This is a genomic window from Labrys neptuniae (assembly GCF_040797145.1).
Taxonomy (GTDB): domain Bacteria; phylum Pseudomonadota; class Alphaproteobacteria; order Rhizobiales; family Labraceae; genus Labrys; species Labrys neptuniae.
This window is the reverse complement of the sequence record NZ_JBFNQD010000010.1, coordinates 112,783-227,138: the sequence shown is the minus strand read 5'-3', so window position 1 is coordinate 227,138 and position 114,356 is coordinate 112,783. Positions and strand designations below refer to the sequence as shown.

Annotated in this window: 107 protein-coding genes, 5 tRNA genes and 2 pseudogenes (2 of these 114 only partly in view); 18 read left to right on the top strand and 96 right to left on the bottom strand. The window is 62.6% G+C overall.

Annotation, left to right across the window (positions count from 1 at the left end; translation table 11 throughout):
- From ABXS05_RS25150 to ABXS05_RS24935, 44 genes are all read right to left on the bottom strand, one after another.
- Positions 1-152: the start of a DNA-directed RNA polymerase subunit alpha gene (locus tag ABXS05_RS25150; protein ID WP_209430830.1), read on the bottom strand. Its footprint begins 880 nt before the window's first position; only the first 152 of its 1,032 coding nucleotides appear in the window; it begins with the start codon at positions 150-152; its stop codon lies off the left edge, out of view.
- Between the two features lie 67 nt (positions 153-219).
- Positions 220-612, bottom strand: a complete 393-nt coding sequence (gene rpsK, locus ABXS05_RS25145) for a 30S ribosomal protein S11 (RefSeq protein WP_105862638.1) — start codon at positions 610-612, stop codon at positions 220-222.
- 59 nt (positions 613-671) lie between these two features.
- Positions 672-1,040 carry a 30S ribosomal protein S13 gene (rpsM, locus tag ABXS05_RS25140; RefSeq protein ID WP_068292123.1) on the bottom strand — a complete coding sequence of 123 codons (369 nt, stop codon included), beginning with the start codon at positions 1,038-1,040 and terminating at the stop codon, positions 672-674.
- Between the two features lie 217 nt (positions 1,041-1,257).
- Positions 1,258-1,848, bottom strand: a complete 591-nt coding sequence (locus ABXS05_RS25135; protein ID WP_311934457.1) for an adenylate kinase — start codon at positions 1,846-1,848, stop codon at positions 1,258-1,260.
- Positions 1,848-3,188, bottom strand: coding sequence for a preprotein translocase subunit SecY (gene secY, locus ABXS05_RS25130; RefSeq protein WP_068292114.1), 1,341 nt, complete (start codon positions 3,186-3,188; stop codon positions 1,848-1,850). Before secY ends, ABXS05_RS25135 begins: the two co-directional genes overlap by 1 nt.
- A gap of 76 nt (positions 3,189-3,264) precedes the next feature.
- Complete coding sequence (gene rplO / locus ABXS05_RS25125; RefSeq protein ID WP_068292112.1) at positions 3,265-3,744, bottom strand: 50S ribosomal protein L15; 480 nt, start codon at positions 3,742-3,744, stop codon at positions 3,265-3,267.
- A 12-nt stretch (positions 3,745-3,756) separates the two neighbouring features.
- Complete coding sequence (gene rpmD, locus ABXS05_RS25120; RefSeq protein ID WP_311934456.1) at positions 3,757-3,948, bottom strand: 50S ribosomal protein L30; 192 nt, start codon at positions 3,946-3,948, stop codon at positions 3,757-3,759.
- 16 nt (positions 3,949-3,964) lie between these two features.
- Positions 3,965-4,522, bottom strand: coding sequence for a 30S ribosomal protein S5 (rpsE, locus tag ABXS05_RS25115; RefSeq protein ID WP_068292104.1), 558 nt, complete (start codon positions 4,520-4,522; stop codon positions 3,965-3,967).
- Between the two features lie 12 nt (positions 4,523-4,534).
- On the bottom strand, positions 4,535-4,897 hold the full coding sequence (gene rplR / locus ABXS05_RS25110) for a 50S ribosomal protein L18 (RefSeq protein WP_149254721.1): 363 nt from the start codon (positions 4,895-4,897) through the stop codon (positions 4,535-4,537).
- A gap of 12 nt (positions 4,898-4,909) precedes the next feature.
- On the bottom strand, positions 4,910-5,443 hold the full coding sequence (gene rplF, locus ABXS05_RS25105; RefSeq protein WP_311934455.1) for a 50S ribosomal protein L6: 534 nt from the start codon (positions 5,441-5,443) through the stop codon (positions 4,910-4,912).
- Positions 5,444-5,460: 17 nt separating this feature from the next.
- Positions 5,461-5,859, bottom strand: coding sequence for a 30S ribosomal protein S8 (gene rpsH, locus ABXS05_RS25100; protein ID WP_311934454.1), 399 nt, complete (start codon positions 5,857-5,859; stop codon positions 5,461-5,463).
- 12 nt (positions 5,860-5,871) lie between these two features.
- Positions 5,872-6,177, bottom strand: a complete 306-nt coding sequence (gene rpsN / locus ABXS05_RS25095) for a 30S ribosomal protein S14 (protein ID WP_311934453.1) — start codon at positions 6,175-6,177, stop codon at positions 5,872-5,874.
- A 42-nt stretch (positions 6,178-6,219) separates the two neighbouring features.
- Positions 6,220-6,807 carry a 50S ribosomal protein L5 gene (rplE, locus tag ABXS05_RS25090; RefSeq protein WP_311934452.1) on the bottom strand — a complete coding sequence of 196 codons (588 nt, stop codon included), beginning with the start codon at positions 6,805-6,807 and terminating at the stop codon, positions 6,220-6,222.
- Positions 6,800-7,117, bottom strand: coding sequence for a 50S ribosomal protein L24 (gene rplX / locus ABXS05_RS25085; protein ID WP_149254718.1), 318 nt, complete (start codon positions 7,115-7,117; stop codon positions 6,800-6,802). The genes rplE and rplX overlap by 8 nt, the downstream gene beginning before the upstream one ends.
- Position 7,118: 1 nt before the next feature.
- Entirely contained in the window at positions 7,119-7,487 is a 369-nt protein-coding gene (gene rplN / locus ABXS05_RS25080) for a 50S ribosomal protein L14 (protein ID WP_311934483.1), read from the bottom strand.
- A gap of 337 nt (positions 7,488-7,824) precedes the next feature.
- Positions 7,825-8,076 (bottom strand): 30S ribosomal protein S17, encoded by a 252-nt coding sequence (gene rpsQ, locus ABXS05_RS25075; RefSeq protein WP_105862627.1) that lies wholly within the window; start codon positions 8,074-8,076, stop codon positions 7,825-7,827.
- An 11-nt stretch (positions 8,077-8,087) separates the two neighbouring features.
- Positions 8,088-8,291: a 50S ribosomal protein L29 gene (rpmC, locus tag ABXS05_RS25070; protein ID WP_068292078.1), complete on the bottom strand. Its 204-nt coding sequence runs from the start codon at positions 8,289-8,291 to the stop codon at positions 8,088-8,090.
- A 10-nt stretch (positions 8,292-8,301) separates the two neighbouring features.
- Positions 8,302-8,715, bottom strand: coding sequence for a 50S ribosomal protein L16 (gene rplP, locus ABXS05_RS25065; RefSeq protein WP_311934451.1), 414 nt, complete (start codon positions 8,713-8,715; stop codon positions 8,302-8,304).
- Positions 8,716-8,745: 30 nt separating this feature from the next.
- Positions 8,746-9,456: a 30S ribosomal protein S3 gene (rpsC, locus tag ABXS05_RS25060; protein ID WP_311934450.1), complete on the bottom strand. Its 711-nt coding sequence runs from the start codon at positions 9,454-9,456 to the stop codon at positions 8,746-8,748.
- Between the two features lie 10 nt (positions 9,457-9,466).
- Positions 9,467-9,847 carry a 50S ribosomal protein L22 gene (gene rplV / locus ABXS05_RS25055; RefSeq protein WP_068292065.1) on the bottom strand — a complete coding sequence of 127 codons (381 nt, stop codon included), beginning with the start codon at positions 9,845-9,847 and terminating at the stop codon, positions 9,467-9,469.
- A 3-nt stretch (positions 9,848-9,850) separates the two neighbouring features.
- On the bottom strand, positions 9,851-10,129 hold the full coding sequence (gene rpsS / locus ABXS05_RS25050; RefSeq protein ID WP_068292063.1) for a 30S ribosomal protein S19: 279 nt from the start codon (positions 10,127-10,129) through the stop codon (positions 9,851-9,853).
- Positions 10,130-10,140: 11 nt separating this feature from the next.
- Positions 10,141-10,974 carry a 50S ribosomal protein L2 gene (rplB, locus tag ABXS05_RS25045; RefSeq protein ID WP_311934449.1) on the bottom strand — a complete coding sequence of 278 codons (834 nt, stop codon included), beginning with the start codon at positions 10,972-10,974 and terminating at the stop codon, positions 10,141-10,143.
- A gap of 28 nt (positions 10,975-11,002) precedes the next feature.
- Complete coding sequence (locus tag ABXS05_RS25040) at positions 11,003-11,299, bottom strand: 50S ribosomal protein L23 (protein WP_068292055.1); 297 nt, start codon at positions 11,297-11,299, stop codon at positions 11,003-11,005.
- Positions 11,296-11,916 (bottom strand): 50S ribosomal protein L4, encoded by a 621-nt coding sequence (gene rplD, locus ABXS05_RS25035; RefSeq protein ID WP_068292053.1) that lies wholly within the window; start codon positions 11,914-11,916, stop codon positions 11,296-11,298. The genes ABXS05_RS25040 and rplD overlap by 4 nt, the downstream gene beginning before the upstream one ends.
- A gap of 10 nt (positions 11,917-11,926) precedes the next feature.
- Entirely contained in the window at positions 11,927-12,631 is a 705-nt protein-coding gene (rplC, locus tag ABXS05_RS25030) for a 50S ribosomal protein L3 (protein ID WP_068292051.1), read from the bottom strand.
- Between the two features lie 31 nt (positions 12,632-12,662).
- Positions 12,663-12,971 (bottom strand): 30S ribosomal protein S10, encoded by a 309-nt coding sequence (gene rpsJ / locus ABXS05_RS25025; RefSeq protein WP_068292049.1) that lies wholly within the window; start codon positions 12,969-12,971, stop codon positions 12,663-12,665.
- A gap of 68 nt (positions 12,972-13,039) precedes the next feature.
- Positions 13,040-14,230, bottom strand: coding sequence for an elongation factor Tu (gene tuf, locus ABXS05_RS25020; RefSeq protein ID WP_311934448.1), 1,191 nt, complete (start codon positions 14,228-14,230; stop codon positions 13,040-13,042).
- Positions 14,231-14,284: 54 nt separating this feature from the next.
- Positions 14,285-16,360, bottom strand: coding sequence for an elongation factor G (fusA, locus tag ABXS05_RS25015; protein WP_311934447.1), 2,076 nt, complete (start codon positions 16,358-16,360; stop codon positions 14,285-14,287).
- 28 nt (positions 16,361-16,388) lie between these two features.
- The gene (rpsG, locus tag ABXS05_RS25010) at positions 16,389-16,859 is read right to left on the bottom strand and encodes a 30S ribosomal protein S7 (RefSeq protein WP_068299564.1); all 471 of its coding nucleotides are present in this window, start codon (positions 16,857-16,859) and stop codon (positions 16,389-16,391) included.
- A gap of 14 nt (positions 16,860-16,873) precedes the next feature.
- Positions 16,874-17,245, bottom strand: a complete 372-nt coding sequence (rpsL, locus tag ABXS05_RS25005) for a 30S ribosomal protein S12 (protein ID WP_068299562.1) — start codon at positions 17,243-17,245, stop codon at positions 16,874-16,876.
- A 482-nt stretch (positions 17,246-17,727) separates the two neighbouring features.
- Positions 17,728-21,930 (bottom strand): DNA-directed RNA polymerase subunit beta', encoded by a 4,203-nt coding sequence (rpoC, locus tag ABXS05_RS25000; RefSeq protein WP_367625742.1) that lies wholly within the window; start codon positions 21,928-21,930, stop codon positions 17,728-17,730.
- A gap of 151 nt (positions 21,931-22,081) precedes the next feature.
- Positions 22,082-26,203, bottom strand: coding sequence for a DNA-directed RNA polymerase subunit beta (gene rpoB, locus ABXS05_RS24995; protein ID WP_311934445.1), 4,122 nt, complete (start codon positions 26,201-26,203; stop codon positions 22,082-22,084).
- Between the two features lie 312 nt (positions 26,204-26,515).
- Entirely contained in the window at positions 26,516-26,893 is a 378-nt protein-coding gene (gene rplL / locus ABXS05_RS24990; RefSeq protein ID WP_068297478.1) for a 50S ribosomal protein L7/L12, read from the bottom strand.
- A 54-nt stretch (positions 26,894-26,947) separates the two neighbouring features.
- Positions 26,948-27,466 carry a 50S ribosomal protein L10 gene (gene rplJ, locus ABXS05_RS24985; RefSeq protein ID WP_068297481.1) on the bottom strand — a complete coding sequence of 173 codons (519 nt, stop codon included), beginning with the start codon at positions 27,464-27,466 and terminating at the stop codon, positions 26,948-26,950.
- 606 nt (positions 27,467-28,072) lie between these two features.
- Positions 28,073-28,591 (bottom strand): hypothetical protein, encoded by a 519-nt coding sequence (locus ABXS05_RS24980; RefSeq protein WP_367625741.1) that lies wholly within the window; start codon positions 28,589-28,591, stop codon positions 28,073-28,075.
- Positions 28,592-28,692: 101 nt separating this feature from the next.
- Positions 28,693-29,391 (bottom strand): 50S ribosomal protein L1, encoded by a 699-nt coding sequence (gene rplA, locus ABXS05_RS24975; RefSeq protein ID WP_311934443.1) that lies wholly within the window; start codon positions 29,389-29,391, stop codon positions 28,693-28,695.
- Positions 29,392-29,395: 4 nt separating this feature from the next.
- Entirely contained in the window at positions 29,396-29,827 is a 432-nt protein-coding gene (gene rplK / locus ABXS05_RS24970; protein WP_105865683.1) for a 50S ribosomal protein L11, read from the bottom strand.
- Between the two features lie 135 nt (positions 29,828-29,962).
- Positions 29,963-30,496, bottom strand: a complete 534-nt coding sequence (nusG, locus tag ABXS05_RS24965; RefSeq protein WP_068297490.1) for a transcription termination/antitermination protein NusG — start codon at positions 30,494-30,496, stop codon at positions 29,963-29,965.
- Between the two features lie 11 nt (positions 30,497-30,507).
- The gene (secE, locus tag ABXS05_RS24960; RefSeq protein WP_068297493.1) at positions 30,508-30,705 is read right to left on the bottom strand and encodes a preprotein translocase subunit SecE; all 198 of its coding nucleotides are present in this window, start codon (positions 30,703-30,705) and stop codon (positions 30,508-30,510) included.
- Positions 30,706-30,989: 284 nt separating this feature from the next.
- Positions 30,990-31,065: transfer RNA gene (locus tag ABXS05_RS24955), tRNA-Trp, on the bottom strand.
- 168 nt (positions 31,066-31,233) lie between these two features.
- Positions 31,234-31,554, bottom strand: coding sequence for a YbjQ family protein (locus tag ABXS05_RS24950; protein WP_068297496.1), 321 nt, complete (start codon positions 31,552-31,554; stop codon positions 31,234-31,236).
- Positions 31,555-31,646: 92 nt separating this feature from the next.
- Positions 31,647-32,837: an elongation factor Tu gene (gene tuf / locus ABXS05_RS24945; RefSeq protein WP_311934442.1), complete on the bottom strand. Its 1,191-nt coding sequence runs from the start codon at positions 32,835-32,837 to the stop codon at positions 31,647-31,649.
- A gap of 139 nt (positions 32,838-32,976) precedes the next feature.
- Positions 32,977-33,050 (bottom strand) — tRNA-Gly (locus tag ABXS05_RS24940).
- 28 nt (positions 33,051-33,078) lie between these two features.
- Positions 33,079-33,163, bottom strand: a tRNA-Tyr gene (locus tag ABXS05_RS24935).
- A gap of 214 nt (positions 33,164-33,377) precedes the next feature.
- On the opposite strand from ABXS05_RS24935, the gene ABXS05_RS24930 reads away from it, so the two are divergent.
- Complete coding sequence (locus tag ABXS05_RS24930; RefSeq protein WP_367625740.1) at positions 33,378-34,151, top strand: TrmH family RNA methyltransferase; 774 nt, start codon at positions 33,378-33,380, stop codon at positions 34,149-34,151.
- Positions 34,152-34,290: 139 nt separating this feature from the next.
- Here the strand turns inward: ABXS05_RS24930 and ABXS05_RS24925 are convergent, their stop codons facing one another.
- The 9 genes from ABXS05_RS24925 to pyrE form a co-directional block, all read right to left on the bottom strand.
- Positions 34,291-34,827 carry a hypothetical protein gene (locus ABXS05_RS24925; protein WP_367625739.1) on the bottom strand — a complete coding sequence of 179 codons (537 nt, stop codon included), beginning with the start codon at positions 34,825-34,827 and terminating at the stop codon, positions 34,291-34,293.
- Positions 34,828-34,892: 65 nt separating this feature from the next.
- On the bottom strand, positions 34,893-35,624 hold the full coding sequence (gene recO, locus ABXS05_RS24920; RefSeq protein WP_367625738.1) for a DNA repair protein RecO: 732 nt from the start codon (positions 35,622-35,624) through the stop codon (positions 34,893-34,895).
- A 90-nt stretch (positions 35,625-35,714) separates the two neighbouring features.
- Positions 35,715-36,629, bottom strand: a complete 915-nt coding sequence (era, locus tag ABXS05_RS24915) for a GTPase Era (RefSeq protein WP_311934438.1) — start codon at positions 36,627-36,629, stop codon at positions 35,715-35,717.
- Positions 36,630-36,766: 137 nt separating this feature from the next.
- Positions 36,767-37,480, bottom strand: coding sequence for a ribonuclease III (gene rnc / locus ABXS05_RS24910; protein ID WP_311934437.1), 714 nt, complete (start codon positions 37,478-37,480; stop codon positions 36,767-36,769).
- Positions 37,477-38,148, bottom strand: a complete 672-nt coding sequence (gene lepB, locus ABXS05_RS24905) for a signal peptidase I (RefSeq protein WP_367625737.1) — start codon at positions 38,146-38,148, stop codon at positions 37,477-37,479. The genes rnc and lepB (ABXS05_RS24905) overlap by 4 nt, the downstream gene beginning before the upstream one ends.
- Entirely contained in the window at positions 38,148-38,948 is an 801-nt protein-coding gene (gene lepB, locus ABXS05_RS24900; RefSeq protein ID WP_311934436.1) for a signal peptidase I, read from the bottom strand. Before lepB (ABXS05_RS24900) ends, lepB (ABXS05_RS24905) begins: the two co-directional genes overlap by 1 nt.
- Positions 38,949-39,324: 376 nt before the next feature.
- Complete coding sequence (gene acpS / locus ABXS05_RS24895) at positions 39,325-39,732, bottom strand: holo-ACP synthase (protein ID WP_367625736.1); 408 nt, start codon at positions 39,730-39,732, stop codon at positions 39,325-39,327.
- A complete protein-coding gene (locus ABXS05_RS24890; RefSeq protein WP_367625735.1) occupies positions 39,729-40,511 on the bottom strand; it encodes a pyridoxine 5'-phosphate synthase in 783 nt (260 codons plus the stop codon). Before ABXS05_RS24890 ends, acpS begins: the two co-directional genes overlap by 4 nt.
- 2 nt (positions 40,512-40,513) lie before the next feature.
- The gene (gene pyrE, locus ABXS05_RS24885) at positions 40,514-41,104 is read right to left on the bottom strand and encodes an orotate phosphoribosyltransferase (RefSeq protein WP_367625734.1); all 591 of its coding nucleotides are present in this window, start codon (positions 41,102-41,104) and stop codon (positions 40,514-40,516) included.
- 236 nt (positions 41,105-41,340) lie between these two features.
- Here pyrE and ABXS05_RS24880 point away from each other — a divergent pair, with 236 nt between their 5' ends.
- Positions 41,341-41,685 carry a hypothetical protein gene (locus ABXS05_RS24880; RefSeq protein ID WP_311934432.1) on the top strand — a complete coding sequence of 115 codons (345 nt, stop codon included), beginning with the start codon at positions 41,341-41,343 and terminating at the stop codon, positions 41,683-41,685.
- Positions 41,686-41,758: 73 nt separating this feature from the next.
- On the opposite strand, the gene ABXS05_RS24875 is transcribed toward ABXS05_RS24880, so the two are convergent.
- Together ABXS05_RS24875 and rpoZ are read right to left on the bottom strand one after the other, a co-directional pair.
- The gene (locus ABXS05_RS24875; protein ID WP_367625753.1) at positions 41,759-43,951 is read right to left on the bottom strand and encodes a RelA/SpoT family protein; all 2,193 of its coding nucleotides are present in this window, start codon (positions 43,949-43,951) and stop codon (positions 41,759-41,761) included.
- A 179-nt stretch (positions 43,952-44,130) separates the two neighbouring features.
- Positions 44,131-44,508 (bottom strand): DNA-directed RNA polymerase subunit omega, encoded by a 378-nt coding sequence (rpoZ, locus tag ABXS05_RS24870; protein WP_311934431.1) that lies wholly within the window; start codon positions 44,506-44,508, stop codon positions 44,131-44,133.
- Positions 44,509-44,941: 433 nt separating this feature from the next.
- Between rpoZ and ABXS05_RS24865 the strand changes: the two genes are divergently transcribed.
- Positions 44,942-45,610, top strand: a complete 669-nt coding sequence (locus tag ABXS05_RS24865) for a LabA-like NYN domain-containing protein (RefSeq protein ID WP_311934430.1) — start codon at positions 44,942-44,944, stop codon at positions 45,608-45,610.
- Between the two features lie 218 nt (positions 45,611-45,828).
- Complete coding sequence (locus tag ABXS05_RS24860) at positions 45,829-46,473, top strand: uracil-DNA glycosylase (protein ID WP_367625733.1); 645 nt, start codon at positions 45,829-45,831, stop codon at positions 46,471-46,473.
- 108 nt (positions 46,474-46,581) lie between these two features.
- Here the strand turns inward: ABXS05_RS24860 and smpB are convergent, their stop codons facing one another.
- Both smpB and dapA read right to left on the bottom strand, forming a co-directional pair.
- Positions 46,582-47,055 (bottom strand): SsrA-binding protein SmpB, encoded by a 474-nt coding sequence (gene smpB, locus ABXS05_RS24855; RefSeq protein ID WP_311934428.1) that lies wholly within the window; start codon positions 47,053-47,055, stop codon positions 46,582-46,584.
- A gap of 134 nt (positions 47,056-47,189) precedes the next feature.
- Positions 47,190-48,080: a 4-hydroxy-tetrahydrodipicolinate synthase gene (gene dapA, locus ABXS05_RS24850; protein WP_311934427.1), complete on the bottom strand. Its 891-nt coding sequence runs from the start codon at positions 48,078-48,080 to the stop codon at positions 47,190-47,192.
- 1,404 nt (positions 48,081-49,484) lie between these two features.
- On the opposite strand from dapA, the gene ABXS05_RS34880 reads away from it, so the two are divergent.
- Positions 49,485-50,522, top strand: coding sequence for a lytic transglycosylase domain-containing protein (locus ABXS05_RS34880; RefSeq protein WP_376717643.1), 1,038 nt, complete (start codon positions 49,485-49,487; stop codon positions 50,520-50,522).
- A gap of 135 nt (positions 50,523-50,657) precedes the next feature.
- Here the strand turns inward: ABXS05_RS34880 and ABXS05_RS24840 are convergent, their stop codons facing one another.
- Positions 50,658-51,851: a porin gene (locus ABXS05_RS24840; RefSeq protein WP_367625731.1), complete on the bottom strand. Its 1,194-nt coding sequence runs from the start codon at positions 51,849-51,851 to the stop codon at positions 50,658-50,660.
- Between the two features lie 292 nt (positions 51,852-52,143).
- Here ABXS05_RS24840 and ABXS05_RS24835 point away from each other — a divergent pair, with 292 nt between their 5' ends.
- Entirely contained in the window at positions 52,144-53,823 is a 1,680-nt protein-coding gene (locus ABXS05_RS24835; RefSeq protein ID WP_367625730.1) for an ATP-grasp domain-containing protein, read from the top strand.
- A gap of 137 nt (positions 53,824-53,960) precedes the next feature.
- On the opposite strand, the gene ABXS05_RS24830 is transcribed toward ABXS05_RS24835, so the two are convergent.
- The 9 genes from ABXS05_RS24830 to ABXS05_RS24790 all read right to left on the bottom strand — a co-directional run bounded on the left by ABXS05_RS24830 (position 53,961) and on the right by ABXS05_RS24790 (position 67,284).
- Positions 53,961-55,286 carry a porin gene (locus ABXS05_RS24830; RefSeq protein WP_367625729.1) on the bottom strand — a complete coding sequence of 442 codons (1,326 nt, stop codon included), beginning with the start codon at positions 55,284-55,286 and terminating at the stop codon, positions 53,961-53,963.
- 1,003 nt (positions 55,287-56,289) lie between these two features.
- Complete coding sequence (locus ABXS05_RS24825; protein WP_367625728.1) at positions 56,290-57,600, bottom strand: porin; 1,311 nt, start codon at positions 57,598-57,600, stop codon at positions 56,290-56,292.
- A gap of 771 nt (positions 57,601-58,371) precedes the next feature.
- Positions 58,372-59,142 (bottom strand): hypothetical protein, encoded by a 771-nt coding sequence (locus ABXS05_RS24820; protein WP_367625727.1) that lies wholly within the window; start codon positions 59,140-59,142, stop codon positions 58,372-58,374.
- Positions 59,143-59,466: 324 nt separating this feature from the next.
- Positions 59,467-60,300, bottom strand: a complete 834-nt coding sequence (locus ABXS05_RS24815; protein ID WP_367625726.1) for a phosphotransferase — start codon at positions 60,298-60,300, stop codon at positions 59,467-59,469.
- A 196-nt stretch (positions 60,301-60,496) separates the two neighbouring features.
- Positions 60,497-61,663 (bottom strand): iron-containing alcohol dehydrogenase, encoded by a 1,167-nt coding sequence (locus ABXS05_RS24810; RefSeq protein WP_367625725.1) that lies wholly within the window; start codon positions 61,661-61,663, stop codon positions 60,497-60,499.
- Positions 61,664-61,744: 81 nt separating this feature from the next.
- Positions 61,745-63,130 carry an aldehyde dehydrogenase family protein gene (locus ABXS05_RS24805; RefSeq protein WP_367625724.1) on the bottom strand — a complete coding sequence of 462 codons (1,386 nt, stop codon included), beginning with the start codon at positions 63,128-63,130 and terminating at the stop codon, positions 61,745-61,747.
- Positions 63,131-63,302: 172 nt separating this feature from the next.
- A complete protein-coding gene (locus ABXS05_RS24800; RefSeq protein ID WP_311934417.1) occupies positions 63,303-64,676 on the bottom strand; it encodes a glutamine synthetase family protein in 1,374 nt (457 codons plus the stop codon).
- A 98-nt stretch (positions 64,677-64,774) separates the two neighbouring features.
- Positions 64,775-66,367 (bottom strand): amino acid permease, encoded by a 1,593-nt coding sequence (locus ABXS05_RS24795; RefSeq protein ID WP_311934416.1) that lies wholly within the window; start codon positions 66,365-66,367, stop codon positions 64,775-64,777.
- A gap of 113 nt (positions 66,368-66,480) precedes the next feature.
- Complete coding sequence (locus ABXS05_RS24790) at positions 66,481-67,284, bottom strand: N-formylglutamate amidohydrolase (RefSeq protein ID WP_367625723.1); 804 nt, start codon at positions 67,282-67,284, stop codon at positions 66,481-66,483.
- Between the two features lie 119 nt (positions 67,285-67,403).
- Here ABXS05_RS24790 and ABXS05_RS24785 point away from each other — a divergent pair, with 119 nt between their 5' ends.
- On the top strand, positions 67,404-68,282 hold the full coding sequence (locus ABXS05_RS24785) for a MurR/RpiR family transcriptional regulator (RefSeq protein WP_311934414.1): 879 nt from the start codon (positions 67,404-67,406) through the stop codon (positions 68,280-68,282).
- Here ABXS05_RS24785 and ABXS05_RS24780 read toward each other — a convergent pair.
- The 8 genes and pseudogenes from ABXS05_RS24780 to ABXS05_RS24745 form a co-directional block, all read right to left on the bottom strand.
- Positions 68,279-69,109 carry a carbohydrate ABC transporter permease gene (locus ABXS05_RS24780; RefSeq protein ID WP_367625722.1) on the bottom strand — a complete coding sequence of 277 codons (831 nt, stop codon included), beginning with the start codon at positions 69,107-69,109 and terminating at the stop codon, positions 68,279-68,281. The genes ABXS05_RS24785 and ABXS05_RS24780 overlap by 4 nt on opposite strands.
- A complete protein-coding gene (locus ABXS05_RS24775) occupies positions 69,106-69,969 on the bottom strand; it encodes a carbohydrate ABC transporter permease (RefSeq protein ID WP_367625721.1) in 864 nt (287 codons plus the stop codon). Before ABXS05_RS24775 ends, ABXS05_RS24780 begins: the two co-directional genes overlap by 4 nt.
- Positions 69,970-70,283: 314 nt before the next feature.
- Positions 70,284-71,627, bottom strand: coding sequence for an extracellular solute-binding protein (locus tag ABXS05_RS24770; RefSeq protein ID WP_311934411.1), 1,344 nt, complete (start codon positions 71,625-71,627; stop codon positions 70,284-70,286).
- Positions 71,620-73,199, bottom strand: a pseudogene (locus ABXS05_RS24765) (putative N-acetylmannosamine-6-phosphate 2-epimerase). Before ABXS05_RS24765 ends, ABXS05_RS24770 begins: the two are co-directional and overlap by 8 nt.
- A gap of 90 nt (positions 73,200-73,289) precedes the next feature.
- Positions 73,290-74,105, bottom strand: a complete 816-nt coding sequence (locus tag ABXS05_RS24760) for a GntR family transcriptional regulator (RefSeq protein ID WP_311934410.1) — start codon at positions 74,103-74,105, stop codon at positions 73,290-73,292.
- Positions 74,106-74,440: 335 nt separating this feature from the next.
- On the bottom strand, positions 74,441-75,601 hold the full coding sequence (locus tag ABXS05_RS24755; protein WP_367625719.1) for a LysM peptidoglycan-binding domain-containing protein: 1,161 nt from the start codon (positions 75,599-75,601) through the stop codon (positions 74,441-74,443).
- Between the two features lie 141 nt (positions 75,602-75,742).
- Entirely contained in the window at positions 75,743-77,863 is a 2,121-nt protein-coding gene (gene pbpC / locus ABXS05_RS24750; RefSeq protein WP_367625718.1) for a penicillin-binding protein 1C, read from the bottom strand.
- A gap of 11 nt (positions 77,864-77,874) precedes the next feature.
- Positions 77,875-83,100, bottom strand: coding sequence for an alpha-2-macroglobulin family protein (locus ABXS05_RS24745; RefSeq protein WP_367625717.1), 5,226 nt, complete (start codon positions 83,098-83,100; stop codon positions 77,875-77,877).
- A gap of 356 nt (positions 83,101-83,456) precedes the next feature.
- On the opposite strand from ABXS05_RS24745, the gene ABXS05_RS24740 reads away from it, so the two are divergent.
- Together ABXS05_RS24740 and ABXS05_RS24735 are read left to right on the top strand one after the other, a co-directional pair.
- Positions 83,457-83,532: transfer RNA gene (locus ABXS05_RS24740), tRNA-Phe, on the top strand.
- Positions 83,533-83,804: 272 nt separating this feature from the next.
- On the top strand, positions 83,805-84,017 hold the full coding sequence (locus ABXS05_RS24735) for a hypothetical protein (RefSeq protein WP_367625716.1): 213 nt from the start codon (positions 83,805-83,807) through the stop codon (positions 84,015-84,017).
- A 501-nt stretch (positions 84,018-84,518) separates the two neighbouring features.
- Here the strand turns inward: ABXS05_RS24735 and ABXS05_RS24730 are convergent.
- From ABXS05_RS24730 to ABXS05_RS24705, 6 genes are all read right to left on the bottom strand, one after another.
- Entirely contained in the window at positions 84,519-85,277 is a 759-nt protein-coding gene (locus ABXS05_RS24730; RefSeq protein WP_367625715.1) for a hypothetical protein, read from the bottom strand.
- A gap of 336 nt (positions 85,278-85,613) precedes the next feature.
- Positions 85,614-86,660 (bottom strand): ABC transporter permease, encoded by a 1,047-nt coding sequence (locus ABXS05_RS24725; protein WP_105865301.1) that lies wholly within the window; start codon positions 86,658-86,660, stop codon positions 85,614-85,616.
- A gap of 76 nt (positions 86,661-86,736) precedes the next feature.
- On the bottom strand, positions 86,737-88,266 hold the full coding sequence (locus ABXS05_RS24720; protein WP_311934403.1) for a sugar ABC transporter ATP-binding protein: 1,530 nt from the start codon (positions 88,264-88,266) through the stop codon (positions 86,737-86,739).
- Between the two features lie 139 nt (positions 88,267-88,405).
- Positions 88,406-89,332, bottom strand: a complete 927-nt coding sequence (locus ABXS05_RS24715; RefSeq protein ID WP_367625714.1) for a sugar ABC transporter substrate-binding protein — start codon at positions 89,330-89,332, stop codon at positions 88,406-88,408.
- A gap of 175 nt (positions 89,333-89,507) precedes the next feature.
- Positions 89,508-90,338 carry a TIM barrel protein gene (locus ABXS05_RS24710; RefSeq protein ID WP_367625713.1) on the bottom strand — a complete coding sequence of 277 codons (831 nt, stop codon included), beginning with the start codon at positions 90,336-90,338 and terminating at the stop codon, positions 89,508-89,510.
- Between the two features lie 231 nt (positions 90,339-90,569).
- A complete protein-coding gene (locus tag ABXS05_RS24705) occupies positions 90,570-91,595 on the bottom strand; it encodes a LacI family DNA-binding transcriptional regulator (protein WP_367625712.1) in 1,026 nt (341 codons plus the stop codon).
- Positions 91,596-91,850: 255 nt separating this feature from the next.
- Here ABXS05_RS24705 and ABXS05_RS24700 point away from each other — a divergent pair, with 255 nt between their 5' ends.
- From ABXS05_RS24700 to ABXS05_RS24685, 4 genes are read left to right on the top strand one after another with little or no spacing between them, the layout of a single operon-like run.
- The gene (locus ABXS05_RS24700; protein ID WP_367625711.1) at positions 91,851-92,966 is read left to right on the top strand and encodes a fatty acid desaturase family protein; all 1,116 of its coding nucleotides are present in this window, start codon (positions 91,851-91,853) and stop codon (positions 92,964-92,966) included.
- Positions 92,967-93,002: 36 nt separating this feature from the next.
- On the top strand, positions 93,003-93,317 hold the full coding sequence (locus ABXS05_RS24695; protein ID WP_367625710.1) for a MocE family 2Fe-2S type ferredoxin: 315 nt from the start codon (positions 93,003-93,005) through the stop codon (positions 93,315-93,317).
- Between the two features lie 4 nt (positions 93,318-93,321).
- A complete protein-coding gene (locus ABXS05_RS24690) occupies positions 93,322-94,557 on the top strand; it encodes an NAD(P)/FAD-dependent oxidoreductase (protein ID WP_367625709.1) in 1,236 nt (411 codons plus the stop codon).
- Between the two features lie 55 nt (positions 94,558-94,612).
- Complete coding sequence (locus ABXS05_RS24685) at positions 94,613-95,413, top strand: 3-methyl-2-oxobutanoate hydroxymethyltransferase (RefSeq protein WP_367625708.1); 801 nt, start codon at positions 94,613-94,615, stop codon at positions 95,411-95,413.
- Between the two features lie 13 nt (positions 95,414-95,426).
- On the opposite strand, the gene ABXS05_RS24680 is transcribed toward ABXS05_RS24685, so the two are convergent.
- The 6 genes from ABXS05_RS24680 to ABXS05_RS24655 form a co-directional block, all read right to left on the bottom strand.
- Entirely contained in the window at positions 95,427-96,476 is a 1,050-nt protein-coding gene (locus ABXS05_RS24680; protein WP_245196656.1) for a Gfo/Idh/MocA family protein, read from the bottom strand.
- Between the two features lie 206 nt (positions 96,477-96,682).
- A complete protein-coding gene (locus tag ABXS05_RS24675) occupies positions 96,683-97,468 on the bottom strand; it encodes a ThuA domain-containing protein (protein WP_367625707.1) in 786 nt (261 codons plus the stop codon).
- A gap of 203 nt (positions 97,469-97,671) precedes the next feature.
- Positions 97,672-98,763 (bottom strand): ABC transporter ATP-binding protein, encoded by a 1,092-nt coding sequence (locus tag ABXS05_RS24670; RefSeq protein WP_149254649.1) that lies wholly within the window; start codon positions 98,761-98,763, stop codon positions 97,672-97,674.
- A 5-nt stretch (positions 98,764-98,768) separates the two neighbouring features.
- On the bottom strand, positions 98,769-99,590 hold the full coding sequence (locus ABXS05_RS24665; protein ID WP_311934393.1) for a carbohydrate ABC transporter permease: 822 nt from the start codon (positions 99,588-99,590) through the stop codon (positions 98,769-98,771).
- Complete coding sequence (locus ABXS05_RS24660; RefSeq protein WP_311934392.1) at positions 99,587-100,513, bottom strand: carbohydrate ABC transporter permease; 927 nt, start codon at positions 100,511-100,513, stop codon at positions 99,587-99,589. The genes ABXS05_RS24665 and ABXS05_RS24660 overlap by 4 nt, the downstream gene beginning before the upstream one ends.
- A gap of 330 nt (positions 100,514-100,843) precedes the next feature.
- Positions 100,844-102,103 (bottom strand): ABC transporter substrate-binding protein, encoded by a 1,260-nt coding sequence (locus ABXS05_RS24655; protein ID WP_311934391.1) that lies wholly within the window; start codon positions 102,101-102,103, stop codon positions 100,844-100,846.
- Between the two features lie 563 nt (positions 102,104-102,666).
- On the opposite strand from ABXS05_RS24655, the gene ABXS05_RS24650 reads away from it, so the two are divergent.
- The gene (locus ABXS05_RS24650) at positions 102,667-103,683 is read left to right on the top strand and encodes a substrate-binding domain-containing protein (RefSeq protein WP_311934390.1); all 1,017 of its coding nucleotides are present in this window, start codon (positions 102,667-102,669) and stop codon (positions 103,681-103,683) included.
- Here the strand turns inward: ABXS05_RS24650 and ABXS05_RS24645 are convergent, their stop codons facing one another.
- On the bottom strand, positions 103,684-104,577 hold the full coding sequence (locus tag ABXS05_RS24645; RefSeq protein WP_367625706.1) for a DMT family transporter: 894 nt from the start codon (positions 104,575-104,577) through the stop codon (positions 103,684-103,686).
- A gap of 250 nt (positions 104,578-104,827) precedes the next feature.
- A complete protein-coding gene (locus ABXS05_RS24640; protein WP_367625705.1) occupies positions 104,828-105,475 on the bottom strand; it encodes a cyclic nucleotide-binding domain-containing protein in 648 nt (215 codons plus the stop codon).
- Positions 105,476-105,917: 442 nt separating this feature from the next.
- Between ABXS05_RS24640 and ABXS05_RS24635 the strand changes: the two genes are divergently transcribed.
- Complete coding sequence (locus ABXS05_RS24635) at positions 105,918-106,814, top strand: tyrosine-protein phosphatase (protein WP_367625704.1); 897 nt, start codon at positions 105,918-105,920, stop codon at positions 106,812-106,814.
- A gap of 39 nt (positions 106,815-106,853) precedes the next feature.
- Here the strand turns inward: ABXS05_RS24635 and ABXS05_RS24630 are convergent.
- Positions 106,854-106,929, bottom strand: a tRNA-Ile gene (locus ABXS05_RS24630).
- A 147-nt stretch (positions 106,930-107,076) separates the two neighbouring features.
- Here ABXS05_RS24630 and ABXS05_RS24625 point away from each other — a divergent pair.
- The gene (locus ABXS05_RS24625; RefSeq protein ID WP_367625703.1) at positions 107,077-107,790 is read left to right on the top strand and encodes an SIMPL domain-containing protein; all 714 of its coding nucleotides are present in this window, start codon (positions 107,077-107,079) and stop codon (positions 107,788-107,790) included.
- Between the two features lie 195 nt (positions 107,791-107,985).
- On the top strand, positions 107,986-108,471 hold the full coding sequence (locus ABXS05_RS24620) for an Lrp/AsnC family transcriptional regulator (protein WP_082979703.1): 486 nt from the start codon (positions 107,986-107,988) through the stop codon (positions 108,469-108,471).
- Here ABXS05_RS24620 and ABXS05_RS24615 read toward each other — a convergent pair.
- The 5 genes and pseudogenes from ABXS05_RS24615 to ABXS05_RS24595 form a co-directional block, all read right to left on the bottom strand.
- Positions 108,468-108,950 carry a hypothetical protein gene (locus ABXS05_RS24615; RefSeq protein WP_311934385.1) on the bottom strand — a complete coding sequence of 161 codons (483 nt, stop codon included), beginning with the start codon at positions 108,948-108,950 and terminating at the stop codon, positions 108,468-108,470. The two genes, ABXS05_RS24620 and ABXS05_RS24615, sit on opposite strands and share 4 nt — an antisense overlap.
- Positions 108,951-109,094: 144 nt before the next feature.
- On the bottom strand, positions 109,095-109,568 hold the full coding sequence (greA, locus tag ABXS05_RS24610) for a transcription elongation factor GreA (protein ID WP_311934384.1): 474 nt from the start codon (positions 109,566-109,568) through the stop codon (positions 109,095-109,097).
- 122 nt (positions 109,569-109,690) lie between these two features.
- Entirely contained in the window at positions 109,691-112,996 is a 3,306-nt protein-coding gene (gene carB, locus ABXS05_RS24605; RefSeq protein WP_367625702.1) for a carbamoyl-phosphate synthase large subunit, read from the bottom strand.
- A 235-nt stretch (positions 112,997-113,231) separates the two neighbouring features.
- Complete coding sequence (locus ABXS05_RS24600; protein ID WP_367625701.1) at positions 113,232-113,450, bottom strand: hypothetical protein; 219 nt, start codon at positions 113,448-113,450, stop codon at positions 113,232-113,234.
- A gap of 377 nt (positions 113,451-113,827) precedes the next feature.
- A pseudogene (locus ABXS05_RS24595) lies at positions 113,828-114,037 on the bottom strand (IS481 family transposase); the annotation flags it as partial.
- 50 nt (positions 114,038-114,087) lie between these two features.
- Here ABXS05_RS24595 and ABXS05_RS24590 point away from each other — a divergent pair.
- The gene (locus ABXS05_RS24590) at positions 114,088-114,273 is read left to right on the top strand and encodes a hypothetical protein (protein WP_367625700.1); all 186 of its coding nucleotides are present in this window, start codon (positions 114,088-114,090) and stop codon (positions 114,271-114,273) included.
- 68 nt (positions 114,274-114,341) lie between these two features.
- Here the strand turns inward: ABXS05_RS24590 and ABXS05_RS24585 are convergent, their stop codons facing one another.
- Positions 114,342-114,356, bottom strand: the 3' portion of a protein-coding gene (locus ABXS05_RS24585) for a LysR substrate-binding domain-containing protein (RefSeq protein WP_367625699.1). Its footprint extends 855 nt past the window's final position; the window shows 15 of its 870 coding nt (coding positions 856-870); its start codon lies off the right edge, out of view; its stop codon occupies positions 114,342-114,344.

Sequence of the window (114,356 nt, the reverse complement as noted above, 5' to 3'; positions counted from 1 at the left end):
AGCGCATTGCCCAAAGTCACGCCAAAGCCACGCTCCAGCGGCTCGGCAACGGCGGTTGCCTGGCTCTTCGGATCTTCTCCCGGAGTCACTTCGAGCTTTTGGGGCTTGATAAGTTCCTGCCAGTTCTTCTGAATCACGACGACACCCTTCAATCGGTCTCGGTGCGGCCAACAAGCCCGGCACGCTCGAATAGCGGCCGGGCCATCTCAAATCGCGGAATTAGACGCGACGACGCTTACGCGGGCGGCAACCATTATGCGGAATTGGCGTCACGTCGCGGATCGACGTGATCGTGAAGCCCGACGCCTGCAAGGCGCGCAGAGCCGATTCACGACCCGAACCCGGACCAGAAACTTCAACTTCCAGCGTACGCATGCCATGCTCGCTGGCCTTGCGGCCGGCGTCTTCAGCAGCCATCTGCGCGGCATAGGGGGTCGACTTACGCGACCCCTTGAAACCCATCGTGCCCGACGAGGACCAGGCAATGGTGTTGCCCTGGGCGTCGGTGATGGTGATCATGGTGTTGTTGAAGCTCGAATTGACGTGAGCAACGCCAGAAACGATATTCTTACGCTCGCGACGGCGAACGCGACCAGTGGCTTCTTTTGCCATAGTATGGATCCTTCAAGCGCGCCCGTGGTACCAGGCGCTCGGGATTGAATGAAAACGAATTACTTCTTCTTGCCGGCGATCGGCTTTGCCTTGCCCTTGCGGGTACGGGCATTGGTATGCGTGCGCTGGCCACGAACGGGCAAGCTGCGACGATGGCGCAGACCGCGATAGCAGCCCAGATCCATCAGACGCTTGATGTTCATCGCGACGTCGCGACGAAGATCACCTTCCACGATGTAATCGCGGTCGATAGTTTCGCGGATCTGCAGGACTTCCTGGTCCGACAGCTGGTGGACACGGCGCTCAGGCGCAATGCCGACCTTGGCAACGATCTCCTTGGCTTTGGCGGGGCCAATGCCGTGGATATATTGCAGCGCGATTTCGACACGCTTGGCAGTGGGAATGTTGACACCAGCGATGCGGGCCACGTTCCGGTCTCCAAATCTTTGATCCGGCGTAGGGCCGAATATCAGTTCAATCATCGCCGGCGAACCGGCAGCGCAAAAACGAGCCGTTCGCTCTGACCGAGCGATCGACCCGCGCGTCTTTGACGTGAGAGCCGTCTTCTAGAGATTCTCTGCGAAGACGTCAACTCGTAAAGACAAACTTCATGCATATCGCCTCACGGCGTATGCGGGTGGCGAATCAGACCGAGACCGCCGCCAGTGTGGTGTCGATCTCGCGAGTGACCTCGTCGATCGACTTCATCGCGTCGATGGGGCGAAGATCGCCGCTCTTGCGATAATAGTCAGACAGCGGTGCCGTCTGGGCGCGGTAGGCTTCAAGACGGGTCTTGAAAGCTTCCGCATTGTCGTCCGGCCGCACCTTCTCGCCGCGGGCAACCGTATCGGCGGCGCGCTTCTCGATGCGCGACAGCAGCACGGATTCGTCGACGACGAACTCGATCACGGCGTCAAGGCGCAGGCCCTTCTCCGCCAGCATCCGGTCGAGGGCGGAAGCCTGTGCCACGGTGCGCGGGAAACCGTCGAGGATGAAGCCATTGGCCGCATCCTTTTCCTCGATGCGATCGGCGACAATACCGACGACGATGTCGTCCGAAACCAGCCCACCGGAATCCATGACGGCCTTGGCCTTCAACCCGACCGGCGTACCGGCCTGCACGGCCGCACGCAGCATGTCACCCGTCGAGAGCTGCGGAATACCGTGCTTCTCCGCCAGCCTGACAGCCTGGGTCCCCTTGCCCGCCCCCGGCGGTCCCAGCAGAATGAGCTTCATCAGCGACGGCTCCCCCTCAGCTTGGTCTTGCGTACCAGCCCTTCATACTGATGGGCAAGCAGATGGCCATGAACCTGGGCCAGCGTGTCCATCGAGACGCTCACCGTGATGAGCAGCGACGTACCGCCCAGCACGAAGGGAATCGAGGGAACCATATAATTCTGAATTTCCGGGACCATGCAAACCAGGGCGATATAAATCGCACCGACCACGGTGATGCGCGTTAGCACATAGTCGATGAACTTGGCGGTGTTCTCGCCCGGACGGATGCCCGGAATGAAGCCGCCATGCTTCTTGAGATTGTCGGCCGTCTCGGTCGGATTGAACACGATGGCCGTATAGAAGAAGCAGAAGAACACGATCAACAGGGCGTAGAGCACCATGAACAGCGGCTTGCCGTGGTTCAGGTAGATCGAGACATTCGCCAGCCAGGAATTGGGGTTGCCCTGCGCCACGAAGGCAGCAGCCGTGGTCGGCAGCAACAGCAGCGACGAAGCGAAGATCGGCGGAATCACGCCCGAGGTGTTCAGCTTCAGCGGCAGATGCGAGGACTGGCCCTCATAGAGCCGGTTGCCGACCTGGCGCTTGGGATACTGAATCAGCAGACGACGCTGCGCGCGCTCGAAGAAGACGATGGCCAGCACGACGGCAACGGCGACGGCGACCGAGACCAGCAGCGTCACCGGCGACATGCCGCCGGTCCGCGCCAGGTCGAGCATCTGCCCCAGATGCGCGGGGAACTCGGCGACGATACCTGCCTGGATGATCAAAGAGGTACCGTTGCCAATGCCGCGCGAGGTGATCTGCTCGCCCAGCCACAGCAGGAACATGGTGCCGCCGACCAGCGTGATCGTGGTCGAAATCTTGAAGAACAGTCCGGGCGCGAGCACGATGCCCCCCTGCCCGCCTTCGAGCCCGATGGCAATGCCCCAGGCCTGCGCAGTCGCCAGCACCACCGTGAGGTAGCGCGTATACTGGTTCATGATCTTGCGGCCCTGCTCACCCTCTTTCTTGAGGGCCTCGAGCTGGGGCACCACCGTCGTCAAAAGCTGGATGATGATCGAGGCGGAGATATAGGGCATGATGGCGAGCGCAAAGATCGCCATGCGCGAAACGGCGCCGCCCGAGAACATGTTGAAGAGGCCGAGAATACCGCCGGCCTGGCCGTCGAAGGCAGACTTATAGGCTTCGGGATTGATTCCGGGCAGCGGGATATAGGTTCCCAGCCGATAGATGACCAACGCACCAAGCGTAAACCAGATACGCTTCTTGAGTTCGTCAGCCTTGGAGAACGAACTCCAATTGATGCTCGCAGCAAGCTGCTCCGCCGCCGATGCCATGTGGTGCTCCGCCGTGTCGAAAGCGCGCCAAAAAAGGTGCGGCCCGCCAGACGAGGCGAGCCGCTCTCATATAGGATCAGGCTTCCGCCTTTGCCACAGCCTTCAGCACCTTGACGGAACCACCGGCCTTTTCGACCGCGGCCACGGCGCTCTTGGTCGCACCGGCGACCTCGAAGGCGAGCTTGGCCTTGATCTCGCCGCGGCCGAGCAGGCGAACGCCATCCAGGACGCGACGGATCACGCCAGCCTGCACCAGGGCTTCGGCGGTGACCGGAGCCTTGGCGTCGAGCTTGCCGGCGTCGACGGCGACCTGGATACGGTCGAGGTTCACCTCGGCGAAGTCCAGGGCGAAGATGTTGTTGAAGCCACGCTTGGGCAGGCGGCGATGCAGCGGCATCTGACCACCTTCGAAGCCCTTGATGGCGACGCCGGTGCGCGAGGTCTGACCCTTGACGCCACGGCCGCCGGTCTTGCCCTTGCCAGAGCCGATACCGCGTCCGACGCGGATACGAGCCTTGGTAGCGCCTTCATTGTCGCGAAGATCGTTGAGTTTCATCGTCGCGTCTCCTTACTCGGCCTCGACCACGCGGACGAGGTGGCCGAGCTTGGCGATCATGCCACGCACGGCCGGCGTATCTTCCAGCGTGCTCCTGCGGCGGATCTTGTTGAGGCCCAGGCCGACGAGGGTCGCGCGCTGGTCCGAGGTACGGCGGATCGGGCTACCGATCTGCTCGACCGTAACGGTCTTGGTCTTAGCCATTGCTCATCCCCTCCGATCAGTCCGTCGACTCGGCGTCGATGCCCTGACGGCGGCTCTGGATCTGCGACACCTTGAGGCTGCGGCGCGCCGCGACCGAACGCGGGCTGTCCTCATGCTTCAGGGCGTCGAAAGTGGCGCGCACCAGGTTGTAGGGGTTGGACGACCCCAGCGACTTGGCGACGACGTCATGCATGCCGAGCGATTCGAACACGGCGCGCATCGGGCCACCGGCGATGATGCCGGTACCGGCCGGAGCGGCGCGCAGGATGACCTTGCCGGCGCCATGACGACCATTGACGTCATGATGCAGGGTGCGGCCCTCGCGCAGCGACACGCGCACCAGACCACGCTTGGCCTGGTCGGTCGCCTTGCGGATGGCTTCCGGCACTTCGCGAGCCTTGCCATGGCCGTAGCCGACACGGCCCTTCTGGTCACCGACGACGACGAGCGCCGCAAAACCGAAGCGCTTGCCGCCCTTCACCACCTTGGCAACGCGGTTGATGTGGACAAGGCGGTCCACGAACTCGCTGTCGCGCTCTTCGCGCTGACGATCACGTTCACGTTCACGAGCCATAGAATCCGTTCCTTAGAAGTTGAGGCCGCTTTCGCGGGCCGCATCAGCGAGCGCCTTGACGCGCCCGTGGAAGATGTAGCCGCCGCGATCGAAAAAGACGTCCTTGACGCCCTTGGCAACCGCACGCTCGCCAAGGAGCTTGCCGATTACCTTCGCGGCCTCGATGTCGGCGCCCGTCTTCAAGCTGCCGCGCAGGTCCTTTTCGAGGGTCGATGCGGAAACCAGCGTATTGCCGTTCGCATCGTCGATGACCTGAGCGTAGATGTGCTTGGAAGAGCGGAAAACCGAGAGGCGCGGCCGTCCGTTCGCCACCGAGCGCAGCTGCCGGCGGACACGCGCCTTGCGGCGCTCAAGAGCTTGCCTTGCATTTGCCATGGATTGGCTCCGTTACTTCTTCTTGCCTTCCTTGCGGAAGATGAATTCGCCAGCATACTTGACGCCCTTGCCCTTATAGGGTTCGGGACCACGATATTCGCGGATCTCAGCCGCGACCTGGCCGACCTTCTGCTTGTCGATACCCGACACGACGATTTCCGTCGGCTTGGGCGTCACCACGGTGATGCCTTCCGGGATCGGATAATCGACGTCGTGCGAATAGCCGAGCGACAGCTTGACGACCTTGCCGGCAACGGCGGCCTTGTAGCCGACGCCGTTGATTTCGAGACGCTTCTCGAAGCCCTGCGTCACGCCGACCAGGATGTTGGACACCATGGTGCGCGACATGCCCCACTGGGAGCGAGCGGCCTTGGAATCGTCCTTCGGGTCGACCTTGAACGCACCGTCCTTGAACTCGACCGAGATGAGGTCGGGGATGGTGAAGAAAAGTTCGCCCTTGGGGCCCTTGGCCTTGACGGTCTGACCGTCCAGGCTGGCGGTGACGCCAGCAGGAACAGCAACCGGCTTCTTACCGATACGAGACATTCTAACTCTCCCCCGGCTCAGAACACGGTGCAGATCACTTCGCCACCGACGTTGGATTCACGAGCCTGATGATCGGCCATGACACCACGCGGGGTCGAAACGATGGACACGCCCAGTCCGTTGGCGACGCGCGGAATGTCCTTGACGGACACATAGACGCGGCGGCCGGGCTTAGAGACGCGGGCGATCTCGCGGATCACCGGTGCGCCATCATAATATTTCAACTGAATCTCGAACTCGCTGCGGCCGTTGCCGAAATCGGTAACGGTGTAGGTGCGGATATAGCCTTCCGCCTGCAGCACATCGAGAACGCGAGCACGCTGGCCGGAACCAGGCGTGGTCACGCTGGTCTTGCGGCGCATCTGCGCGTTACGGATACGGGTCAGCATATCGCCGACAGGATCATTGATCGCCATGACGATATCTCCTCACCAGCTCGACTTCACGAGGCCGGGAACCAGCCCCCTGGAACCGAGTTCGCGCAAAGCAATACGCGACATCTTCAGCTTGCGGTAAACGGCGCGCGGACGGCCGGTCACTTCGCAACGGTTGCGCACGCGCTCCTTGGCGGAGTTGCGCGGCAGTTCCGAGAGCTTCAGACGAGCGGTGAAGCGCTCTTCCATCGACAACGACTCATCGTTCGCGATGGCCTTCAAGCGGGAGCGCCGGCCAGCATACTGCTTGGCGAGCTTCTCGCGACGCTTGTTCTTCTCAATCGAACTTTTCTTAGCCATGTAGGTCTCCAACGTTCCGCGTTTGAGGGCGGATCAACCGCCTCACTGCCGGAAGGGGAAGTTCATCAACTTCAGAAGCGCACGCGCTTCTTCATCGGTCTTGGCCGTGGTGCAGACGACGATGTCCATACCCCAAACCTGATCGACCTTGTCGTAGTTGATCTCGGGGAACACGATGTGCTCCTTGAAGCCCATGGCATAGTTGCCACGGCCATCGAAGCTCTTCGGGTTGAGGCCACGGAAGTCACGCACGCGCGGCAGCGCGATCGTCACCAGGCGATCGAAGAACTCATACATGCGGGTCTTGCGAAGGGTGACCTTCGCGCCGATCGGCATGTTCTCACGCACCTTGAACTGCGAGATCGCCTTGCGAGCCCGCGTGATCACCGGCTTCTGACCCGCGATCAAAGCGAGATCGGCAGCCGCAACGGTGACCTTCTTGGTGTCGGCGGTGGCTTCGCCCACGCCCATGTTCAGCACGATCTTGGTGATCGTGGGGACTTCCATCGGGTTCTTGTAGCCGAACTGCTTGATCAGCTCGGGACGAACCACGTCATTGTAATAGGCCTTCAGACGCGGCGAATAGGCATCGCCATTCGCGGTCTCGGCGGTGGCTGGGGACTTAGCCATCGATCTGCTCTCCCGAACGCTTGGCGACGCGAACCTTCTTGCCGCCATCGAGAACCTTGAAACCGACGCGGGTCGGCTTGCCATCCTTGGGATCGGCAATGGCGACGTTCGACAGGTGGATCGGCGCTTCCTTCGAGATCACGCCGCCTTCCTGGCTCGCCGTCTGGCGCTGATGGCGACGCACGACGTTCACGCCGCGGATGATCGCGCGGTTCTCTTCCGGGAAAACCTGGATCACTTCACCGACACGGCCCTTGGACCGGCCGGTCATGACGACGACCTTGTCGCCCTTCTTGATCTTGGCGGCCATGTTACAACACCTCCGGAGCCAGAGAGATGATCTTCATGTGGTTCTTGGCGCGCAGCTCGCGCGGAACCGGCCCGAAGATGCGGGTGCCGATCGGCTCTTTCTGATTGTTGATCAGCACGGCCGCGTTGCGGTCGAAGCGGATCACCGAACCGTCGGCACGACGGATGTCCTTGGCCGTACGCACGACCACGGCCTTCATCACATCGCCCTTCTTGACGCGCCCGCGCGGAATGGCTTCCTTGATCGAAACGACAATGACGTCGCCGACGGAAGCATATTTCCGCTTCGAGCCGCCCAAAACCTTGATGCACATCACGCGTCGGGCACCAGAATTGTCCGCGACGTCGAGATTCGATTGCATCTGAATCATGACGTACCCTCTTATTCTTCGCAGGCTGGTATCCGCACGCAGCGGACCCGGCCCAACCTCGGGTTTGGCAGCAGGGTCGAAACCCAACCGCCGTGAAGCTCGCTGCCTGCTCGGCTTTGAGCCCACTTCGCCAGCCTCGCGGCCGGCAAATCATTAACAAGCACGAAAGCGCGGCCAAGGCGGTGGAGAGCTCCACCCCTTTCGCCAACGCTCCAGGAAAGCCGGTCTTCTAGCGATTCCTTCGGCCAATCACAAGCACAAAGCCGGCTTCCGCCGGCTTTTATTTTTACCGTGTCGGCTCGAAGGCGCTGGAACGCCTCCCTGCCCTGCCAGACGATCAGGCCTTGGCTGCTTCCGCCGCCTGGTCGACGACGACCCAGCGCTTCAGCTTCGACATCGGGCGGCCTTCTTCGATCCACACGACATCACCGACCTTGTGGCCGTTGCTCTCGTCATGAGCATGGTAGTTCTTGGTGCGACGCACCGTCTTCTTCAGCAGCGGATGGGTGAAGCGACGCTCCACCTTCACCACAATCGTCTTGTCGTTCTTGTCAGAGACGACGACGCCTTGCAGGACGCGCTTGGGCATGAATTATCTCCTCAAGCCTTGGCTTTGGTCGCGGCCTTCTGGCTCTGAACCGTCTTGATCTTGGCGATGGTGCGGCGAACCTTGCGCACCTCGGCCGTGTTTTCGAGCTGACCCGTGGCCTTCTGGAAGCGCATGTTGAACTGCGACTTCTTTTGCTTGGCGAGTTCATCGGCAAGCTGGTCGTCGGACAGCACCTTGATGTCTTGAATCTTCATGGTGTTTTCCTCACTCAGCGATGCGCTGCACGATACGGGTCCTGATCGGCAGCTTGGCGGCACCGAGCGTCAGGGCGGAACGAGCGATATCCTCGCTCACACCGTCGAGTTCGAACATGATGCGGCCCGGCTTGACACGCGCGACCCAATGGTCGGGCGCGCCCTTGCCCTTACCCATGCGCACTTCAGCCGGCTTTGCCGAAACCGGCACGTCCGGGAACATGCGGATCCACACCCGGCCCTGGCGCTTCATTTCGCGGGTGATGGCACGACGAGCGGCCTCGATCTGTCGCGCGGTGATACGTTCGGGCTCCAGAGCCTTGAGGCCGAACTGGCCGAAGTTCAGGAGCGCGCCCGAGGAGGCCACACCGTGAATGCGGCCCTTGAACTGCTTACGGAATTTGGTGCGCTTGGGTTGCAACATGGTTCTATTCTCTCAACTCCCGCGAGCCGCTCACGCAGCTTCGTTACGGGGGCGCGAAGACGAACGGCCGGTGTCGGCCTCCGCCAGGCGCTTGTCCTGGGCCATCGGATCGTGCTCGAGGATTTCACCCTTGAAGATCCAGACCTTGATGCCGCACGTACCGAAGGTGGTGAAAGCCGTAGCCGTACCGTAATCGACATCGGCGCGCAGCGTATGCAGCGGCACGCGACCTTCGCGATACCACTCCAGACGAGCGATTTCGGCGCCACCCAGACGGCCCGAGCAATTGATACGAATGCCTTCCGCACCCAGACGCATAGCCGACTGCACGGCCCGCTTCATGGCGCGGCGGAACGCCACGCGGCGCTCGAGCTGCTGGGCGATGGAGTCGGCAACCAGGGTCGCATCCACTTCCGGCTTGCGCACTTCAACGATGTTGATGTGCACTTCCGAAGAGGTGAGCTTCGACACGGCCTTCTTCAGCTTGTCGATGTCGGCGCCCTTCTTGCCGATCACGATACCCGGACGAGCCGAGTAGATCGTGACGCGGCACTTCTTGTGCGGACGCTCGATGACGATGCGCGACACGGCTGCCTGCTTCAGGAGCTTCATCAGCGCCTGGCGGATCGCAATGTCCTCGTGCAGCAACTTGCCATATTCGCCCTTGTTGGCGAACCAGCGGGAATCCCAGGTCCGGTTGATGCCCAGACGCAGGCCGATCGGATTAACTTTCTGTCCCATCGCTTGCTCCTTACGCCTTGGCTTCGACCTGGCGGACGACGACCGTCAGGTTGGAGAAGGGCTTCTCGATGCGCCCTGCCCGGCCGCGGGCGCGGGCATGGAAACGCTTGATGACAAAAGCCTTGCCGACATAGGCTTCGGAGACGATCAGATCGTCCACGTCGAGGCCATGATTGTTCTCGGCATTGGCAATGGCGCTCTGCAGCGTCTTCTTCACGTCGGTGGCGATGCGCTTGCGCGAGAAGGTCAGGTCGGCCAGAGCCGAGTCCACCTTCTTGCCGCGGATCAGGGACGCGACGAGATTGAGCTTCTGCGGCGAAACGCGCAGCATGCGCGCAACCGCCTTCGCTTCATTGTCAGGCAGGGCCCGTTCGGACTTCGGCTTGCCCATGACTTACTTCCTCTTCGACTTCTTGTCCGCCGCGTGACCATAGAAGGTCCGGGTCGGAGCAAACTCGCCGAGCTTCATGCCAACCATGTCTTCGGTCACCTGCACCGGGACATGCTTCTGGCCGTTGTAGACGCCAAAAGTCACGCCGATGAAGTGCGGCAGGATGGTGGAGCGACGGCTCCAGGTCTTGATGACCTCGCTGCGGCCGGAGCCGCGCGCGGCATCCGCCTTTTTCAGGAGGTACCCGTCGACAAACGGGCCTTTCCAGACTGAGCGGGACACGGGTGGTCTCCTTACTTCTTCTTAGCGTGACGGGACGAGACGATGAACTTGTTCGTCGCCTTGTTCGAACGCGTCTTCTTGCCCTTGGTCGGCTTGCCCCAGGGCGTGACAGGGTGACGGCCACCCGAGGTACGGCCTTCGCCGCCACCATGGGGATGGTCGATCGGGTTCATGGCGACACCGCGGACGGACGGCTTCACGCCGAGCCAGCGCGAACGACCCGCCTTACCCAGCGAGATGTTCATGTGGTCCGGGTTCGACACCGCGCCAACCGTGGCGAAGCAGCTCGACAGAACCAGACGCTGCTCGCCCGAATTGAGGCGCAGGATGACATAGGCGCCATCACGGCCGGCGATCTGGGCATAGCTGCCCGCAGAACGCGCAACCGAACCGCCACGGCCGAGCTTGAGCTCGACATTGTGGACGATGGTACCCACCGGCATCGCCGACATCGGCATGGCATTGCCCGGCTTCACGTCGGCCGAAGCAGCGGCGATCACCTTATCGCCGACAGCCAGACGCTGCGGAGCCAGGATGTAGGCCTTGTCGCCATCAGTGTAGTCAATCAGCGCAATGAACGCGGTGCGGTTGGGATCGTACTCGATCCGCTCGACCGTGCCCTCGACATCGAGCTTGCGACGCTTGAAGTCGATGATGCGGTAGGCGCGCTTGTGCCCGCCCGACTTGCGGAACGAGGTGATGCGGCCCGTATTGTTGCGGCCACCCGACTTGGTCAGGCCCTCGGTCAAGGTCTTGACCGGAGCGCCCTTGTAGAGGGCGGAACGGTCGACCAGCACGAGCTGGCGCAGGCCCGGCGTAACCGGCTTGTATTTCCTGAGAGCCATTGGTCTCTCTCCCTTTCCGGCCCGCGCCTCAGAGGCCCGTCGTCACGTCGATCGTGTGGCCTTCGGCCAGAGTCACGATCGCGCGCTTGACATCGCTCTGAGTGCCCAGAATGCCCTTGAAACGCTTGGTCTTGCCTTTGCGGACGAGCGTGTTGACACCCGTCACCTTGACATTGAACAGCTTTTCAACGGCGGCTTTGATCTGCGGCTTGGTCGCATCCGGGGAAACCCGGAACACCACCTGGTTATGTTCCGACTGAGCGGTCGCCTTCTCGGTGATCACCGGCGACACAATCACGTCGTAATGCCTGACATCGGTGCTCATTTGAAGCGCGCCTCCAGCGCATCGACGGCCGCCTTGGTCAGCACGAGGCTGTCACGGCGGAGAATGTCGTAGACGTTGATGCCCTGGACCGGCAGCACATCCACGTTGGGAATGTTGCGGGCAGCCAGTGCGAAGTTCTGGTCGAGCTCGGCGCCGTCGATGATCAGCACATTGGCCAGACCACGCTTGCCGAAGGTTTCCTTCAGCGCCTTGGTCTTGATCACTTCGGCGACGGCCTTGTCGACGATGATGAGCTGCTGCGTCTTCGCCTTGGACGAAAGCGCATGCTTGAGGCCAAGGGCGCGGACCTTCTTGGGCAGGTCGTGGGCATGGGAGCGCACGACCGGACCGAAGGCGCGGCCACCGCCACGGAACTGCGGAGCCGAGGCTGCACCGTGACGAGCACCACCGGTGCCCTTCTGCTTGTACAGCTTCTTCTTGGTCCGGTTGATTTCGGACCGGCCCAGCGTCTTGTGCGTACCGGCCTGGCGCTTGGCCAGCTGCCAGCGCACGACGCGCTGCAGGATGTCGGCGCGCGGTTCGAGACCGAAGATCTCGTCAGACAGCGTGACCGAACCGGCTTCGGAGCCTTCGAGAGTGGTAATTGCGAGTTTCATCGGCTCCTCCTCACTCGCCGGCCGCTGCAGCAGCAGCTTCGGGCAAGCGGAATGCGCCGGGCTTCGGCGCTGCTTCCGGCAGCTGCTTCTTCACGGCGTCGCGCACCAGGATCCAGCCGCCCTTGGCGCCGGGAACGGCACCCTCGACCAGGATCAGGCCACGCTCGACGTCGGTGCGTACGACCTTGAGGTTCAAGGTGGTGATGCGCTCGTCACCCATGTGACCCGCCATCTTCTTGCCGGCGAAAGTCTTGCCCGGATCCTGGCGCTGACCGGTCGAACCATGGGCACGATGCGTGATCGAGTTACCGTGGCTGGCGCGGTGGCCGGCGAAGTTCCAGCGCTTCATCGAACCGGCAAAACCTTTGCCGATCGACGTGCCCGTGACATCGACGAACTGGCCGGGGACGAAGTGGTCCGCCGTGATCGTCGCGCCGACGGGAATCAGGTCGGCTTCCGGCACGCGGAATTCGACGACCTTACGCTTGGGCTCCACGTTGGCAACAGCGAAGTGGCCGCGCTGCGCCTTGGTCGTGTTCTTGACCTTGGCGAGGCCGGCACCGAGCTGAAGCGCGGTATAGCCGTTCTTATCGTTGGTCCTGTGAGCGACGACCTGGCAATCGTCGAGACGGAGAACCGTGACCGGGACATGCTCGCCAGCGTCGTTATAGACGCGGCTCATGCCGATCTTCTGTGCAATGACACCAGAACGCATGGCGTTCGTTCCTAAGCCTAGAGGAGCCTGATCAGAGCTTGATCTCGACGTCCACGCCTGCGGCGAGGTCGAGCTTCATGAGCGCGTCCACGGTCTGCGGGGTGGGGTCTACGATGTCGAGCAGGCGCTTATGGGTGCGCATCTCGAACTGCTCACGCGATTTCTTGTCCACGTGTGGCGAGCGGTTCACCGTGTACTTTTCGATCCGCGTTGGCAGCGGGATCGGTCCGCGGACGGCGGCGCCAGTGCGCTTGGCCGTCGATACGATCTCGCGGGTCGACGTATCGAGGATACGATGGTCGAACGCCTTGAGACGGATGCGGATGTTCTGGCCGTTCATTGCCCTGACTCCGAAAATTAAATGGCGCGCCGAGTGGCGGCGCGCCGTAAGACGCGCTTTGAAAGCTCTTATTCGATGATGGCGGCGACGACGCCGGCGCCGACGGTACGACCGCCTTCACGGATGGCGAAGCGCAGCTTCTCTTCCATGGCGATCGGCACGATCAGATTGACTTCCATGGCGATGTTGTCGCCCGGCATCACCATCTCCGTGCCTTCCGGCAGCGTCACCACGCCCGTCACGTCCGTCGTGCGGAAGTAGAACTGCGGACGGTAGTTGCCGAAGAACGGCGTATGACGGCCACCCTCTTCCTTGGTCAGGATGTAGGCTTCGGCCTTGAACTTGGTGTGCGGCTTCACGGAGCCGGGCTTGCACAGCACCTGGCCGCGCTCCACGTCCTCACGCTTGGTGCCGCGCAGCAGCGCGCCGATGTTGTCGCCGGCCTGGCCCTGGTCGAGCAGCTTGCGGAACATCTCGACGCCGGTGACGGTCGTCTTCTGGGTGGCGCGGATGCCGACGATCTCGACTTCCTCGCCGACCTTGACGATGCCGCGCTCGACACGGCCGGTCACCACGGTGCCGCGGCCCGAGATCGAGAACACGTCTTCGACCGGCATCAGGAAGGGCTGGTCGATCGGACGCTCGGGCTGCGGGATGTACTCGTCAACCGTCTGCATCAGGGCCAGGATGGCGTCATGGCCGATGGCCTTGTCGCCATTGTCCAGCGCAACCTTGGCCGAACCCTTGGTGATCGGAATGTCGTCGCCGGGGAACTCGTACTTCGACAGAAGCTCGCGAACTTCCATCTCGACCAGCTCGAGCAGTTCCGGATCGTCGACAAGGTCGACCTTGTTCAGGAACACCACCAGCGCGGGAACGCCGACCTGGCGGGCCAGGAGGATGTGCTCGCGGGTCTGCGGCATCGGGCCGTCGGCGGCCGACACGACCAGGATCGCGCCATCCATCTGCGCCGCACCCGTGATCATGTTCTTCACGTAGTCGGCGTGGCCGGGGCAGTCGACATGAGCATAGTGGCGGTTCTTGGTCTCGTACTCGACGTGCGCCGTCGAGATCGTGATACCGCGGGCCTTCTCTTCCGGAGCCTTGTCGATCTGGTCATACGCCGTGAACGTCGCACCGCCCGTCTCGGCAAGAACCTTCGTGATCGCCGCAGTCAGCGACGTCTTGCCATGGTCAACGTGACCAATCGTGCCGATGTTGCAGTGCGGCTTATTGCGTTCAAATTTCTCTTTGGCCATCGGGGCCTCCTTCACCTGTCGCCGAAACGGCGGATGAAACTCAAATCAAGGGGATCAGGCGTACTTCGCCTGGATTTCAGCAGCGACGTTGGACGGCGCCTGTTCGTAATGATCGAACTGCATCGTGTAGCTGGCGCGGCCCTGGGTGAAGGAACGCAGCTGGTTGACGTAGCCGAACATGTTCATGAGCGGAACCATGGCGTTCACGACATTCGCGTTGCCGCGCATATCCTGACCCTGGATCTGTCCACGCCGGGAGTTGAGATCGCCGATGACCGAGCCGGTGTATTCTTCCGGAGTCACGACCTCGACCTTCATGATCGGCTCGAGCAGAACCGAACCACCCTTCTGCAGGGCTTCACGGAAGGCCGCACGCGAAGCGATTTCGAAGGCCAGGGCCGACGAGTCGACTTCGTGGAAGGCACCGTCGATCAGCGTCACCTTGACGTCGACGACCGGGAAGCCGGCAACGATGCCCGCACCCAGAACCGAATTGAGGCCCTTTTCGACGCCCGGGATGTATTCCTTGGGCACCGAGCCGCCAATGATCTTCGACTCGAACTCGAAGCCCTTGCCGGGCTCGTTCGGCTCGACGACGAACTTGACGCGAGCGAACTGGCCGGTACCGCCGGTCTGCTTCTTGTGGGTGTAGTCGATCTCGGCCCGCTTGGTGATCTTCTCGCGGAAGGCCACCTGCGGCGCGCCGACATTGACCTCGACCTTGTGGGTACGACGCAGGATGTCGACCTTGATGTCGAGATGCAGTTCGCCCATGCCCTTGATGATGGTCTGGCCGGATTCCTGATCGGTCGACACGCGGAAGGACGGATCCTCCGAAGCGAGCTTGATCAGCGCCAGCGCCATCTTTTCCTGGTCGGCCTTGGTCTTGGGCTCGATCGCCATCTCGATGACCGGCTCAGGGAATTCCATGCGCTCCAGGATGACCGGATGCGCGGGATCGCACAGCGTGTCGCCGGTGCGGGTATCCTTGAGGCCGACCAGGGCGACGATGTCGCCGGCATAGGCTTCAGCGATTTCTTCGCGGTTGTTGGCGTGCATGAGCACCATGCGGCCAACGCGCTCGCTCTTCTCACGGCTCGAATTGAGCAGCGAAACGCCCTTCTCGAGCTTGCCCGAATAGATGCGGCAGAAGGTCAGGACGCCATACTGGTCGTCCATGATCTTGAAGCCAAGGAGCGAAAGCGGCTCGGCGTCCGAGGACTTGCGCTCGACTTCTTCTTCGGTCTTGGGGTCGATGCCCTTGATGGCGGGCACGTCCACCGGCGACGGCAGATAGTCGACCACTGCATCAAGAAGCGTCTGCACGCCCTTGTTCTTGAAGGCAGAACCAGCAAGCACGGGATAGAAGGCGCCGGTGAGGACGGCCTTGCGGATCAGGCGCTTCAGGGTTGCTTCGTCCGGCTCCTGGCCGTCGAAGAAGGCGGCGAGAGCGTCGTCATCGAGTTCCACAGCAGCTTCGATGAGCATGTTGCGGTACTCGTTGGCCTTCTCGACCATGTCTTCCGGGATCGGCAGGTTGGCGTCGAATTCGGCGCCCAGCGATTCACCCGACCAGATCACGGCCTTCATGCGAACGAGATCGATGATGCCCTTGAAGTTCGACTCCGAGCCGATCGGCAACTGAATGGCGATCGGCTTGGCGCCGAGGCGCTTCACGATGTCGTCGAGGCACTTGTAGAAGTCAGCGCCCGTCTTATCCATCTTGTTGGCGAAGACGATACGCGGAACCTTGTACTTGTCACCCTGGCGCCAGACAGTCTCGGTCTGAGGCTCGACGCCCTGGTTGGAGTCGAGCACGCAGACGGCACCGTCAAGCACGCGCAGCGAGCGTTCGACTTCGATGGTGAAGTCGACGTGGCCGGGGGTGTCGATGATGTTCAGGCGCTTGCCAGCCCACAGAGCGGTCGTCGCGGCGGACGTGATCGTGATGCCGCGCTCCTGCTCCTGGGTCATGAAGTCCATCGTGGCGGCGCCGTCATGGACTTCGCCGATCTTGTGGGACTTACCGGTGTAGTAAAGGATCCGCTCGGTCGTCGTGGTCTTACCGGCGTCGATGTGCGCCATAATACCAAAATTGCGGTAGTCCTCGATCGCGTGCGTACGGGCCATCGTGTGATCCTCGATCCTGCTTCCAGCCTTACCAGCGGTAATGCGAGAAGGCGCGGTTGGCCTCGGCCATCCGGTGCGTGTCTTCGCGTTTCTTCACGGCGTTGCCGCGGTTGTTGGAGGCGTCGAGCAGCTCGCCCGACAGCTTCTCTTCCATGGTCTTCTCGTTGCGGTTGCGGGCCGCGCTGAGGATCCAACGGATGGCGAGAGCCTGGCGGCGCTCCGGACGAACTTCGACCGGGACCTGATAGGTCGCACCACCGACGCGGCGGGAGCGAACTTCGATCGCCGGAGCGACATTCGACAAGGCCGTCTGGAACACCGTGATCGGGCTCTGCTTGGCCTTGGCTTCGATGGTGTCGAAAGCGTCATAGACGATCTTTTCGGCAACCGACTTCTTGCCATCATACATGATGGCATTCATGAACTTGGTCACGACGAGATCACCGAACTTCGGATCCGGAATGATCTCACGCTTTTCTGCACGATGGCGACGGGACATGGTGAAATCTTCCCTTACTTCGGACGCTTCGCGCCGTACTTCGAACGGCGCTGCTTACGGTTCTTGACACCCTGGGTATCGAGGACACCGCGGAGAATGTGATAGCGGACGCCGGGCAAGTCCTTCACGCGGCCGCCGCGGATCATGACCACGGAATGCTCCTGAAGGTTATGGCCTTCGCCGGGGATGTAGCCGATGACCTCGAAGCCATTGGTGAGACGCACCTTGGCAACCTTACGCAAAGCCGAGTTCGGCTTCTTCGGGGTCGTCGTATACACACGAGTGCACACACCGCGCTTCTGCGGGCATGCTTCCAGGTGGCGCGCCTTCTCGCGATACACTTTCGGTTCGCGCGGCTTGCGGATCAGCTGGCTAATGGTTGGCATCGTTCGCCCTTCAACATCGATTAGTACGCCCTTACGAACGCACTGCTTTGCCCTGCGTGAACAACCACGCAAAACGAAACCGCGCCAGCTTCCCTTTTAGGGGATGCAAGCGCGACACCCACAGAGGATCGCAACGCAGGGCGCAACGATCATGACCGGAACTGTGTCTGGTAGTCCGGAGGCAGCGTTTAAGAACTCAGTTCCGCGTCTTGTCGACTGCAGGAACAATACGTCTTACGGCCCGCCCTGAAAGTGAGGTGGTCTTTAACTGCCGACTCGCCTCCCGTCAAGCACGAAGCGTGTCAAAATCGGCAATAAATGCGGTTTCCGAGCCGATCGGAGCTTCTGCATAGCCCCTTTGCCGTTTTGCATGGCTTGGAGCCCGAGAGGCTCCCCTTCCCCACCACGAGCGCGGCTCGATGAAAGACGAAAGGGCGGCCCTCGCGAGCCGCCCTTCCATTCAACCATTCGGTTGAATTTTCTTACTCTGCCGCGGGCAGAGCCACCACTTCGGCTTCGCCGGCCGGAGCTGCGGGAACGCCGGCCTCGGCCTGCTTCTGCTGCAGGATGAGGTCGTCGCGGCGCTTGGCGATCTCGCGGACCCGCGCGATCTGGGCACCGGTGCCGGCCGGGATGAGACGGCCGACGATGACGTTCTCCTTGAGGCCCTCCAGCGTGTCCGACTTGCCGTTGACGGCAGCTTCGGTGAGCACGCGGGTGGTCTCCTGGAACGAGGCCGCCGAGATGAACGAACGCGTCTGCAGCGAGGCCTTGGTGATGCCGAGCAGCACCGGATGGCCGACCGCAGGCTTGCGGCCTTCTTCGACGGCCTTGATGTTGGCCTCTTCGAACTCGATGCGATCGACCTGCTCGCTGGGCAGGAACTCGGTCTCACCGGCATCGGTGATCTCGATCTTCTGCAGCATCTGCCGGACGATCACTTCGATGTGCTTGTCGTTAATCTGCACGCCCTGCAGGCGGTAGACTTCCTGGATTTCGTTAACCAGGTAGGCCGCCAGTTCCTCGACGCCCTTGACCGCCAGAATATCGTGCGGAGCCGGGTTGCCGTCGACGATGAAGTCACCCTTCTCGACGACGTCGCCGTCCTGGAGATGGATGTGCTTGCCCTTCGGGATCAGATATTCGACCGGCTCCTGATCAGCCTCATGCGGCTGGATCACGAGACGACGCTTGTTCTTGTAGTCACGGCCGAACTGGATCGTACCGGTGATCTCGGCGATGATCGCCGCATCCTTCGGACGACGGGCCTCGAACAGCTCGGCCACGCGCGGCAGACCGCCCGTGATGTCGCGGGTCTTGGCGCTTTCCAGCGGCACGCGGGCGATGACATCGCCAGCATTCACCTTCGAGCCGGGATCGACCGAGATGACGGATTCGGCCGCCAGGAAGTAACGGGCGTCACCGCCACGCGACAGCTTGGCGATCTTGCCGTCGGCACCCTTGATCACCAGGGCCGGACGCAGGTCCGCCGAGCGGCTGGACGTCCGCCAGTCGGAGACGACGCGCTTGGTGATGCCGGTCGATTCGTCGGCACTCTCATTGACCGAGATGCCGTCGACCAGATCCTCGTAGCCGATCACGCCGTCGAGTTCGGTGATCACCGGGCGGGTATAGGGATCCCACTCGGCGATGCGCTGGCCGCGCTTGATCTTGTCGCCATCGTCCACCTTGATGCGTGCACCATAGGGGACGCGGTTGACCGAGCGCTCCGTGCCGTCATGGTCGAGGACCACGACTGCCAGGTTGCGGGCCATGGCGATCAGTTCGCCTTCCGAATTGCGCACGACGTTGCGGTTACGGATCTTGACCGTGCCCTCGAAGGTCGACTCGATGTTCGACTGCTCGTTGATCTGCGCCGCGCCGCCGATGTGGAAGGTACGCATGGTGAGCTGCGTGCCCGGTTCACCGATCGACTGCGCCGCAATGACGCCGACGGCCTCGCCCATGTTGACCCGCGTGCCGCGTGCCAGGTCGCGACCGTAGCAGGTAGCGCAGACGCCGTTCTTGGTCTCGCAAGTGAGCACCGAACGGATCTTGATCTCCTGCAGGCCCGAAGCAGCGATCAGATCGACAGCCTTTTCGTCGATCATCTCGCCCATCGGCACGATGACGGTGCCAGTCGAGGGGTCGGTGATGTTCTCGGCCGCGGTACGGCCGAGGACGCGCACACCGAGCGAAGCCACGACCTGGCCGGCATCGACGATCGCACGCACACCGATGCCGCCTTCCGAGCCGCAATCGATCTCGGTGATGATCGAGTCCTGGGCGACGTCGACGAGACGACGGGTCAGATAACCCGAGTTCGCCGTCTTCAAGGCGGTGTCGGCCAGACCCTTACGGGCGCCGTGGGTCGAGTTGAAGTACTCGAGCACGGTCAGGCCTTCCTTGAAGTTCGAGATGATCGGCGTCTCGATGATCTCGCCCGACGGCTTGGCCATCAGGCCACGCATCGCACCGAGCTGACGCATCTGAGCGGGCGAACCACGAGCCGAGGAGTGTGCCATCATGTAGATGGAGTTGATCGGCTTGTCGCGGCCGCTGTCGTCCTTCTTCACGGCCGAAATGCGGTCCATCATCTCCTTGGCGAGACGATCGGCGCACTTGGCCCAGGCGTCGACGACCTTGTTGTACTTTTCGCCCTGGGTGATCAGGCCGTCATTGTACTGCTGCTCGTAGTCCTTCGCCAAAGCGTCGGTCTCGGCCACGATCTTCCACTTGTTCTCCGGCACGACGATGTCGTCCTTGCCGAAGGAGATACCCGCCTTGAAAGCGTTGGAGAAGCCGAGCGTCATGATGCGGTCGCAGAAGATGACCGCTTCCTTCTGACCCACGTTACGGTAGACGACGTCGATGAGGGCGGAGATCGCCTTCTTCGTCATCAGGTTGTTGGCGGCGTCGAAGGGAATCTTCGGATTCTTCGGCAGCAGCTCTGCAAGCTTCACGCGACCGGGCGTGGTGTCGTAGATCTTGGCGACCTCGTTGCCTTCGGCATCGATGCCCTTCCAGCGCCACTTGATCTTGGAGTGGAGCGTGACGACCTTGTTGTCGAGCGCATGGTCGAGCTCGCCGATATTGCCGAACACCATGCCCTGCCCGGGCTCGCCATCCGACATCAGCGTCACGTAATAGAGACCCAGCACGACGTCCTGCGACGGCACGATGATCGGCTGACCGTTGGCCGGATGCAGGATGTTGTTGGTCGACATCATCAGGACGCGCGCTTCCAGCTGCGCTTCGAGCGACAGCGGGACGTGCACGGCCATCTGGTCACCGTCGAAGTCCGCGTTGAAGGCGGTGCAGACCAGCGGATGCAGCTGGATGGCCTTGCCTTCGATCAGCACCGGCTCGAAGGCCTGGATGCCGAGGCGATGCAGCGTCGGAGCGCGGTTGAGCAGCACCGGATGCTCGCGGATGACCTCGTCGAGGATATCCCAGACTTCCGGCTTTTCCTTCTCGACCAGCTTCTTGGCCTGCTTCACGGTCGCGGAAAGCCCCTTGGCGTCGAGACGCGAATAGATGAAGGGCTTGAACAACTCCAGCGCCATCTTCTTGGGCAGGCCGCACTGATGCAGCTTCAGCTCGGGACCGACGACGATCACCGAACGGCCGGAATAGTCGACGCGCTTGCCGAGCAGGTTCTGGCGGAAGCGGCCCTGCTTGCCCTTGAGCATGTCGGACAGCGACTTCAGCGGACGCTTGTTGGCACCCGTGATGACGCGGCCGCGGCGGCCGTTGTCGAAGAGCGCGTCCACAGCTTCCTGCAGCATGCGCTTTTCGTTGCGGATGATGATGTCAGGCGCACGCAGTTCGATCAGCCGCTTCAAACGGTTGTTGCGGTTGATGACGCGGCGATAGAGATCGTTGAGGTCCGAGGTCGCGAAGCGGCCGCCATCCAGCGGCACGAGCGGACGCAGATCCGGCGGGATCACCGGAACGGCGGTCAGGATCATCCATTCGGGCTTGTTGCCGGACTGGATGAAGGCTTCGATGATCTTCAGGCGCTTGGCGAGCTTCTTCGGCTTGAGCTCCGAAGTGGACTCGGCGATCTCGACGCGCAAATCCGCCGCGATCTTCTCCAGATCCATGGCGCGCAGCATCTCACGGATGGCCTCGGCGCCGATCATGGCGGTGAACGAGTCCTCGCCATACTCGTCCTGGGCGCGTGCATACTCGTCCTCGGAGAGGAGCTGACGCTCCTTCAGCGGGGTGAGGCCGGGCTCGATCACGACGTAATATTCGAAGTACAGGATACGCTCGAGATCCTTGAGCGTCATATCCATCAACAGGCCGATGCGGCTCGGCAGCGACTTCAGGAACCAGATGTGGGCGACCGGCGCGGCGAGTTCGATATGGCCCATGCGCTCGCGGCGCACGCGCGACAGCGTAACTTCGACGCCGCACTTCTCGCAGATGACGCCCTTGTACTTCATGCGCTTGTACTTGCCGCACAAGCACTCGTAATCCTTGATCGGTCCGAAGATGCGCGCGCAGAACAAGCCGTCACGCTCGGGCTTGAACGTACGGTAATTGATGGTTTCCGGCTTCTTGATCTCGCCGTAGGACCAGGAAAGGATCTTTTCCGGCGAAGCGATCGAGATCTTGATCTGATCGAAGGTCTGCGGCTGCGCCACCGGATTGAAGAGATTCATGACCTCTTGGTTCATGGCCGTCTCCAGGTTTGCGCTAAGGCGAGGCCAACGCCCCTGCCCGCGCGGATAAAAATGGGGGGCGGGTCTTGCAGCATTCGCTGACAGCAGACCCACCTCATTCGCGGCACGGTCACGGCGGGCCCGAAGGCCCGCCTCCCGGGCAATGTCACTCGGCAGCCTCGGCCGGCGGCAGCATCTGATCGGCGTTGCGCAGGCCGGTGAGCTCGACGTTGAGGCCCAGCGAACGCATTTCCTTGACCAGAACGTTGAACGATTCCGGGATGCCCGCCTCGAAGGTGTCGTCGCCGCGTACGATGGCCTCGTAGACCTTGGTACGGCCGGCCACGTCGTCCGACTTGACGGTGAGCATCTCCTGCAGCGTGTAGGCGGCGCCATAGGCTTCGAGGGCCCACACCTCCATTTCACCGAAGCGCTGGCCGCCGAACTGCGCCTTGCCACCCAGCGGCTGCTGCGTGACCAGCGAGTACGGACCGATCGAACGGGCGTGGATCTTGTCGTCGACCAGATGGTGCAGCTTCAGCATGTAGATGTAGCCGACTGTCACCTTGCGGTCGAAGGGGTTGCCCGTGCGCCCGTCATAGAGCTGGACCTGACCCGAAGCGTCATGGCCCGCCATCTTGAGGAAGTCGACGATGTCGCTTTCCTTGGCGCCGTCGAAGACCGGGGTCGCGATCGGCACGCCGCGGCGAAGCGTCGAGGACATGTCGACGAGCTCACGCTCGTCCATGGACTCGATTTCCTCGTTGTTGCCGTAGATGCGGTCGAGCGTATTCTTGAGCTGGCTGGCCCCCTTGCCCTTCTTGTAGGCATCGATGGCCTGGCCGACGAGCTTGCCGAGGCCGGCAGCTGCCCAACCCATATGGGTTTCGAGAATCTGACCGACATTCATGCGGCTCGGCACGCCGAGCGGGTTGAGCACGATGTCGACCGGCGTGCCATCCTCGAGGAAGGGCATGTCTTCGATCGGCATGATGCGCGAAACCACGCCCTTGTTGCCGTGACGGCCGGCCATCTTGTCGCCCGGCTGGATCTTGCGCTTCACGGCGACGAAGACCTTGACCATCTTCATCACGCCGGGCGGCAGTTCGTCGCCACGCTGCAGCTTCTCGACCTTGTCCAGGAAGCGCTGTTCGAGGCGCTTCTTGGATTCGTCGTACTGCTTGCGCATGGCCTCGACTTCGCTCATCAGCGCGTCGTCGGCCACGGCGAAGTTCCACCACTGCGAGCGCGGATACTCCTGCATCACGTCGGCAGTGAGCACCGTCTCCTTCTTGAAGCCCTTCGGCCCGCCGATCGCCGCCTTGCCTTCCAGCATCTCGACGAGACGCTGGTAGACGTTGCGGTCGAGGATCGCCTGCTCGTCGTCGCGGTCCTTGGCCAGACGCTCGATCTCCTCGCGCTCGATCGCCTGGGCGCGCTCGTCCTTGTCGACGCCGTGGCGGTTGAACACGCGCACTTCGACGATGGTGCCGGTAACGCCCGGGGGCACGCGCAGCGAGGTATCGCGCACGTCGGAGGCCTTTTCGCCGAAGATGGCGCGCAGGAGCTTTTCTTCCGGCGTCATCGGGCTCTCGCCCTTCGGCGTGATCTTGCCGACCAGGATGTCGCCAGCCTGCACCTCGGCACCGATATAGACGATACCGGCTTCGTCCAGGTTCTTCAGCGCTTCTTCCGAGACGTTCGGAATGTCGCGCGTGATTTCTTCCGGACCCAGCTTGGTGTCGCGGGCCATCACTTCGAACTCGTCGATGTGGATCGAGGTGAACACGTCCTCCTTGGCGATGTTCTCGCTGAGCAGGATCGAGTCTTCGAAGTTGTAGCCGTTCCAGGGCATGAAGGCGACGAGGACGTTGCGGCCGAGCGCCAGCTCGCCGAGCTCGGTCGACGGACCGTCGGCGATGATGTCACCCTTCCTGACCACGTCGCCCACGCGCACCAGCGGCTTCTGCGTGATGCAGGTCGACTGGTTGGAGCGCTGGAACTTCATCAGGCGGTAGATGTCGACGCCCGACTGGGTCGGATCGAGATCCGCGGTGGCGCGGATGACGATACGCGTCGCATCGATCTGGTCGACGATGCCGGTGCGGCGGGCGGCAATCGCGGCGCCCGAGTCACGGGCCACCACGCTCTCCATGCCGGTGCCGACGAACGGCGCATCGGCGCGCACCAGCGGCACGGCCTGGCGCTGCATGTTCGCACCCATCAGCGCGCGGTTGGCGTCGTCATTCTCGATGAAGGGAATGAGCGCCGCAGCGACGGAGACGAGCTGCTTGGGCGAGACGTCCATGTAGTCGACGCGGTCGGGCGTGACCATGACGTTTTCGCCGGCATGGCGGCAGACCACGAAATCTTCCGTCAGGCGGCCTTCCTGATCGACCGGGATGTTGGCCTGGGCGACGTAGTACTTGCCCTCTTCCATCGCCGACAGATAGACGACCTCGGGCGTGACCTTGCTGTCGCGGACGCGACGATAGGGCGCCTCGATGAAGCCGTACTTGTTGACGCGCGCAAAGGTCGCCAGCGAGTTGATCAGACCGATGTTCGGGCCTTCCGGCGTCTCGATCGGGCAGATGCGGCCATAATGCGTCGGGTGCACGTCGCGGACTTCGAAGCCGGCACGCTCGCGGGTCAGACCACCCGGGCCAAGTGCCGACAGGCGGCGCTTGTGGGTGATTTCCGACAGCGGGTTGGTCTGATCCATGAACTGCGAGAGCTGCGAGGAACCGAAGAACTCGCGCACGGCGGCAGCCGCCGGCTTGGCGTTGATCAGATCCTGCGGCATCACAGTGTCGACGTCGACCGAGGACATACGCTCCTTGATGGCGCGCTCCATGCGCAGCAGGCCGACGCGATACTGATTTTCCATCAACTCGCCGACCGAGCGCACGCGGCGGTTGCCGAGATGGTCGATGTCGTCGATCTCGCCCTTGCCGTCGCGCAGGTCCACCAGCGTCCTGACCACGGCCAGGATGTCATCCTTGCGCAGCACGCGCACGGTGTCCTCGGCGTCGAGGTCGAGGCGCATGTTCATCTTGACACGGCCGACCGAGGAGAGGTCGTAGCGCTCGGCATCGAAGAACAGCGACTGGAACATCGCCTCAGCGGAGTCGATGGTCGGCGGCTCGCCCGGACGCATCACGCGGTAGATGTCGAACAGCGCCTCTTCGCGCGAGTTGTTCTTGTCGACCGCCAGCGTGTTGCGGATATAGCCGCCCACGGTGACGTGATCGATGTCGAGCACCGGAATCTCGTCGAAGCCCTCGTCGCCGAGCAGCTTGAGGTTCTTCTCGCTGAGCTCATCGCCGGCTTCCAGATAGATCTCGCCGGTGTTCAGATTGACGATGTCCTCGGCGACATAACGGCCGATCAGGTCCTCGTCCGTGACGCGCAGGGCCTTGAGGCCCTTCTCGGCCAGGGCGCGGGCGGAACGCGCCGTCAGCTTCTTGCCGGATTCGACCACGATCTCGCCGGTATCGGCATCGATGAGGTCGGTGGTCGGCTTGACGCCCTTCAGGCGGTTCCAGTCATAGGGGACGCGCCAGCCATCCTTGTCGCGGACATAGGTGATGGAGTTGTAGAAGGTGCGCAGGATGTCCTCGCCGTCCATGCCGAGGGCAAAGAGCAGCGAAGAAACCGGGATCTTGCGGCGACGGTCGATGCGCGCATGCACGATGTCCTTGGCGTCGAACTCGATGTCGAGCCAGGAACCGCGATAGGGAATGATGCGGGCAGCGAACAGGAGCTTGCCCGAGGAATGGGTCTTGCCCTTGTCGTGGTCGAAGAACACGCCCGGCGAACGGTGCATCTGGGAGACGATGACGCGCTCGGTGCCATTGACGATGAAGGTGCCGTTCGAGGTCATGAGCGGCATGTCGCCCATGTAGACGTCCTGCTCCTTGATGTCCTTGACGGAGCGGGCGCCGGTTTCCTCGTCGACATCGAACACGATCAGGCGCAGCGTCACCTTAAGGGGCGCGGCGAAGGTCATGCCGCGCTGGCGGCACTCGTCGACATCATATTTCGGCGCCTCGAATTCGTAACGGACGAATTCGAGCATCGCCTTGTTGGAAAAGTCCGAGATCGGGAAGACCGACTTGAAGACGGTCTGCAATCCCTCATCCGTCCGCCCGCCATCTGGCTCCAAGACCTGGAGAAACTGGTCATAGGAAGCCTTTTGAACCTCGATCAGGTTCGGCATCGTCGCGACTTCGCGGATCTTTCCGAAAAACCGGCGGACGCGCTTGCGGGCATTGGTCGTCTGAGCCATGTGGTCCTCGTCCTTTCAAGCAAGCTCGGCGCCACCGCACCGCTCCTGCAGGCATTGATTGCGCGAGGAAGACGTTCCTTCCTCGCCTGGCACCGTCCCGCTGTCGCAGGCCGACGCTGAAACATCCGGCCGGGACACCCGGCCTTCACCGTTCTCGTCACGGCGGACCGGAAAATCCCAGGAGGCCGAGCCTCGAAGATTCTCTGGTCCGCCGTTCCGGCGCCCAGGCCAGGTCCTAATGGAGCCTGGCCTAAAACGCCGAAAAGGCCCCGGGGGAAAACCCCGGAGCCAAAACGCCTGAAGCAAGCTCTCTTACTTGAGCTCGACCTTGGCGCCGACCTTCTCGAGGGCGGCCTTGATCTTGTCGGCTTCTTCCTTGGCAACGGCTTCCTTGACCGGCTTCGGAGCAGCTTCGACCAGGTCCTTGGCTTCCTTGAGGCCGAGGCCGGTGATCGCGCGGACTTCCTTGATGACCTCGATCTTCTTGTCGCCGGCAGCGGCCAGAACGACGGTGAACTCGGTCTGGGCTTCAGCAGCCGGAGCAGCGGCAGCAGCGCCGGGAGCAGCAGCGACGGCAACAGCCGCAGCAGCCGAAACGCCCCACTTCTCTTCCAGGGCCTTGGCGAGGTCGGCAGCCTCGAGCACGGTCAGGCTCGACAGGTCTTCAACAAGCTTTTCAATCTTGGACATTGTCCATAATCCTTGGTTTTGGTTCGTACCGGTTTAATCGGGTTGCGAACGGCCTTACGCCGCTTCGTCTTGCTTGGCATAGGCTCCGAACACGCGAGCCAGCTTGGCAGCCGGTGCGTTGACGACCTGAGCGATCTTGGTAGCCGGGGCCTGGATGAGGCCGATCAGCTTGGCGCGCAGTTCGTCCAGAGACGGCAAGGTCGCAAGCGCCTTGACACCGTTCTGGTCCAGAGAGGTCTTGCCCATCGCGCCGCCCAGGATCACGAACTTGTCGTGGGCCTTGGCGAAGTCGACGGCGACCTTGGGTGCAGCCACCGGATCGCTCGAATAAGCGATCAGGGTCGGGCCCTTCATGAGGGGCGCGATAGAGGCCACATCCGTGCCATCAAGAGCGATCTTGGCGAGGCGGTTCTTCGCGACCTTCACAGTCGCGCCAGCCTGCTTCATCTGCTTGCGCAGGTTCTGCATCTGGGCGACGGTCAGGCCGGAATAGTGAGCTACGACGACAACCCCAGTGGTCGTGAAGACCTCCTGGAGAAAGCCGATGAACTCCTGCTTTTCCGCTCTTTCCACGTTGCTCTCTCCGGTTGCAGCTTTCCGAAATTGGTGGGAAAGCCGACCGTTGCACTTGCCGCCTTCCGGGCACCGGCGAACCGGGACCTTTACGAAGGCGACGCTCGATTGCCTGTCCCTCATCATCACATATGCGTCAAAATGACACAGGCCGTAAGGACGAGTGAGCCGGATCGAACCAATTCACGAGGCAGCCGCGAGGCGGACACCGAAAACCGGTCTTCCCCGTCTATGCAGGCCAAAAGGAGCGCTTTTAAAGGCCTCTCCCGGCAATTAAGCAGGTTTCCCTGCGCCTGCAGTCTCGGACAGGACAGGCCGTCAAGGTTCGAAAACCCAGCCGGCCAGTCAGCCGTCCAAATTGCTTCGGACAGCAAAAATCCCGGGCTGTTTACACATCCCAGGGTCATGAACCTTTGATCAGTTCAGTGAGAAGGGCGATATAGTCCCTCCCGGGCGAATTGCCAAGGGGGAATTTGCATCAGGGATGTGCTTTTTCCAAAAACGCATCGTCGCATTTTGACCTTCGACGATACGGCGCCCTGCCCTTGCCGGCAATCAATTAGCCGCGCCAGCCGAAAGTCTCCCAAGGCCTCGTTTCGCGGTCGGTCAATGAAACTGCCCGTACCATGGCGCGGTATCGGTCGGGATGTAGGGCCAATCCTCCCGTCGCGGTAGCGAATTCCTGGCGGCAATGGCGTCGTCCGGCATCAGGAATAACCCACCTAGATCATTGCCGCCATTGATCGCGTAGAAGCGCACCTTCGAATTAATTTCAGCGAGTTGGTCGTTCACGATCTTGAAGAAGAGGTAAGTCGCCTGCCCCCATGACTGGTAGTCATTCGACGTGACTTCCGGCGAATAGACGACATATTTTCGGCCGCTGATATGCACGGCATAGGTCGGAGCATCCGGATCGATCTCCTCCGCCATGGCCGCAGGCTCGATGCCATGATGCCTGAGGTCGGCCGCAAGCGCCTCGTACGCAGTTTTCATGCCCTGCTCGGCTAGATCTTCTGCATCGAGTTGGTGAAGCTTGCTGTAGTCGAGTTCCTTGGCGCTCGCTCCTGCAACCCATGCCGGCACAGTGGCGCCTCCGAGAAGCGCAAGAAATTTGCGTCGAGACATGCTGCTCCCGGTGATGTGAAGATACGCCGCGACCGGATCTATCAAAAAAACCCCGCCGAAGCAGCTTCGGCGGGGTTCTCGATTTCAACCTGTCAGGTCGATCAGGCGCTGAGCACGCTGGCCGGGTCGATCTTCACGCCCGGGCCCATGGTCGAGGACAGGGCGACGCGCTGGACATAGGTGCCCTTGGCGCCGGTCGGCTTGGCCTTGACCACGGCATCGGCGAAAGCCTTGATGTTCTCGGCGAGCTTCTCGGCCGAGAACGAAGCCTTGCCGACGGCGCCGTGCACGATGCCGGCCTTCTCGACGCGGAACTCGACGGCGCCGCCCTTCGAAGCCTGCACGGCACCGGTGACGTCCATGGTCACCGTACCGACCTTCGGGTTCGGCATCATGCCGCGCGGGCCGAGCACCTTACCCAGACGGCCGACCAGCGGCATCATGTCGGGGGTGGCGATGCAGCGATCGAAGTCGATCTTGCCGCCGTTGACGATCTCGACGAGATCCTCGGCGCCGACCACATCGGCGCCAGCAGCGCGGGCTTCGTCAGCCTTGGCGCCGCGGGCGAACACGGCCACGCGCAGGGTGCGGCCCGAACCATTGGGCAGGTTGCACACGCCGCGGACCATCTGGTCGGCATGGCGGGGGTCGACACCCAGGTTCATGGCGATCTCGACGGTCTCGTCGAACTTGGCCTTGGCGCGGTCCTTGATCAGGGCCACTGCCTCGTCCAGACCGTAAAGCTTGATGCGGTCAATGCCTTCCTTGGCCGCGCGGATACGCTTTCCTTGATGTGCCATCATATCACCCGACGATCTCGAGGCCCATCGACTGGGCGGAACCCTTCACCATGGCCATGGCGGCCTCAACCGTATCGCAGTTGAGATCGGGCAGCTTCTTCTCGGCAATCTCACGGATCTGGGCGATCGTGATCTTGCCAGCCTTGGCGCCCTTGCCGGGGGTCTGCGAACCCGACTTGATGCCGGCGGCTTCCTTGACCCAGTAGGACACCGGGGGAAGCTTCAGTTCGAAGGTGAACGAACGGTCCTGATAGGCCGTGATGATGACCGGGATCGGCATGCCCTTGGTCATCTGCGCGGTCTTCGCATTGAAGGCCTTGCAGAATTCCATGATGTTCAGGCCGCGCTGACCGAGCGCGGGGCCGATGGGCGGCGACGGGTTCGCGGCGCCGGCCGGAACCTGAAGCTTGACGTAGCCCGTAATTTTCTTCGCCATTTGTTGCTCCTATGCGGGTTGCCCCGCGGTTATCGACCATCGTCTCCGATGGCTGGCCATCAACGCGATGGCCGGAGTTTCGCGGTTCGGTTCGGCAAGGCGGCGATGGCCCTGCTTCTCCTCCCGCGTACGGGATCAGACCTTTTCGACCTGCCCGTATTCGAGTTCGACCGGAGTGGCCCGGCCGAAAATGGAAACCGCCACCTTGAGGCGGGCGCGGCTCTCGTCGACTTCCTCGACGATGCCATTGAACGAAGCGAAGGGACCGTCGGCCACCTTGACCTGCTCGCCAACCTCGAAGCTGACGGAGGGCTTGGGACGCTCGACGCCGTCGGCGACCTGGCCCTTGATGCGTTCCGCCTCACGGTCGGGAATCGGCACGGGCTTAGCCTTGTCGGCGCCCAGGAAACCGGTGACCTTCGGCGTGTTCTTGATGAGGTGATGCACCTCGTCCGTCAGGTCGCACTTCACCAGCACATAGCCGGGGAAGAACTTGCGTTCGGTGTCGACCTTCCGGCCGCGGCGAACCTCGACGACCTTCTCGGTCGGCACCAGGATCTCTTCGAACAGGTCGGAGAGCCCACGCTGGGCGACCTGCTCGCGAATCGACTGCGCGACCTTGTTCTCGAAGTTGGAATAGGCGTGAACGATATACCAGCGCTTGGCCATTATGGATTTCCCTAGCGGCCCAGATTCACGATGAAGGAGACGACACGGATCAAAACGGCATCCGTGATCGAAAAGAAGATGGCCATGGCGATGGTGAAGATAACGACCATGAGGGCCGTGATCATGGTCTCCCGGCGGGTGGGCCAGGTGACCTTGTTCGTTTCATTGCGAACCTGTCGCAAGAACTCCATCGGAGTCGTCTTTGCCATCGTTCTACCGCCTTGACCGAAACAGAATTGTTCCGGCACTCATTTCGAAATCCTGCCTCGCAAATGCAAGACCGGGCCTGAGCGGAGCATGGACGATGCGGAGATGATCCGACCAGCCAGGCTCTGCGACGACTGTGAACCTCGCAGGCTTTGCCACCCCGCCCCGCGGGCTTGCAAATCCTGTCCGGCCGTTTTTGCCAACACAAAACCGAGGGTGCGGCCAAGCCCCATCCCCCGGCTTTCATGACAGAGCGAAAAAAGCTGAACGCCTCATCCGCGTAAATTGGCAGGGGCAGCAGGGATCGAACCCGCGACCTACGGTTTTGGAGACCGTCGCTCTACCAGCTGAGCTATACCCCTACGCGTTGCTCGCGCGGCGCCTACATAGCCGCGCAAATGATTTGGCGCAATCCCGCAGATGGAGATGATCGTGTAAATTTTCATCGCCGACCCGACAGAAGTCCGACGGGCCTGCGCCCGGCGCCCTCTTTCATGCGGCTTTTGCTGCGCCGACGGCCCAAGGCCTGTTCAAACCGGCTCTACCGCGACCGCAGTGCCATAGGCCAGCACCTCGGTGATTCCATCCATGATCTCGTTGGCGTCATAGCGCATGGCGATGATGGCATTGGCGCCCATCTCCTCGGCATGGCGCACCAGGAGTTCGTAAGCCTCCTGCCGGGCAGTCTCGGCCAGGTTGGTGTAGACGGACAGCTTGCCGCCGAACACCGATTGGATGGCGCCGCCAATATTGCCGATCACGCTGCGCGAACGCACGGTGATGCCACGCACCACGCCGAAATGCTTCACGACACGGTAGCCTGGGAGATCATTGGTGGTGACGACGATCATGACCTGTTCCTCGAATGCGGTGGAGTCAGGAATACAAACAAAAACGGCGCAGCCAAGGCTGCGCCGTTCCGAACTCGAGCTTTCGCCCAGGCTTATTCGATGATGGCGGCGACGACGCCGGCGCCGACGGTACGACCGCCTTCACGGATGGCGAAGCGCAGCTTCTCTTCCATGGCGATCGGCACGATCAGGTTGACTTCCATGGCGATGTTGTCGCCCGGCATCACCATCTCCGTGCCTTCCGGCAGCGTCACCACGCCCGTCACGTCCGTCGTGCGGAAGTAGAACTGCGGGCGGTAGTTGCCGAAGAACGGCGTGTGACGACCACCCTCTTCCTTGGTCAGGATGTAGGCTTCGGCCTTGAACTTGGTGTGCGGCTTCACGGAGCCGGGCTTGCACAGCACCTGGCCGCGCTCCACGTCCTCACGCTTGGTGCCGCGCAGCAGCGCGCCGATGTTGTCGCCGGCCTGGCCCTGGTCGAGCAGCTTGCGGAACATCTCGACGCCGGTGACGGTCGTCTTCTGGGTGGCGCGGATGCCGACGATCTCGACTTCCTCGCCGACCTTGACGATGCCGCGCTCGACACGGCCGGTCACCACGGTGCCGCGGCCCGAGATCGAGAACACGTCTTCGACCGGCATCAGGAAGGGCTGGTCGATCGGGCGCTCGGGCTGCGGGATGTAGTCGTCAACCGTCTGCATCAGGGCCAGGATGGCGTCATGGCCGATCTCCGGGGACTTGTTCTCCAGCGCCATCAGCGCCGAACCCTTGGTGATCGGAATGTCGTCGCCGGGGAACTCGTACTTCGACAGAAGCTCGCGAACTTCGAGCTCGACCAGCTCCAGAAGCTCCGGATCGTCGACCATGTCGACCTTGTTCAGGAACACCACCAGCGCGGGAACGCCGACCTGGCGGGCCAGGAGGATGTGCTCGCGGGTCTGCGGCATCGGGCCGTCGGCAGCCGACACGACCAGGATCGCGCCATCCATCTGCGCCGCGCCCGTGATCATGTTCTTCACGTAGTCGGCGTGGCCGGGGCAGTCGACATGGGCATAGTGGCGGTTCTTGGTCTCGTACTCGACGTGCGCCGTCGAGATCGTGATACCGCGGGCCTTCTCTTCCGGAGCCTTGTCGATCTGGTCATACGCCGTGAACGTCGCACCGCCCGTCTCGGCAAGAACCTTCGTGATCGCCGCAGTCAGCGACGTCTTGCCATGGTCAACGTGACCAATCGTGCCGATGTTGCAGTGCGGCTTCGTGCGTTCAAATTTCTCTTTGGCCATAGCCCCGTTTCCAGCATTGGAGGATTGGGTATTTCGCCGGTGCGAAATATCGGGCGGCTCGATAGGGGTTTTTGCGGCGACGTGCAAGAAGAGAATGGAGCACGAGGCTTGTGGGGCCCGAAATCCGACCGAAGGGGAGTGGAGCGGGTGAAGGGAATCGAACCCTCGTATTCAGCTTGGAAGGCTGCTGCTCTACCATTGAGCTACACCCGCAAACCAAGCACAGAGCTCCTCGGACGTTTGGTGGAGGGGGTTGGATTCGAACCAACGTAGGCTGAGCCAACGGATTTACAGTCCGTCCCCTTTAACCACTCGGGCACCCCTCCAAAACGTCCTTCCGCAACGCTGTGACGCCGCTGCGAAATCGAAGCGGCCAAGTGGCGCGACCGCGTCGTTCAGAGGGCGCCGTTATGGTGAGGGGATCGGTGCCTGTCAACCCAAAAGGCGACAATTGTCGACGAGTTTTTACACTTAATCGCGGACAGGGCTTTTTTTGGTACGCCAGCCATGCCATGGGCAATCCCCGGAACGGAGATAAACATGAAGGACAGGGACCGCAGGGGCCATCGCGGCCACCATCGAGGCTATGCCGGCGAGGCAACGCTCGATACGGTAGTGATCTATGGCTGGCACCCGGTGCGCGAGGCGTTGCAGAACCCCAAGCGCAAGCTCAAGCGGCTGCTCGCCACCGAAAACGCCCTGAAAAGGCTGGCCGACGAGAAGGTCGAAACGCGAATCAAACCGGAAACCGTCCGCCCGGGCGATATCGACCGTCTGCTCACAGCCGATTCGATTCACCAGGGACTCTATCTGGAAGCGGCCCCCCTGCCCGCTCCCGCTTTCGGGGAACTCGGCGCGCAGGACATCGTCCTGGTGCTCGACCAGATCACCGACCCCCACAATGTCGGCGCCATCATCCGCTCGGCTGCCGCCTTCAAGGTGGCAGCCATCATCACCACGGAGCGCCATTCGCCTGCAGCCACCGGCGTGCTTGCCAAGTCGGCGTCAGGGGGCCTGGAACATGTGCCGGTCGTTTCCGTGCGCAATCTCGGCGATACGCTGGATGAAATGGGGGCGAGCGGCGTGACACGAATCGGCCTCGACTCGGAAGGAACGGCGACGTTGGAAGGCACGGCATTCGGTGGGCCGCTGGCGCTCGTGCTTGGCGCCGAGGGCAAGGGACTGCGCCAGCGCACGCGCTCTCTCTGCGATGCGCTGGCCCGGCTCGACATGCCCGGCGCGATCAAGAGCCTGAATGTCTCAAACGCTGCGGCCCTCGCGCTCTATGTCGCGCGGACGAGGATACCGGCCTAGCATTGCGCTTGCTGGAAGAGCGCAAGGAATTCGGAGTGCCAGCCCCCGGCTGACATCCTGAAAACCAAGCACTTTCCGGCACCCGTAATGTCAACCGGAGGTTGACGTTCCAGAACTCGCCCAAATGGAAGCCACCGCCCTATTTCAGGGGCTCGAAATCCATGCTTTCGAGATTGGGCCGCGGCACCGGCAATGCTCTTGCCTCCTGAACCGGCTCTGGGCGCGGTTTCGGGGCAACCCCTAGCGGCAGGGCCTTAGGCGGATCGACCTTCTTGGGTGCCGACAAGGCCGCGCTGCGCGGCTTCGGCAGCGCCGGACGCGGCAGGTTCTGCGGTGTTCCGACGACACTGCGCGGCGGGCGAAGCGGACGCACCGCCGGACCGCGCTCTTCCGGCAGGACGTCATAAGACCCGTCGATATCGGGCTCATAGGCCGGCCCCCTCACCCAAGGTCGCGGATAGGCAGGGCGCGGATAAAAGCTGCGGGTCTCGTAGCCGCCATCGTCCCCGCGATAAACGGGCCTGGGGTGATAAGGGCGCATGGGCGCCTCGAACTCGCCGTCCCAGCCTCCATCGCCGTAAAAGGGAGCGTCACGCCAGCCCGCCTGGGCCTGCGTTACCGGGAGGGCGGCGAGAGAGAGTGCAATCGCCAACAGGGAAACGGGACGGATCGTCACGGCGTCATCCTCGAAAACTTCATTCCATAGCTGGTAGCCAACGACTTTGGCGGAATAAGGATTGGTTAACCCTTTTCTTCCGCCGCCACCAGACTCTCCAGCAGGACGCGGCGCCCCTCGGGCATGGCAAGACCGCGCGGCGCAAAGACATCGCGCTCGAGGAAATACTGGGTCAGCCGCAAGGCATCCGCGATATCGCCGGCTTCGGGCATGCCCTCCTCCCCGCGCAGGAAGGCGGGCAAGCGCAGCAGCCTGTCATGCCAGGGAGCTCCGGCTTCCCGGCAGACTGCCCTGCCGCTCTTGGGCGAGACATAGATGAGGTCGTCCTGCCGGCCGGTGACGGCGCAGGCAGCCAGGTCGAGGCCGAAGCCGAGATCCGACAGGATCTCGAGTTCGAAGCGAGCAATTAATGCCGGTGCCAGATCAGGTTCTCCAAGCACCTCCACGAGGTGGCCGAGCGCCTCGTGGAGGCCGGGATGCGGATCGCGTTCGGGCAGCAGGCGCACCAGAGCCGCCACATGGGTCATGGCGAACAGGGCTTGCCGGGAGGAGAGGAAGCGGGCGGCGTGCAATGTCAGCCCCTCGACGGCGAAATGGCCGAGATGCCCCTCGATCCGGGCGCGCCAGGTCAGTTGCACCTCATTGCCGGGCTGCAGCACCGGCTGCAATGTCCGCGAGCGCCCTCCGCGCACCATGCCGAGATGACGGCCATGATCCCTGGTCATTGTCTCCAGGATCACGCTGGATTCGCCATGGCGGCGCACACCCAATATGTAACCGCTGTCGATCCATTCCATCGGAACTGCCTCGCCCAGGCAAAGTAACGCGGGGGCCTGGAGTGTCAGCGATGTCAGCCAGGAGGCCGACACTCCCACAAGGAACCCGTCTCAGGGCTTCTCCACCGGAAATTCGAGGCCCATTTCGCGATAGCGCTCGGGGTCATCGGACCAGTTCTCGCGCACCTTCACGAACAGGAACAGATGCACCGGCGCCTCTGCCATGGCCATGATTTCCTTGCGGGCCGCCATGGAGATCGCCTTGATGGTCTCTCCCCCCTTGCCGATGACGATCTTCTTGTGCCCCTCGCGCGTGACGTAGATCGTCTGCTCGATGCGGGCCGAACCATCCTTCATCGAGGTCCAGGCCGTGGTCTCCACCGTCGATTCGTAGGGCAGCTCGTCATGCAGGCGCAGGAACAGCTTCTCGCGCGTGATCTCGGCTGCCAGCGAGCGCAGGGGCGCATCCGATATCTGGTCCTCGGGATAGAGCCAGGGTCCGGCCGGCATGATGGAGCCGAGATGGTTGGTGAGGTCCTCCACGCCGCTGCCGGTCAGCGCCGACACCATGAAGGTCTCGTCGAAGGGCAGTCGTGCGTTGACGGCCTGGGCAAGCTCCAGCAGCTTCTCGCGCTTCACCGCATCGATCTTGTTGAGGATGAGGATGCGCTTCTGCTTGGTGGCAGAGAGCTTTTCCAGGATCGCCTCATTGCCTTCGTCGAGCCCGCGCTGGGCATCGACGAGCAGACAGACGGCATCGGCATCGGCCGCGCCGCTCCAGGCGGTGGTGACCATGGCCCGATCGAGCCGGCGCTTGGGCTGGAAGATGCCGGGCGTGTCGACGAAGATGATCTGCGCATCCCCCGCCATGGCGATGCCGCGTACGATGGCACGCGTCGTCTGGACCTTGTGGGTGACGATCGACAGCTTGGCGCCGACGATGGCGTTCATCAGCGTGGACTTGCCGGCATTGGGGGCGCCGATCAGGGCGACGAAGCCGCATCTGGTGTTTGAAGTCTGGTTCATTTCAGCTTTCTAGCAGACATTAGCGTGCCGAAATACGGCTCGATTGGCCGATGATGCACAGCGGCCGGGTTTATTCTTCGTTTTCCGGAGAGCTCGGCGAGCCCGAAGGCGCATGAGTGGGCGTTCCGCCGGCCCGATCAGCCGCGACGCCCCTCCAGGGAAATACCCTCCCGCGCCATGAAGGCGGCTGCGGCGGCCTGCTCGGCCAGGCGCTTCGACTTGCCTTCGCCTTCGGCCGAGGTCAGCGTCTCGATGTCGACGGCAATCACGAAGCGCGGATTGTGATCGGGCCCAGTGCGCGAGACCAGGCGATAGGTCGGCGCCTTCAGGGCCCTGCCCTGGGCCCATTCCTGCAGCGCCGTCTTGGCGTCGCTCGGCGGTCGAACCGGGGCGTGGAGCCGCTCGCGCCAGGCCTTTTCGACCACGGCGCGCGCCTTCTCATAGCCGGCATCCACGAAGACGCCGCCGATCAGGGCCTCGCAGACATCGCCCAGCGTGGTGACACGCTTGCGCCCGCCCGAATGGGCTTCGCCCAGGCCGAGCTTGACGTGCGGACCGACGCCCCAGTCGGTGGCGACGGCCGCGCAGGTCTCCTTGCGCACGAGATCGGAAAGCCGGCGCGACATGGCGCCCTCTTCGTCATCGGGGAAGACGCGGTAGAGCATGTCCGCGACCGCCAGCCCGAGCACACGGTCGCCGAGGAATTCAAGGCGCTGATAGCTCGCCAGCCGGCCTGGCCCATCGAGGAAACTGATATGCGTCAACGCCCGCTCCAAAAGAGAGCGATCGGCAAAGACATGGCCGAGCGCGGCTTCCAGTGTTTCGAGCGCAGGTTTCTTCTTCGAACTCATTGTATGATCTTAAACAGACGCATTTGTGCCTTGGCCGTCGAGAACAGGACCCGCCAGGGTTTGCCCACGAAATTCTCGAGCGGAATATAGCCGACAGCCGCAAGATCCCGCGAATCGTCGGAATTGTCGCGGTTGTCACCCATCACGAAGCAATGGCTGGCCGGAACGACATATTCATCGGTATTGTCGTAATAGCCGCTGTCGCCCTGGATCTCGATCACTTCATAAGTGCGTCCGTTCGCCAGGATCTCCCGATATTTCGGCACCGGCTTCTCGCTACCGAACTCCACCGCAGTCTTGTAACTGCCGGCTGGTTCGCGGCGCACCATGTCCCCGTTGATGAACAGACGGCCATTGCGCATCTGGATGCGATCCCCCGGCAGGCCGATCACCCGCTTGATGAAATAGCTCGATCGCTCCTTAGGCAATCGGAACACCGCCATGTCGCCGCGAGCGGGAGCCCCGGTTGCAGGCCCCTCGCCGAAGGGCAACACCATCACGATGTCGCCCACGAGCAGCGTCGGGATGTTGGAACCACTCGGCACGGAGAAATTGCGGCAAGAGGCGAGCAACAGCAAAGCGCCACCGGCAAGCAGCAATCTGCCGAGGCGGCTCGCACGAGGCCGAATTCGATACAACACTCCGTCAGGCGTGGTCCGATCCGTCATTATCGAATGAGCGAGAACAACCGGCTGCCGCGCACGGTCCACGGCCACTGCCAGAAAGCGAGCGGCGAGGCGTCATCGGCGACGGAGAAGAAGATGATCTGGCCCTTGCCGACGAAATTGTCGAGCGGCACATAGCCGACAGCGGCAAGATCGCGCGAATCATCGGAATTATCGCGGTTGTCGCCCATCATGAAGTAGTTGCCCGGCGGCACGACATATTCGTCGGTATTGTCATAGTAGCCAGTGTCGCCCTGAATCTCGATGACCTCGTGCTTCACGCCGTTGGGCAGGGTCTCGATATATTTCGGCACCTGCTTGTCGCGCCCGAATTCATCCTTGACCAGATAGGTCCCGGCCTGCTCGCGCTGAACCATGGTGCCGTTGATGAACAGCCGGCCCTGACGCATCTGGATGCGGTCGCCTGGCAGGCCGATGACGCGCTTGATGAAATCGGTCGAATTGTCCTTGGGCAGCTTGAAGACGGCGATGTCGCCGCGCTTGGGCCCCTCGCCGGCCCACAGGCGGCCCGATGGCAGAATGCCGGAAATCACCGGCACCGAATAGCGCGACCAGCCATAGCTGTATTTGGAGACCATGACGTAGTCACCGACCAGGAGCGTCGGGATCAGCGAGCCGGACGGAATGTTGAACGGCTGGAACAAGGCCGTACGGACCACCAGCGCGATGATGAGCGCGTGAACGATGATCTTGATGAGCTCGCCGATACCGCCATCTTTCGACGTCTTCTTGGCGGCGCCGCTGGTGTCGGGCGTCTTGTTCGGTTGGCTGGCCACGCTCATCGATCTTCCATCTTTGGAGGCGGTCCTTGGCGGAACCGGAGCCTCGAAATATTGCTCCGATCCAAGATCCCGCAAGAACCTTGAAATTACGCAAAGCTTCCGGAGCCGGCCTTGAGGCAAGCTCCGGAAGCTTTGTAACGAAACAACCCTGTTGCGGCTGCTATAACCCCTGCGGATTGAGGGTGCAACGACAGAGCCTGCCGCGCGGGCATGTGGTGAGGCGAGGTCTTGCGCCGGATGAGAGCGGGGTTCGTCCTCGTCTGGCGCCGTACCATGCCTGACGAAACGCCCTGACAGCATCGATCATTCGCCAGAATGACGGATGCCAGAAACAGCATGATTTCGGCAATTGCGCGGCGGCGGACAACCTTTCCTCTCAAGCGCGCGGTCGGGCCTCGATCACCACGAAGGCCTGCGCCAGGGGATGCTCGTCGGTCAGGCTGAGATGAAGATGGGCCTCATGCGCCTCTGGCAGCATGTCGCCAAGGCAGCGCAAGGCCGCGCCGCTCAGCCGCAATTCGGGCCGGCCGCTCTCGGCATTGAGGACTTCCATGTCATGCCAGTGAATGCCCGCCATGCCGTTGACGCCGGTTCCCAGGGCCTTGGAGCAGGCCTCCTTGGCAGCGAAGCGCTTGGCAAGGGTACCGGCCTTGTCGGCCCGGCCCGCGGCCTTGGCCCGCTCGCCTTCGGTGAAGCAGCGTCGTTCGAAGCGCTCGCCGAAACGGGCGAGTGCGTCCTCGATCCGCCGGATGTCGCAAAGATCGCTGCCGATACCGATGATCATCCGGCACGGCTCCGTCCAGCCGCCATCGCCGCCTTGACGGTGCGGATGCTCTCGGCGAGCCCGACGAAAATCGCCTCTCCGATCAGGAAATGCCCGGTGTTGAACTCGGCGAATTCGGGTACCACAGCCAAGATTTCAGAGGTCTCGAAGTCGAGCCCGTGCCCCGCATGCACTTCAAGGCCGAGGCCCGCGGCGATGGAAGCGCCGAGCTTCAAGCGCTCGAATTCGGCAGCAGCATGGCCGGTCTCCTCCGAAGCGACGGCTTCGCACCAGGTGCCCGTATGGAGCTCCACGATATCGGCACCCAGGGCGGCGCAGGCTTCCAGCACCGCCCTGTCCGGCTCGACGAACAGGGAGACACGGATGCCGCTGCCTTTGAGCCGCGGGATCGCCATCCGCAGATTGGCCTCGCCCGCCCTGACGTCCAGGCCTCCTTCGGTGGTCCGCTCCTCACGCTTTTCCGGCACCAGGCAGACGGCATGGGGCTTCACGTCCAGCGCGATCGCCAGCATCTCGTCGGTCACCGCCATCTCGAAATTCAGCGGCGCCTTCACTTCGGCGCGGATGCGACGGATGTCGGCATCTCGGATATGGCGGCGATCCTCGCGCAGATGGGCGGTGATGCCGTCAGCGCCGGCCTCGACCGCCAGATGCGCGGCGCGGACCGGATCCGGCCAGAGGCCACCGCGCGCATTGCGCACGGTGGCCACGTGGTCGACATTGACACCCAGGCGCAGAGCCTCCGGGCGCGGAACCTTGGGCAGAGCAGTTGCGGTCATCTTCAGGCCTGTCCTGCGAGAGTCCGGCTGCCGGGCTTGACGGCCGGCAGGCTGGCAAGTTCCGGTGGCAGCTTGTCGGCCTCGAAGGTGGGGATGTCCAAGGTCGCCAGAGCCACCAGAGGCTTGCCGAGCTCGGCCTTGCCGCCCGAGCGGTCGATCAGGCAGGCCGCCCCGACGATTTCGCCCGGCTGGTCGGCGATGGAGGCCAGGCATTCCCGCGAGGACAGGCCAGTGGTGATGATATCCTCCACCATCACCACGCGGGCGCCCTTGGGAATGGCAAAGCCGCGCCGCAGCTGGAACTGGCCATTCTCGCGTTCCACGAACACCGTCTTGGCACCGAGCGCGCGCGCGGTCTCGTAGCCCGGCACGATGCCGCCCACGGCCGGGGACACCACCATGTCGATGGGACCGTAAGCCGCGCGGATGCGCTCGGCCAAGGCACGGCAAAGACGTTCGGTGCGCGGAGGATCCATGAAGACGAGGTTCTTCTGCAGATAGACCGCGGAATGCCGTCCCGATGTCAGGATGAAATGTCCTTCGAGCAACGCCCCCGCCGCCCGGAATTCCGCCAGCACCTCATCCTGCGTCATCATCGTCTCCTGGTTTTTCCGGTTGTACGGGCTACGCTTCCGGGGCGTACAGATCAATGGCCGACACCGGTTGGAGGTCGAAAATTTCGTGAAGAGCCAACGGCGGTGTCCCGCTCGTGGGTCGGCAACGGGAGGTTTTGGATATGCCTTTGCGCTTCCAGGAGACTTCGTCTAGTCGCAACGCGGTTTAGCCGCCAACCTCCCGTTGTTTTTTCGAGATATGGAGTGCGAGTACCGTGAGAAAACTGATCTTCTGCCTGTCGCTGCTGCTCACCGGATGCACGATCGGCGACAGCGGTATCCGGCCGCTGTTCTCGATGGGCTCGTCGGAACAGGCTTTCGTCGAGCGCTACGGCAAGCCGGATTTTCGCGCCGCGGAAGGCGGCGCCGTTCGCCTCGTCTATCTCGGCAATCGTCTCGACTTTCGCCAGCGCGGTGATACGCCGCCCATCCCGCTGCCTGAGCAGAAGCGGATCCTGGCTCGCTACGGCTTGGCCTATGACCGCAATTGCGCCGTCCTCGTCAGCCTGATGTTCGGGCGCGTGATCGGCATGACCAGCATCGGCGGACAATGCTCCTGACGCCCTTGCGCCTGCTTGGAACGCGGACCTCCCAGCGACATGCCCGCATGTCGCTGGGACCGCGCTGCTGGCCTCAGATCACGCGCTGCACCTCGCTCACCACCTTGCGGGCGCGCAAGCCATCGATGATGGCGAGCAGGTGCTTGAGGTCGTAGACCTCGAGATCGACGATCATCTCCGTCATGTCGAAGGAGCGGCGCTGCATGGCGAGATTGTCGATATTGCCGTCCGTCTCGGCGATCACCTGGGCAATCTGGGCGAGCGTGCCCGGCTCGTTGATCGAAACCACCTGAATCCGGGCGGGATAGCGCTCGGCGCGTGCCGCCTCCAGATCCCAGCGCACGTCGAGCCAGAGCTCCGGCCTGTCCTCGAAATCGGCGAGTGCCTGCGATTGGATCGGGTAGATGGTGATCGCCTCGCCCGGCGTGAGGATGGCAACGATGCGGTCCCCGGGTACCGCCCCACCTTCGGCAAAGCGCACCGGCAGATCGCCCATCAGGCCGCGCACCGGGATGGCAGCCTTGGCCGGATCCCCGCCCCCCGGCAGCTTGAAGCGCAGATTCTGGCCGCCCTGCAGGCCGAACCAGGTCTCGTCGAGCCCGGCGGCGGCGTGGCTCGACTGTTCGAGCTTGAAGTCCGGGAACACCGCCCGCACTACATCCTGCGAACGCATCTCGCCACGACCGACGGCGGTGAGTACATCGTCCACGCTCTTGCGGGCGAGGCGCTTGAGCGCGCCCTGCAGCGCGTCGGGGCTATAGGTCTTCTCCAGCCGTTCGAAGGCACGCTCGATGATGCGCTGGCCGAGCCCTGCATATTGTGCTCGCACCGCCGTGCGCGTGGCGCGGCGGATGGCGGCCCGCGCCCGTCCGGTCACCACCAGCGTTTCCCAGGCAGCCGGAGGCGTCTGCTGCTTGGCCGTGATGATGGCGACCTCGTCGCCATTGTAGAGCTCGGAGACCAGGGGGGTGGTGCGGCCGTTGACACGGCAGCCCACCGCCGTATTGCCGACATCGGTATGCACGGCATAGGCGAAATCGATGGCGTTGGCACCGCGCGGCAAGGTGATCAGCTTGCCCTTCGGCGTGAAGCAGAACACCTGGTCCTGAAACAGTTCGAGCTTGGTATGCTCGAGGAATTCCTCCGGATTGTCGCCCTCGGCCAGCATCGCCATGGTTCGGCGCAGCCAGGCAAAGGCCCGGCTCTCCCCTTCCAGGCGCAGGCTGTCGCCGGCCTTGTTCTCCTTGTAGAGGGCGTGGGCGGCGATGCCGAATTCGGCGATGCGATGCATCTCCTCGGTGCGGATCTGCAATTCGACGCGCTGGTGGCCCGGGCCGATCACCGTGGTGTGCAGCGAACGATAGTCGTTCTGCTTGGGCGTGGAGATGTAGTCCTTGAAGCGGCCCGGCACGAGCGGCCATTTGGTGTGGACGAGGCCGAGTGCGCGATAGCAATCCTCCACCTTGTTCACCAGCACGCGAAAGGCGAAGATATCGGAGAGTTGCTCGAAGGCGACCTGCTTTTGTTCTGTCTTCTTGAAGATCGAGTAGGGTCGCTTCTCCCGCCCCTTGACCGTCGCCTCGATGCCGCGCTCCTGCAGCCGCTCGCGCAAATCATTCTCGATCTCCGCGATCAATGCGCCATTGCGGCGCTTCAATCCTTCCAGGCGGCGGACGATGGTTTCGTAATGGGCCGGCTGCAATTCGTGGAAGGACAGGTCCTCCAGCTCCTCGCGCATATCCTGCATGCCCATACGCCCGGCAAGCGGGGCATAGATGTCCAGCGTCTCCTGGGCGATGCGAGCGCGCTTCTCCGCCCGCATGAAATTGAGCGTGCGCATATTGTGCAGGCGATCGGCGAGCTTGACGAGGAGAACGCGCACATCCTCGACGATGGCCAGCAAGAGCTTGCGCAGGTTCTCCGCCTGCTTGGCCTCCTTGGAAACCAGATCGAGCTTCTTGATCTTGGTCAGCCCGTCGACGAGAGCCGCAATCTCCTTGCCGAAACGGCGTTCGATCTCGCCGCGCGTGGCATCGGTGTCCTCGATGGTGTCGTGCAGCAGGGCGGCGGCGATGGTGGCGTCGTCGAGCTTGAGATCGGTGAGTAGCGAGGCCACTTGCAAGGGGTGGGAAAAATAGGGATCACCCGAGGCGCGAAACTGGGCACCATGCTTTTGCATGGCATAGACATAGGCGGCGTTGAGAAGATCCTCGTTCACGGCCGGGTTATAGGCCCGCACCTTGTCGACGAGTTCATATTGCCGCATCAGGCGAAATGGCGCCGTCACTCACAGTCTCCCGCCGGCAGCGTTGCCGCACCCGGCTAACCTCATTACCGCGCTTCGATCGAACCGAAGCATCGCGCTATTCAATACGGGTGCAGCGCAAAAGAAAAGCGGGCCGGTGATGCCGGCCCGCTGAAATTGCCTGGGAGGAGGCGAAGAGCTTATTCTTCGTCGTCCGAGCCGTTGTTGGCCGGCGGCACCAGCCCTTCCAGGCCACGCAGCAGGTCTTCTTCCGACATGCGGTCGAAGGCGACATTGTCGTCGGAATCGCCGGCGGCGAGAGCGGCCGGATCCGATTCGGGCTCGTCCACCTCGACATATTTCTGCATCGAGTGGATCAGGTCTTCCTTGAGGTCATCCGGGGTCAGGGTTTCATCCGCGATCTCGCGCAGAGCCACCACCGGGTTTTTGTCACGATCGCGATCGACCGTCAGCGCAGCGCCGCCGGCGATCATGCGGGCGCGATGGCTGGCCAGCAGAACCAGCTCGAAGCGGTTCTCGACCTTGTCGATGCAATCTTCCACCGTGACGCGGGCCATGGCGACGCCTTTCTGTACCGTGTTTTGGGATCAAGCGCGCCAACTACACCGCCAGGCGAGTTTGTGCAACCCTAAAAGGCCGATCCGTGGTATCGTCGGGCCTCCGAGGCAAGGAGATTGACCGCAAGTTCTACCTCATTCGACTTACATATCGAGGCTGCTCGTCTCGATATTGCAATAATCCTGTCAACACTCTCATTGGAAAACACTCAATCTAACCACAATGCTGATAACCTTGACATTCTATACCGCGATAGGCACAAGCTGAATGTATCGGGCCTAAACTTGCCGTTGCTGCCGTTCCGCTGGGATTACACAGAGAGCCCCCTCTCGATGTTGCCCTTGGGATTAATTCTAGACTGTAATTTAGACCGATTTCAATCGCATTCGATCAAACCGAGCATCAGCAGAACGAACCTCAACTGGCAGAAGAATGAACAACACCCAGGAACGCATCGCTCTCTTTATTGACGGCGCCAATCTTTACGCAACGGCGAAAAGCTTGGGGTTTGATATCGACTACCGGAAAATGCTCAAGGAGTACCACAGCCGCGGCTATCTGGTGCGAGCGTTCTATTATACCGCCCTGGTGGAGGACCAGGAGTACTCGTCGATCCGTCCGCTGATCGACTGGCTGGATTATAATGGCTATGCCGTCGTCACCAAGCCGACCAAGGAATTCGTCGATTCCACCGGCCGCCGCAAGGTGAAGGGCAATATGGACATCGAGCTTGCCATCGATGCCATGGAACTGGCCGATCACATCTCGCACATGATCCTGTTTTCCGGCGACGGCGATTTCCGTTCCCTGGTCGAGGCCATGCAGCGCAAGGGGGTGCGCGTTTCCGTGGTCTCCACCATATCGACCCAGCCGCCGATGGTCGCCGACGAATTGCGCCGCCAGGCGGACGAGTTCGTCGACCTCGTCACGCTTCAAAGCAAGATCGGCCGCGATCCGTCCGAGCGGGCCGTGCGCAGCCAGGCCGGCGGCAGTTTTCCGGCCGGCCCCGCGCCGACCCGCCAACCGCCCCAACAGGGCTTCGCCGGCCAGACCCCTGGCTTCATGTCGGCGAGTTCGAGTGGCCAATCCGACGATCAATAGGTCGAGAACCCGCCTCGCACGATCGGTGCCCGCCTTTGACGGGGCCTGCCTGCTGGCTCCGTCCGCACTGCGATTTCGTTCCTGGCCTCGGGCACTTTGCGATTTGACGGAATCGGCGGGACCGGCAAAGACGCCCTAGCCAATCCGTTGGATTGGCTAGGAAACAGGGAGCGAGAGCAAGCTGCGTTTCTTCAAGACGCCCTTTGCTCGAGTAATCGATGACCGCCAGCCAATTCCAAGAACCTGGGCGCGACTGCCCGCTCTGTGAGAGGCTCGTTGCCTTCCGCCTGCAGGCACGTGCCAAGCATCCCGATTGGCACAATGCGCCGGTTTCCAGTTTCGGCCCGGCCTCTGCCCGGCTGCTGATCGCCGGGCTGGCGCCGGGGCTACAGGGTGCCAATCGTACTGGGCGGCCCTTTACGGGCGATTGGGCCGGAGATCTGCTCTACGAGACATTGGGCGATTTCGGCTTTGCCAGCGGCACCTATGACGAGCGTCCTGACGACGGCCTCGAACTCGTCGACTGCCGCATCACCAACGCCGTGCGCTGCGTGCCGCCCGAGAACAAGCCGATCGGCAGCGAAATCGCCGCCTGCCGCCCCTTTCTGGCCAATACGGTCAAGGAGATGGCGAACCTTGAAGTCATCCTGGCGCTCGGCAAGATCGGACATGACAGCGTGGTCACCGCCCTCGGCCGCAGGCCGGCCCATTTTCCCTTTGCTCATCACGCGCAGCACCAGATCGGCAATCTGACGCTCGTCGACAGCTATCACTGCTCCCGCTACAACACGAATACGGGCCGCCTGACCACGCCGATGTTCCGGGCAGTTTTCGAGACCATCCGCGGCATTCTCGATCGCTGAACGGTATTTTCTGGGATCGCAGGTGTCTCTGCTTGCTCTTGGCAGCAAGGCCCCTGGAGAAGAAGATACCGGCAGGGACGCGTGCGTCCCCAGCAGCGTCCGCACAGATCAGCCTTTATCCCGCAGCAAGCGTCCCTTTTCGCGCTGCCAATCGCGCTTCTTCTCGGTCTCGCGCTTGTCGCCCAGGCTCTTGCCGCGGGCAAGAGCGAGCTCGATCTTGGCCCTGCCCTGCTCGTTGAAATAGAGCTTGGTGGGCACGATCGTCAGGCCATCGCGCTGCACGGCACCAATCAGCTTGTTGATCTGGCGTTTATGCAAAAGCAGTTTGCGCGGACGCTTACGCTCATGATTGAAACGATTGGCCTGCAGATATTCGGGAATGTCCGCGTTGAAGAGCAACAACTCCTCGCCGGATGGCCCGGCATAGGATTCGCCGATCGTCGCCTTACCCAGGCGCAGGGATTTCACTTCGGTTCCGGCCAGCACGATCCCGGCCTCGAAGGTGTCGATCAATTCGTAGTTGAACCGAGCCTTGCGGTTGTCGGCAACCAGCTTGCGAGCACCGTCCTTCTTGTCCGCCACGTATCACCCAGAGAGCCTTCGAGCAAAACACTCGAAACAGACTCTACCTTCTTGTTTTTCGAAGCGTTTCCTGGAATCAGCCGAGTGCCCGGCCGTTTCGGACGGAGAGGGATTGCCTCCCCCGCTTCAGAGTTTCAATTCAGCAACCCGGCATGCACCATCGCCTGCCGGATCTGGGTACGCGCGCCATCCGTCACCGGCAGCAGCGGCAAGCGTACCTCTTCCTTCAGGCGCCCCAGCATGGCCAGGCCGCATTTGGCCCCGGCAAGCCCCGGCTCCAGGAAGGTTGCCCCATGAAGTGGGACCAGGCGGTCCTGAATTTCAAGGGCTGAGGCGTAATCCCCGCGCAGCGTCGCCTCCTGCAAGTCCGCACACAGCCGCGGCGCGATGTTGGAAACCACCGAGATGCAGCCCTGGCCACCGGCCGCGTTGAAGGCGAGAGCCGTCATGTCCTCGCCGGAGAGCTGGATGAAATCCGGTCCGAGTTGCTGGCGTTGCTGCGACACGCGGGCAAGATTGCCGGTGGCATCCTTCACCCCGACGATATTCTTGAGCTCGTAGAGGCGCTTCATCGTCTCCACCGACATGTCGACCACCGAACGCGGCGGAATGTTGTAGATGAAGATCGGAATGCCGATGGCGTCGTTGACGGCCTTGAAGTGCTGGTAGAGCCCTTCCTGCGTCGGCTTGTTGTAGTAGGGCGTTACCACCAGCACGGCATCGGCGCCGGCCTTTTCGGCATGACGCGCCAGATCGATGGCCTCGACGGTATTGTTCGAGCCGGCGCCGGCGATCACGGGCACGCGGCCATTCGCCTGGGAAATACAGATCTCCACCGCCCTGTGATGCTCGGCATGGCTGAGCGTCGGGCTTTCGCCCGTAGTGCCCACCGGCACCAGGCCGCTGGTGCCTTCGGCGATCTGCCAGTCGATCAGGTCGCGAAAACCTTTCTCGTCGATGGCGCCGTCGCGGAACGGCGTCACCAAAGCGGTGAGCGACCCTCTGAACTTTGCCTTCGACATCATCTCAACTCCACGGATTCCGATCGGATGGCTGCCCTGATGATCTCAGCCGGGCGCCAGACATATACGAGCCACCCCGTCACGAAAAGAGCATAGGCGCCGATTGGGGACCGAAAACACCCCATTTCAACGAGATGATCTTCGCATCGCTCTGGTTAATGGAATGAGTCGGCTCCAGATTGCCACTTTTTAAGGCAGCAGCCCCGAATCCGCCGCCTTCGGGCCTTGAAAATCACCTTTTCCTCGTGCCTCACTGATGGCGAGAATGCGGCATTCCGTCGTCATTCACGGTTCGTCAATCAGAGGACGCGACAATCGCCAAACCGGATCACCTGGATTGGCGTGGCGGCAATGCTCTTGCGGTTCATGACGGGTACATCCCTCTTCGTCGCGGTGTTGACCGGCGCGCTTGCCGCCCCGGTCACGCGGCCTGGCGATGCCACCCTGACGCACCCGCCTCGTACGGTCGCGCTGCGCACGGATGCCGCTCCCCCGGCGATCTCGGCCCGCCCCGACACCGAAATCACCGGTTCGATCATCGTTCCTCCGCCGCTGGTGAACCAGCTCGACGTCCTGCGCCAGGTGATTGCCGCCTATGAGGGCAGCGACCGCTCCGGCGGCGACACCCTCGCCCGGTCGCTGACCGATCCGGCCAGCCAGGCCGCAGCAGAATGGATCGCCATCCGCAGCGCCGCCCGCCATATCGGCCTCGCCCGAATCAAGGCCTTCCTTGCCACTTATCCGAGCTGGCCCGGCAATGGCTTGATCCGGCGGCGCGGCGAAGAGGCTCTCTACAATGAGGGAGCCGATGCCGACACGGTGCGAGCCTTCTTCGCCTCTTCCCAGCCCGAGACCGACGAAGGCAAGGTCGCCCTCGCCGCCGTGCTGCAGCGCGACGGCGACCAGGCGGGTGCAACCACCCTCATTCGCGACGCCTATCGCAATGACAGTCTGTCCGGCCAACTCGAGGGCGATATCCTGCGCGACTACGGCGCCCTGCTTTCATCCGCCGACCATAAATATCGCGCCGATCGTCTGGTCTATGACGGCAGTTATGACGATGGCTTGCGCGTTGCGGCCCGTGCCGGTCCGGATGTGGTGACGCTTGCCAAGCAGCGCATTGCCGTGGCCAGGCAGGCCAGGAATGCGGGCGCCCTGCTGGCCGCGAATGTTTCCACCGACCCGGCCTACGTCTTCGCCCGCATTGCCTATCTCAGGCGCCAGAAGAAGCCGCGTGATGCCGCCGCCCTGTTGCTGAAGGCCCCCCGCGACGCCGCCGCATTGGTGCGTCCCGACCAGTGGTGGACGGAGCGACGCCTGATAGCCCGTGCCTTGCTCGATCAGGGGGATGCCCGTACCGCCTATGCCGTGGTCGCCGGCTTTACCGCCGAAAGCGATACGACCCGCATGGAGGCCGAGTTCCATTGCGGATGGATCGCCCTGCGCTTCCTGAACGATCCTCGCAGTGCCGCCCGGCATTTTGCCAATCTGAGCGCCGATTCCCAGCGGCCGATCTCGGTTGCGCGCGGCGCGTACTGGCAAGGCCGCGCTGCCGAAGCAGCCGGCGACAAGTCCGGGGCGACCGGGTTCTACCAGGCAGCCGCGCGCTACCCCATCACCTATTACGGCCAGATCGCCCGGGCTCGCTTGGGGCTGCGGACGCTCGACCTGAATGCTCTCCCCGAGGCCACGCCCGCCAGCCGCGCGGCCTTCGAGGACCTTCTGGCAGTGCGTGCCATCAACCAGCTCTACACGCTCGGCAAGCGTGACTATGCTCGTATTCTCGTCGCCGACATGGGTCGACAGTTGCAGGACAGCCAGCAACTGGCCCTGCTCGGCCAGATTGCTCTCGACAATCTGGACACCAAGACGGCCCTCACGGTCGGCAAGTCGGCCACACAGCGTGGCCTGCCGCTCGATGCGATCGCCTTTCCGATCGGCGCCATTCCTGGCTTCGAGAGTTCGGGCAATGTCGAACGCGCCGTGGTCTACGGCATAGCCCGGCAGGAGAGCGAGTTCGGGCACGAGGTCGTCAGCAGTGCCGGCGCCCGCGGGCTGATGCAGGTGATGCCTTCGACCGCCAAGGCGACCGCGCGCCTCGCCGGCATCGCCTTCGATGCCAAGAAGCTGACCAGCGATCCGGTCTATAATGCACGCCTGGGCGAGGCTCACCTGGGCGATCTGATCGGTCGCTTCCGCGGCTCCTACATCATGACCTTTGCCGCCTACAATGCCGGTCCCGGCAAGGTTGCCGAATGGGTGAAGGCCTATGGCGACCCACGCGATCCGAAGGTTGACCCGATCGACTGGGTCGAACGCATCCCCTACACGGAGACGCGCAATTACGTGCAGCGCGTGCTGGAAAACGTGCAGGTCTACCGCTCGCGCCTCGATACCACGAGCACCTTGCTGATCGAGGCCGATCTTCGTGGCAAGAGCCGGTGATACCGAGAGGCTTTGGAAACGACTCTCCGTACCGTTTCGCTATTTTCGCCAGACCTTTGATTTTAAATCCAGAATTTCGATGCAGTCGGGTTTCGTGGGCGCCTGCATCTTCGAGGCTTGGAATAAATTCCCGGCTCAGAACGTCCGGCGAACGCGCAGCACCCCGGTCCAGCCTCGGATGTCCTCTTCATAGGGAAAGAAGTCCTGCCCGCCCTTGGCCCGATAGGATGAATAGAACCCCTCGATGCCGAAGGAGAGACCGCGGGTTACGGTATAGACGGCATTGCCGCCTGCCACCCATCCCCTCACATCCGGCGCCGCCGGATTGACATAGTCCCGCGTGGTTGCCGCGCTGTAGTCGAGGTAGGAACCGAGCAGATTCAGGGTTAGCGCGGGCGTGATGTTGATGCCCGCCTCGCCGGTAACCGTCCAGCCACGGCCAATATCCTTGCGCCCACTGAAATTCTCATAGGCGGCATCGATCTGTTGCCAGCCGAGATAGGCAGAGGCTCCATTGGCGTAGGTTCCCTCCACGGCGATATGGGCGCCGGAGCGTATCGGCAAGTTGAGACCGAAGGCTGCGCCGACGGCATAGCCATAGTCGGAACCGCCGATCTGCGGCGGCCCGGGATATCGGACCTGGTGGCCAGCGCCGAATACGGCCAGCGTGCCCCAATCGCGATCGAGGCGGACATTGCCGACGATGTCGGGCATCGCGGTTCCGCCGGCAGGGCGTCGCGGTTCGGGAAAACCGAAGAAATTCAGCACGTCGCTGCGCGTGCCGCGAGCATCCTCGAGCGAGAATGTCGCCGAAAGGCCGCCGCCGAATTCCTGCGTATAAGCGATGAGGTTGGTGGTGGCGGCATAGCCGAAATAGGGCTGCAGGAGATCATTGCCATAGTCGAGGTCATAGATGCCGAAGAAACTATGGGCGTAGCCGGCCGTCAGCCCGCCAAACTGCAGAAAGGCCTTGTCGATCACGAATTCGGTGCTCGTCCTCGGGCCGACATAGGCGTCGATCAGGAAGAAGGAACGAAGCAGGCCGTAATCGGTGTCGGTGCGGGCGTCGAAACCGATCTGGCCGCGCGTGACAAACCCGCTGAAGTCATCCTCACGCATTCTCTGGCGGCTCACGACATAGTCGGCCCGCACTTCGCCGCTGATCTTCACGCAGGTATCGCTGCCCGGCAGCTGCCAGAACCCCACGCCCATGTCGACGCAGGCCTGGAGATAGCTGTCTGGCGCGCCCTTGCCAACCGGCAAATCCTGCGCATGGGCAGCACCAGCCCCCAAGATTGCACCGGCAAGGCCGATCGCCACTGCCTTCATCGTTTTTCCCCAAGGTGGCGGCCCATCCCCAACCGCGCAACCTCTAGCTGCAGAGTGCGGCAAAAGCGCAGGCAACTCAACGAAATGTCGCAGGTCAAGCTTCCATAGACCGACTATTGAGACGGCGCGTTGCAAAAAGAGCACGCCGCAACGTCATGGCGATTCTGCCTTAAGCGCGTTAGAGAGGCGTGACATCAGAGCCCTTCTTCGATTGTTGAGCTTTGGGGTAGTTCCGCCGCACCATTTTGCCCTTTAGGGTAGCCATCATCTGTTTCTCAGCTTGAGGCGCTCAATGTCCGCTCCGTCCCATACTGATCGAGACAAGGCCCTTGCCTTGCACCGTAACGGGCAGATCGAACAGGCAATTGCAGCATACACGGCGCTTCTCACCCACCAACCCGACAGTGCGGATATTCTTGGTCTGCTCGGCGTCGCCAACGAACAGGTCGGGCATCTCGATGAGGCCGAACGGTTGCTCCGCCTCAGCCTGCTGGATCGGAGGTCTGTTCCCCTCGCCTACCGCAACCTCAATAATCTCCTGGGTCTTCTGATCGAATCTGCCCGACAGGAAGAAGCAAAGGCAGCTGCCGAGACCTATTCACCATGCACCTGGCCCACAGGGCGCGTTCCGGACGCCGTCGAGCACGGTACCATCGTCAGCCTTGTCAGCGCCCTCAAAGATATCGGCCTTGCCAACCGGGCTCTCGCGACTGGATTCCCCCTCCTGTCCACGATGGGAGAGGACGTCGAATTTGCACTGCTGATCGCCGAGATGCTGCACGATGCCGGCCGCAATGATGAAGCCTTCGTCGCGCTGGACCGGGATTTCGGTCCAGGAGAAGAGCTACCCAACCTGCATGCGGTTCGCGCCGCACTTGCCCATGAGCGTGACGATCGTGCCGCCTGCGGCCAAAGCAGTCAACGCTTCGTTGCCAGCATGCCCATCCTGCTCGCCGAGGCCGCCTCCTCCCAGCAATTCGTGCTTGCCGTATTCAACCGCTCGCCCGAATTCATCGCCGATTTCCGGCAGCCCTATGATCACCATTATAGTGGCAACTTCCCTTCGCAACTGGCCCAGGTCTTCGCCGATCGTTTCCGCTTCATGTCCATCCTGGCGGACTCCCCGACTGCCGCCGATGCATTGCGTGGCATGCCACGCCCGGCTCTGGCACTGAACAATGTCGTCAATGCCGAACAATTGATGGTAGAGGACACGCTGCAGCGCGTCGGCGCTCTGGAGGACAGCCTTGGTATCAAGGTGATCAATCATCCCAAGCTTGCCGTGCAGGCGACACGCCAGAAGAATTCGGAGCGCTTCGCCAATATTCCCGGCATCATTTTCCCGAAAGTATACCGCTATCAAAGCGGCAGGGAGCAGAGGCCCGCGCTGATTGAGGATATCGAGAACCGGTGTGGCTATCCGGCCATCATTCGCACCGTCTTCCAGCAGATGGGCGCGGGTACGTGGCGCATCGATGATCGACAGGCCCTTCATGAAGCTTTGGAAAAGCTTGACGGGCTGCAGTTTTACGCAATCACTTATGCTCAGACCCGCCATGCTGATGGCAGGTTCCGTGCGCTGCGCGCGGCGTTTGTCAACAAGCAGCCGCTCGTCGTCCGTGCCGACTATAGCGACCATTGGAACGTGCGAGCTCGTCGAACTCCGGGCCAGCAGGCCTTCTATCGTGAGAACCCACGTCTGTTGGAAATTGCCAATCGTATCGTCCTCGATCCAGAACGAGAACTGGGCAGGAATATCTATGGCAAACTTCGGACCATCGCGGAAGTAATGCCTCTCGAGATTTTCGGTATGGATTTCGATCTCACAGAAGACGGCAATCTGCTGATTTTTGAGATCAACGCGACGATGAATCTGCTTTCGACCTCACCTGACGGATTTGAGTATCCGCGCGAGAGTGAGAAAAAACTCTTACATTATATTGAGGATTTCTTCTTGCAGAAAACAAAATGAAACAAACGATCCTTTGCAAGAATAATATTGGCGCCAATCCGCTATCCCAGCCAAACTACTGAGCTAGGTTATTTTCCAACAAAAAAAACCCAGCTGCTTGCGCAGCTGGGTCTCTTTTGTAAAGGATCGAAGAACGATCAGAAGACGCGCTTCAAACGAACACCAAACTGCCAGGCATTCACGCTGTCGTTGACCACATTCACCGTTTCGGCGTCCGCATCATAGGCAAGGCCGTTCTTGAGCTTGCTGTGGATGTAGGAGACTTCGGTGCCGATGGTCAGTCCCTTCACGATGGTATAGGTCAGGTTGCCAGCGATGACGTATTCCTGAACGTGAGTGTCGACCGCAGCGATGAAGTTGTCCGACTTGGTGTCGATATAGCTGCCCACCAAGTTGGCATTCAGCACAGGAGTGATGTTGCCGCCGAGTTCAGCGACGATCGACCAACCCTTAGCGCGATCAACCGTAAAAGCACCTGCGCCATTCGTGCCGTCGACGAAGAGATCACCGGGGGCGTGAGCGAAGAACGTATTGTTCGCCCCCAAATACTCGGTCGCTCCATCGGCATACTGACCTTCAACGATGAAGTGGCCACCATCAATGAACGGCAGCTTGATCAGACCAGTGGCACCAACTGCGTAGCCCCACTTGTTGGTGCGAGCAATGGGGTTCTCGATCGCATTGAGAGGGTCTGTGCCAGTCGGATAGTAGGTCACGGTCTCTGCAGTACGAGACTGATGCGCCGCAGCCTGCACGGCGATTGCACCCCACGATTGATCCCAGCGCAGCTGTCCGACGATGTCCGGCACCTGCTGACCGCCACGAAGGCCCGTGGTGGTAAGACCATCGACGCCAATTCCGTTATCGACTTTGTGGTCGCGACCGTCTTCAATCGACAGCGTGGCGCTGAAGCCGCCGCCGAACTGGGCGGTGTAGGCGATCAGGTTGACCGTGCTGGTTTCGGCGTAATAGGGCGCCCAGATGGTGCTGCCGTAGTCATTGTCGTAGAAGCCGAAGAACGAATGGGCATAACCAGCCGTCAGGCCACCAAACTGGATGAAGGCCTTGTCGATGCTAAAGGTGTTCGAGTTATAGACGCCACCGCGACCTTGACTGCTGATCGGATGCGAATCTGCATTGATCTGGAAATAGGAGCGCAGCAGGCCCCAATCGGTCTCAGTGCGGGCATCGAACCAGACGCGCGCCTGGGTGTTGAACGCTGAACGGTCATCGTTGCGGCTAAAACCGTTGCCGCCGAAGACGCGGTAGTCAGCGCGAATTTCACCACCGATCTTCAGGCAGGTGTCGCTGCCGGGAATGTAGAAGAAGCCGGGACCGAAGGCCGAGCAGACCTTCACATATTCAACGGCTTCGCCCTTGGTCATGGGCAGATCGGCAGCCTGGGCAGTGCTGATGGCGGCAATACCAGCAGCGGCGCCGAGGAGAAGGGACTTCATCGTCATTAGATGACCTCCAAGACAGTTATTATTTGATCGAAAGCGCCGCTTGGTGCTCCGATCGACTCGCGAGACCCCGATCACACGTTAAACTTGCAATCCGGACACGACCCATCGAGTGAATCGTTGTCATGACATTGCTTCACTGCCTCTGGTTGTACAATAGCGATTACACCCAACAACCTAGGGTCGTAACATTTTGGCAAAGCTGTGTAGCAAAAAGGACACACGCAGCATTTTCGCCACAATTGGGGACGGTTTCAGCGGAAACCCGGGCTTTTCCGGCTGTCTTCGCGCTCGGACGACACAATTTCGATGCAAGACGCCAGGGGCGACAGCCAGTTGTTCGCCGGTGGCGCTTCCGGAAGTTCGAGGGCAGCAAGATTGCTTTGCACCTGTTCGGACCGGCAATTCCGATCGATTTTCTCCCTTCCGAGACACCGACATGGAATCATCGCCGTCGAATTGCCTACCTTCGCACGATGGCTTGAGGCGTGATTCAGGCGCTGTTCGCTCGAAGGAACTGGCCACAACAAACGCCCCATTCGCTGAACGGGTCAGTTTTGGGACTGGGGTCGCCCGTGCCGCTCAGGCGCACGCTATGCCAGGGCCTGTTGCCCATTGGCGTTGGCGGTGAAGATTGGAATGGGCACACCGGCCTGGCGTGATCGCAAAGTGGCACTCGGCTCACATTGCAAGACCGGCGACGGGACCTGCGACATCATCGTCCCGAATAGAATAGACAATAGGTAGTATCGTCCCAGCACCTCTGACGGTCACCTGTGCCTGAGCCTATGCCTAAGGGGTCCGCAACTGGTCAGCCCATGCCCATGCCTATGACAGGTGACAGGTGACAGGTGACAGGTGACAGGGGGCAACTAAAATATGTCGGTCATTGCAAAAGAGGATCGATCGATGCCTCAAACCCGCAAGGCGATCTAAGTGTCTCGCTCAAAAAAGAAAGGCCCAGCTTTCGCCAGGCCCTTCCTCGAATATTTGAACCGAATGATCAGAACTGGCGCGTAATGCGCATGCCTGCCAGCCAGTTGTTGTAGCTGTCACGACCATTCAGCTTCGGGTTGTCGGAAACGATCAGACCGTGGTCGGTCTTACCATGGGTATAACCGATCTCACCAGCCACCTTCAGACCCTTGACGATCGTGTAGGTCAGATTGCCGCTAACGGTGAACTCCTTGATACCGTAATCGCCAAGGGCGGAGTAACGATCAAAGGAGGTGTCGATATAGCTGCCGACCAGGACAGCCTGCAATTGCGGTGTGATATGTCCACCCAATTCACCGGTGATCGACCAACCCTTGCCAGCGTCAACCCGCCCGGCGGCGTTCACGAAGCGATCTCCCTGGGCGAGGAAGGTGTTGTTTGCGCCCAGATAATCCAGGGCGCCATCCGCATACTGACCTTCCACGACGAACCAGCCATCGATCGCGGGGATCTTAATCAAGCCGGTGGCACCGACAGCGTAGCCATACTTATTGCTGCGACGAACGACGACGGGAGTTTCGACCGCCGGATCACCAGGGTTAGGACCTGCGACAAGGATCGAGTAATTCTCACCCGAGCGTGATTGATGACCCGCCGCCTGAACGGCGAGCGATCCCCAAGACTGATCCCAACGCAACTGAGCGACGACATCGGGAACCTGCTGACCACCTTCGCGGTAGCCATACAGCGTGCCGTTGATGTCAACCGGCGTGCTCGTGCCAGAGACGCGATGGTCGCGGCCGTCTTCGATTGACAGCGTTGCGCTGAAGCCGCCGCCGAACTGGGCGGTGTAAGCGAGCAGGTTAACGGTCTTGGTCTGAGCGTAGTAGTTACCCTCGAGGGTATCGCCATATTCGTTGTCGTAGAAGCCGAAGAACGAATGGGCGTAACCAGCCGTCAGACCACCGAACTGGATGAAGGCCTTGTCGATGGTGAAATCGTTGCGCGTGCCATCACCACCGCCGCGGCCCACCAGACGGTTGGAGTCGGCGTTGATCTGGAAATAGGAGCGCAGCAGACCCCAGTCGGTCTCGGTGCGGGCATCGAACCAGACGCGAGCCTGGGTGTCGAAAGCCGAACGGTTGTCGTTGCGATTGTAACCGGTGCCGCCGAAAGCATAGTACTTGGCGCGGATTTCACCGCCGATCTTCAGGCAGGTGTCGGTGCCGGGGATATAGAAAAAGCCCGGGCCGAAGGCCGAGCAGACCTTCACATATTCTACGGCTTCGCCCTTGGTCATGGGCAGATCGGCGGCCTGGGCAGCGCCGATGGCGGCGATACCGGCGGCTGCGCCGAGAAGAACAGACTTCATCGTCATGAGATGACCTCCAAGACATTTTTACTCGGTCGGAAACTTGACCTCTCCGACCGGCTCGCGAGACCCCGGCCCCAACCTCTGGCGGCGGCCCGGAGACGACCCATTGCGTGAATCGTTGAAAGTGACAGTGCGGCAGGTGCCACCTTTCCACAACGCGAAAACGACCCGAGCCAAGGTATTCACATCGTTTTGCCCAAGACATGTCACCCAAAAGACACAACTTTTTCCGCAATTGAGAGTTCAGGCGCCGATATATCAATTTAAGGTTGCAATCTTCTCACTCAATCAACCCGTATTAGAAACGAAATCGTTCTTAAATTGGCCAAAATTAAACCAGATTTATTGCACGCATAAGTTTGGTTGCTATAATAAATAATATATATACTTAAAGTTATGAAAAATTCATAGCGCACCTTTTACGTGCATCTGATCGGGAAAAGTGCTGCTGAAGGATTGTAAGCAATCTCCAGTCAACAACGCCCGCGCTCCGCTGCACGGCATTCATCGTGCTGAAATTTCGTGAAGCCACCGGATCTCTTCAAAGCACCAACCATGACCGGCAGGGCGCTGCATGCCCTCTGCCCCCCCGGCGCTCCACCTGGTCGAATCGGCGGATCGACCGATGACGGCCCCGCCTCGATGAAGAACTCAGAAAAACCAACCGACCTTCGCCCCAGAACTCCGAGAGCATGGAGACCAAGCCAGTCGCGCTGCAGCGCCCATGACCGAGAATCGAACCAACGGCGAGAGCGTATCTATTTGGGGGTTGAGCTAGACCTGGGGCAAAGCACGTCTGCGCAGGTCGAGCGTCTCGGCCAGATTGCCTCGATAGGAATGATGGCCATTGTGCCGGATGGTTGCCGTGGTATCGACCCAAAGCTCGCCGCCGCACGCGCGCCATCGATCGCAAAAGGCATAGTCCTCTCCGATCGCCTCGCCGTTCACCACCGGGATGTTGAACAACGGAAACAGGCGGAACGGCACATTATGATAGGAATAGCCTTGATCCCGACAACGGGCGACCATCGTCTCCAACATGTCGCGGCGGCACAACATGGCGCCGGCCCCGACACGTATGGCGCGCGCAAAGCCGTTGCGCACCTCCAGCCGCCCCTGCCCCGTCAGCGCCTCCGGATCCTCGAACATGACGTTCCAGCGCGACGCGGCAGCGTGAAAATCTTCAAGGTCGCGGGCGAAAACCCTGCTGGTCTTCTCATTGTCGTAGCCCTTCGACACATAGGGCGCGGCCGTGAACGGCTTGTCGTGGAGTTGGCTGAACTGGAGCAAGCGTCCGATCGTCTTGGGCAATATCTCCATGTCCGAATCCAGACAAAGAAGATAGTCGCTGCGGCCTTCGAGAAAATAGCTGACGACCGCATTCCGCGCATGCTCCAGATGTGGAATGCCAGACTGCCCGAGAAAGTCGACCTCCACCTTCCGTTCCTTCAAGTCCAGGGCGATGCTGAGGAAAGAGCGCACGGCATCGATGTCGACAAAACGGTTTCCACAGACACAGGCGATAAGAATACTTGGCTTTTTCATCGCAACACCGTCTACAATATAACTCTAAAATAACTTCGAAGTTTTGAACAATTCGACACCTCAACCAAAAGTTGAATTATATAAACTGCTCTATCTCCGATATCTAAACACAAAGAATCAAATATATTTACAAAAAGATAGCGAAATAAACTTCATCGCACAACGCTAAAACATTGAACTCACGCAGACATCACTTAATAGTGAAGCGGTAAATTGGCACCACCCCTGCGACCTTCTTACGAATGAAGAAAACGGCAAGAGCAGAACTATCGACTTGCTTGGAAGACGTCGAAAGCCCCCTGTCAGGGGCAGGCCTGCGGACGATCAAAGGCCTGCGGCAGCGACGCGCACCCGATTTTCGTTGATGGCGATATAGCCGTCGAGTTTGCCCGGCCGACTTGCCACCAGGCCGTCCTGGGCATAACCCCAGAACAGGTCACGCATAGCCGCCGCCAGACGCATGGCCATGAAGCCCTGCATCTCTTCTGCCGTCGGCGGACGCCCTAGCCAATCGGTAAGGCAGATAGGAGCCATCCCGCCATCCAGGCCGGCATTGTTGAAGAAGCTGGCGAGATCGACCAAGGACTGGCCCTGCCCGGCATATTCCCAATCGACCAGCCAAAGGCGTTGGCCATCGTCGATGATGTTATCGCCATGCACATCGTTATGGGCAAAGCCGGCAGGCATGCCGGCAAGCTGCGCCGCCAGCTTGTCGAGCAACGGCCGGTAGCGATCGATGACTTGCTGCCAACGATTGGGTTCGGCAGACAGCCTGCGGAGGTAACCATCCAGGATGGCGAGCGGGTACCTATCGCGTAAGGGCCCCCGATAGTGCTCCGGCAAGGTGCGTCGAATCCTGTTCAGCAACGCCAGAACTTGTCGGAGCTTTGCCCGGTCGCGGAGATTCGCACTGTCGAGCATGCGCCCTTCGATATGGCGCAGGATCATCAGCCCGGGTTCCGCCCAGACCAGATCGGGTCCGAGCCCGCATGCCGCCGCGGCGCGCGTGGCAGCTTGCTCGGCAGCGCGATCGATATCGTGCGCCGGATTGTCGCCGGCAATGCGAGCCACGAAGCGACCGTGCCGTGCAGTAACCAAAAGATTTCGATTGGTCAGCCCGCCCGCAATCGGCTCGACAACGATGGCACCGTCCCACAAGGGCAAGGCTGCGAGGCGGTCGTAATGATCGGGCTTGCTCGGCATGACAGTTTCAAACATAGCGCCTCGGGATCGGCTATCCCGTCACGCCAAAGGCAAAGCGCATGCGAATGACGCGCTTTGCTGCACGATTGCCAGCGCTTCGTCGCTAAGGCAGGAAGTTGTCGCCGCCCTGGCCGAGCACCATCAGATCAGGCTAGATAGCCCCTTCCAGCGTCTTGCGATAGAGCTTGAGGGCACCGGCCTTGGTGAGCGTGACGGGATTGCCGCCGGCGGTCGGATCCTTCGGAGCCATCTTCGACATCAGGTCGAATTTCTGGTCGTCGACCTTGAGGCCGGCGAGGGTATGCGGCACGCCGAGTTCCTCGCGCAGCGCCAGCGTCCAGTCGAGGAAGGCCGAATAGCGCGGCTTCAGCCCGATATAGGCGGCGAGGCGCTCGATCTTCTCCTTCACCGCCTTTTTGTTGAAGGCGATGACATAGGGCATGAACACCGCATTGGTCAGGCCGTGATGGGTGTCGTAGAGCGCACCGACCGGATGGGAGAGCGCGTGGATGGCCCCGAGCCCCTTCTGGAAGGCGGTGGCGCCGATCGCCGCCGCCGACATCATGTGGGCACGGGCTTCGAGATCCGTGCCGTCCTTATAGGCACGCGGGAGGAACTCCTTGACCAGGCGCACGCCCTCCACCGCCATGCCCTCGGCCATCGGATGATAGAAGGGCGAGCAATAGGCTTCCAGGCAATGGGCCAGCGCATCGAGACCCGTACCGGCGGTGATGTGCTTGGGCATGCCCACCGTGAGCTCGGGATCGCAGATCACCACCTTGGGCATCATCAGGGGGTGGAAGATCACCTTCTTGGTGTGGGTCTTCTCCTGGGTGATCACCCCTGCCCGGCCGACTTCCGAACCGGTGCCGGCCGTGGTCGGCACGGCGACGATCGGCACGATGCCGCTGGGATCGGCCCGGGTCCACCAGTCGCCGATATCCTCGAAGTCCCACATCGGCCGCTTCTGGCCGGCCATGAAGGCGATAACCTTGCCGGCATCGAGACCGGAGCCCCCACCGAATGCGACGACGCCGTCATGCCCGCCCTTGCGCAGCACTTCCAGGCCCGCATAGACGTTCGATTCGACAGGGTTCGGCTTCACGTCCGAAAAGATGGCGGCATGCAGCCCGGCCGCCCTCAGACTCTCCAGCGCGTCCTTGGTCATCTTCTGGGTGGCGAGGAAGGGATCGGTCACCAGCAGCGGCGCGGTGATGCCGGCGCTCTTGCAGGCTTCCGCCAGTTCCGAGATGCGGCCGGCGCCGAAACGGATGGCGGTGGGGTAGCTCCAATTGGCGCGAGGAGACGTGGTGGTCATGGGCAGGGTCCAGAAAATGGGGGCGGGTCTTCAGAGCCGCCATTGGCGAGATGAAGGCGGGTCTGAAGACCCGCCCCCCGATCACAGGTTGCGCAAGTGATAGCTCTTGGGTTGGGTCAGCGAGTCGTAGCCGAGCCGCGACAGGCCTGTGCCGCGGCCGGTATCCTTCACGCCGGTCCAGGTCAGGCCGGGGTCGAGATAATCGCAACGGTTCATGAAGATGGTGCCCGTCTCGATCTCGCCGCCGATGCGCTCGGCCGCATCGATATCCTGGGTCCAGATCGCCGCCGTGAGGCCATAGGGCGAGTCATTCATCAGGGCGACGGCCTCTTCGTCGGACTTCACCTTCATGATGCCGACGACGGGACCGAAGCTCTCTTCCATCATCACCGACATCGAATGGTCGACATTGGTGAGAACCTGCGGGGCGAGATAGGCCGTGCCGGTGGCGTTGGCCGCAAACTTCGACGTATCGATATGGGTCTTGGCGCCCTTGGCCAGGGCCTCGGCCGTCTGCTTGCGCACCCAGTCGGCGAAGCGGACATTGGCCATCGGGCCAAGCGTCGTCCCCTCCTCGAGCGGGTTGCCGAGCACATATTGGCTGGTGAGACTGGTGAAGCCGTCGACGAAGCGATCGTAATGGCTCTCATGCACATAGATGCGCTCGATGCCGCAGCAGCACTGGCCCGAATTGAAGAAGGCGCCATCCACCAGGTTTTCGATGGCATGCTCGACATTGGCGTCGGCGCGCACATAGGCTGGGTCCTTGCCGCCGAGTTCGAGTGCCAGCGTCATGAAGGTGCCGGCAGCGGCCTTCTCGATGGCCCGACCGCCCGCGACGGAACCGGTGAAATTGGTATGGTCGACCAGCCCCTTGGCCAGGATGTCGCTGGTCTGCTCATGGGTGAGCACGAGGTTCTGGAACACGCCCTTGGGCAGGCCGGCCGCATCCATCGCCTTCTGGAAGCGTTCGCCGACCAGGATGGTCTGCGCGGCATGCTTGAGGATCACCGCGTTGCCGGCGATCAGGGCCGGCGCCACCGTGTTGACCGCGGTCATGAACGGGTAGTTCCAGGGCGCCACCACGAAGACCAGGCCGAGCGGCTCGCGCTTGATCATGCGCTTGAAGCCGGGGCGGTCATCGTCGGGGATGGTGGGAGCCAGGCTGTCCTTGGCAATGCGCACCATGTAGCGCACGCGCTCCTCGAAGCCGCGGAATTCGCCGCCATAGCGTACCGGCCGGCCCATCTGCTGGGCGAGTTCGGGCACGACTTCCTGGTTCATCGCCAGCATGGCGTCGAGGAACTTCAGGACATAGGCGCTACGCTCCTCGATGGAGAGCCGGCGCCATTCCTTCTGGGCCTTGCGGGCCGCGGCCAGCGCCGCGTCGATCTCGGCGGCACTGGCGGCCGGGCGACGCACCAGCTCCTTGCCGTCGATGGGAGAGATACAGACGATGTCGGACATGATTGAGAACCTCGAAAATGCTGGTCGTCCCGGACGCGATGCGGCGCGAAGAGTCGCTTCGCAGATCCGGGACCGCCAGCCGAATGAGACATAACTGACGGGCGGTCCCGGATCTGCATCGCATCATTTCATGCTGCAATGCGTCCGGGATGACCTGTCTTTGTGATCACATCTAGATGATTTCGAAATAGCGTTCCAGCTGCCAATCCGAAATCGTCCGGCGGAATTCACGCTCCTCCCATTCGCGGGTGGCGGCATAGTGCTCGACGAAGGCATCGCCGAACAAGGACCGCGCCGCCTTGGAAGCCTTGAGGCGCTGCGCCGCGTCCCACAGCGAGCGCGGCAGCTGCCTCGCCTTCGGGAATTTCTTGTCATAGGCCGAGCCCTGCACGGGCGCGTCGGGCTCGATACGGTTCTCGATGCCCCACAGGCCCGATCCGATCGCCGCCGCCAGCGCGATGTAGGGATTGATGTCGGCAGCGGCCACGCGATACTCGACCCGCTGGGACTTTTCGGAGCCGGGAATGACGCGCAGGGCGCAGGTGCGGTTCTCCACGCCCCAGCTTGCATCGGTCGGGGCCCAGAAGCCCGGGATCAGCCGGGTGTAGGAATTCACCGTGCAGGCGATCATCGCCAGCAATTCGGGCATCAGCGCCTGCTGGCCACCAACGAACCAGCGCATCTCGTCCGACATCGCATGCGGCTTGGAGGGATCGTAGAATGCCCCTTTGCCCGTCTTCAGATGGGAGAGCGAGGCGTGCAGATGCCCCGATTGGCCCGGCCAATCATGCGACCACTTGGCCATGAAGGTCGCCATCCAGCCGCGCTTCTGCGCCAGGATCTTGGTATAGGTCTTGAACAGGGCGGCCTTGTCGGCCATGGCCAGGGCCTCATCGACCTTGAGCGCTGCCTCGAGCACACCGGGGCCGGTCTCGGTGTGCAGCCCCTCGATCTCCATGTCCATCTCCCGGCACATCTGCAGGAGATCCTGGTAGAAATCGGCATGCACGCCGGCGCGCAGCATGGAGTAGCCGAAAAAGCCAGGCGTGATGTTGTTCAGATTGCGGAAGCGCTTCTCGCGCACGCTGTGCGGGGTCTCGTCGAAGACGAAGAACTCGAACTCCGCGGCGGCCGAGACCTTGTAGCCCATGTCGGCGGCACGCTTGAGCACCCGGCGCAGCGTGCCGCGCGGACAATAGCTCTCGGCCTCACCCGCAAATTCGCCGATGAAGAGCGGCATGCCGTCTTCCAGCGGGATGACGCGCATGGTCTCGGGCAGGAAGCGGGCCTCGGCATCGCGATAGCCATTGTGCCAACCGGCGAATGAGGTGTTGTCATAGAGCTGGTCGTTGGAATCCCAGCCGAGCACCACGTTGCAGAAGCCGAAGCCCTTTTCGAGAGCACTCTCGAACTTCTCGCGAGCCATGTATTTGCCGCGGAAGACGCCGTCTATGTCGAAGACACCGACTTTCACATCGGAAAATCCGTGCTCGCGCACATAGGCGATCGCCTCGGCCGCATTGGTTGGTCTCGCTGGGTTCGCCATGATCCGCTAGTTCCGTCTCTCTAGATTATTCTTGGTGGATGGTTCGGTGCACTGGATTGGCCGGCCCCGGCTGCGACCAGGGCCGGCTGTCGTCGTGTTTAGGTGCTCTGGCCGACCGCCTTCTCGGCCTCGGCGATCTCGCTGGCGCGCCTGGCGATGTCACCGCCGATCGGCGGGCCCTTGAACCGGCGCGCCTCGATGCCGAACCACAACACCAGCAGCAACACCAGCAGGCCGATGGCATAGTTGATCAGGATATCGAAGGGCGGCTGGATGCCGGCATACATCAGGACGAGCACGCCGAGCACGGCGATCGCGCCGAGAGGTTTGGACCAGATGCCGAGGCGGAAGGGTCCGAACTCGGTCCAGGTCTTGCCCTCCGCCAACAGGCCGGCAGCGATCGGCATGGCATAGGAGACATAGAGGAACAGCGCGCAGCCCGCTGCAAGCGCCGCGAAGGCCGGCGAATAGAGCGTCGCGGCGACCGAGAGCACCGCTCCGAGCCAGATCGCCGCCACCGGGGTGCGCCAGGTCGGGCTCACGCCCTTCCAGATGCCGGAAGCCGGCAGGCCGCCGTCACGGGCAAAGGCATAGATCATGCGCGAGGTCGAGGTCAGGCCGGCCAGGGCACAGATGAAATTGGCCAGCACGATGCCGATGGCCAGGATGTCCTTGAGCAGGCCCGGCGCGGGCAGGTTGTTGAACAGGTTGAACCAGCCGGCGCCGCCGTCCTTGGCGGTCTGGGCCAGATCCGGGCTGGCCAGCACGAAGGACACCGCCATCGCAAAGCCGAACACCAGCGACCAGAACACCGAATGGATCATGCCTCTGGGCACGGCCACGCGGGCATTCTGGGTTTCCTCGGAGGTGTGCGCCGAGGCATCGAAGCCGGTGATGGTGTAGAGCGGGTAGAGCAGGCCGACCAGGAAGGCGATGAAGGCAGGCCGTGCCTCGGGCACGTAATTGCCGCCCGGATCACCCGTATTGTTCACGAAGGTGGTGAGACGCGAAAAGTCCCAACCGGCGCCCCAACCCAGGAAAGTCAGGGTCAGCACCACGGCAATCACCAGGATGAGATAGCCCGAGAAGTCGGTCAGCAGCGTGGTGAGCTTGATGCCGAAATGGTTGATCAAGGCCTGGGCCAGCGTGATCAGGCTAACCGCAACGACCTGCGCGGTATAGGCAGAACTGTTGATTGCCGTTGCCTGTTCGGCCGTCATGCCCGACGGCAGCGGGTCGGTGGTGACAGCGGTCCAAGCCGTTACGTCGACATGGAAGACGCCCGAAAGCACCAGGTCCCTGAACAGCAGCCAGACGCCGACATTGACCGATGCGACCACGAAGATCAGACCGAGAAGGTTGATCCACGCCGTTGCCCAGCCCCAGCCACGACCGCCGAGAATCGAGGACCAGTGATAGAGGCCGCCCGCCGTGGGATAGGCCGAACCGATCTGCCCGAGACAGGCCGCGACAACAAGGGCGAAGACACCGCCGATGACCCAGCCGATCGTCGCCTCGAAGCCGGAGCCGGTCCCCATTGCCAGCGGAAACGAGGTGATGCCGCCCGCCAGGATGCAGATGATGGAAAAGGAAATCGCAAAATTCGAAAAGCCGCCCATGCGGCGCGCCAATTCCTGCGCGTACCCCATGGAATGGAGGACTTTGACGTCCTCGTCAGTCGATCCACTCATAGAAAGTCCCCCGACTTATGGTCCAGGATCGGTCGACATTGGACCGATAGCCATTGGACCGATGGATATTGCCTTTCACACTGCTGTCGTTTCCGGCCGGCGCTCCGGCTCTCTCATTTTGGCGAATCGTCCCCCGGCAGGCCGATCTGCTTCAAGATGGTAGCAAGTTTCATGCCCCATTCTTCCTGCTGTTTCGGCGTCGCCAGGAGATCGTTGCGGATTTCGATCATCACGCTGGGAAGGCCCTGGCTTTGGCCATGGCGATCGAGCGTGTGATAGACGCGATCCCCCGGGCTGTAGGGCTCGTTGACCCCGACCACGAGATCCGGGTCCTCGCGCAGAGCTGTAATCATCGGTCCCGACAGGCTCTCGTCGCGATCGAAGAGAATGCCGACATGCCAGGGGCGCTGGGTGCCGTTGTAGACCGGCGTGAAGCTGTGAATACCGATGACGGCGGCCGGTCCGTCCAGCCGCTTGGCCACCACCGCGGCGGCAACCCCGGCATGGAAGGGTTCATAAACCTCATGCACCCGCCGCGCGCGCTCGACCTCGCTGAGATCCACATTGCCGGGAATGATCGTGTCCTCGCTCTTCAGGGCAATGGCATCGAAGACCGAAGGATCGCGGTTGCAGTCGATCACGAGGCGACTGACGGCGCAGGAGACCAGCGGCGCATCGAGTTCGCGTGCCATCGCACGGGCAACGCCGAGGGCACCGGGATCCCAGGCGATATGGCGTTGCAGGTCGGCGTCGGACAGGCCGAGCTTGCCATAACGCGCAGGAACGAAGTTGGAGGCGTGCTCGCAGACGAGGACATAGGCTCCCCTACCCCGACCATTGTCCAGGATAGCGATTTCGGGCTGGGTTTCCCCTTCCGATGTCCCTCCGGCGGCTCTCTCGGCGAGCGATTCTAACATTCATTACGTCCGAGCTTGTTTTTGTATTGAGTGTTATTTTGAGTACAGCCGTAGCCGACTTGTCAATTGTGAAAATTGTGTCCACCTTCCACTCTCGCTTTTCCAGAGGGAGTCGCCTGATGACCAAAAGCCCAGACGCGGCGGCCACGGCAAGCGATGAGACCTTGGCGACGACCATCCGCGGCAAGCTCGGCTCGCTGACCCCCACGGAGCGCCGCGCCGCCCATGTCCTCTTGTCGAACTATCCGTTCGCAGGCCTTGAAACCGTTGCGCAATTTGCCTCGCGCGCCGGCATCTCCGCGCCCTCGATCCTGCGTTTCATCGCGCGGCTCGGCTTCGGCGCCTATGCCGATTTCCAGCGTCATCTCAAGGACGAGCTCGAAGCGCAGTTGCAGTCGCCGCTGATGAAGCAGGCGCCGGAGCAGGCCAACGCATCTCCACTCTCCGCCTTCGCCGCCGCAGTGGTCGCCAACATCACCCACAGCTTCGAGGCGATGGCGCCGACCGAGTTCGATGCGATTCTCGCGATCATCACCGACACCAAGCGCCGGCTGCATGTCGTCGGCGGCCGCCTCACCGAGGCCGTCGCGCTCTATACCGTGCGCCATCTCAGGGTCATCCGTCCCGACGTCACGCTGGTGGAGGGACAGGCGGCGACCTGGCGCGATCAGGTCATCGATTTCGGCAAGCGCGACGTGCTGATCGTCTTCGATATCCGGCGCTACCAGGACGATGTCATCCTGCTGGCCCAGGAGGCCACCGAACGCGGCGCCACCATCATCCTGTTCACCGATCAGTGGCTGTCGCCGATCGCCCGTTTTGCCCGCCATGTCATTTCGGCGCGCACGGGGGTGCCGTCGAACTGGGACTCGAACGCGGCGATCCTGGCGATCATCGAGGCCCTGATGGCCGCCGCCACCAAGACGCTGTGGGACCTCTCCAAGGCTCGCATGGAAGCCCTGGAGATCCTGCGCAAGAACAGCCAGCGCCCGGTTTAGCCCTTGACCGCACCGGCCGTCAGCGAGCGTCCGATATAGCGATAGGCCAGCAGGCTGAGCAGCAAGGGCGGCAGCACGGAGAGGATCATTACCGCCGCCGCCGTGCCCCATTGCACCCCGCCACCGCTCGCGGCGAAGAAGAACGAAGCCCCGACGGTGATCGGTACGGCGCTCTGCGTCGTCAGCATCAGGCCGAACAGGAATTCGTTCCAGGCATAGATGAAGGCGAGGATCAGCGAGGAGGCGATGGCCGGGGCGGTCAAGGGCAGCACCACCCGCCACAGCACATAGAAGGTGCTGGCACCATCGACCAGCGCCGCTTCCTCGATCTCGATCGGCAGGTCCCTGACGGCATTGGCGACCAGCACCAGCACCAAGGGCAAATTGACGAGACACAGGATCAGGGCGAGCCCGAAGCGGGTGTCGAGCAAGGCCAGGCGCTGATAGATCAGATAGATCGGGATGGAGAAGATGATCAGCGGAATGGCGCGCAGATTGGTCACGCCGGGCAGCAGCCAGCGCTGGCCGACGCCATGGCGAACGATGGCATAGGCTGCCGGAAAACTGAGCAGGATCGCGAACAGGGAGCCCAACGAGGCGGCAATCAGGCTGTTGACGAGATAGTGGGCAATGTCGAAGCGGTCGGAGATTTCGAAGACCTTGGCGAAATTCTCCAGCGTCGGCGCCTCGATCAGCAAGGACGGATTCTCGGCAATCTCCGCTTCGCTCTTGAAGGCCGCGACCAGGGTGGCGATCAGCGGAAAGTTCAGCGCGAAGGCCGCGAGAAGAAAGACGATCCAGCGTAGCAGGGGGAGAAACCGTGTCATGCGCGGCGCTCCGCCAGCTTCATCAATCCCGCCACCACGACGTAGGACATGATCAGCAGGATCAGGGATGCTGCCACGGCAACCCCGATATTGCTGCCACGGAAGAAGGCTTCGTAGATGTAGATGCTGATAGTGGTGGTGCTGCCGCCGGACCCGCTGCCGGTGAGGACATAGACATTGTCGAAGACCCGGAAGCTGTCGATGAAGCGGAAGAAGAAGGTGATGGCGATGGTCGGCGCCATATAGGGCAGATCGATCCAGCGCAGCCGTCGGAAATAGCCCGCACCGTCGATGGCCGCCGCCTCCCTGATCTCGATGGGGATTGCCTGATAGGCCGAATAGAGGATCAGCAGGGCAAAGGGCGTCCACTGCAGCACCTCGATGGTCACCAGCGTGGCGAAGGCATTGTCCGGGCTGAGGAAAGCCGGGCTGTCACCGGTGAACAACAGGAAATAATAGGGGATCACGCCGACGAATTCCTGCAGCACCAGGCGATACATCAGGCCGACCAGGGCCGGGGCCAACATCATCGGCAGCATCAGGACGGCCATCAGCCAGGGGCGCTTGGCCAAGAGCGGGCTGAGAAAGATAGCGAGGAACAGGCCGAGCAGGATCTGGGCAATCGAGGCGGCCAGGGCAAATTTCAGGGAAAAGCCCATGGCCTTCCAGAATGCACCGTCCTGGAGCACTGTGAGGAAATTGCCAAAGCCCTGCAGGCTCGGGCTGCGCAAAGTCTCGAAGGTCACGTTCGAGAGCGCATAGATGATGTCGATGCATAGCGGCAGCGCCACCAGAAAGATCAGGAATCCGGTGATCGGAGCGATGAGCAGATAGGGTGTCTTGCTCTTGGCGAGCGCCATCAGGCTGTCTCCGGCAGATGATAGCAAGTCTCGAGAATACCGACAAAAGCCCGCCACATAGGTGCACACCTCTATCACCAAGGTCGCACCGCCCCTCACCTTACCTCTCCCCGTAGAAACGGGGCGAGGGAGCGCAGGCGTCGCGATCGGTCCCTGAACCTCCCATCTCGCCCAGCGGTTGGGCGAGATAAGATCGCTGCACGATGGAACGCGCCATCGAAGTCCCCTCGCCCCGTTTCTACGGGGAGAGGTAAGGTGAGGGCGTGCGACCTTGGCGGCAGGAGGTGAGTATTAACCAGCGGCAGGACAATTGCCTATTTCTTCAGCAATTCCTGCATCTTGGCGGCCGTTTCCTTCAGTACCGTATCAAGGTCGGCCTGTCCCGCCCAATAGCCGGTGAAGTTCTTGGCCTGGGTCTCATAGACCTGCAGGGCGCCGGCCGAAGTGCCGCCCGTCATCACGAAACCATATTGCCCGGCGAAGTCGCCGATCTTGGCGAGATCCGGCCGTTTCGGCAGCGCAGCAGTGAGACTGTTGTCGAGTGCCGGCGAACCGCCCGCCTCGGCATAGATCTTCATCGCCTCGGCTCCCGCGAGCCAGTTCAGGAACTTGACGGCTCCCTCCTTATGGGTCGAAGCCTTGTTGAGGCCGAAGCCGAGGCCGTGAATATGGGTGGTGCGTCCCTCGGGTCCCTTGGGCGGAGCCAGCGTGTCGATCTTGCCCGCCACCACGGCATTCTTGGCCGGATTGTCGAGATCGGCCGCGGCAGCGTTCCATTGCAGCATGGTGGCGACCTGCCCGGCGCCGAAGGCGGCATTGGCCTCGGCATATTCGTAGGACAGCGAATCCTTAGGGCTGGCGCCGGCATCGTAGAGCTTCTTGTAGAGCTCCAGGCTGGTGCGGTAGGCGGGCGAGTCCACCGTGATCTTGCCTGTGGCGTCCTGCCAATCGGCGCCGTAGGAGCGCGCCATGGTCTGGAACACCATCATGTTGAACAGAAGGTTCTTCATCTGCAGCACGGTGCCGTAGCGCGTCGGGCTGGCCCGATTGATGCTCTTGGTGAAGAACAGGGCCGTGGCTGCATAGTCGTCCCAGGTCCACTCCTCCGGCTTCACCGGCTGCAGCGGCTTGCCGAGATATTTCTGGGCGATCTCGCCATAGGTCTTCTTCCAGCCGTCATCGGCCAGGAGCTTTTCCATCAAGTCCTTGCGCACATACATGAAATGCAAGGACAGGTCCGTCGGCACCCCATATTGCTTGCCGTCGAACTGCATGGTCTTCAGCACCTTCTCGCCGAAGACCTTGGCGCTGTCGGCGGGCAGGTCCACCGGCTGCATGAAGGGCGCATATTTGCCGAGCGAATAGGTGGCGACCAGGTTGAGATCGAATTCGGTCGAGCCGGCGGCGAGGTCCGCCTGCAGCTTGTCCCAGAACCCTTCGCGGTTGAAGAAGATCAGCTTGACCTTGTCAGCCTCGGCAAGGCCGGAGCGTTCGTTGTAGGCCTTGGCGGTCGCCCGCAGAGCCGTCTCCTCCGGCCCGCCCGGCCAGCCGAGGACGGTGACCTCGGCCAGGGCGCTGGTGCTGCCCGCCAGCACCAGCGCCAGACCGGCCAGCAGCGCCCTGCATCTGTTCCTTCGGCCTCGTTTCAGCTCAAACATGATCCACCTCCGGTGCGCTTTCTGCTTTTGGGTCGACGAGATCGGCCACGCCGATCAGTCCCGCTTCGGCGCCGAGCGCGGCAGCGCGGAATTCGGGACGGTATTGGGAAGGGAGCGCCGCGGCGTGGCTGTGCAGCCGGTCAAGGAAACCTTCGGCCAGGCCGAGACCGCCGCCGATGATGAAGCAATCCGGATCGACCAGCATCTGCAGGGAGCGCGCAGCACGAACCAACGGGAGCACCGCGCCGTCGATCAGGGATTCGGCGCGAGCATCGCCGGCCCGCGCAGCCGCCAGCAGGGCCGGCGGGTCGGGCCACTGCCCGCTGCCGCCCGCCAATCGCGCCAGGGCAGAGCCGGCGGCGACATCCTCCAATCGCTGCTCGCCTGCCATGAGATCGGTCAGGATCTGGCCGACATGCCCGGCCAGGCCGTTGCGGCCGGTCAGCAGGCGCCCGCCCAGGACCAGGCCACCGCCGACGCCCGTCGATACCGTCATGAACACCATGTCGGTGCCCTGCCCGGCACCGAAGCGATATTCGCCCCAGGCGGCGGCCTGGGCATCGTTGACCGCGGTGACGGGCACGCCCAGGCGCTCAATGAGAACCTCCACGAGAGGATAACCATCCGGCACCGGCAGGATGGCCGGGTTCAGCGCCGACCAGCGGCCGCCTGCAATCCGACCGGTGACGGCGATGCCGGCCGCGGCAAAGCGTCCGCGCCAATCGGCGATGCTCGCGACGACGGCATCGAGCCAGGCTTGCGGACCACTTTCGCGGGCGGTTTCGACACGGCGCTGCGCCAGGACCCTGTTACCGTCGACCAAGGCCGAGAGCGTCTTGGTGCCGCCGATGTCGATCGCAAGGACAGGCCGTCGCTGCATGGGCGTTCCTAAGAAGATGGGGCGGAGGGCGACTTGACCGCCTCGACGAACCAGCTCGTGATATGCTCGGGGCGCGTGATGGCGGACCCCACCACCACGGCATCGGCGCCGGCCTGACGCGCAGCCTGCACCTGGGCCAGCGTGCGATAGCGCCCCTCGGCGAAAACCGGCCTGCCGAGCGCCGCGGCCTGGCGCACGAGATCGATATCCGGCTCCTCCGGCACCGGCCCGCCGACATAGCCGGACAGGGTGGTGCCGATCACGGATGCCCCTGCTTCTACAGCCGCGGTGGCATCCGCCAAGCCGGCGCAATCGGCCATGGATTGACGTCCGGCGGCATGGATGGCGGCGATCATCGCCGGCACAGGGACGGGGCGCGAGCGCTGCGTGGCATCGAATGCGATGATGTCGGCACCGGCTTCCGCCAGGTCCACGACGTCCGTCAGCAGAGGCGTGATGAACACGGGTGTGTCTGCCTCGGCCCGTTTGATCAGGCCGATGACCGGCAGCGACGTCGCCGCCCGCACGGCCCGGACATTGGCCAGCCCCTCGATGCGCAAGGCCGCGGCGCCACCCGCCACGGCGGCCAGTGCGAAGCCGACGACGATCTCGGTCCGGTCCATCGCGCCGCCGATCACCGGCTGGCAGGACACGATCAATCCGTCGAGCGCTCGTTCAACTGCGGATGCCACCCGATGCTCCTCGCTTGCTGATGAGGAAGCCTGACATCAATAGGACCAGAATGCAACCTGTTTAATACCAGTTGGGAAATCATTCACCCTTCAGCCGCGACGGGCCAGTTCGACCATGAAATCATAGGCATCGCCGCGATAGCGGCTGCGGGTCAGTTCGACCACCCGCCCGTTTTCAAGCGAGCAGCGACGCTCCATTTCGAGAATGGGCGCTCCCGTCTCGATCTCGAGCAGGCGCGCCTCGTGGGCGGTCGCCACATCGGCCCTGACCCGCTGGAGCGCGCGTACCGGCTGGCAGCCGCGCCGCTCGAGCGTCACATAGAGCGACCCCTCGATCAGATCCGGGTTCGGCAGGAACTCTGCCGGCAGGACCGAATATTCGATCGCTATCGGGACGCGATCCGCCAGCCGGAGCCGGTGCAGGCGGCACACCCCTGCCCCCGGCGAGAGCCCCAGGGCCATGGCTTCGGTCGTGTCGGCCACACCGACCTCGCGGCGCAGCCAGGTCGTGCCGGGCACGCGACCGCGCGCCTCCATATCTTCGGAGAAGCTGGTAAACACCGTCATCGGCTTTTCCAGGCGCAGCGCTACGCTGGTCCGCGCCCCGTGACGCTGAACCAGCAACCGCTCCTCGACCAGCCCCTTGATGGCATTACGCACGGTCACGCGCGACAGATCGAGGCGCTGGGCCAGTTCACGTTCGCCCGGAATCATGGCGCCCGCCGGAACGATTCCCTCCGAGATGGCGCTCCGCAGGGCCTCCTGCAGGCGTCGATAGAGCGCGGTCGGGCTTTCTGTTTCCAGGCGTCCCTTGCGTTGCAGATGATCGATCAGCCGCTCGACCTCCGCGCTTTCTGCCGGTTCGGAGCGGCCGGCATTCTGGTCGGGAGAGAAGGAAGAAGACATGCGGCACCAGACATTTTCAGGCAAAGGCGCCCTGCGGCTCAGTGGACTGACCAGGAGACGCAAGGGCACGGCATTACAAAAACACCAGGCAAAGCAGCCTTTCCGCCTGTACCCGCCTTGCTCGAATGGGCGGGATCGCAAAGGCACGTTCACATCGCCGCCACGCAAAGGAGGAACGTCGTTCTTGCCTGACTCAGCCTCTGTCTAACACGCAATCTCGATTGACGCATCGGCGACGAGAAAAGGCCGGTCAGCATGGCTGCCCGGCCCGGTAGGTCCTGAAACCGCATGGAAGAACAGATTTCGTGCTCGAAAAGCCGGAAGTCGGCTTGGACTCAATAGGCCAGCGCCGGTGCCAGTCTCGGCGCCGCCTGCACGGCCGCCCGGCGCAAGCCCCAACGCAGCAAGGCGCCCGCGGCGGCGAAGCTCGCCGGATCATCGGCCACACCGCCTCCCGCGGTGGCCGCGTCCTCGAGCAGGGTCAGCCCGACGATGACCACCGCGCCGACGATGGCAACCGTCGCCTTGCCCCAATGGATGCCCGACGAGGATTCCGGAGTAGGTGCAGGCTTCCGGTCGGTGTGCACCGGCTGGGGGCGCCACACCCGCGTTGCATCGGGAACCGGACGATAGCTCGGCGCCAGTACCGGCTCGGGCAGCGGCGGGCGCAAATGCTGGTCCGGCTTCAGCTCGATCTCGACCTTGAACTCGCTGGCGACATAGACGTAGTCGCGGATTCGCCCGGTCATACGCGGATAGGTCAGGGTGGCCTTGAGCACCGGTTCGCCCGCGCTCGATATGCCCGCAGAGAACTGGGCGCCCGGCGAATGGGCATTCGCGCGCAAGGTGAGCTGGCATTCATAGGTGACGCTGTTGGACTTGCGGTCCCAGCTCAACTTGCCGCCGGACACCAGTTCGCCGAGCACGGTCGAGGTCTGCTGGCGCGCCTGCGACTCGAGCCCCTTATTGCTGTAGACGAGAAGCGGCACCTTGTCGGTCGGCTGCAGGAAGATCGCCCCCTTCAGCTTGACCTTGGCCGAGAAGCCATTGCCCTTGATCTCGATGATCGGCAGGTCGTCGAGCTGATAGCCGAAACCGAAATTGTTCGCGAGCGTCCTGGCCGCCGGGTTGCTGCCAGCATCGGGCTGAGTGCGCGTATGGGAATGGGACGGGGTCGTGCTGCCCCTTGTCGGGGCGGGGACGGGCATTGGCGAGCTGGGTGCAGGCGGGTTGGCCGACTGCGGTGCCGCCGTCGGAGCCGGACCTCCCGTCGACGTACCGCGCAAAACCACGCGACGATGCTGCTTCGGCAGGTAGATTACCGCTCCAGCCTTGATGAGATCGGGATTGACGATGCCGTGTCCCGTCTTGGCGACGATGGCCGGCTCATTGTTGTAGGCATAGATCTCCGGCCAGCGCACCGGATTGCCATAGTAACGGCCGGCGATTCCCCACAGGGTGTCGCCTTGCTTGATCACATAACGCCCTGCCTGCACGATGCCTCTCCCGGAAAATGGTTTTCTGCCAATGGTTGGAATGTGCTGCGCCCGAGGCTAGGCTTGCTTCTTGACAGGAATATTATGGTTCCGGGTGAAAAATCTTGTCCTAGGTCATCGGTCTCTTACGAAAAGCGGACGTCAATCCAACCTGATCTGCACACTGGCCGTATGCCCCCTGGCATCGATCACCGAGAGCCGCGCAAAGCCTTTGCCTGGCTTGTCCCAAACGGCCTCCCGGCGTTCTTCGCCGATCACGATCGGCAGGCCGTCGGCGAGCCAGGTGAAGGGCGGCGCCCCCCCCATCGCCTTGAGAGCCAGCGTGGCATCCGGCTCTCCCCCGGCAACCTCGACCCGTGCGCCATCGGGCGGGAAGGAAATCACCAGAGGGGCATCGCCCGAACCGGCGGCGGCAATTTCGGGTAAGGCACCGGGACGGAAACGCTGCAAGGCCGGCGGCAGTTCCGAAGTCTTGGCAAACACCACGCCCGACGGCGGCGGCTTGAGCGGCACCCGCTTCTCACCGATGCGCTGAAAGGCATCGAACAGGATGGGAGCAGCGGCCTTGCGCCCGACCAGATCCGAGACGGGCGCGCCATCGGGCCGCCCGACCCAGACGGCGACCGTGTTGGCACCGTCGAACCCGACCGCCCAGGCATCGCGATAGCCGTAGGACGTGCCGGTCTTGTAGGCGATCTTGCCACCCACCGCGTTCTCCGGCGGCGGCGCGCCGATCAGGACATTTCCGACCTGCCAGGCCGCGGCCTTCTCGAAGAGGCGATGGGGCTGCGCACCAAGGGCGCGGTCCTGCGGTCGCCAGATCAGCGGCAGTGCCTCTCCGTCCCGGGCCAGCGCCAGATAGAGCGTGGCAAGATCGGTGAGCTTGACGCCGGCCCCGCCAAGGCCGACTGCAAGTCCCGGTACCGCATCGGGCGGCAAAGACGGCTCGGCACCGGCATTCTTCATGCGGGCGATCAGCCGGTTCGGCCCGATGGAATTGAGCAGCATCACCGCCGGTACGTTGAGCGACTGCTGCAAGGCACGACGCATGGTGACGGTGCCCTGAAAGGCATCGTCGAAATTCTCGGGCTTGTAGACCCCGAAGCGCGCGGGACGATCATCCACCAGCGTCTCGGGATGGGCGAGGCCATCCTCGAAGGCAAGACCATAGATGAACGGCTTGAGGGTGGACCCGGGTGAGCGCGAGGATTCGGCAAGATCCATCTGGCCTGCCCGCGCCTTGTCGAAATAGCCGACGCCGCCGACATGCGCCCTCACCTCGCCGCTGGCATTGTCGACGGCGACGATGGCAACCGAGACGCCGCCGCCCAAGGCGGTCGCACGCTCGCGCGCCAAGTTCTCGAGCTGCTCCTGCAGGAAGCGGGCAATCGTGGTGGTCACCACCGGATTGGGCTCGTTCCTGCCGGCTTGGGCCTGAAGCACCAGTTCCTGCCGCACCAGCCGTTCGGCGACATGGGCCGCCAGGATCGGGAAGGGCTTGCGCCCCTGCGGTGCCGCTTCCAGCGTTGCGGCCTCGGCCTGATCGGGATGGAGTGCGCCCTTGCCGGCGAGAAGCCGCAAGACCCGATTTCGGGCCGCCTTGGCTGCGGCCGGGGCCCGGTCCGGGCGGCGCGATTCAGGGGCCTGCGGCAAGGCCACCAGCATCGCCGCCTCCGCTGTCGAAAGGCGCTTGGGCTCCTTGCCGAAATAGGCGAGCGAGGCCGCCCGTGTTCCTTCCAGATTGCCGCCATAGGGCGCCAAAGCCAGATAGAGGCCGAGGATCTGCTCCTTGCTCAGTCGGTTCTCGATTTGGACGGCGCGGATCATCTCCGCCGCCTTGTCGGCAAAAGTGCGATCGGGACGCGGCTCGAGCAGGCGGGCGACCTGCATGGTCAAGGTCGAGCCGCCGGAGACGATGCGCCCCCGGCTCACCATCTGCCAGGCGGCGCGGGCCATGGCCACCGGATCGATGCCGTGATGGGAATAGAAGCGCTTGTCTTCATAGGCGACCAGCATCGACAGGAAGCGCCGGTCGACCTCCTCTGGCTTGGCCGGCAGGCGCCAATAGCCGTCCGCCGTGGTGAAGGGGCGCAGCAGCCGGCCGTCGCGATCCACCACCAGCGGGGAATAGGTCACGCTCTCGCCCAGCGGCACCGGGCCGAGGCGCCGGAGCACCTCCGACAGCGCAAAGCCACCGGCGTTCACGGCTACAATGGCCGTGAACAGAAGCGCGCAGAGGATATGGACGCGCCGGGCGGTCATCTCGGTCCGCTCTACTTCTCGGTGACGCTGAGCGTGCCGGTGGCAAGCGTGGCGTTACGCTCGGGCTGGTACATGTCCTCCACCGTGGTACCGGGCAGGATGTAGCGGCCCGGTGCCACCGCACGGACGACATACGCTACCTTGGCGGCCTGATCGGTGAACGCGGCGACGAAGCGGTCGTCTCGGAACTCCGAATGGGTGACCTCGGTGAGATCCTTGAGCCAGGACATGCTGCCGGTCTCGCCGGTGACGACCAGGTTCGGATTCTCGATCTCGAAGCCGGCCGGCAGGCGATCGACGAGCAGGAAGTTGCCGGTCTGGTTGTCGCCGCTGCGGCTGGCGCTCACCACCACTACCAGCCTGGTGTTCTGCTTCACCTCGGTAGGATCCACAGCCTTGCCGTCGAGCGAGAAATAGCTCCGCGTCAGGTTCATGCCGTTGTTGGCAGCGGGCTCGGGTACGACGGGCGAACCGGAAACCGCAACCACGGCCTGCAGGGCCGAGGCGCCGGGGTTGGAGACGGAATGCGGGGTCTTGAGTGCCTCGCCGCGATAGACCTTGTAGAAGGCGCCCTGCTGCTCCGAGCCATCAGCGATCAGCTTGAGGGAACGGGCCTGGTCGGCGACGCTGCGGGCCGCAAGCACCATCCAGGTCATCTCCTGGGTCGAGGCATAACGGGATTTGGAGCGCGCATCGGTAATGACCTTGAGCGCCGTCCTGATCACCGGCAGGCTGGCATTGTTGTCCCCTGCAAGCGCCACCACCGCCGCGGCGTCGCGCAGCGGCGAACCATAATTGCGATACGCCAAGCTGGTATCGCTGGTCTCCTTCTGGAGCGCCTCGGCTGCCGAGCCGAACGCCTCGCCGGCCCGCGGCTTGTCGCCGAGCATGCCGAGAGCGGCGGCGATCTGGGCCCGCGCCATGGCGCTGCCGAACTGGCCGATCTTGGTATCGGCGAGATATTTCAGATCACCCGCCGGCGCCCTGCCGGCCCGGGCCAGCGTGTAGAGGGCATAGGCGATATCCTCGCCCTTGCCCTCTTCCACGTCAGGCGCATTGCCGACGCGGTTGCGCAGATAGTCGACCGCCTGGTTGAGCGCCAGTTCCGGCACGACGAAACCCTTCTCGCGAGCCCGCAGCAGGAAGTCGGTGACATAGGCCGACAGCCATAATTCACCGCTGTCGGCATTCCACAAGCCGAAGGCACCGTTGGAATCCTGGCGTGCGAGCAGGCGCTGCACCGTATCGCCCAGGCGTTCCTTCACCGTGCCGTCGAGATCGATCGCATTCCCGCCGAGTTCGCTGAGATAGAGCAAGGGCAGCGCGCGGCTGACGAGCTGTTCCGAGCAGCCATAGGGATAGCGATCGAGATCGCGCAGCAGGCCGGGCACGTCGAGGGCGCTGAACGGCCCCACCGAAAGCGAAACCGCGCCGGTGCCGGGCACCATTTCGGCGACCAGGTCGGCATTGACGGTGATACCGCCGCCATTGGCCGCGATGGTCTGGATCGTGCGGCGCGTCACCGGCGGATTGGCCGGCAGGACGCCGAGCGTGAAGCTCTGGTCGATGGCGACATTGCCGGGACCCGCCAAGGTGGCGACCAGCTTGCCGGTGCCGATGCCGTTGGCGGTGATGGGAATGTTAACCGGCGTACGCGAGCCCGCCGCCCCGATCTTCACGGTCTGGTAGAGCGCTGACGGCTGGGCGCCGATCGGCCCTTCCATAGTGACGGCGAGCGTATAGTCGCCCGGCGCGGCCTCGGCGTTGACGAGATCGAGGCGGAAGCGCGACTGATCGCCCACGGCAAGGAAGCGCGGCAAGGTGCCGGCGATCACCACCGGATCGCGCACTTTGACGTCCGCCGAGGCATGGCCGACCTTGGTCGGCGTCCAGGCCACCGCCATCACCCGCACTAGACCGTTGAAGGCGGGAATGTCGAAGCTGATCTCGGCCGTGCCGTCGGCACTGACCTCGACCATGCCGGAGAACAGGGCCAGGGGCGCCTGCGTCGGCGGCGGACTGTTGAAATTGGCTCCGCCGTCACCACCGGTGCGGATCCGCCCCTTCGCTCCTTCCATGCCGTCGATCAACTGGCCGTAGAGATCGTGCAGTTCGGCCGAAAGGCGCTTCTGGCTGTAATAGAAAGTCTCGGGCTCCGGCGGCTTGTAGCCCGTCAGGTTGAGAATGCCGACATCGACGGCTGCCAGGGTAACATAGGCTTTCTCGCCGGCAAGGCCCTCGATCTTCACCGGCACCTTGAGAGGCTGGCGCGGCTTCATCAACTCGGTCGGCGTGAGCGTGACCTTAAGCGTGCGCTCGTTGCGGTCGATGCCGAACCAGGCGAGGCCGATCGCGCGCGTCGGCATGCGCTTGGCAGCAACGTCCATCGGCCGGAAATGGGTGACCACGACATAGGCGCCTGTGCCCCAATCCTTACCGACGGTGACGGGAACGGTCGTCCCCTTTTCCGGCACGTCGACCAGGGTGGAGGAGAGCAGCTTCTCGCCGACCACCTGCACCGAGGCCTTGCCGGCGAAACGGGCATCGATCTTCACTTGCAGCGTATCGCCGGTCTTGACGCTGGTCTGGTCGAGGGCGACCGGCAGCATGTCGGGCGTATCGGCCTTCTCGCTGGTGTAATAGCCCGCATAGAAGGAGCTGGAGGAGGAAGCCAGCCCATCCGCCGAGATTTCGAGGCGGTATTGGCCCCATTGCACCTGCGCGGAGATCTGAGCGGGCTTGTCGGCCAAGAGATCGACCGTGCCACCGCCGACCTTGCGGGCGGTGGTGACAGCCTCATAGTTCCAGCGATTGTTGCTCTTGTACCACTGATAGGTCGTGGTCAGGCGCTTGAGCGTCCAGGTCGCGCCCTTGGCCGCCACCTGATTGCCCTGGGGATCGACGGCAATGGCGTCGAACAAGGCCTGCTGGCCCTCGGGCACCGTGCCCTCGGCGAAGCCTGGCTTCAGCGCCAGCATCGGGCCGGTGGAGGCGATCGGCAGGGAGGCGCTACGCACCACGCCGCGGCCGCCGCCTTCCTTCATGCGGATGACGAAATTGGCCTTGAGCGGACGGGTAGTCGTGGGCAGCTGCGGCAGCGGCACGGTGAATTCGGCATGGCCCTTGTCGTCGGTCTGGGCGAGATCGTCGACGGTGTTCTGCACCGTATCGACATTCTCGTCCGACAGCCCGAAGGCATAGTTCTTCCATTGCGAGAAAGGCTGGCTGTCGGTGGAAACAGAGACATCGCCCTCAATGTCGAGCCCGGCGGCCGGGGCACCGAAGAGATAGCGCCCGTCCACCTTCAGGTTGGCGCCGCTGGTGCGGTCGATGCGGGTGCCCGAGGTGGCGAGGTCGAACTCGATGCGATCGGGCACATAGTCCTCGACCAGGAAGGTGGTCTCGCCGACCGGTGCCGCCTTGGGATCGGTATAGGCGACGACGCGCCAGGTGCCGCTGGCGGCAGAGGGAATGATGGCGATATCGGCCGTGCGGCCGCCGGCGCCCTGGTCCTTCAGCACGGTGCGGGAATATTCAACGCCATCGGGACGCTGCACCACCATGGTGACGGGCACCTCGGCCAGGGCGTTGGCATTGCCGTCGCGCAGCAGGATGGCGGCATGCACCGTCTCGCCGCGGCGGTAGACACCGCGCTCGACATAGACGAAGGCATCGGCCGGCCCCGGAGGGTCGCGGCCGGTAACGCCGCGATCGGTGAGGTCGAAGGCCTGCTGGGTAAGGTCGATGAAGGCGTAGTCGCTCTTCTCGTCGGACGCGACCACGAGGGCCGGCTCCTGGCCCTCATTGCCCTTGGTGAGGCCGGCATCGAAGAAGGCAGCGCCATCGGCATCCGTCTTCATCGAGCCGAGAATCTCGTTGTTGCGGGCAAGCAGGCGCACCGTGACATTGGCAAGCGGCTCGGCCGAGGCGATGGAGCGCAGGAAGACGTGCAGGCCATCCTTGCCCTTCAGTGTCGACAGGCCGAGATCGGAGACGACGAACCACTGCGTGGCGAGCTGGTTGTCCTCGTCCTCCTTCACCTCCCCGGGCTGGGCCGTCATCACATAGAGGCCGGGCTCGATCTTGCCGAGCGCCTCGTCGACCGGAAAGGCGGTGGTGACGTCCTGATTCGGGGTGCTGGTAAGGTCCATCGTGCCTTCCCAGACCTTCTTGCCCTTGGTGCGGGCAATCTCGCTGGCCTGGGAGCCGTAGATCTGGTCGAGGAAATTGGAATCGATCACGGCGGAGATCAGGCTGCGGTCGCCGACCCGGTAGAGCGCGAGCTTGGCCTGGGTGGAATTGACCGAGACCAGAGGGATGCCGTTCTGGCCGGTGCGCGGCAGGACGTAGCTCTTGCCGACGAACTGCACGGATGGCAGGCGATCGCGCACATAGATTTCATACTCGGCGTTCTTGAGCAGGCTTTCGTCCACGGCAGAAGGCAGACCCTGGCGCACGGTGACCTTGTAGCGCCCGCCATGCTTCAGGCCTTCGACACAGAGCTTGGTGCCGTCGACCGTGACGGCCGAGACGGGCCCAGGATCCTGGGTGAAATAGGGCGTGTAGTCGGCGACCGCATTGCTCAACGGATCGGAAAACTGGAAGCACAGGCGCGGCTGCGGCGCGTCGCTCTCCACCGTATAATCGGTGATACGGAAGCCATGATCCTTGCGCACGTCCTCATAGGCTTCACGAATCTCGGCATTGTCGACCAGATCGAGGCTGGCGCGATAGGCGTTGAGGGCTGGCCGCCAATCCTCGCGCTTGACCAGCGCCTGGGCGACATCGTTGAGCGCGTCGGCCTGTTCCTGCGGCGTCTTGGCAAGCTGATAGGCGCGAATCGAGGCGCCAAGCGCCTTGTAGGGCAGTTCGTAGCCGTCCTGGCTGTTGAAGGGCTCGGCCACCAGCAGCAAATCGGCGAGGCGCTTCCACATCGCACCGTCATTGGGGGACAGGGCGATGAACTGCTCCACCACCACGGCGGTGTTGCGCGCATTGTCGGAGCTGACGGCCGCCTTCAGCTCTTCCTGGAGCTGCGGCGCGCTCTTCTTCATGGTCTTGGCGAGCTTGGCGATGCTGTCCTTGTAGCTGTCGGCCGCATAGGAATAGCTGTCGGCCTGGAACAGCGGCGCCGCCTGCACCGGGCCGGCGGCCACCCAGCCCAGCACGGCGAGCATGAGCACGAATGCTGAGAAAAACCGCACGAAGACGCCTTGGCGCGCTGCCTGCCTGACCATGTTGCCTGTCCTCTTACCCGCCCCCGGGCTTGTTGCGGCGGTCCTGTCCACGCTAGCGAGTCGGCGTGACCCGGGCGTGTCGTCAGTTATGGATGGGACCCAATCGATAACTGACGACACGCCCGGGTCACGCGATATGCACAGGGAACGGGCCACCGAGCCCGCAAGATTAAGGGCGCCCTGGGTCGGCGGCAATCATGATTCAGAGAGTTTTTACCATCTGTACCGGTGGAAACAGGATGCGTACCGGTGTTTTTGCAGCCGGCTTATTTTTTCCGTGCAAGAGGGCTGGACAACCACGGAGGCGCTGGCTATACACCCGCGGTCTCGCGGCGGCCTCGGCTGACTCGCCGGATGCCTGAGTAGCTCAGTTGGTAGAGCATGCGACTGAAAATCGCAGTGTCGGTGGTTCGATTCCGCCCTCAGGCACCATCAGCCCTTCCGCTGATTTCCAAATTCTTCGAAATCGTCGAAAAAATCAACGCTTTGGCACCAAAGCGCGCGTTGTTACGTGCTTAGTCTATCCGCTCGCAGATGTGAAAGTCTGCAAGGATCTGCGCGCTGCGACGTTCTCCAGGGTCACGGCGAGGCTCCAGTCGAAACGAATAGCCTGATAGTCGCGCGGGCCAAAGAGCGCCTCCACAACCGAACATTAACCCCATGCCGCGAACACTGTGCCGGAAGGCATAACGGTGGGGACTGATATGGACTTACGCGACACGGCGAACGTGATTGATGCGCGCCAGGCGTTTCTCGATGCGGAGTTCGATTTCATCTGCCGCCTCCCGCCAGGATATGCTGCCCCGACCTCGGGCGGCTCGCCACCGGCAGATCTGTCGGCCTTTCGCCAAGCCAAGGCCGTTGCGAGCCAATCAAGCGTTGAAACGATCACACCGCCCCGATCGCAACAAATCTAGCTGGTCACACGACACAAGCAGTTGTGACCATAGCCTATCCGCACCCACGATCCTCTCATCGCCGGCCCGTTTTCGGCCCATGCCACGCGCGACGCGACGGAATCCCGGACCGCCCCACTCCCGCGCATTTCCGTCATGGAAGCGTTCAACAAAGCCCCGGTCAGAAAGAACTCTGCCCTTCTGATCGGGGAGCGAAGTTTGGTTAAAGCGTTTTTCGATTTGGTTGAACCACCAAGAATCGTAAAAACGCGTCGTATCAAAGAGTTAGAGCAAAAAAGCGTTCACGCTTGAACGCGCTTTGCTCTGGGGGTCATCGGCCCGGGCGCGTGGGCCATGGGCGGATCCATGCGCTCGGGCCTAACCGACAATCCGATAAAAGCCGAGGATTGCTCTTCGCAGGCCTCGCGGACGCCAGCCTATCGTCTGCCTAGCACGGGATCAGGGCAAGAGTTTGAAACGCCCGGGTCGCCCCCTCTGAGCTGCCCCCCTGCCCCGTCGCGGCTATTGCCAGGTCCAACGATTGTTCAGACCCTGGCCACGTTCCAGCGTTGGATTGTCTCCCCATTTGCGCTCGGCCCAGGTTTCGTAGAGGGCCAGGTCGAGCGCATTGTCCTGCAGGATCTTCTGACGCAGTGCCTCGCCGATATCCTGGCTGCGCAGCGCATTGGTGGGCGCGGCATTCTCATGGGGCAGTTTCTCGAACTTCCAGCCGATATCCTGGGTCATCTGCTCCATCACCGCATCGCAATTGCGATAATCGCCGACGAACCAGAACGTCTCGAACTGCCTGGACAGGAACTCGAACCTCTGGCGCTGGCTCATCTTGCGGATGCCCAGGGAGGACAAGCCGAAATAATGCCTGAAATAAAAGCGGCTGATACGGTTGTGCTTGTTGGTCGGGTACCATTGCTCAAAGGACATGCCCACGATCCGATGTCTCTCGGGCGTCTTCTGCAGGAAATTATAAAGCGAGACATAGAAGGACACCGGTTCCCGGAGCAGGCCGACCTCCCGGATGACGCGGCCCTCGAACCCCCGGGCGGCCGTGCGCGGCAATCTGTGGCCGAACAGGATGCGGATTTCGTCGCGGTCGGCTTGGGGCACGCGGTTCACGGGATCGAGCCAAGGCCGTTGCTCGGGCTTGGAATAGATCACGGCGGAACCGCGCGATGGGACATCGTGCAGGAGATAGTCCCTGACGCTCAGGCCGGCGCATTTCAGGATATGCGGAAAGAGATAGACGGTGGTGTTGCTGCTCATCAAGTCTCGCCAGGCTCAACCTCCTGCCGGCACCGGCCGGAAGAGTTGACCCCCTCACCCCTCATTTCTTGGCCAGGGGAACATTCGTACCGCATTGACCATGGTGTCATTCGATCTTCTGTGCTGCCCCTGCCCGACAATCACTAGACCGACAAGCCATCAGCAGTCACTACAAGGATCGACTACATATAGTAAGTCGGCGGCGAGGCAACGGGCCTGTTCGCGAGGGCACGCGTGATTGCAACCAATCGTGTATGCCTCTGCAAGGGCGACAGGCCTGGAAACGACAACGGCCCGTCCTCGCGAACGGGCCGTTCGATCGCGGTCCCCCTCGCCTCAGACCTTCCGGCGCCGGCGATACTGGTCGATCACCACGGCACCCACGATGATGGCGCCGAGCACGATCTGCTGCAGGGAGGCAGGAACGCCGAGGAAGGTGAAGCCTGAGGTCACCACCGAGAGGATGAGGAGGCCGATCACCGTGGAGGTGATGCGCCCCACGCCGCCGGAGAGCGAGGTGCCGCCGATCACCACCGCCGCGATGGCCTGCAGCTCATAGCCGAGGCCTGCGCCGGCCTGGCCCGAGCCGGCACGGGCGATCTGCACCACGCCGGCCAGCCCCGAAAGCAGCCCGGCAAAACCATAGACCTTGACCAGGTGCCACTTCACGTCGATGCCCGAAACGCGAGCGGCCTGCATGTTCGAGCCGATGGCATAGGTGAACTTGCCGTAGCGCGTGTAGCACATGGCGATATGGAAGATCAGCGCCACCACCAGGAAGATCACCGTCGGCACGTCGATGGAGAAGCCGAAGAGCTCCACGGGCGAACCGATGACGCGGAAGGAAGGCGTGAAGGTGCTGACGGGCTGGCCATTGGTGTACCAGGTGGCGAAGCCGCGCGCCGAGACCATCATGCCGAGCGTGGCGATGAAGGGCGGCACATTGGCGTAGGCGATCAACGCGCCGTTGATGACGCCGGCAAGCAGCCCCGTCGCCAGGCCCGCCAGCACGGGAATGATGAAGGGCAGGTCGGTGAGGTGAGGATAGACCACGGAGCGCGCCGTGCTCACCTGCGCGAGCGAGGCGGCGATCATGGCGGTGGCACCCACCACGGAGCCGGAGGACAGGTCGACGCCGCTGGTGATGATGGTCTGCGCCACGCCCACCGCGATGATGCCGATCACCGCCACCTGCAGGAAGATGATGCTCAGGCGCCCCGCATTGAAGAAGAAGCTCTGGCTCTTCAGCGGCCAGCCGATGAGCTCGAATATCGCCACGATGACGGCGAGAACCGCCAGGATGCTCAGTTCCTGCGGCAGCCGGCGATGCGGCTTGACGCTGGATATCTGCGGCGATTTGCCGGCAGCCTCATTCGCGGACATGGGATCCTCCAATTCTATCGCTAAGCGCCTCACGGCGCATCGTATCGGGGTTCTTCCAATTCCAGGGCCTCGCGCCTCAGCGCGCGGCCAGTTCCATGATCTTGACCTGGTCCGCCTCGGCGCGGTCGAGGATGCCGGTGGCATGGCCGGCATGCATGACGAGGATGCGGTCGCTCATGCCCAGCACTTCGGGCAGTTCCGAGGAGATCATGATCACAGCCACGCCCTCGCCCGCCAGCTTGCTGATGAGGCGGTGGATTTCGGCCTTGGCGCCGACATCGATGCCGCGCGTCGGCTCGTCGAGGATGAGTATCTTCGGCTTGGTCAGGAGCCAGCGGCCGATCAGCACCTTCTGCTGGTTGCCGCCCGACAGGTTCTCGATGCGCTCATGCAGGTTCGGCGTCTTGACGCGTAGCGCCGCGCTCATCTCGGTGCAGGCCGGCGTCACCTCGCCCGCGGCGACGAAGCCGGCCTTGACGTAGCGCTGCGTCAGCACCGCCATCTGCATGTTCTCGAGAATATCGAGGATTAGAAAGCAGCCCGTATCCTTGCGGTCCTCGGTGAGAAACGCCATGCCCTGGCGCATGGCGACCGCAGGCGAGGAGATGGAGACGGGCTTGCCGAAGACCTCGATCGTACCGGAGGAGGCCGGCGTCACGCCGAACAGGGTCTCCGCCACATTGGAGCGCCCTGCCCCGACCAGCCCGGCGAAACCAAGGATCTCGCCGGAACGCAGGTCGAAGGAGACATCGTGGAAGACGCCATCCAGCGTCAGGTTCTTCACGGACAGGACCACGTCACCGATCGGCACCGTCTCCTTGGGGAACATCTGGGTGATCTCGCGGCCGACCATGCGGCGGATGATCTCGTCGCGCGTGAGATTGGCGGCTAGGTCCGTGCCGATATATTTGCCATCGCGGAAGATCGAGACTTCGTCGGCGATCTCGAAGAGCTCGTTCATCTTGTGCGTGATGTAGACGATGCCCTTACCCTGGGCCTTGAGATCGTGGATGATCTCGAATAGATGCGCGACTTCCGTCTCGGTCAGCGCCGACGTCGGCTCGTCCATGATCAACACGTCGGAATTGTAGGAAATCGCCTTGGCGATCTCGACCATCTGGCGGTTGGCCACCGAGAGCGAGCCGACGGGCACGGTGGGGTCGATCTTGATCTTGAGCTGCTCGAACAGCTTGGCGGTGCGGCGGTTGAGCTCGCCATGGTCGACGAAACCCAGCCGGGTCAGAGGCTCGCGCCGGATCCAGACGTTCTCCGCCACCGTCATGTACTGCATCAGGTTGAGTTCCTGATGGATCATGGCGACGCCTTGCTGGAGCGCATCGAGAGGCCCGGAGAACTGCACCTCCTGCCCGCGCAGCTTCATCACGCCGCCGTCGCGCTGATAGACGCCGGCAATGATCTTCATCAGTGTCGACTTGCCGGCGCCGTTCTCGCCCATCAGGGCATGCACCGTGCCGGGACGCAATTTGAAGGAAACATTGTCGAGTGCCAGCACGCCGGGAAAGCCCTTGCGTACGCCCTCCACCTCGATGAGACAGGCAGAGTCCGAGGTACCGCGGCTCGGCGCCGCCGATTGCACTACAGCCATCCTTGTTCTCCCTCATGCCGGCGCCGGGGCTGGCGACGTGTTTCATCGGTCCGGAACCGAGGTCCGGACATTGTCGCGTCTGACGAGAAGATCGTGAGCGCCTCCGGCCCTTCAGCCGGAGGGCTCTTATGCAGTCCGATCAGTTCTTCTTGAGGTAGTTGTCGATATTGGCCGGGGTCACCAGCTCGAAAGGCACCCAGACCATGGCGTCGACCTTCTCGCCCTTGGCAAGCTTCAGGGCCGTATCGACGGCACCCTGGCCCTGGCCGGCGGCGTTCTGGAACACGGTGACCTGCAGGTCGCCATCCTTCATGGCGCCGAGGCCGTCCTGCGTGGCGTCCACGCCGCCGACAAGGGTCTTGCCGCCAGCAAGGCCGGCCTGCTTGAGCGCCTGGATGGCGCCGATCGCCATTTCGTCATTGTTGGAGATCACGGCAGCCGGCTTGATGCCCGAGGTTAGCCAGTTGGTCATCAGGTCGATCGCCTGGGTGCGGTCCCAGTTGGCCGTCTGCTTCTGCAGGATCTTCATGCCCGTGCAGGGCTCCTTGGCGATCACGTCCTCGACGTCCTGCGTGCGCTGGCGAGCGGCCTGGTTCGACAATTCGCCCATGATCACCACGATATCGCCCTTGCCACCGAGAAGCTTGCAGATCTCCTTGGTTTCGAGCGTACCGGAATCAACCTCGTTCGAACCGACGAAGGCGACCTTTTCGGGCAGCTTCTCTTCGGAGGGCATGCGATTGACATAGACGAGCGGGATGCCGGCATCGGTGGCGAGCTTGGTCATCTGCGGGGTGGCATCGGTGTCGACCGGGTTGACGATGATGGCGTCGACCTTCTGGGCGATGAAGTTCTGGATCTGGCTGAGCTGCTTGTTGACGTCGTTCTGCCCGTCCTCGATCTGAAGGTTCACGCCGGACTTGGTCTTGGCATAGTCGGTCATGCCATTGCGCAGCACGGTGAGGAAGTTGTCGTCGAACTTGGCCATGCTGACGCCGATATTCTCGGCATAGGCCGTGCCGCACAGCAAGGCCGTTGCGGCGAGCGCGAAAAGGGTCCGTTTCATCGTGTCTCCTCCCTGGGTCGGATGTCCGGCAGCACCCGTCATTTTCCGGATAATTCCCTTTCGGGGAATTGGTCGATCGTTCAAGCGTTTGCGGTTCGCCGGGATGGCCCGCAATCACAAAGACGCGTAGAAACAAAGAGCTGGAAAGCGCGTCCACGGATGAACGCGCTTTGCCCTAGGAAACCAAGCCTGCCGCAATCAGCGCCATGCTCGCGGCAAGGCGAGCCTGGACCTGTTTGGCGTCCATCTGCTGGATGCTTTCGGCGAAAGGCTCGAAGGAGAGCGCACCGGCATAACCGCCAGCGCGCAACGCCTCGATCTGAGCGACATTGCCCAGACGATCATCCGCTCCCACGAGACCGCGATGGCTGTCCCGCATCTCCCCCACTGCCACGGACGCATCGTCCACGCCGGAGATATGAACCAGCCCTGTGCGGTCCGGGAACAACGCCGCCTCGCCCGCGAGATGATGATGGAAGGTATCATGCACCAATTTGAAGGTCCGCGCACCATCGACAGCATCGATGGCGGCAACGGCTTCCGACTTCAGGCGCAGGGAGCAGATCTCGAAACCCAAGGGCTCGACGAGGCCGGTCAGCCCGCGCCGAGACAGGATTGGCCCGAGTGCCTGCAACGCCTCGATCAACCGGGGCAGGCGCTCGTGATCGCCGCGCCCCTCGCCGTCGTTGCGCGGCACCAGCACGAGAGCCTTGGCGCCCGCACCGGCCGCATAATCGGCGAGTTCTTCGGCTTCCGACGCGCGTGCCGCGCCCCAATCGTTGAAACGCTGCAAGGCATTGATCGACAGGATTTCGACGCCGGCGCGCTGCGCCTCCTCCCTCACCGAGGCTGCCGGCGTTCCGTCGAGGATGGCGTTGCCGGTGAGGTCGTTGCGGATCTCGACCCTGTCGATCCCCAGATTGCGGGCAAGTGCGAAGAATTCGGCAGGCCGCAGCTTCGGTGCGGTCATATGGTTGAGAGCGAAGGGTTCGGCTCCGCTTGTCATGAAACACTCCTTGCAGGCGCAAGCGCCCTATTTCCAACCTCGCCGGCGCCGTTTGCGGCGCCATGTGCTCCGATACCGATCATCAAAAATAGAATGATTGGACCGTTTTTGAACTTAATTGGAATTAATATTCTATTTTTGCACTGCGCTGTCAAGTGCGCATTTCAGTCGCGCGCGGCCGCCAACGGGCCCGAGCGCGCGCCTTGCAAGATCAAGCAAGCACCGGCCTTCTCAGATATTTTCGGGAAGATAGAGATTGAAAGGCAGGAAGGTCTGTCCGGTTCCTTCCACGCTGCCGGCAAGGCAGGCCTGGGCCATGACGCGGACGAGCTCCACGGGCAGTTGCGGCAGCGGTGTCGCAATGACGAAGGAAATCACCTCTTCGCTCAAGGCAAGGCGCGAGTCCGGCGTCAGTTCCGGGCAGACAGCCACCAGCCCCTTCGCCTTTTCCTCCCGCAAGGCGGCTATCACTCCCTCCATGCCGCCTCCGGCCACATAGAGACCGGCCAGGTCCGGATAGCGCCTGATGAGCCCGAAAGTCGCTTCATAGGCTATGCTCGACTCTTCCAGATTGACACGGCTGTCCAGCACCTCGAAATCCGGGGCATGTTCGCGAAAATAGCTGCGCAGCCCGATCTCGCGCAGTTCATGGCCATGGAAACGGTGACTGCCGAGAATGATGCCGATCTTGCCGGGCTGGCGAGCGGTGCGGGCGATGAGCCAGCCCGCGGTGCGCCCGGCCTTGCGGTTGTCGAGGCCGACATAACCGGCGCGGTGTTCGGCGGCAAAATCGGACAGCAGCGCAAAGACGGGCACGTTGCGGGCCTTCAGTTCCGCCACCGCCACGGTAATCAGGGGATGGTCCACGGATACGACAGCCAGAGCCTGGCACCTCTCGCCGAGACTATGCATCCGCTCGGCCACGGCTGCCGGCGAGGTATCGCCATGGTGCTCGATCACTGCGGAGATGCGGAAGCCGGGCGCCGAAGCTGCGGCCTCCGCAATGGATTGAGCCAGCAGGCTGTAGAAAGGGGACGCGGATTTGAGCAGCAGGAAACCCAGGCGCAGATGCGGCACTTCGCGATCGAGGCGTTGCTGGATCAGCCCGGCGGCGTAGTAGCCAAGCGTCTTGGCCGCCTCGGCTACGCGTCGGGCCGTTTCCGGCCGAACCGGAAGCCGGCCGTTCAGAACGCGGTCGACCGTTGCGGGGCTGACGCCCGCCTCCTTCGCGACATCCTGGATCGTCGGCCTGGCCATGGTGGCTCTGATGGAATTACATCATGATGATAGTTGTTTTGACGTGTTTTGATAGAAACTGTCAACGCCCCATTGAGCCCCGAACCGGTGCGACATAGCATCCGGATCAAGGATGAGGCCTGATCGGAACCAGGCCATAGCGTTTTGCGATTTGACGGTGTCACCAAGAATCACAAAGACACGTCCAAACAAAGAGTTAGGGCAAATAGGCGTTCACACTTGAACGCGTTTTGCTCTAGATATAGGGAGCTCGCGATGAGGCCGACCCGGCGCGACTACAGTCTGATCGGGCGTGATGCCCAGGCCGCCGTCGAGAGCGGCCTCGCCGCTGCCGAATGGTATCGCTGCGACATTCCCCGCAAGCGCATGAAGGAGCTCATGCAGCGCAAGGACGGCCCGGCGATCCGAGACACCGCGCTTTGGCTGGCCGGGTTGCTCGCCAGTGGCCTCGCCGCCGGGCTGCTCTGGGGAAGCTGGTGGTGCCTGCCGTTCTTCGCGCTCTACGGCATTCTCTACGGCTCGGCCTCGGACTCGCGCTGGCACGAATGCGGGCACGGCACTGCTTTCCGCACGCGCTGGATGAACGACGTCGTCTATCACATCGCCTGCTTCATGATCATGCGCGAGCCGACGATCTGGCGCTGGAGCCACACGCGCCATCACACCGATACCATCATCGTCGGCCGCGACCCCGAGATCGCGGCGATGCGGCCGCCGGCAATCCTGCGCCTCCTCTCAAACGTCTTCGCGATCGCCTCGACCTGGGCCGCCCTCAAGGGTCTCGTGCTGCATGCCACCGGCCAGCTCAGTGAGGAGGAAGAGACCTTCGTGCCGGAGATGGAACGCAGCAAGGTCTATCTGGTCGCACGCATCTGGCTTGCCATTCTCGCCGCCACCATCGCCCTCTCGCTGGCGCTGCAGTCCTGGCTGCCGATGATGTTCGTGGGCGTCCTGCCCACCATGTATGGCGGCTGGCTGACCCTCTATTTCGGGCTGACACAGCATGCGGGCCTGGCCGAGAACGTGCTCGACCATCGTCTGAACTCCCGCACCGTCTACATGAACCCGTTCTTCCGCTTCGTGTATTGGAACATGAACTATCATGTCGAGCACCATATGTTCCCGATGGTGCCCTATCACGCACTGCCGGAACTGCATAAGGCCATGCTCGCCGACACACCGACGCCCTATCGCAGCACGATCCAGGCCTATCGGGAGATCATCCCGGCCCTGCGCCGCCAGATGAAGGATCCTGAATATTTCGTGCGCCGGATGCTGCCCGCGAGCGCCCGCCCCTATCGCCCCGATCTGCATGGCGAAGTGGTCATGCCCGACGATCCGCGCGCCCGCTTTGCCGGCCAGCATCACTGACAGACACAAGACGCAAAACCACATCGGGAGGAAAAAATGAGCAACTGGATCGATGCCTGCGATGCCGACGACATCGAGCAGGAAGACGTCCTGCGTTTCGATCATGCCGGTCGCACCTATGCACTCTATCGCAGCCCGGACGATGAATATTTCGCGACCGACGGGCTGTGCACCCACGAGCAGATCCACCTCGCCGACGGCCTGGTGATGGATGACATCATCGAATGCCCCAAGCATAATGGCCGCTTCAACTACAAGACCGGCGAGGCCAAGGGCGCTCCCGTGTGCATCAATTTGAAGACCTATGCCGTCCGGCTCGCCGACGGCAAGGTCCAGATCCAGCTGGGGTGATCCGATGCAGCCGGGCATGGTCATCGTCGGCGCCGGCGAGGCAGGCGCCAGAGCCGCCTTCGCTCTTCGCGAAAAGGGTTGGGCCGGCGCCATCACCCTGATCGGGGACGAGGTCCACGCCCCCTATGAGCGCCCGCCCCTGTCGAAGGCGACGCTGCTGGACGAAGCCGGTCCTTCCCCGCGTTATATCGTGGCGGAGGAGCGGTTCGAGGCCGAGGCCATCACCCACCTGGCCAAGCGCAGCGTAGTGGCGATCGATCGGGACCAGCGGCTGGTGCGGCTCGATGACGGCAATGCCCTTGCCTATGACAAGCTGCTGCTGGCCACCGGCGCGGCACCACGCCGGCTGCCACTGGCCGGCGCGAACCGGCCGGGATGCGTGACGCTGCGGCGCTTCGAGGATGCCCTGCATCTGAGGGAGCGCTTTCGCCCGGGCGCGGAGATCGCCATCATCGGCGGAGGCTTCATCGGATTGGAACTCGCGGCGAGCGCTCGCCAGCGCGGCGCGGCGGTCACCATCATCGAGGCCCTTCCGCGCCTGCTCAGCCGGGGGGTGCCCGCCGATATCGCGGAAGTTGTGCAGGAGCGCCATCGCGCCGCCGGCTGCGCCCTGCTGTGCGGCGAAGGCATCGCCGCCATCGAGGAGGAGCCCGATGGCCTCGCCGTCCGCCTCACCAGCGGCAAGCTGGTGCTCGCAGACCTCGTCGTTCTCGGCGTCGGCGCATCGCCCAGCACGGCGTTGGCGGAGGCCGCAGGCCTTGCCGTCGACAATGGCATCGCCGTCGATGCCAGGCTGCGCACGAGCGACGAAGCCATCTTCGCCGCCGGCGATTGCTGCTCCTTTCCCCTGCCCGTCTATGGCGGACGCCGGGTGCGCCTGGAATCCTGGCGCAATGCCCAGGAACAGGGCGCCCACGCCGCAAGCGCCATGCTGGGGGAGGACATCGCCTTCGACGCCGTTCCCTGGTTCTGGTCGGATCAGTATGACCTCTCCCTGCAGGTCGCCGGACTGGTGGACGAGGGGCGCCACACCATTCGCCGGGACGGGGCAGAGGGCTCGTTCATCCTCTGCCATCTCGACGAGGACGGGCGTCTGGTCGCCGCCAGTGGCATCGGCCCCGGCAATACGATCGCCCGCGATATCCGGCTGTGCGAAATGCTGATCGCCAAGCGCGCTCATCCGGACAGGGGCAGGCTCGCAGACCCCAACACCCGCCTCAAATCCCTTCTCTCAGCCTAAGCCACCTTTGCGCCTCGACGACGCGATCGAGCCGCGGGGCACCCTGGAGACCGTCATGGCTCGCCTTCGTCCGACCGTTGCCGACCTGCTCGCCCTTCGCGGCAAGAAGCAGATCGCCAAACTGAGAGTCACCACGCTTGAGGAGGCGGAAGCCGCCGAACGCGCCGGCATCGGCATGCTCTCGGTTCCGCCCGCGCTGATCGCCGAGCCTGCTTTCCGCGACGCGGCACCGACGACCTTTGCAGTGACCGGGCTGGAATATGGCAACTACGTCACGGCAGAGGATTACCTGCGGGCCGCCTTCCTCGCCCGGCAGCAGAGTTCGGATGCCGTCTATTGCGCCGCCAGCCTGGCCACCATCCGGCGACTTCGCGACGAAGGCATCCCGGTGGTGAGCCATGTCGGCCTGATCCCCTCGCATCGGACCTGGACGGGCGGCTTCAAGGCGGTGGGCAAGACGTTCGAAACCGCCTGGCAGGTCTGGCAGCAGGCCAAGGCCCTCGAAGAGGCAGGCGCCTTCGCAGCGGAGATCGAAGTGGTGCCCGTGGAGGTCGCCACCGCGATCAGCCGGCGCACCAGCCTGTTCATGATCTCCATGGGCGCCGGCGGAGGGTGCGACGCACAATATCTGTTCGCCGATGACGTTCTCGGCGCCCATGGCGGGCATTATCCCCGTCACGCCAAGGTCTATCGCAATTTCCGTGGCGAATATGACCGCCTGCAGAAGGAACGCATTGCGGCCTTTTCCGAATACAATGCCGACGTCACCAATGGCGCTTTCCCGGCCCCGAACCAGGTCGTCGGTATTGCGGGCGATGAGTTCGCACGCTTCCTGAAGGCGCTCGATGCCGCCTGATCATCCCGGATGATCAGGCGATCGGCGGGGCCGACGCAATATCCTTGTCGAAGCAGCGATCGATCACGCGCTGGAGGTTCGCGGCGTGGCGGAAGCTGGGTTCGGCATTCTCGCCGCTCTGAACGGCCGCGATGAAGCGCTGGTAGTTGGTCTTCACCGGATCCGCATGCAGATCGCGCCAGGCCTGGCTGTGGATCCCGTCCCCGGTGCAGATGCGCAGGCTCGTATAAGGACCGTGATTGATCTCGATCGCGCCCTTGGTGCCGAACACGCTGAGCTTGAGCGTATTGGCATAACCGGTCATGAAACGGCTGGTGTGGATCACGCCCAGCGCCCCGTTCTCGAAGCGCACCGACATCACCGCGCTGTCATTGGCATCGAGCGGATAGTCGCCGATGCGGTCGCCGGGCGCCTTGTGGAAGGTCGCGAGCTGCGCCTGCAGCGCGACCGGCGTCATGCTCACCGCATAGCTGGCGAAATCCAGGATGTGGATGCCGACATCGCCTAGCACGCCCTTCGAACCATGCTCCTCGGACAGGCGCCAGAGCCAGCGCGGCTCGGTCGACCAGTCGCCCCAATGGTTGCCCACCAGCCAGCTCTGGCGATAGGAGGCCTCGACATGGCGAACCTCGCCGATCTCGCCGCGTGCGATGATGCCATGGGCCGCCTGCAGGGCCGGCACGTCACGATAGGACAGGTTGACCATGGCGATCAGACCGGCGGCCTCGGCCGCCGTCGCCATCTCATCGGCCTGTGGGAAGGTCTCGGCCAGCGGCTTCTCGCACAGGACATGCTTGCCGGCCAGGATCAGCTTCATCGTGGTGGGATGATGGAACCTGTCAGGCGTGACATTGGCCACGGCATCGAAGCCGCCCCAGGCGATGGCCTCGTCGAGATCGCCGAAGGAATGGGGAATGCCATGCTCGTCGCTGAACTGACGGGCCCTTGCCTCGTCGATGTCGACGCCCGCCACCACTTCGGCGTCGGGAGAAGCCTGGAAGTGCCGGGCGTGGTTGGCCGCCATATTGCCGGTGCCGAGCACGAGAATGCGGATCTTGGACATGAGGTGATCCTAGGATCGCAGGCTTCCAGCCTGCTTTTGGCTAAGCAGAACTTCCCGATGTGTCCGTTCGCGGGCAACATCGAAAAACCGTGCAAGTGTTTGAGATCTTGAAGATTCCGCCTGATCGAACCCTTGATTCGATCAGGCGGACTCCACTCAGGATCGGGAAAGTGACAATGCGGGAAAGGACGCCTGCAATCCCAGGACTAACGGAAGCCCTCTTCGCCATCCTGATGGAGCCGCGGCCCCTTCACTTCCAGGGGAACCGGGGCCTTGTCATGCGGCGTGTTGGGGGCTTCGTTGACCCGCTTCCAAGCCGTTGCCGGATTGTAGGCCCACTTCACCGCGTTGCCGAGCACCTTGCGCACGGTGGCGTTGTGATAGGTCGGATAGGCCTCGTGGCCCGGGCGGAAATAGAAGATCTTGCCGGCACCGCGCTGATAGGTCAGTCCAGAACGGAAGACTTCACCACCCTCGAACCAGGAGATGAACAGCGTCTCCATCGGCTCGGGCACGGTAAAGGGCTCGCCATACATCTCCTCGTGCTCGATCTCGAAATATTCGGGCAAGCCTTCGGCGATCGGATGGTTCTTGTTGAGCACCCACAACCGCTCGACCTCGCCGGCCTCACGCCAGGACAGGGCGCAGGGCGTGCCCATCAGCCGCTTGAAGATCTTGGAGAAATGGCCCGAATGCAGCACGATCAGGCCCATACCCTCCCAGACTCGCTCCTGCACGCGCTTGACGATCTCGTCCTTGACCTCGCCATGGGCGGTATGGCCCCACCACAAGAGCACGTCGGTATTGGCAAGCTTCTCGACGGTCAGGCCGTGCTCGGGCTCATCCAACGTCGCCGTACCGACGCTGATACCGCCGGCCTCTTCGAGCGCCGTCGCGACCTCGCCATGGATGCCCTTGGGATAGAGCTGGCGCACCAGGGCGTTGGTCTGCTCATGCCGGTTCTCGTTCCAGACGAGTGCGCGGATAGTCATCTCGGGTTTCCTTTGCCGTGGACGGCGATTCAAAGCGCTTTAACAAAAATCTCTGCCACATCCAGGGGCATGATTGAAGGTGGCATCTGAGGATATTTCGAGGCCTTGCGATGTTCGCCAGGACCAATACGCGTCATACTCATGGCGGTCGGCTGCACGGGCCTCCCGGGAGGAGGCCCCGTGCACCCTCCCGGCGCCGCCTTTCAGGCCTGCAGCCGTCGCAAGGCCGCACCGTCGGCCTTGAAGACATGCGACAACTCCCCCGGCACGCCGATATTCACCTTGGTCGCGGCAACCACCGGGGCGTCCCCGGCGTGACGCAGTGTCACCAGCCTGCCATCCGCCGTGCGCACATAGAGGAAGTGGCTTTCGCCCAGTTCCTCGACCACCTCGACATCGCCGGTGAACGAGGCCTCCCCGCCCGTCTCCTGCAGATGTTCGGGCCGGATTCCGAGCTTCACCTTGTCGCCGGCGCGCACGCCGTTGCCGTCGACCTTGGCGACCACGCTGCCCCCGCCCGGCAAAGCGACCTTCACACCGGAAGCGTCGGCAGCCTGGACTTCGGTATCGATGAAATTCATCTGCGGCGAGCCGATGAACCCGGCGACGAACAGATTATGCGGGTTGTGATAGAGCTCCAGCGGCGCGCCCACCTGCTCGACATTGCCGGCGTTCAGCACCACGATCTTGTCGGCCAGAGTCATGGCCTCCACCTGGTCATGGGTGACGTAGACCATGGTGGCGCCCATCTGCTTGTGCAGCTTGGCGATGGAAATGCGCATCTGCACGCGCAGCGCGGCATCGAGGTTGGAGAGCGGCTCGTCGAACAGGAAGACCTTGGGGTTGCGCACGATGGCGCGGCCGATGGCGACGCGCTGGCGCTGGCCGCCGGACAGTTGCTTGGGCAAGCGCTCCAGCAGCGGCGTCAGTTCCAGGATCTTCGCCGCCTCGCGCACCTTCTGGTCGATGGTCTGCGTATCGGTTTTCGCCAGTTCCAGGCCGAAGGCCATGTTCTGGTAGACGTTCATGTGCGGATAGAGCGCATAGGACTGGAACACCATCGAGATGCCGCGATCCTTGGGTGTCTTCTCGTTCACACGCTGCCCATCGATCAGGAGGTCGCCGGAGGTGATGTCCTCGAGGCCTGCGATCAGGCGCAGCAAGGTTGACTTGCCGCAACCCGACGGGCCGACGAAGACCACGAAATCCTTGTCCTCGATGTCCAGGTTGACGCCGTGCACGGTTTCGATCCGGCCGAAGGCCTTGCGGATATTCTTGAGTGTCACACTGGCCATGTTGCTTAACCCTTCACGGCGCCGGCGGTGAGGCCCGCTACGATCTTGCGTTGGAAGATGAGGACGAGAACGATGAGGGGCAGCGTCACGATGACCGATCCGGCCATGATGTTGCCCCAGGGCAGTTCCTGCTGGCTGGCGCCGCTCATCGAGGCGATCGCCACCGGTACGGTGCGGTTGTCGGGCGAGAAGGTCAGTGCGAACAGGAATTCGTTCCAGGCCGCGATGAAGGCGAGCAGGCCCGTCGTCACCATGGCCGGCCACATCAGCGGCATGAAGACGCGGCGCACCACCGTCCAGGGGCTGGCGCCGTCGACGAAGGCGGCCTCCTCCAGTTCCCGCGGCAGCTCTTTCATGAAGGTGGTGAGCACCCAGACGGTGAAGGGCAGCGTCAGTATCAGGTTGGAGAGCACCAGCGCCGGCATGGTGTTGTAGAGGCCGAAGGCGCGCACCACCTCATACATGCCCGAAAGCACCGCCACCTGCGGGAACATCGACACGGCGAGGATAGTCATCAGCAGGAGGCCCCTGCCCTTGAAATGCACCCGCCCCAGCGCATAGGCGGCCGTCACGCCCAGAAAGAGCGAGATCAGCACCACCGTGACGGCGACGACGATCGAGTTCCAGATGTTCCAGGCGAAGGGCTGCTGCTCGAACACGCCGACATAGTTGGAAAAATCCAGGCTGTCGGGCAGCAGCGAGGTCGAAAACAGCGCCTGTCCCGTCCGCATCGAGGTCAGGATGGCGTAGTAGAACGGGAAGACGGCGTAGAGGACGATGACGACGACCAGCGCCCAGAACCCGATGGGTTTGAGGATCTTGCTCATCTCGTTCCGTCCTCCGAAACACGCACCTTGCCCACGGTCATGGCCAGCACGGTGATGAGGCCGATCACCAGGAACAGCAGCGTCGCCGCCGCCGAACCGAGGCCCGTCTTGGCGAAATCGACCAGTTGCAGCCGGGCAAAGCCCGACATCGAGATGGTGTCGCGGCTGCCCGAGGTCAGCACATAGATCAGGTCGAAGATGCGCAGGGCATCGAGGGCGCGGAAGACCACCGCCACCATCAGGGCCGGACGGATCAGCGGCAGCGTCACCTTGAAGAACACCTTGACGGGGTGAATGCCGTCGACCTTGGCCGCCTCATAGCAATCGGAGGGCATCATCTGCAGCGCCGCCAGGATCAAGAGGGCCATGAAGGGCGTCGTCTTCCAGACGTCCACCATGATCACGGCCCACATCGCAGTCTGCGAATTGGCGGTCCAGGCGACCGGCTCGGAGATGATGTGCAGGCTGAGCAGGATGTGATTGAGGATGCCGAACTGGTCGTTGAGCATCCATAGCCACATCTTGGCCGAGACGATGGTGGGAATGGCCCAGGGAATCAGCACGGCGGCACGCACGATGGCGCGTCCCTTGAAATTGGCGTTCAGCACCAGCGCCACGATGGTGCCGAGCACCGTCTCCAGCGCGACCGAGACCAGCGAGAACCACACGGTGTTCCAGACCGAAAGCCACCAGACCTTGTTGGCGAGCAGGCCGATCCAGCGCCCATCGACATTGGCGAGATAGTTCGAAAAGCCGACGAGCTTGTAATTGCCCGGATTGGAGAGCTTGGCATCGGTAAAGCCAAACCAGATGGTACGCAGAAGCGGCCATCCGGCGACGATTGCCAGGACCACCAGCATGGGCAGCAGGAACAGCCATGCCGACCGAACCCGGGTCCTTGTCAGTTCTGATTGACTTGCCATCGGGGACTCCCAGAAGGAGGCAGGAAGAGTTGGCCGGCATCTCAGCCGCCACCCCAGTCACAATGCGGGAAATCCATACGCGGCCGGCCGCCGGCGAGGCCCCGAAGCGCTTTGCGACTTGAGCGAGTCACCCCGCATCGCACAGACGCTCTCGCCAATCCGTCGGATTGGCTTGGAGACAAGGAGCTCGAGCAAACAGCCGTCCGGTCGTGAACGCGCTCTGCTCCCGGGATCAGGAACCAGGCTTCGGTCGATCAAGTCGCGAAGGATGAGAGAACGGCGGAAAGAGCGCCGCGAACCGGGGGGTTCGCGGCGCAGTCGGGGAGGATCCTACCAGCCGGAGCCCTTGATATTGGCGAGTTCGCCGTCAAGGTCCTCAAGGGCCTGTTCCGCCTTCGCCTTGCCGGACAACACGCTGGCAACCGCGTTCCAGAAGGCGTTCGAAACTTCGTTGTAATTCGCGCCGGTGATCTTGGAGGGACGGGCCACCGCGCTGGTGAAGGTCGCCTTCAAATCGCCGAAGAAGGGCACGGCCTTGAGCACGTCCGGATCCTCATAGAGGCTGGCGATGGTCGGGTTGTAGCTGCCCTCGATGGCGCGGCGCTTCTGCTCTTCCTTGGAGGTCAGATAGACGGCGAGGTCGGCAGCAAGATCGGCCTTCTTGGAATATTTGGAGACGGCGAGCTGCCAGCCGCCGAGCGTGCCGGTATTCTTGCCGTCGGCACCGCCCTTGGGCAGGGCTACGACGCCGATCTTGCCCTTGACCGGGCTGTCCGCGCCATTGCCCAGCGACCAGGCATACGGCCAGTTGCGCATGAAGGCCGCATTGCCGGACTGGAACACGCCGCGCGCTTCCTCCTCGCCGTAATTGAGCACGCCGTCCGGCGAGATCTTGCCGATCCAGGAGGAAGCCAGCGTCACCGCCTCGGCCGCCTTGGGATTGTTGATGGTAATCTTGCCCTCGGCATCGACGATGGTGCCGCCGCCAAAGGAGTCGATCCACTCCAGCGCGTCGCAGGTCAGGCCCTCATAGGCCTTGCCCTGGAACACGAAGCCCCAGAACTTGTCGTTGCCGCCCTTGCGCTCTCCTTCCTGGACCTTGGCCGCGGCCTCTGTCATTTCCTGCCAGGTGGTCGGCGGCTTCAGCCCGTTCTTCTCCAGGAGATCCTTGCGATAATAGAGCACGCCGGCATCGGTGAACCACGGCATGGCGACGAGCTTGCCGCCCACGGTGTTGTTGTCGATGATCGCCGGGAAATGCTCCTTCTCGGCTCCCTTGGTGTAGGGCGCCAGATCGATGAAGTGATTGGCGAGAATGCCGGGCCAGATCACGTCGATCTGGAAGACGTCGATGTCGCTCGCGCCGGCCGACAGCAGTTGCTGATAGAGCGCCAGCCTTTCATTGGTATCGTTGGGTGTCGAGACGATCTTGACGGTATTGCCGGTCTTCTTGGCCCAGGCTTCCGCACCGCTCTTGCACAGCGCCAACTCCTGGCCGACTGCGCCGCAGGAAATCGCAACCTCGGTAGCGCTGGCAAAACTCGTGAGAGCGATAGAGGCAGTCGCGGCCAAGGCCCAACGCATGAACATGCGGTCTTCCTCCCTTTTATGCGCCATAGCTGCCTCCTCTATGGCAGGTCAGCATAGGCAACCGACATTTCCTCGTTCGAAGTCCCTTTTAGCAGAGCTTCTATAATCTACTTCAAAGCGCTTTGAATTCTAATTCCGACAAAAGTTTGCCTTTGTCAAGGCGACCCCATGGCAAAACTGCGTAACAACTAAGGCGCAGGAACAGTTCCCCCAAAAGTAGCATCTTTCATTGAAACAATTTGATTGAAAATCAGAGCCGTTGATGCCTTTTGAGCGATTGAGTGAGAAACTTGTGAATTTCCTGGTAAATGTGGCGGCTACGCTACCTATTTGACGGAAAAGAATTAAGCTGACTCAGAAAAAATAATAGAAAGCGTTAGTCCAAAGCGCTTTAATGAACAAATGCAGTCTGGTCGCTGCTTGCGGTCGGGAGACTACCAGGAAGGGCATGCAGTATCGCGAGATATTTGCCGTGCCCGACGAGCGTTTCTCCCCGATCCCTGGCATGACGAGCTTGCCTCTGTTCATCGAGAGAAACGAGAAGGCCTGGAAGGAACGTTGCGGTGAACTTGAAGGAACTGTCACAGCATCTGGGCCTATCCCAGACGACTGTCAGCCGCGCGCTCAACGGCTTTCCGGAAGTTGGCGAGGCGACCCGCAAGCGTGTGCTGGAGGCGGCCGAGACCTTCCAATACCGCCCCAACGCCAGCGCCCGCAAACTCGCCACCGGCCGTGCGGGAGCGATCGGCATCGTGTTCTCGTCCGAGCGCAACATGCTGCTCGATCCGATCTTTACCGATTTTCTCGCCGGCGTCGCCACCCAGTGCTCGCGATCCGACAATGACGTGCTGGTCTCTTCCGCCCAGGGCGACGAGGCGGGCACTTATCGGCGCCTCGCCCGCGTGCGCTCGGTGGACGCCCTGTTGCTGTCCTCACCCACGATCGACGATCCGCGCATCGCCATGCTGCAACGGCTGGGCATGCCCCTGGTCGTGCATGGGCGCACGCAGACCGGCCTCAATTATCCCTATCTCGACATCGACAATGAGGGAGCCTTCCACAAGGCCACCACCTTGCTGATCGATCTGGGCCATCGCCGGATCGGGCTGCTCAACGAAAATCTGCGCTTCACCTTCGCCACGCATCGCTCGCAAGGCTGGCGCCGGGCGCTGACAGCTCGGGGCCTCGCCGCCCCTCCGGAACTCGAAGGCGGCGCCCGCATGACGGAAGAGAACGGCTATCGCATGGCGCGAGGCCTGTTCGAGCTATCAGACCCACCGACCGCCCTGCTCTGCTCGTCGATCTTCCTCGCTCTGGGGGCCATGCGGGCCGCCCGGGAAACAGGCCGGATCGTCGGAAAGAATCTGTCGCTGATCGCCCATGACGACGGCCTCGACGCCATCAGGCCGGAAACGCTGACGCCGGCCCTCACCACCACCTTCTCTTCCATCCATGCCGCCGGCGTCCGTGTCGCCGAGATCGCCATGGCCCTGGCCAACGGTGCCGATCCCACCGCCGCCGCGGAGATCTGGCCGGTCGATCTCGTCTTCCGCGGCTCTACTGTGCCCCCCGCACCCTGATTACTCGGCTGGCGCCGACACGGTGGCGCGATCGCGATAGAAGACGAACAATCCGCTGCCGATGATGATGCAATTGCCGATGAGGATCGGCAGTGTCGGCACATCGCGCCAGACGATCCAGCCCATCAGCGTCGCCCATACCATGGCCGAATATTGGAACGGAGCGAGCATCGCAGCCGGCGCCATGGCCAAGGCACGCGTGATGCAGATGAAGCAGACCATGGCAACGATGCCGACGAGGAACATCAGGACAAGATCGAACCAGCCCGGCGTGGCCCAGGCAAACGGTATCGTCGCCGCGCCGATGACACCCGCACCGGCAAACTGCCAGACCACGAGGGGAAGCCAATGCGTGCGCCGCAGGCGTCGCGTCACGGTAACCGCCAAGCCAAACATGATGGCGCCGACGAGAGCAATGGGCGAGGCCGAGGAGAACAGTTCCGCCGAGGGCTGCAGCGCCACCAGAACGCCGATGAAGCCCACGATCACAGCGCCCCAACGGAACGGCTCAACCCTTTCGCCGAGCAGCGGAACCGACAAGGCGGTAATGATCAGGGGTGCCGCCATGTAGAACGTCATGACATCGGCGAGCGGCATGCTGCGCGTGGCGAAATAGAAGCAGAAGGTATCGCCGGCCATGCACAGGATCCGCACGACCTGGAGCCGCCACTGGCCGAAATCGAAGAGATCGACCTTCAGGTGCCAGACCATCGGCACGAGGACGATGGCGGCGCCGACGGAGCGCAGCAGCAGCAACTGACCGACGGAATAGTCGGCGACCAGCCATTTGCCGAGGGCATCGTTCAAGGCGAAGAGGAACACGCCGATGAGATAGAGCGCGATGCCCATGCCGACACTTGTGGTCCCGATGCCGGCCCGGCGGAGGGTAGTCATTTCGGTCTCGTTTCCTGCCGGAGCGCCACGCGTTCAGCCATGAACGCGTTGTGCTCCAACTCCTTGGTTCAAGGCGTCTTTGCGGGTCTTGCCGAGTCCGTCAATTCGCAAAGCGTTCCAGGCGCGTGGCATGGTGTCTGATGCGGTCCGGGCGTCCGCCGGGCATCGCCCCCACCCAGCGGATCGCCATTTGTCGTACCAATATCGGCGGGCGGCGGAAAGAGGCAATCTTGCGCAGCACGCAGGGGCATCAGGCCGCAGCCATCTTCGCCGCCATGTCCGAAGCGAGCAGGCCGTCGAGCGCGACCTTGATCAGCGGGCGGCGCACACGCAGGGCGTTGAGGGCTGCGACCGGCCATTCGACATAGCAGGCACCCGGTTCGACCGTCACGGTGGCCGAAGCGGGCTGGCGGCGCAGGAAGCCGGCCTCGCCGATAAAGGATTGCGGCCCGACAACCAGGCTGCGCCCAGCCTTCATCACATGGGACCTGCCGTCGAGCACATAGTAGACCTTCTCGACCGTTTCCCCCTCGCGCAAGAGCGTGTGGTTGCCCTCGCTGCGTCGCCAATGACCGATCTTCATCAAGGAGCGGAACTCGCCCGGCGACAGGCCGCCGAGGGCGGCGAACAGCTGGCGCTCTTCGGCACTGAGACGAAACTGGGTGCGAGCAAAGACCAGCCTGGCCATCATCAGCAGATTCACGCCCAGATTGACCGCCGTCCAGAACAGCGCATCCCACAGCATGATCTCGGGCACGACCAGATAATAGAGGATGTAGAGCAGGGTCGAAACGACCAGGAGGGCGCGCAAGACCAGTTGGTCGCGACAGGTCAGCGCCGCGACGGCAATGAGGGCGGCGGCATGGATCAGGCCGAGCCGGACGATTTCGAAGAACATTTCAGCACCAGGACGGGAAGATCGGCTGGCGCATCACGTCGCCAACCACGGCGTCGACATGGTGCGTTTGCCGTCCAATTGCTGTGCGCCCTTGCACGGGTCAGCCGCTATGACCGAGGCCAGGCGCCAGCCAGCGCCTGGGCAAGGCCTGTCCTACGCCAAGCCGTGATCTGACTGCCCTGAGGCATTGGAGGGCACCTCCTCGCCACAACCCAGTTGAACCTCTTCCCATCCGGGATGCCGGCCTACAGCGTTCGGCCTTGCGTCGGCCGACATCCGTCTGGAGCGATCTCATCTCCCCATGCGTGCACCACCGACACAAGCGCGCAATGTCCCTGCAATAATAATCAGCAGTATAGATTTGTTGCCGGCTGCATTTTTTATCCAATGCCCTGCTCAGTTGGCACACAAATCTCTCCAACTCGCCTCCAGGAAGAACACAATGTCGCCATTTTTTGTGATAACAAGGGAGATAATCAAAGATATATTTGAAAATTTTGACAATATTATCTCATTTATTCTAATAGTCCTGATGATAATTACGGCATTTTGGACATCAATTTATGAGAAAATTAGTACGGACCGCCCCATCGCCCTTGCATCGCTGTCGATCCTGTTCGCGCTGCTGCTGTCCTACTATCGATTGAAGGAGCATGTCCGGCACAACCCAGGATCCTCCCTGCGCTACCTGCTTCCGCGTTTCCTTTTTGCACGGGCGAAGGGAGGCAGCCGGGCCGGCAGATGGTTTGCCAGGGCGCTGCTCTGGAGCATTTCAGCCGTGACGATCTATGTCGGAGTGCTGCTCTATTGGGGCAATTTCGGCACGGTGATTCGCGGACAGGTCTATCGTTCTGCCCAGCTCGGCAGCGCCACGATGTCGATCAACGTCCAGCGCTACGGCATCAGGGCCATCATCAATCTGCGCGGCAGCAATCCGGGCCAGGACTGGTACGACCGGGAGGTGACCGATGCGAAGGCACTCGGCATTCATCACATCGATTTCCGGATGTCGGCCAAGCGAGAACTAAGCCGGGAACAAGCCGAGCAGCTCATCGCCCTGATGGCACAGGCACCGAAGCCGTTGCTGATCCATTGCGCGTCCGGCGCCGATCGCACCGGCCTTGCCGCCGCTCTCTACGTCGCTGCGATCGCCAAGGCCGGCCGCGAAAAGGCGCAGGCCCAGTTATCGCCCTTCTTCGGGCACCTGTCCCTGCCCTTCCTGCCAGGCTATGCGATGGACAGGACCTGGGAGGAGTTCGCCCAATGGCTGAACAAGGCCGGACACGAACCGCGCCCCGCGCTGGCCACGGCGAGCGGAGGCACCACCGACCGGCGCTGACTGGCAGCCACGGGACCAGCAAATTCCTGCGTGGAGGTCTGGTGGGCCCGGAGGGACTTGAACCCCCAACCAGACCGTTATGAGCGGCCGGCTCTAACCATTGAGCTACAGGCCCGGCTGTGCCAGACGCCGCATCTATAGGCAGAGTCTCGCCCAGGTTCAATCGGCATCCGCAATTGCGATGCCCGCCGCAAGCCCGTCATCATCCCGCCGCCTTCGATTGCAAGGTTCCGACCGCAATTTTCTTCACCGGAGTTCACCGATGCTACCGTCTTTCGTCGCCCGCCCCGCCCTCGCCGCCCTACTGCTGGCCGGAGCGCTCGGCGCCGCTCAAGCCGAGGATTTCAAGCGCGTGGTCGCCATCAACGGGGAGGCGACGGTCGGCGCCAAGCCTGACCTGGCCTATGTCAGCATCGGCGTGCAGAGTGCGGGCAAGGTGGCACGCGACGTGCTGACCGCCAATTCCAAGGCAACCGGTGAGGTCCTCGCCGCACTCAAGGCAGCCGGCATCGATGCCAAGGACTTGCAGACCTCGGGCTTCAGCGTGCAGCCGGCGAGCTCCCAGAACAGCAAGTTCTCGTCAAGTTCCGAGGATGGCCCGACCATTGCAGGCTACACCGTCTCCAACACCGTAAACGTGACGCTACGCGACCTGCCCAAGCTCGGCGACATCCTCGACAAGGCTGTCAGCGCCGGCGCCAACAGCATCGAGGGCATCCAGTTCATCGTCTCCAACCAGTCGGTGCTGCTGGATGGCGCCCGCAAGACCGCCCTGGACGATGCCAGGCGCAAGGCCGAGATCTACGCCAAGGCATCCGGCCTGCGCCTGGGCAAGCTGGTGGATCTGAGCGAGAATACCGGCCCGATCGGCGGCGGTCTCTATCGCGCCAAGGCGGTGCAGGATTCGGTGCCGATCGAGTCCGGCGAGAGTACGCTGAACGTGACTGTTTCCGCGCGTTTCGAGCTGGAAGACTGATCTCCCATACCCCCCTCCCAGTATCGGACAAGATTCCACGGGCCGGCAGCGCATCTGCTGCAATGCCGGCCCGGCAGATTTTCCGCACACGCAAGTTTGTTTCACGCAGCAAGGCCGATTGGGTAACAAAGATGCTTGCTTGACTGTTCTCCCCGGTTTAGGACGGCGTAACCGCTGTTAATCGGAAAGCTTATCGTGCGCGCACGCCTTGATGCTGTTGACTGGAAAATCCTGCAGGAACTACAGGCCGATGGCCGCATGACCAATGTGGAACTGGCCAAGCGCGTCGGCATTTCAGCGCCCCCCTGTCTGCGGCGCGTGCGGGCCCTCGAAGATGCCGGCGTGATCAAGGGCTATCGCACCCTGCTCGACGAAGCTTCTCTCGGCTACGAGATCACCATCTTCGCCATGGTCAACCTGACTTCGCAGGCGGGGGCGGATCTGCAGTCCTTCGAAACCTATGTGAAGAATCAGCCCTTGGTGCGCGAATGCTGGATGCTGTCCGGTGACGTCGACTTCGTGCTCAAATGCGTGGCGAAGGACCTGCGCTCCTTCCAAGCCTTCGTGGCCGAGCTGACGGCCGGGCCAGCCGTGCGCAACGTCAAGACGGCGCTGACCCTGCGTTCCATCAAGGACGATCCGATCGTTCCCCTCGAACTCGACGTGAGCGAAGGGGCCTAAGCCAGCTTGCTCAGCAGCCAATGGGCATAGCTGGACGCCAGCCAATCATAGCGGCGCGGCGTCGGGTCAGGCACTTCAGGAGCAGCATCCACCGAACTCGTGGTGGCAAAGAGCGGGAAGCTCTTGATCACGCCGCCCGATGACGACAAGAGCGTGACACGGCCATCGAGCGTGTCGACGCTGTCGAAGCTGATCAGGCCGCCATCCGAATCCACGGGAAAACTGATGTCGGTAAGCGCCACCGACAATGTCGCGCCGCCCTTTGCACCGGGCTGGTAGCGCGAGCCGAGCTGCCGGACGAGATTGCGCTGGAGAAAAGGCGGCATGCGCTGGAGCCAGAGATTGCCGCTCCCGCTGACCTGCACCCGGCGGATGACCGGAATGGCCGGATTGTCGGCGTAGGAAGTGGCGCAACCGGTGAGCAGCAGACCGGCACCCATGGCCAGGAAGCTTCTGCGCCCGACACGTCCCGAAGTCATGATAGCCTCCTGCTCACGATATTCACTGTCTATAGAATGCGTCGCGCCGCCAATCGAAGCAAATTCGCGCGACCACACAGCAAAACGCCGCATCCGGTGGGATGCGGCGCATTGTGTCTACAGGGTCTGAGATCGGCAGGCGGTTCAGCGCCAGGCGACGTTGGCGATCTCATAGGCCTTGGGGCCCTTGGGCGTGTTGACCTCGACGGAAACGCCGATCTTCTTGCCCACCAGTGCGCGGGCAAGCGGCGAGCCGATCGAGATCTTGCCGGAGCGCACATCGGCTTCGCTCTCGCCGACGATCTGATAGGTCTTCTCTTCCTCGGTGTCCTCGTCGATCAGCGTGACATGAGCCCCGAATTTGACGGTGTCGCCGGACAGCTTGGTAATGTCGATTACCTCGGCGCGCGACAGGATGTCCTCGAGCTCGGCGACGCGGCCTTCATTGTGGCCTTGGGCTTCCTTGGCCGCATGGTATTCGGCGTTCTCGGAAAGGTCGCCATGGGAACGGGCCTCGGAAATCGCCGCAATGATGCGCGGCCGTTCGATCTGCTGCCGTTCCCTCAATTCTGCCTCGAGCGCGGCATGGCCTGCCGGCGTCATCGGGATCTTGTCCATAGCTTCGTCTTCTCTTTCCAAACGCAAAAAAGATACGCGCCGGACGGACTTCCCCGGCGCGGCTGACATATCGAATTTGCAATATTACGGTACCCTCGCCCCGATGGGCGAAGGCGCCTCCTTCAGAAGTAGGATTGCAGCGCCCGCACTTCCAGATCTCCGCCCTTATTGGCCTTGATCCCCTGCGCAGCCGCCACCGCTCCGAAGAGAGTGGTGTAATATGGGACTTTATGCAAGAGGGCGGCGCGTCGCAAGGAACGCGAATCCGCCAGCGCCTGGGCTCCCTCCGTGGTGTTGAACACGAGCTGGACGCTGCCATTCTTGATGGCGTCCACGATGTGCGGACGCCCTTCCAAGACCTTGTTGATCCGCGTGGCTTCGACGCCGTGGTCGGCGAGGAACTGCTGCGTACCATCGGTGGCGACGATCGCGAAACCCAGTTCGGCAAGCAGCCGCATCGAATCGAGGATGCGCGGCTTGTCGCTTTCCTTCACCGACACGAACACCGTGCCACTGGAGGGAACGGTGACACCGGCACCGAGCTGGCTCTTGGCGAAGGCGACGGCATAGTCACGATCGAGCCCGATGACTTCGCCAGTCGAGCGCATCTCGGGGCCCAGCACCGTATCGACACCCGGGAAGCGCGCGAAGGGATGCACAACTTCCTTGACGGCGATGTGATCGAGCTTCTTGGCCTTTAGGTCGAAGGAGGCCAGGCTTTCGCCAGCCATCACCCGAGAGGCGATCTTGGCGATCGGCTCCCCGATCACCTTCGCCACGAAGGGCACCGTGCGCGAAGCGCGCGGATTGACCTCAAGCACGTAGATCAGGCCGTCCTTGATGGCGTATTGCACATTCATCAGGCCGCCGACATCGAGGGCGAGGGCCATCGCCTTGGACTGGCGTTCCAGTTCGGCCAGGATTTCCTGGCTCAATGAACGTGGCGGCAGCGAACAGGCCGAATCGCCGGAATGGATGCCCGCTTCCTCGATATGCTCCATGATGCCGGCGACGAAGACGTCCTTGCCATCGGCCAGGACGTCGACATCGACCTCGACGGCATCGGAGAGATAGCGGTCGAACAGCAGCGGGTTCTTGCCCAGCAGCGTATTGATCTGGCCGGTCTTGTCGTTGGGATAACGCGTCTTGATCTCGGGCGGCACCATCTGCGGAAGGGTACCGAGCAGATAGTCGTCGAAGGCGACCTCGTCGCGGATGATCGCCATGGCGCGCCCGCCCAGCACATAGGAGGGGCGCACAACCAGCGGCAGGCCGAGATCGGCAACGACCAGGCGGGCCTGCTCGACCGAATAGGCGATGCCGTTCTTGGGCTGGCGCAGGCCGAGCTTGTCGAGCAGGCGCTTGAAGCGGTCGCGGTCTTCGGCGAGGTCGATGGCGTCGGGCGTGGTGCCGAGGATGGGAATGCCCGCCTCCTCCAGCGCGGCCGCCAGCTTCAGCGGCGTCTGGCCGCCGAACTGCACGATGACGCCGTGCAGCGTGCCCTTCGACTTCTCGACCCGCAGGATCTCCAACACGTCCTCGGCCGTCAGCGGTTCGAAATAGAGCCGATCCGAGGTGTCGTAGTCGGTCGACACCGTCTCGGGATTGCAGTTGACCATGATGGTCTCATAGCCCGCATCCGAAAGCGCGAAGCAGGCATGGCAGCAGCAATAGTCGAACTCGATGCCCTGGCCGATGCGATTGGGACCGCCGCCGAGGATGACGACCTTCTTACGGTTGGACGGGTCGGCCTCGTCGGCCGGCGCGCCGACGAAGGGCGGCGCATAGGTCGAATACATATAGGCGGTGGGCGAGGCGAATTCGGCGGCGCAGGTGTCGATGCGCTTGAAGACGGGGTGCACCTCGAGTTCGGCGCGCAGGTTCTTGACCGTTCCTTCCGGAACACCTGCGAGCGCATCGAGGCGCCGATCGGCAAAGCCCATCGCCTTGAGGGAGCGCAGGGCGCCCGGCGTCTTGGGCAGGCCGATCTCGCGCACCTTCTGCTCGGTCTCGACGATGCCGCGGATCTGGGCCAGGAACCAGGGGTCGACCTTGCACACGCCGTGGATCTCGGTGTCGGACAGGCCAAGGCGCATGGCCTGGGCGATGTTGAGCAGGCGGTCCGGCGTCGGCTTGCCGAGCGCAGCGCGGATGGCATTCTTGTCGTCGCCCTGGCCAAGGCCCTCGATCTCGATCTCATCGAGGCCGTTGAGGCCGGTTTCGAGCGAGCGCAGCGCCTTTTGCAGGCTTTCCTGGAAGGTGCGGCCGATGGCCATCGCCTCGCCGACCGACTTCATCGCGGTGGAGAGGATCGGCTCGGCGCCCGGGAACTTCTCGAAGGCGAAGCGCGGGATCTTGGTGACGACGTAGTCGATCGTCGGCTCGAAGGAGGCCGGGGTCGCGCCACCGGTGATGTCGTTCTCGATCTCGTCGAGCGTATAGCCGACGGCGAGCTTGGCAGCGACCTTGGCGATCGGGAACCCCGTGGCCTTGGAAGCCAGCGCCGAGGAACGGGACACGCGCGGATTCATCTCGATGACGACGAGGCGGCCCGTGGCCGGATCGACGGCGAACTGCACGTTGGAGCCGCCGGTCTCGACCCCGATCTCGCGCAGCACCGCGATCGAGGCGTTGCGCATGATCTGGTATTCCTTGTCCGTCAGCGTCAGCGCCGGCGCGACGGTGATGGAATCGCCGGTATGCACACCCATCGGATCGATATTCTCGATCGAGCAGACGATGATGGCATTGTCCGCCTTGTCGCGGACGACCTCCATCTCGAATTCCTTCCAGCCGAGCACGCTCTCCTCGACCAGGACCTGGGTGGTCGGCGAGGCGTCGAGGCCGCGCTCGATGATGTCGATGAATTCGGCCTTGTTGTAGGCGATGCCGCCGCCCGTGCCGCCCAGCGTGAAGGAGGGCCGGATGATCGCGGGCAGGCCGATATAGTCCAGCGCCTCCAACGCCTCGGAGAGGCTGTGGGCCAGGCGCGAACGCGGCGTCTCCAGGCCGATCTTGGTCATCGCCTCGCGGAAGCGCTCGCGATCCTCGGCCTTGTCGATGGCGTCGGCGTCGGCACCGATCATCTCGACGCCGAACTTCTCCAAGACGCCCATCTCGGCAAGCTTCAGCGCGGTGTTGAGTGCCGTCTGGCCACCCATGGTCGGCAAGAGCGCGTCGGGGCGCTCCTTTTCGATGATCTTGGCGACGATCTCGGGCGTGATCGGCTCGACATAGGTCGCATCCGCCAGGTCCGGATCGGTCATGATCGTGGCCGGGTTGGAATTGACCAGGATGACGCGATAGCCCTCCTCGCGCAGGGCCTTGACGGCTTGCGTACCCGAATAGTCGAATTCGCAGGCTTGGCCGATGACGATCGGGCCGGCGCCGATGATCAGGATGGAGGAAATATCGCTACGTTTTGGCATCGCTCGTCCGATTTGGGAGGGCCGGCATGAAAAAGCCGCGGAGGGAACTCCACGGCCAAGAATTCATGGCTCCAGCCTGACTCAATCGGCCCGAACGCGGTTCGGACCGATTGAGTCAGGCTGCGGCGGATCGAGCGGACCGACTAAACCATTTTGGCGTCTTGCGAAAGGGGCCGTTTGCGGACTGTTGCGGAAAGTGACGGTTGCAAGAGGAAATCCAAGGTTCGACCCGCCCTCACAGCGGCTTTTGCGACGTGCGTTTCGCCGTCTGGCCGCTCGGCATGCGCAGGATATAGACATACAGCTTGTCGCGCGGACCGAAGTCCATGACATAGCTATCGATCACCTTGCCCCCGCGCTGGGTCAGGGAGTGGCAGGATTCTTCCGCCTGCGCCGCCGGAGGCATCCCCAGCACCACTGCGGCAAGGAGTAGGCGAATCAAGGTCCAGGCCATCGGCCCTCCTTTCGGGATGGGATCGTGTTCGGGATCATAAGCGATGATGCCGCAACGTCATTCTGAAAAACGGCCCCATTTCGCCATCATCCCCCTCACACCGGTGACTGCCACGTTCCAGTTGTGGAGATTTTGCATGATCGGGCCGCGATTTACCCTGCTTGCCTGCTGCCTGGCATTGGTGGCCTGCCGTCCCGCAGGATGACCCGCCTTGGACCGGTCCAGCATGACAGGCGTGCTTCTCGACGAAGGCTGTCCTGTCGCTGGAGCACAGATCCGGGTGACCAATTCGCATCGGCCAAGCCGCTCGTCATTCACCAGCACCGACCAGCAGGGACGCTTCTCGCTCAGAACCGGCGAAGCCGGGTCTGCCTCCTCTAGGTGTTTAGTCCCCGCATGTCGTGGGTTGGTGGACGAACGAACAGCTCGGGTTTTTTGGCGCTGATGTGTTTGAGTGCCTCGATCGGTGTCCTGAAGTGTAGCGCCCTGAGTTGTTTGGCGTAGTTATAGGCGAGCAGCCAATCGCGGACGTGGCGTCTTAGGTCCTGGATCGAAGCATAGTGGAAGGCACGGACTGTGGCGTCTTTGCGGTTCTAGGTGACTCCGTCAGATCGCAAAACGCTCTCGCGGAGACGTGTTGCGCATCGAAGCGAGTGGCGAGGATTACAACGCAGTCGGGTTGGTCGGGGCCGGTCCCGCTCCCCTCTCCTGCCAGATCGACGCGCGCGCGGCCTATACCCCGGACTGGCAAGAGCGCTTCTGGAGCGGCAATGATATCGAGTGGAAGCCGGGGCGACCGGTCAAGGCACTGAACTGCAGGTAAGGCCGAGGTAGATCCTGGGGAGCGCGGTCGCCCTGCAGGAGGTGGACAGCGGATACGATGTCCTGCCCTCAGCGCGCCTGCGC

Coding starts and splice junctions, on each gene's coding strand:
- rpsJ (WP_068292049.1), bottom strand. CDS start 12,971: ATGAACGGCCAGAACATCCGCATCCGTCTCAAGGCGTTCGACCATCGT.
- rpsE (WP_068292104.1), bottom strand. CDS start 4,522: ATGGCTCGTGAACGTGAACGTGATCGTCAGCGCGAAGAGCGCGACAGC.
- ABXS05_RS24635 (WP_367625704.1), top strand. CDS start 105,918: ATGTCGCCATTTTTTGTGATAACAAGGGAGATAATCAAAGATATATTT.
- ABXS05_RS24980 (WP_367625741.1), bottom strand. CDS start 28,591: ATGTCTCGACGCAAATTTCTTGCGCTTCTCGGAGGCGCCACTGTGCCG.
- rpoZ (WP_311934431.1), bottom strand. CDS start 44,508: ATGGCCCGCGTCACGGTGGAAGATTGCATCGACAAGGTCGAGAACCGC.
- ABXS05_RS24875 (WP_367625753.1), bottom strand. CDS start 43,951: ATGCGGCAATATGAACTCGTCGACAAGGTGCGGGCCTATAACCCGGCC.
- rplK (WP_105865683.1), bottom strand. CDS start 29,827: ATGGCGAAGAAAATTACGGGCTACGTCAAGCTTCAGGTTCCGGCCGGC.
- rpoB (WP_311934445.1), bottom strand. CDS start 26,203: ATGGCTCAGACGACCAATGCCCGCAAGCGCGTCCGCCGGTTTTTCGGA.
- ABXS05_RS24830 (WP_367625729.1), bottom strand. CDS start 55,286: ATGACGATGAAGTCCCTTCTCCTCGGCGCCGCTGCTGGTATTGCCGCC.
- rpsL (WP_068299562.1), bottom strand. CDS start 17,245: ATGCCAACCATTAGCCAGCTGATCCGCAAGCCGCGCGAACCGAAAGTG.
- lepB (WP_367625737.1), bottom strand. CDS start 38,148: ATGACGGATCGGACCACGCCTGACGGAGTGTTGTATCGAATTCGGCCT.
- rpsN (WP_311934453.1), bottom strand. CDS start 6,177: ATGGCTAAGAAAAGTTCGATTGAGAAGAACAAGCGTCGCGAGAAGCTC.
- era (WP_311934438.1), bottom strand. CDS start 36,629: ATGAACCAGACTTCAAACACCAGATGCGGCTTCGTCGCCCTGATCGGC.
- rpoC (WP_367625742.1), bottom strand. CDS start 21,930: ATGAACCAAGAGGTCATGAATCTCTTCAATCCGGTGGCGCAGCCGCAG.
- secY (WP_068292114.1), bottom strand. CDS start 3,188: ATGGCATCGGCGGCGGAGCAGCTTGCTGCGAGCATCAATTGGAGTTCG.
- ABXS05_RS24790 (WP_367625723.1), bottom strand. CDS start 67,284: ATGTTAGAATCGCTCGCCGAGAGAGCCGCCGGAGGGACATCGGAAGGG.
- ABXS05_RS24705 (WP_367625712.1), bottom strand. CDS start 91,595: ATGGCCAGGCCGACGATCCAGGATGTCGCGAAGGAGGCGGGCGTCAGC.
- acpS (WP_367625736.1), bottom strand. CDS start 39,732: ATGATCATCGGTATCGGCAGCGATCTTTGCGACATCCGGCGGATCGAG.
- ABXS05_RS25135 (WP_311934457.1), bottom strand. CDS start 1,848: ATGAAGCTCATTCTGCTGGGACCGCCGGGGGCGGGCAAGGGGACCCAG.
- carB (WP_367625702.1), bottom strand. CDS start 112,996: ATGCCAAAACGTAGCGATATTTCCTCCATCCTGATCATCGGCGCCGGC.
- rplE (WP_311934452.1), bottom strand. CDS start 6,807: ATGGCTAAGTCCCCAGCCACCGCCGAGACCGCGAATGGCGATGCCTAT.
- rplB (WP_311934449.1), bottom strand. CDS start 10,974: ATGGCTCTCAGGAAATACAAGCCGGTTACGCCGGGCCTGCGCCAGCTC.
- rpsK (WP_105862638.1), bottom strand. CDS start 612: ATGGCAAAAGAAGCCACTGGTCGCGTTCGCCGTCGCGAGCGTAAGAAT.
- ABXS05_RS24805 (WP_367625724.1), bottom strand. CDS start 63,130: ATGTCCGACATCGTCTGTATCTCTCCCATCGACGGCAAGGAGCTGGTG.
- greA (WP_311934384.1), bottom strand. CDS start 109,568: ATGGACAAGATCCCGATGACGCCGGCAGGCCATGCCGCGCTCGAGGCA.
- rpsG (WP_068299564.1), bottom strand. CDS start 16,859: ATGTCCCGTCGCCATCGTGCAGAAAAGCGTGAGATCATTCCGGATCCG.
- ABXS05_RS24795 (WP_311934416.1), bottom strand. CDS start 66,367: ATGAGTGGATCGACTGACGAGGACGTCAAAGTCCTCCATTCCATGGGG.
- ABXS05_RS24680 (WP_245196656.1), bottom strand. CDS start 96,476: ATGTCCAAGATCCGCATTCTCGTGCTCGGCACCGGCAATATGGCGGCC.
- rplF (WP_311934455.1), bottom strand. CDS start 5,443: ATGTCTCGTATCGGTAAGAAGCCGGTTGCTGTTCCTGCTGGCGTCACC.
- ABXS05_RS24890 (WP_367625735.1), bottom strand. CDS start 40,511: ATGACCGCAACTGCTCTGCCCAAGGTTCCGCGCCCGGAGGCTCTGCGC.
- ABXS05_RS24625 (WP_367625703.1), top strand. CDS start 107,077: ATGCTACCGTCTTTCGTCGCCCGCCCCGCCCTCGCCGCCCTACTGCTG.
- rplP (WP_311934451.1), bottom strand. CDS start 8,715: ATGTTGCAACCCAAGCGCACCAAATTCCGTAAGCAGTTCAAGGGCCGC.
- rplO (WP_068292112.1), bottom strand. CDS start 3,744: ATGAAACTCAACGATCTTCGCGACAATGAAGGCGCTACCAAGGCTCGT.
- nusG (WP_068297490.1), bottom strand. CDS start 30,496: ATGGCCAAGCGCTGGTATATCGTTCACGCCTATTCCAACTTCGAGAAC.
- rpsC (WP_311934450.1), bottom strand. CDS start 9,456: ATGGGACAGAAAGTTAATCCGATCGGCCTGCGTCTGGGCATCAACCGG.
- rplR (WP_149254721.1), bottom strand. CDS start 4,897: ATGGCAAATGCAAGGCAAGCTCTTGAGCGCCGCAAGGCGCGTGTCCGC.
- ABXS05_RS24930 (WP_367625740.1), top strand. CDS start 33,378: ATGAAGGACAGGGACCGCAGGGGCCATCGCGGCCACCATCGAGGCTAT.
- ABXS05_RS24770 (WP_311934411.1), bottom strand. CDS start 71,627: ATGTTTGAGCTGAAACGAGGCCGAAGGAACAGATGCAGGGCGCTGCTG.
- ABXS05_RS24655 (WP_311934391.1), bottom strand. CDS start 102,103: ATGTTCATGCGTTGGGCCTTGGCCGCGACTGCCTCTATCGCTCTCACG.
- ABXS05_RS24660 (WP_311934392.1), bottom strand. CDS start 100,513: ATGGCAAGTCAATCAGAACTGACAAGGACCCGGGTTCGGTCGGCATGG.
- ABXS05_RS34880 (WP_376717643.1), top strand. CDS start 49,485: ATGGAGGCCGAGTTCCATTGCGGATGGATCGCCCTGCGCTTCCTGAAC.
- ABXS05_RS24720 (WP_311934403.1), bottom strand. CDS start 88,266: ATGGCTGTAGTGCAATCGGCGGCGCCGAGCCGCGGTACCTCGGACTCT.
- rpsH (WP_311934454.1), bottom strand. CDS start 5,859: ATGGCGATCAATGATCCTGTCGGCGATATGCTGACCCGTATCCGTAAC.
- ABXS05_RS24645 (WP_367625706.1), bottom strand. CDS start 104,577: ATGACTACCCTCCGCCGGGCCGGCATCGGGACCACAAGTGTCGGCATG.
- ABXS05_RS24835 (WP_367625730.1), top strand. CDS start 52,144: ATGTCCGCTCCGTCCCATACTGATCGAGACAAGGCCCTTGCCTTGCAC.
- ABXS05_RS24675 (WP_367625707.1), bottom strand. CDS start 97,468: ATGACTATCCGCGCACTCGTCTGGAACGAGAACCGGCATGAGCAGACC.
- rplN (WP_311934483.1), bottom strand. CDS start 7,487: ATGATTCAGATGCAATCGAATCTCGACGTCGCGGACAATTCTGGTGCC.
- rnc (WP_311934437.1), bottom strand. CDS start 37,480: ATGAGTTCGAAGAAGAAACCTGCGCTCGAAACACTGGAAGCCGCGCTC.
- ABXS05_RS24640 (WP_367625705.1), bottom strand. CDS start 105,475: ATGTTCTTCGAAATCGTCCGGCTCGGCCTGATCCATGCCGCCGCCCTC.
- ABXS05_RS24800 (WP_311934417.1), bottom strand. CDS start 64,676: ATGGCGAACCCAGCGAGACCAACCAATGCGGCCGAGGCGATCGCCTAT.
- ABXS05_RS25040 (WP_068292055.1), bottom strand. CDS start 11,299: ATGAGCACCGATGTCAGGCATTACGACGTGATTGTGTCGCCGGTGATC.
- ABXS05_RS24785 (WP_311934414.1), top strand. CDS start 67,404: ATGACCAAAAGCCCAGACGCGGCGGCCACGGCAAGCGATGAGACCTTG.
- ABXS05_RS24860 (WP_367625733.1), top strand. CDS start 45,829: ATGACCGCCAGCCAATTCCAAGAACCTGGGCGCGACTGCCCGCTCTGT.
- rplX (WP_149254718.1), bottom strand. CDS start 7,117: ATGGCCGCCAAGATCAAGAAGGGCGACAAGGTCGTCGTCATGACCGGC.
- pbpC (WP_367625718.1), bottom strand. CDS start 77,863: ATGACCGCCCGGCGCGTCCATATCCTCTGCGCGCTTCTGTTCACGGCC.
- rpmD (WP_311934456.1), bottom strand. CDS start 3,948: ATGGCTAAGACCAAGACCGTTACGGTCGAGCAGATCGGTAGCCCGATC.
- rplD (WP_068292053.1), bottom strand. CDS start 11,916: ATGAAACTCGCAATTACCACTCTCGAAGGCTCCGAAGCCGGTTCGGTC.
- ABXS05_RS24685 (WP_367625708.1), top strand. CDS start 94,613: ATGGCTCGCCTTCGTCCGACCGTTGCCGACCTGCTCGCCCTTCGCGGC.
- dapA (WP_311934427.1), bottom strand. CDS start 48,080: ATGATGTCGAAGGCAAAGTTCAGAGGGTCGCTCACCGCTTTGGTGACG.
- ABXS05_RS24745 (WP_367625717.1), bottom strand. CDS start 83,100: ATGGTCAGGCAGGCAGCGCGCCAAGGCGTCTTCGTGCGGTTTTTCTCA.
- ABXS05_RS24825 (WP_367625728.1), bottom strand. CDS start 57,600: ATGACGATGAAGTCTGTTCTTCTCGGCGCAGCCGCCGGTATCGCCGCC.
- ABXS05_RS24710 (WP_367625713.1), bottom strand. CDS start 90,338: ATGACAAGCGGAGCCGAACCCTTCGCTCTCAACCATATGACCGCACCG.
- ABXS05_RS24700 (WP_367625711.1), top strand. CDS start 91,851: ATGAGGCCGACCCGGCGCGACTACAGTCTGATCGGGCGTGATGCCCAG.
- rplL (WP_068297478.1), bottom strand. CDS start 26,893: ATGTCCAAGATTGAAAAGCTTGTTGAAGACCTGTCGAGCCTGACCGTG.
- ABXS05_RS24600 (WP_367625701.1), bottom strand. CDS start 113,450: ATGGCCTGGACCTTGATTCGCCTACTCCTTGCCGCAGTGGTGCTGGGG.
- ABXS05_RS24690 (WP_367625709.1), top strand. CDS start 93,322: ATGCAGCCGGGCATGGTCATCGTCGGCGCCGGCGAGGCAGGCGCCAGA.
- ABXS05_RS24840 (WP_367625731.1), bottom strand. CDS start 51,851: ATGAAGGCAGTGGCGATCGGCCTTGCCGGTGCAATCTTGGGGGCTGGT.
- ABXS05_RS24715 (WP_367625714.1), bottom strand. CDS start 89,332: ATGAAACGGACCCTTTTCGCGCTCGCCGCAACGGCCTTGCTGTGCGGC.
- ABXS05_RS24780 (WP_367625722.1), bottom strand. CDS start 69,109: ATGACACGGTTTCTCCCCCTGCTACGCTGGATCGTCTTTCTTCTCGCG.
- ABXS05_RS24695 (WP_367625710.1), top strand. CDS start 93,003: ATGAGCAACTGGATCGATGCCTGCGATGCCGACGACATCGAGCAGGAA.
- rplA (WP_311934443.1), bottom strand. CDS start 29,391: ATGGCACATCAAGGAAAGCGTATCCGCGCGGCCAAGGAAGGCATTGAC.
- lepB (WP_311934436.1), bottom strand. CDS start 38,948: ATGAGCGTGGCCAGCCAACCGAACAAGACGCCCGACACCAGCGGCGCC.
- ABXS05_RS24775 (WP_367625721.1), bottom strand. CDS start 69,969: ATGGCGCTCGCCAAGAGCAAGACACCCTATCTGCTCATCGCTCCGATC.
- rplV (WP_068292065.1), bottom strand. CDS start 9,847: ATGGGCAAGCCGAAGTCCGAACGGGCCCTGCCTGACAATGAAGCGAAG.
- ABXS05_RS24950 (WP_068297496.1), bottom strand. CDS start 31,554: ATGATCGTCGTCACCACCAATGATCTCCCAGGCTACCGTGTCGTGAAG.
- ABXS05_RS24760 (WP_311934410.1), bottom strand. CDS start 74,105: ATGTCTTCTTCCTTCTCTCCCGACCAGAATGCCGGCCGCTCCGAACCG.
- ABXS05_RS24865 (WP_311934430.1), top strand. CDS start 44,942: ATGAACAACACCCAGGAACGCATCGCTCTCTTTATTGACGGCGCCAAT.
- ABXS05_RS24670 (WP_149254649.1), bottom strand. CDS start 98,763: ATGGCCAGTGTGACACTCAAGAATATCCGCAAGGCCTTCGGCCGGATC.
- fusA (WP_311934447.1), bottom strand. CDS start 16,360: ATGGCCCGTACGCACGCGATCGAGGACTACCGCAATTTTGGTATTATG.
- rpmC (WP_068292078.1), bottom strand. CDS start 8,291: ATGAAGATTCAAGACATCAAGGTGCTGTCCGACGACCAGCTTGCCGAT.
- ABXS05_RS24665 (WP_311934393.1), bottom strand. CDS start 99,590: ATGAGCAAGATCCTCAAACCCATCGGGTTCTGGGCGCTGGTCGTCGTC.
- rplC (WP_068292051.1), bottom strand. CDS start 12,631: ATGCGTTCTGGTGTCATTGCACAGAAGATCGGCATGAGCCGCGTCTAT.
- recO (WP_367625738.1), bottom strand. CDS start 35,624: ATGGAATGGATCGACAGCGGTTACATATTGGGTGTGCGCCGCCATGGC.
- pyrE (WP_367625734.1), bottom strand. CDS start 41,104: ATGACGCAGGATGAGGTGCTGGCGGAATTCCGGGCGGCGGGGGCGTTG.
- secE (WP_068297493.1), bottom strand. CDS start 30,705: ATGGCAAAGACGACTCCGATGGAGTTCTTGCGACAGGTTCGCAATGAA.
- tuf (WP_311934442.1), bottom strand. CDS start 32,837: ATGGCCAAAGAGAAATTTGAACGCACGAAGCCGCACTGCAACATCGGC.
- tuf (WP_311934448.1), bottom strand. CDS start 14,230: ATGGCCAAAGAGAAATTTGAACGCAATAAGCCGCACTGCAACATCGGC.
- ABXS05_RS24820 (WP_367625727.1), bottom strand. CDS start 59,142: ATGAAAAAGCCAAGTATTCTTATCGCCTGTGTCTGTGGAAACCGTTTT.
- ABXS05_RS24725 (WP_105865301.1), bottom strand. CDS start 86,660: ATGTCCGCGAATGAGGCTGCCGGCAAATCGCCGCAGATATCCAGCGTC.
- rpsQ (WP_105862627.1), bottom strand. CDS start 8,076: ATGCCCAAGCGCGTCCTGCAAGGCGTCGTCGTCTCTGACAAGAACGAC.
- ABXS05_RS24735 (WP_367625716.1), top strand. CDS start 83,805: ATGGACTTACGCGACACGGCGAACGTGATTGATGCGCGCCAGGCGTTT.
- ABXS05_RS24810 (WP_367625725.1), bottom strand. CDS start 61,663: ATGACCACCACGTCTCCTCGCGCCAATTGGAGCTACCCCACCGCCATC.
- ABXS05_RS24615 (WP_311934385.1), bottom strand. CDS start 108,950: ATGACTTCGGGACGTGTCGGGCGCAGAAGCTTCCTGGCCATGGGTGCC.
- ABXS05_RS24730 (WP_367625715.1), bottom strand. CDS start 85,277: ATGAGCAGCAACACCACCGTCTATCTCTTTCCGCATATCCTGAAATGC.